The sequence below is a fragment of the Streptomyces sp. NPDC050534 genome (genome assembly GCF_044457745.1).
In the GTDB taxonomy this organism is placed as follows: Bacteria; Actinomycetota; Actinomycetes; order Streptomycetales; family Streptomycetaceae; genus Streptomyces.
Map to the genome: position 1 here is coordinate 596,681 of NZ_JBITHF010000003.1, position 111,997 is coordinate 708,677.

At 69.8% G+C, this 111,997-nt stretch carries 103 protein-coding genes and 4 pseudogenes (2 of these 107 cut by a window edge); 43 read left to right on the top strand and 64 right to left on the bottom strand.

What is annotated here, in order from left to right:
* Positions 1-372 carry the 3' portion of a bifunctional DNA primase/polymerase gene (locus ACIBN2_RS13705; protein WP_399134505.1) on the top strand. Its footprint begins 369 nt before the window's first position, so the window shows 372 of its 741 coding nt (coding positions 370-741); its start codon lies off the left edge, out of view; it ends in the stop codon at positions 370-372.
* Positions 373-390: 18 nt separating this feature from the next.
* On the opposite strand, the gene ACIBN2_RS13710 is transcribed toward ACIBN2_RS13705, so the two are convergent.
* Genes ACIBN2_RS13710 through efeO form a run of 4 tightly spaced genes read right to left on the bottom strand, consistent with a single transcriptional unit; the run spans position 391 to position 4,684 of the window.
* Complete coding sequence (locus ACIBN2_RS13710; RefSeq protein WP_399134506.1) at positions 391-1,392, bottom strand: hypothetical protein; 1,002 nt, start codon at positions 1,390-1,392, stop codon at positions 391-393.
* A complete protein-coding gene (gene efeU, locus ACIBN2_RS13715; RefSeq protein WP_393869333.1) occupies positions 1,352-2,224 on the bottom strand; it encodes an iron uptake transporter permease EfeU in 873 nt (290 codons plus the stop codon). Before efeU ends, ACIBN2_RS13710 begins: the two co-directional genes overlap by 41 nt.
* Before the next feature lie 3 nt (positions 2,225-2,227).
* Positions 2,228-3,520: an iron uptake transporter deferrochelatase/peroxidase subunit gene (efeB, locus tag ACIBN2_RS13720; RefSeq protein WP_399134507.1), complete on the bottom strand. Its 1,293-nt coding sequence runs from the start codon at positions 3,518-3,520 to the stop codon at positions 2,228-2,230.
* Positions 3,521-3,532: 12 nt separating this feature from the next.
* A complete protein-coding gene (gene efeO / locus ACIBN2_RS13725) occupies positions 3,533-4,684 on the bottom strand; it encodes an iron uptake system protein EfeO (RefSeq protein ID WP_399134508.1) in 1,152 nt (383 codons plus the stop codon).
* A 461-nt stretch (positions 4,685-5,145) separates the two neighbouring features.
* On the opposite strand from efeO, the gene ACIBN2_RS13730 reads away from it, so the two are divergent.
* Complete coding sequence (locus ACIBN2_RS13730; RefSeq protein WP_399134509.1) at positions 5,146-5,802, top strand: PhzF family phenazine biosynthesis protein; 657 nt, start codon at positions 5,146-5,148, stop codon at positions 5,800-5,802.
* Between the two features lie 39 nt (positions 5,803-5,841).
* Here ACIBN2_RS13730 and ACIBN2_RS13735 read toward each other — a convergent pair whose 3' ends face one another.
* Together ACIBN2_RS13735 and map are read right to left on the bottom strand one after the other, a co-directional pair.
* Complete coding sequence (locus ACIBN2_RS13735; protein ID WP_399134510.1) at positions 5,842-6,489, bottom strand: heme oxygenase (biliverdin-producing); 648 nt, start codon at positions 6,487-6,489, stop codon at positions 5,842-5,844.
* Between the two features lie 150 nt (positions 6,490-6,639).
* Complete coding sequence (gene map / locus ACIBN2_RS13740; RefSeq protein WP_399134511.1) at positions 6,640-7,497, bottom strand: type I methionyl aminopeptidase; 858 nt, start codon at positions 7,495-7,497, stop codon at positions 6,640-6,642.
* 58 nt (positions 7,498-7,555) lie between these two features.
* Here map and ACIBN2_RS13745 point away from each other — a divergent pair, with 58 nt between their 5' ends.
* Positions 7,556-7,786 (top strand): hypothetical protein, encoded by a 231-nt coding sequence (locus tag ACIBN2_RS13745; RefSeq protein ID WP_399134512.1) that lies wholly within the window; start codon positions 7,556-7,558, stop codon positions 7,784-7,786.
* Here ACIBN2_RS13745 and ACIBN2_RS13750 read toward each other — a convergent pair.
* Both ACIBN2_RS13750 and ACIBN2_RS13755 read right to left on the bottom strand, forming a co-directional pair.
* A pseudogene (locus ACIBN2_RS13750) lies at positions 7,787-9,206 on the bottom strand (MFS transporter).
* 63 nt (positions 9,207-9,269) lie between these two features.
* A complete protein-coding gene (locus tag ACIBN2_RS13755; RefSeq protein ID WP_399134514.1) occupies positions 9,270-9,872 on the bottom strand; it encodes a hypothetical protein in 603 nt (200 codons plus the stop codon).
* Between the two features lie 79 nt (positions 9,873-9,951).
* Between ACIBN2_RS13755 and ACIBN2_RS13760 the strand changes: the two genes are divergently transcribed.
* The 3 genes from ACIBN2_RS13760 to ACIBN2_RS13770 all read left to right on the top strand — a co-directional run bounded on the left by ACIBN2_RS13760 (position 9,952) and on the right by ACIBN2_RS13770 (position 12,084).
* Positions 9,952-11,025 carry an exo-alpha-sialidase gene (locus ACIBN2_RS13760; RefSeq protein WP_399134515.1) on the top strand — a complete coding sequence of 358 codons (1,074 nt, stop codon included), beginning with the start codon at positions 9,952-9,954 and terminating at the stop codon, positions 11,023-11,025.
* Between the two features lie 58 nt (positions 11,026-11,083).
* Entirely contained in the window at positions 11,084-11,800 is a 717-nt protein-coding gene (gene npdG / locus ACIBN2_RS13765; protein WP_399134516.1) for an NADPH-dependent F420 reductase, read from the top strand.
* 107 nt (positions 11,801-11,907) lie between these two features.
* The gene (locus ACIBN2_RS13770; protein ID WP_399134518.1) at positions 11,908-12,084 is read left to right on the top strand and encodes a hypothetical protein; all 177 of its coding nucleotides are present in this window, start codon (positions 11,908-11,910) and stop codon (positions 12,082-12,084) included.
* Here the strand turns inward: ACIBN2_RS13770 and ACIBN2_RS13775 are convergent.
* The gene (locus tag ACIBN2_RS13775; protein ID WP_399134519.1) at positions 12,069-12,836 is read right to left on the bottom strand and encodes a site-2 protease family protein; all 768 of its coding nucleotides are present in this window, start codon (positions 12,834-12,836) and stop codon (positions 12,069-12,071) included. The two genes, ACIBN2_RS13770 and ACIBN2_RS13775, sit on opposite strands and share 16 nt — an antisense overlap.
* Positions 12,837-13,051: 215 nt before the next feature.
* Between ACIBN2_RS13775 and ACIBN2_RS13780 the strand changes: the two genes are divergently transcribed.
* Entirely contained in the window at positions 13,052-16,354 is a 3,303-nt protein-coding gene (locus ACIBN2_RS13780) for a BTAD domain-containing putative transcriptional regulator (protein WP_399134520.1), read from the top strand.
* 14 nt (positions 16,355-16,368) lie between these two features.
* Here the strand turns inward: ACIBN2_RS13780 and ACIBN2_RS13785 are convergent, their stop codons facing one another.
* The 3 genes from ACIBN2_RS13785 to panB all read right to left on the bottom strand — a co-directional run bounded on the left by ACIBN2_RS13785 (position 16,369) and on the right by panB (position 19,224).
* Positions 16,369-17,184, bottom strand: a complete 816-nt coding sequence (locus tag ACIBN2_RS13785; protein WP_399134521.1) for an ABC transporter permease — start codon at positions 17,182-17,184, stop codon at positions 16,369-16,371.
* Positions 17,181-18,206 (bottom strand): ATP-binding cassette domain-containing protein, encoded by a 1,026-nt coding sequence (locus ACIBN2_RS13790; RefSeq protein WP_399134522.1) that lies wholly within the window; start codon positions 18,204-18,206, stop codon positions 17,181-17,183. The genes ACIBN2_RS13785 and ACIBN2_RS13790 overlap by 4 nt, the downstream gene beginning before the upstream one ends.
* Before the next feature lie 142 nt (positions 18,207-18,348).
* Positions 18,349-19,224, bottom strand: a complete 876-nt coding sequence (gene panB / locus ACIBN2_RS13795) for a 3-methyl-2-oxobutanoate hydroxymethyltransferase (protein ID WP_399134523.1) — start codon at positions 19,222-19,224, stop codon at positions 18,349-18,351.
* Between the two features lie 196 nt (positions 19,225-19,420).
* Between panB and ACIBN2_RS13800 the strand changes: the two genes are divergently transcribed.
* The 4 genes and pseudogenes from ACIBN2_RS13800 (at position 19,421) to ACIBN2_RS13815 (ending at position 24,263) form a co-directional block, all read left to right on the top strand.
* Positions 19,421-21,010, top strand: a complete 1,590-nt coding sequence (locus tag ACIBN2_RS13800; protein ID WP_399134524.1) for an MFS transporter — start codon at positions 19,421-19,423, stop codon at positions 21,008-21,010.
* Between the two features lie 72 nt (positions 21,011-21,082).
* On the top strand, positions 21,083-21,700 hold the full coding sequence (locus ACIBN2_RS13805) for a TetR/AcrR family transcriptional regulator (RefSeq protein WP_399134525.1): 618 nt from the start codon (positions 21,083-21,085) through the stop codon (positions 21,698-21,700).
* A gap of 299 nt (positions 21,701-21,999) precedes the next feature.
* Positions 22,000-22,948, top strand: a pseudogene (locus ACIBN2_RS13810) (endonuclease/exonuclease/phosphatase family protein).
* A 97-nt stretch (positions 22,949-23,045) separates the two neighbouring features.
* Positions 23,046-24,263 (top strand): MFS transporter, encoded by a 1,218-nt coding sequence (locus ACIBN2_RS13815; RefSeq protein ID WP_399134526.1) that lies wholly within the window; start codon positions 23,046-23,048, stop codon positions 24,261-24,263.
* A 93-nt stretch (positions 24,264-24,356) separates the two neighbouring features.
* Here the strand turns inward: ACIBN2_RS13815 and ACIBN2_RS13820 are convergent, their stop codons facing one another.
* Entirely contained in the window at positions 24,357-25,490 is a 1,134-nt protein-coding gene (locus tag ACIBN2_RS13820; protein WP_399134527.1) for an FAD-dependent oxidoreductase, read from the bottom strand.
* 141 nt (positions 25,491-25,631) lie between these two features.
* Here ACIBN2_RS13820 and ACIBN2_RS13825 point away from each other — a divergent pair, with 141 nt between their 5' ends.
* The gene (locus ACIBN2_RS13825; RefSeq protein WP_399134528.1) at positions 25,632-26,267 is read left to right on the top strand and encodes a TetR/AcrR family transcriptional regulator; all 636 of its coding nucleotides are present in this window, start codon (positions 25,632-25,634) and stop codon (positions 26,265-26,267) included.
* A gap of 159 nt (positions 26,268-26,426) precedes the next feature.
* Positions 26,427-26,609, top strand: coding sequence for a DUF397 domain-containing protein (locus ACIBN2_RS13830; protein ID WP_399134529.1), 183 nt, complete (start codon positions 26,427-26,429; stop codon positions 26,607-26,609).
* Here ACIBN2_RS13830 and ACIBN2_RS13835 read toward each other — a convergent pair.
* From ACIBN2_RS13835 to ACIBN2_RS13850, 4 genes are all read right to left on the bottom strand, one after another.
* A complete protein-coding gene (locus ACIBN2_RS13835) occupies positions 26,599-28,647 on the bottom strand; it encodes an NAD(+) synthase (RefSeq protein WP_399134530.1) in 2,049 nt (682 codons plus the stop codon). The genes ACIBN2_RS13830 and ACIBN2_RS13835 overlap by 11 nt on opposite strands.
* A 127-nt stretch (positions 28,648-28,774) precedes the next feature.
* Positions 28,775-30,718, bottom strand: a complete 1,944-nt coding sequence (locus ACIBN2_RS13840) for a protease pro-enzyme activation domain-containing protein (protein ID WP_399134531.1) — start codon at positions 30,716-30,718, stop codon at positions 28,775-28,777.
* A gap of 204 nt (positions 30,719-30,922) precedes the next feature.
* The gene (locus ACIBN2_RS13845) at positions 30,923-31,552 is read right to left on the bottom strand and encodes a DUF305 domain-containing protein (RefSeq protein ID WP_399134532.1); all 630 of its coding nucleotides are present in this window, start codon (positions 31,550-31,552) and stop codon (positions 30,923-30,925) included.
* A 1-nt stretch (position 31,553) separates the two neighbouring features.
* Positions 31,554-32,222, bottom strand: a complete 669-nt coding sequence (locus ACIBN2_RS13850; protein WP_399134533.1) for a DUF3105 domain-containing protein — start codon at positions 32,220-32,222, stop codon at positions 31,554-31,556.
* Between the two features lie 160 nt (positions 32,223-32,382).
* On the opposite strand from ACIBN2_RS13850, the gene ACIBN2_RS13855 reads away from it, so the two are divergent.
* Entirely contained in the window at positions 32,383-32,817 is a 435-nt protein-coding gene (locus ACIBN2_RS13855; RefSeq protein WP_399134534.1) for an RrF2 family transcriptional regulator, read from the top strand.
* 63 nt (positions 32,818-32,880) lie between these two features.
* On the opposite strand, the gene ACIBN2_RS13860 is transcribed toward ACIBN2_RS13855, so the two are convergent.
* Positions 32,881-34,068 carry a globin domain-containing protein gene (locus ACIBN2_RS13860; protein ID WP_399134535.1) on the bottom strand — a complete coding sequence of 396 codons (1,188 nt, stop codon included), beginning with the start codon at positions 34,066-34,068 and terminating at the stop codon, positions 32,881-32,883.
* Between the two features lie 308 nt (positions 34,069-34,376).
* On the opposite strand from ACIBN2_RS13860, the gene ACIBN2_RS13865 reads away from it, so the two are divergent.
* Together ACIBN2_RS13865 and ACIBN2_RS13870 are read left to right on the top strand one after the other, a co-directional pair.
* Complete coding sequence (locus tag ACIBN2_RS13865; protein ID WP_399134537.1) at positions 34,377-35,738, top strand: glutamine synthetase family protein; 1,362 nt, start codon at positions 34,377-34,379, stop codon at positions 35,736-35,738.
* Between the two features lie 1,378 nt (positions 35,739-37,116).
* Positions 37,117-37,452 (top strand): hypothetical protein, encoded by a 336-nt coding sequence (locus ACIBN2_RS13870; RefSeq protein WP_399134538.1) that lies wholly within the window; start codon positions 37,117-37,119, stop codon positions 37,450-37,452.
* A gap of 130 nt (positions 37,453-37,582) precedes the next feature.
* On the opposite strand, the gene ACIBN2_RS13875 is transcribed toward ACIBN2_RS13870, so the two are convergent.
* The 6 genes from ACIBN2_RS13875 to ACIBN2_RS13900 all read right to left on the bottom strand — a co-directional run bounded on the left by ACIBN2_RS13875 (position 37,583) and on the right by ACIBN2_RS13900 (position 42,564).
* Entirely contained in the window at positions 37,583-38,803 is a 1,221-nt protein-coding gene (locus ACIBN2_RS13875; RefSeq protein ID WP_399134539.1) for a tyrosine-type recombinase/integrase, read from the bottom strand.
* Positions 38,804-38,881: 78 nt separating this feature from the next.
* The gene (locus ACIBN2_RS13880; RefSeq protein ID WP_399134540.1) at positions 38,882-39,154 is read right to left on the bottom strand and encodes a helix-turn-helix domain-containing protein; all 273 of its coding nucleotides are present in this window, start codon (positions 39,152-39,154) and stop codon (positions 38,882-38,884) included.
* A 26-nt stretch (positions 39,155-39,180) separates the two neighbouring features.
* Complete coding sequence (locus tag ACIBN2_RS13885) at positions 39,181-40,632, bottom strand: phage/plasmid primase, P4 family (RefSeq protein WP_399134541.1); 1,452 nt, start codon at positions 40,630-40,632, stop codon at positions 39,181-39,183.
* Positions 40,629-40,985 (bottom strand): hypothetical protein, encoded by a 357-nt coding sequence (locus ACIBN2_RS13890; RefSeq protein ID WP_399134542.1) that lies wholly within the window; start codon positions 40,983-40,985, stop codon positions 40,629-40,631. Before ACIBN2_RS13890 ends, ACIBN2_RS13885 begins: the two co-directional genes overlap by 4 nt.
* Complete coding sequence (locus ACIBN2_RS13895) at positions 40,982-41,878, bottom strand: bifunctional DNA primase/polymerase (protein WP_399134543.1); 897 nt, start codon at positions 41,876-41,878, stop codon at positions 40,982-40,984. Before ACIBN2_RS13895 ends, ACIBN2_RS13890 begins: the two co-directional genes overlap by 4 nt.
* Complete coding sequence (locus ACIBN2_RS13900) at positions 41,875-42,564, bottom strand: SAM-dependent methyltransferase (protein ID WP_399134544.1); 690 nt, start codon at positions 42,562-42,564, stop codon at positions 41,875-41,877. The genes ACIBN2_RS13895 and ACIBN2_RS13900 overlap by 4 nt, the downstream gene beginning before the upstream one ends.
* Positions 42,565-42,665: 101 nt before the next feature.
* On the opposite strand from ACIBN2_RS13900, the gene ACIBN2_RS13905 reads away from it, so the two are divergent.
* Positions 42,666-43,610, top strand: a complete 945-nt coding sequence (locus tag ACIBN2_RS13905) for an HNH endonuclease (protein WP_399134545.1) — start codon at positions 42,666-42,668, stop codon at positions 43,608-43,610.
* A gap of 23 nt (positions 43,611-43,633) precedes the next feature.
* Positions 43,634-44,209, top strand: a complete 576-nt coding sequence (locus ACIBN2_RS13910; protein WP_399134546.1) for a hypothetical protein — start codon at positions 43,634-43,636, stop codon at positions 44,207-44,209.
* Positions 44,210-44,259: 50 nt separating this feature from the next.
* Here the strand turns inward: ACIBN2_RS13910 and ACIBN2_RS13915 are convergent, their stop codons facing one another.
* From ACIBN2_RS13915 to ACIBN2_RS13960, 10 genes and pseudogenes are all read right to left on the bottom strand, one after another.
* Positions 44,260-44,718 (bottom strand): hypothetical protein, encoded by a 459-nt coding sequence (locus ACIBN2_RS13915; RefSeq protein ID WP_399134548.1) that lies wholly within the window; start codon positions 44,716-44,718, stop codon positions 44,260-44,262.
* 204 nt (positions 44,719-44,922) lie between these two features.
* Entirely contained in the window at positions 44,923-47,040 is a 2,118-nt protein-coding gene (locus tag ACIBN2_RS13920) for an ATP-binding protein (RefSeq protein WP_399134549.1), read from the bottom strand.
* A 95-nt stretch (positions 47,041-47,135) separates the two neighbouring features.
* Positions 47,136-47,435 carry a hypothetical protein gene (locus ACIBN2_RS13925; protein WP_399134550.1) on the bottom strand — a complete coding sequence of 100 codons (300 nt, stop codon included), beginning with the start codon at positions 47,433-47,435 and terminating at the stop codon, positions 47,136-47,138.
* Between the two features lie 2 nt (positions 47,436-47,437).
* Complete coding sequence (locus tag ACIBN2_RS13930; RefSeq protein WP_399134641.1) at positions 47,438-47,608, bottom strand: pRL2-8; 171 nt, start codon at positions 47,606-47,608, stop codon at positions 47,438-47,440.
* Positions 47,609-47,610: 2 nt separating this feature from the next.
* Entirely contained in the window at positions 47,611-47,928 is a 318-nt protein-coding gene (locus ACIBN2_RS13935) for a hypothetical protein (RefSeq protein ID WP_399134551.1), read from the bottom strand.
* 2 nt (positions 47,929-47,930) lie between these two features.
* A pseudogene (locus ACIBN2_RS13940) lies at positions 47,931-48,303 on the bottom strand (RRQRL motif-containing zinc-binding protein); the annotation flags it as partial.
* Positions 48,304-48,317: 14 nt separating this feature from the next.
* Positions 48,318-49,187: a protein spdB gene (locus ACIBN2_RS13945; RefSeq protein WP_399134552.1), complete on the bottom strand. Its 870-nt coding sequence runs from the start codon at positions 49,185-49,187 to the stop codon at positions 48,318-48,320.
* The gene (locus ACIBN2_RS13950; protein WP_399134553.1) at positions 49,184-49,633 is read right to left on the bottom strand and encodes a Pycsar system effector family protein; all 450 of its coding nucleotides are present in this window, start codon (positions 49,631-49,633) and stop codon (positions 49,184-49,186) included. Before ACIBN2_RS13950 ends, ACIBN2_RS13945 begins: the two co-directional genes overlap by 4 nt.
* Complete coding sequence (locus ACIBN2_RS13955; protein WP_399134554.1) at positions 49,630-49,824, bottom strand: hypothetical protein; 195 nt, start codon at positions 49,822-49,824, stop codon at positions 49,630-49,632. Before ACIBN2_RS13955 ends, ACIBN2_RS13950 begins: the two co-directional genes overlap by 4 nt.
* Complete coding sequence (locus tag ACIBN2_RS13960) at positions 49,821-50,084, bottom strand: DUF6284 family protein (protein ID WP_399134555.1); 264 nt, start codon at positions 50,082-50,084, stop codon at positions 49,821-49,823. Before ACIBN2_RS13960 ends, ACIBN2_RS13955 begins: the two co-directional genes overlap by 4 nt.
* 416 nt (positions 50,085-50,500) lie before the next feature.
* Here ACIBN2_RS13960 and ACIBN2_RS13965 point away from each other — a divergent pair, with 416 nt between their 5' ends.
* The 3 genes from ACIBN2_RS13965 (at position 50,501) to ACIBN2_RS13975 (ending at position 52,928) form a co-directional block, all read left to right on the top strand.
* Positions 50,501-50,866, top strand: a complete 366-nt coding sequence (locus ACIBN2_RS13965; RefSeq protein WP_399134556.1) for a GntR family transcriptional regulator — start codon at positions 50,501-50,503, stop codon at positions 50,864-50,866.
* A 127-nt stretch (positions 50,867-50,993) separates the two neighbouring features.
* A complete protein-coding gene (locus ACIBN2_RS13970) occupies positions 50,994-52,571 on the top strand; it encodes a hypothetical protein (protein WP_399134557.1) in 1,578 nt (525 codons plus the stop codon).
* A 3-nt stretch (positions 52,572-52,574) separates the two neighbouring features.
* Positions 52,575-52,928, top strand: coding sequence for a signal peptidase I (locus tag ACIBN2_RS13975; protein WP_399134558.1), 354 nt, complete (start codon positions 52,575-52,577; stop codon positions 52,926-52,928).
* Between the two features lie 218 nt (positions 52,929-53,146).
* On the opposite strand, the gene ACIBN2_RS13980 is transcribed toward ACIBN2_RS13975, so the two are convergent.
* Entirely contained in the window at positions 53,147-54,091 is a 945-nt protein-coding gene (locus tag ACIBN2_RS13980) for a hypothetical protein (protein ID WP_399134559.1), read from the bottom strand.
* Positions 54,092-54,448: 357 nt separating this feature from the next.
* Between ACIBN2_RS13980 and ACIBN2_RS13985 the strand changes: the two genes are divergently transcribed.
* Positions 54,449-54,787: a DUF6233 domain-containing protein gene (locus tag ACIBN2_RS13985; protein ID WP_399134560.1), complete on the top strand. Its 339-nt coding sequence runs from the start codon at positions 54,449-54,451 to the stop codon at positions 54,785-54,787.
* Between the two features lie 94 nt (positions 54,788-54,881).
* On the opposite strand, the gene ACIBN2_RS13990 is transcribed toward ACIBN2_RS13985, so the two are convergent.
* On the bottom strand, positions 54,882-56,543 hold the full coding sequence (locus tag ACIBN2_RS13990) for a DUF6119 family protein (protein WP_399134561.1): 1,662 nt from the start codon (positions 56,541-56,543) through the stop codon (positions 54,882-54,884).
* Positions 56,544-57,241: 698 nt separating this feature from the next.
* Here ACIBN2_RS13990 and ACIBN2_RS13995 point away from each other — a divergent pair.
* Positions 57,242-57,328 (top strand): annotated as a pseudogene (locus ACIBN2_RS13995) (glutamine synthetase); the annotation flags it as partial.
* A 136-nt stretch (positions 57,329-57,464) separates the two neighbouring features.
* Complete coding sequence (locus ACIBN2_RS14000; protein WP_399134562.1) at positions 57,465-57,707, top strand: hypothetical protein; 243 nt, start codon at positions 57,465-57,467, stop codon at positions 57,705-57,707.
* Here ACIBN2_RS14000 and ACIBN2_RS14005 read toward each other — a convergent pair.
* From ACIBN2_RS14005 to ACIBN2_RS14020, 4 genes are all read right to left on the bottom strand, one after another.
* Positions 57,704-58,723, bottom strand: a complete 1,020-nt coding sequence (locus tag ACIBN2_RS14005; protein WP_399134563.1) for a TolB family protein — start codon at positions 58,721-58,723, stop codon at positions 57,704-57,706. The genes ACIBN2_RS14000 and ACIBN2_RS14005 overlap by 4 nt on opposite strands.
* Complete coding sequence (locus ACIBN2_RS14010; protein ID WP_399134564.1) at positions 58,720-60,036, bottom strand: MFS transporter; 1,317 nt, start codon at positions 60,034-60,036, stop codon at positions 58,720-58,722. Before ACIBN2_RS14010 ends, ACIBN2_RS14005 begins: the two co-directional genes overlap by 4 nt.
* Before the next feature lies 1 nt (position 60,037).
* Complete coding sequence (locus ACIBN2_RS14015) at positions 60,038-60,940, bottom strand: alkaline phosphatase family protein (RefSeq protein WP_399134565.1); 903 nt, start codon at positions 60,938-60,940, stop codon at positions 60,038-60,040.
* A 140-nt stretch (positions 60,941-61,080) separates the two neighbouring features.
* Positions 61,081-61,521, bottom strand: coding sequence for a VOC family protein (locus ACIBN2_RS14020; RefSeq protein ID WP_399134566.1), 441 nt, complete (start codon positions 61,519-61,521; stop codon positions 61,081-61,083).
* A 188-nt stretch (positions 61,522-61,709) separates the two neighbouring features.
* On the opposite strand from ACIBN2_RS14020, the gene ACIBN2_RS14025 reads away from it, so the two are divergent.
* Positions 61,710-64,733 (top strand): bifunctional [glutamine synthetase] adenylyltransferase/[glutamine synthetase]-adenylyl-L-tyrosine phosphorylase, encoded by a 3,024-nt coding sequence (locus ACIBN2_RS14025; protein ID WP_399134567.1) that lies wholly within the window; start codon positions 61,710-61,712, stop codon positions 64,731-64,733.
* A 33-nt stretch (positions 64,734-64,766) separates the two neighbouring features.
* Here the strand turns inward: ACIBN2_RS14025 and ACIBN2_RS14030 are convergent, their stop codons facing one another.
* Together ACIBN2_RS14030 and ACIBN2_RS14035 are read right to left on the bottom strand one after the other, a co-directional pair.
* On the bottom strand, positions 64,767-65,636 hold the full coding sequence (locus ACIBN2_RS14030; RefSeq protein ID WP_399134568.1) for a phosphatase PAP2 family protein: 870 nt from the start codon (positions 65,634-65,636) through the stop codon (positions 64,767-64,769).
* A 131-nt stretch (positions 65,637-65,767) separates the two neighbouring features.
* Entirely contained in the window at positions 65,768-66,802 is a 1,035-nt protein-coding gene (locus ACIBN2_RS14035) for a LacI family DNA-binding transcriptional regulator (RefSeq protein WP_399134569.1), read from the bottom strand.
* 362 nt (positions 66,803-67,164) lie between these two features.
* Here ACIBN2_RS14035 and ACIBN2_RS14040 point away from each other — a divergent pair, with 362 nt between their 5' ends.
* The 5 genes from ACIBN2_RS14040 to ACIBN2_RS14060 all read left to right on the top strand — a co-directional run bounded on the left by ACIBN2_RS14040 (position 67,165) and on the right by ACIBN2_RS14060 (position 73,817).
* Positions 67,165-68,439 (top strand): extracellular solute-binding protein, encoded by a 1,275-nt coding sequence (locus ACIBN2_RS14040; protein WP_399134570.1) that lies wholly within the window; start codon positions 67,165-67,167, stop codon positions 68,437-68,439.
* A gap of 104 nt (positions 68,440-68,543) precedes the next feature.
* A complete protein-coding gene (locus ACIBN2_RS14045; RefSeq protein ID WP_399134571.1) occupies positions 68,544-69,551 on the top strand; it encodes a carbohydrate ABC transporter permease in 1,008 nt (335 codons plus the stop codon).
* Between the two features lie 13 nt (positions 69,552-69,564).
* Entirely contained in the window at positions 69,565-70,473 is a 909-nt protein-coding gene (locus ACIBN2_RS14050) for a sugar ABC transporter permease (protein ID WP_399134572.1), read from the top strand.
* Positions 70,474-70,640: 167 nt separating this feature from the next.
* A complete protein-coding gene (locus tag ACIBN2_RS14055; RefSeq protein ID WP_399134573.1) occupies positions 70,641-72,320 on the top strand; it encodes a glycoside hydrolase family 13 protein in 1,680 nt (559 codons plus the stop codon).
* Between the two features lie 123 nt (positions 72,321-72,443).
* Positions 72,444-73,817 carry an alpha-amylase family protein gene (locus tag ACIBN2_RS14060; RefSeq protein ID WP_399134574.1) on the top strand — a complete coding sequence of 458 codons (1,374 nt, stop codon included), beginning with the start codon at positions 72,444-72,446 and terminating at the stop codon, positions 73,815-73,817.
* 4 nt (positions 73,818-73,821) lie between these two features.
* Here ACIBN2_RS14060 and ACIBN2_RS14065 read toward each other — a convergent pair whose 3' ends face one another.
* A complete protein-coding gene (locus tag ACIBN2_RS14065) occupies positions 73,822-75,897 on the bottom strand; it encodes a carbohydrate-binding module family 20 domain-containing protein (RefSeq protein ID WP_399134575.1) in 2,076 nt (691 codons plus the stop codon).
* A gap of 220 nt (positions 75,898-76,117) precedes the next feature.
* On the opposite strand from ACIBN2_RS14065, the gene pulA reads away from it, so the two are divergent.
* From pulA to ACIBN2_RS14080, 3 genes are all read left to right on the top strand, one after another.
* Positions 76,118-81,520 carry a pullulanase-type alpha-1,6-glucosidase gene (gene pulA / locus ACIBN2_RS14070; protein ID WP_399134576.1) on the top strand — a complete coding sequence of 1,801 codons (5,403 nt, stop codon included), beginning with the start codon at positions 76,118-76,120 and terminating at the stop codon, positions 81,518-81,520.
* A gap of 73 nt (positions 81,521-81,593) precedes the next feature.
* Positions 81,594-83,216, top strand: coding sequence for a SpoIIE family protein phosphatase (locus tag ACIBN2_RS14075; protein ID WP_399134577.1), 1,623 nt, complete (start codon positions 81,594-81,596; stop codon positions 83,214-83,216).
* 32 nt (positions 83,217-83,248) lie between these two features.
* Positions 83,249-83,611 (top strand): 5-carboxymethyl-2-hydroxymuconate Delta-isomerase, encoded by a 363-nt coding sequence (locus tag ACIBN2_RS14080; protein WP_399134578.1) that lies wholly within the window; start codon positions 83,249-83,251, stop codon positions 83,609-83,611.
* On the opposite strand, the gene ACIBN2_RS14085 is transcribed toward ACIBN2_RS14080, so the two are convergent.
* The 5 genes from ACIBN2_RS14085 to ACIBN2_RS14105 all read right to left on the bottom strand — a co-directional run bounded on the left by ACIBN2_RS14085 (position 83,590) and on the right by ACIBN2_RS14105 (position 88,911).
* Positions 83,590-84,330, bottom strand: a complete 741-nt coding sequence (locus ACIBN2_RS14085) for a TetR/AcrR family transcriptional regulator (RefSeq protein ID WP_399134579.1) — start codon at positions 84,328-84,330, stop codon at positions 83,590-83,592. The two genes, ACIBN2_RS14080 and ACIBN2_RS14085, sit on opposite strands and share 22 nt — an antisense overlap.
* Before the next feature lie 57 nt (positions 84,331-84,387).
* Entirely contained in the window at positions 84,388-85,464 is a 1,077-nt protein-coding gene (locus tag ACIBN2_RS14090) for a PDR/VanB family oxidoreductase (RefSeq protein ID WP_399134642.1), read from the bottom strand.
* The gene (locus ACIBN2_RS14095) at positions 85,464-86,336 is read right to left on the bottom strand and encodes a metal-dependent hydrolase (RefSeq protein ID WP_399134580.1); all 873 of its coding nucleotides are present in this window, start codon (positions 86,334-86,336) and stop codon (positions 85,464-85,466) included. Before ACIBN2_RS14095 ends, ACIBN2_RS14090 begins: the two co-directional genes overlap by 1 nt.
* Before the next feature lie 69 nt (positions 86,337-86,405).
* Positions 86,406-88,352: a hypothetical protein gene (locus tag ACIBN2_RS14100; RefSeq protein ID WP_399134581.1), complete on the bottom strand. Its 1,947-nt coding sequence runs from the start codon at positions 88,350-88,352 to the stop codon at positions 86,406-86,408.
* 49 nt (positions 88,353-88,401) lie between these two features.
* Positions 88,402-88,911 (bottom strand): tetratricopeptide repeat protein, encoded by a 510-nt coding sequence (locus tag ACIBN2_RS14105; RefSeq protein ID WP_399134582.1) that lies wholly within the window; start codon positions 88,909-88,911, stop codon positions 88,402-88,404.
* Positions 88,912-89,103: 192 nt separating this feature from the next.
* Between ACIBN2_RS14105 and ACIBN2_RS14110 the strand changes: the two genes are divergently transcribed.
* Positions 89,104-89,529: a hypothetical protein gene (locus tag ACIBN2_RS14110; RefSeq protein ID WP_399134583.1), complete on the top strand. Its 426-nt coding sequence runs from the start codon at positions 89,104-89,106 to the stop codon at positions 89,527-89,529.
* Between the two features lie 91 nt (positions 89,530-89,620).
* On the opposite strand, the gene ACIBN2_RS14115 is transcribed toward ACIBN2_RS14110, so the two are convergent.
* The 7 genes from ACIBN2_RS14115 to ACIBN2_RS14145 form a co-directional block, all read right to left on the bottom strand.
* Positions 89,621-91,174, bottom strand: coding sequence for a DUF1996 domain-containing protein (locus tag ACIBN2_RS14115; protein ID WP_399134585.1), 1,554 nt, complete (start codon positions 91,172-91,174; stop codon positions 89,621-89,623).
* Positions 91,175-91,363: 189 nt separating this feature from the next.
* Positions 91,364-92,017 carry a LuxR C-terminal-related transcriptional regulator gene (locus ACIBN2_RS14120; RefSeq protein WP_399134586.1) on the bottom strand — a complete coding sequence of 218 codons (654 nt, stop codon included), beginning with the start codon at positions 92,015-92,017 and terminating at the stop codon, positions 91,364-91,366.
* Positions 92,008-93,288, bottom strand: coding sequence for a sensor histidine kinase (locus ACIBN2_RS14125; protein WP_399134587.1), 1,281 nt, complete (start codon positions 93,286-93,288; stop codon positions 92,008-92,010). The genes ACIBN2_RS14120 and ACIBN2_RS14125 overlap by 10 nt, the downstream gene beginning before the upstream one ends.
* 51 nt (positions 93,289-93,339) lie before the next feature.
* Positions 93,340-94,359, bottom strand: a complete 1,020-nt coding sequence (locus ACIBN2_RS14130; RefSeq protein WP_399134588.1) for an SDR family oxidoreductase — start codon at positions 94,357-94,359, stop codon at positions 93,340-93,342.
* Positions 94,360-94,419: 60 nt separating this feature from the next.
* Complete coding sequence (locus ACIBN2_RS14135) at positions 94,420-94,986, bottom strand: winged helix-turn-helix domain-containing protein (protein WP_399134589.1); 567 nt, start codon at positions 94,984-94,986, stop codon at positions 94,420-94,422.
* Positions 94,987-95,332: 346 nt separating this feature from the next.
* The gene (gene glnII, locus ACIBN2_RS14140) at positions 95,333-96,364 is read right to left on the bottom strand and encodes a glutamine synthetase (RefSeq protein ID WP_399134590.1); all 1,032 of its coding nucleotides are present in this window, start codon (positions 96,362-96,364) and stop codon (positions 95,333-95,335) included.
* A gap of 186 nt (positions 96,365-96,550) precedes the next feature.
* On the bottom strand, positions 96,551-97,000 hold the full coding sequence (locus ACIBN2_RS14145) for a MarR family winged helix-turn-helix transcriptional regulator (protein WP_399134592.1): 450 nt from the start codon (positions 96,998-97,000) through the stop codon (positions 96,551-96,553).
* Positions 97,001-97,070: 70 nt separating this feature from the next.
* Between ACIBN2_RS14145 and ACIBN2_RS14150 the strand changes: the two genes are divergently transcribed.
* Positions 97,071-97,943, top strand: coding sequence for an alpha/beta fold hydrolase (locus ACIBN2_RS14150; protein ID WP_399134593.1), 873 nt, complete (start codon positions 97,071-97,073; stop codon positions 97,941-97,943).
* Positions 97,944-97,946: 3 nt separating this feature from the next.
* Here the strand turns inward: ACIBN2_RS14150 and ACIBN2_RS14155 are convergent, their stop codons facing one another.
* Both ACIBN2_RS14155 and ACIBN2_RS14160 read right to left on the bottom strand, forming a co-directional pair.
* Complete coding sequence (locus ACIBN2_RS14155; protein WP_399134594.1) at positions 97,947-98,678, bottom strand: hypothetical protein; 732 nt, start codon at positions 98,676-98,678, stop codon at positions 97,947-97,949.
* A gap of 138 nt (positions 98,679-98,816) precedes the next feature.
* The gene (locus ACIBN2_RS14160; protein ID WP_399134595.1) at positions 98,817-99,176 is read right to left on the bottom strand and encodes an arsenate reductase family protein; all 360 of its coding nucleotides are present in this window, start codon (positions 99,174-99,176) and stop codon (positions 98,817-98,819) included.
* Between the two features lie 150 nt (positions 99,177-99,326).
* On the opposite strand from ACIBN2_RS14160, the gene ACIBN2_RS14165 reads away from it, so the two are divergent.
* A complete protein-coding gene (locus tag ACIBN2_RS14165; RefSeq protein ID WP_399134596.1) occupies positions 99,327-99,635 on the top strand; it encodes a hypothetical protein in 309 nt (102 codons plus the stop codon).
* A 160-nt stretch (positions 99,636-99,795) separates the two neighbouring features.
* On the opposite strand, the gene ACIBN2_RS14170 is transcribed toward ACIBN2_RS14165, so the two are convergent.
* Positions 99,796-100,980: a winged helix DNA-binding domain-containing protein gene (locus ACIBN2_RS14170; RefSeq protein ID WP_399134643.1), complete on the bottom strand. Its 1,185-nt coding sequence runs from the start codon at positions 100,978-100,980 to the stop codon at positions 99,796-99,798.
* A gap of 198 nt (positions 100,981-101,178) precedes the next feature.
* Here ACIBN2_RS14170 and ACIBN2_RS14175 point away from each other — a divergent pair, with 198 nt between their 5' ends.
* The 5 genes from ACIBN2_RS14175 to ACIBN2_RS14195 all read left to right on the top strand — a co-directional run bounded on the left by ACIBN2_RS14175 (position 101,179) and on the right by ACIBN2_RS14195 (position 106,777).
* Positions 101,179-102,519 carry a DUF2252 domain-containing protein gene (locus ACIBN2_RS14175; RefSeq protein ID WP_399134597.1) on the top strand — a complete coding sequence of 447 codons (1,341 nt, stop codon included), beginning with the start codon at positions 101,179-101,181 and terminating at the stop codon, positions 102,517-102,519.
* A 57-nt stretch (positions 102,520-102,576) separates the two neighbouring features.
* Entirely contained in the window at positions 102,577-103,176 is a 600-nt protein-coding gene (locus ACIBN2_RS14180; protein WP_399134598.1) for a chemotaxis protein CheB, read from the top strand.
* Between the two features lie 20 nt (positions 103,177-103,196).
* Positions 103,197-105,065, top strand: coding sequence for a CheR family methyltransferase (locus ACIBN2_RS14185; protein WP_399134599.1), 1,869 nt, complete (start codon positions 103,197-103,199; stop codon positions 105,063-105,065).
* A gap of 26 nt (positions 105,066-105,091) precedes the next feature.
* Positions 105,092-105,955, top strand: coding sequence for a GAF domain-containing protein (locus tag ACIBN2_RS14190; protein WP_399134600.1), 864 nt, complete (start codon positions 105,092-105,094; stop codon positions 105,953-105,955).
* 87 nt (positions 105,956-106,042) lie between these two features.
* The gene (locus tag ACIBN2_RS14195) at positions 106,043-106,777 is read left to right on the top strand and encodes a GAF and ANTAR domain-containing protein (protein WP_399134601.1); all 735 of its coding nucleotides are present in this window, start codon (positions 106,043-106,045) and stop codon (positions 106,775-106,777) included.
* A gap of 12 nt (positions 106,778-106,789) precedes the next feature.
* On the opposite strand, the gene ACIBN2_RS14200 is transcribed toward ACIBN2_RS14195, so the two are convergent.
* The gene (locus ACIBN2_RS14200) at positions 106,790-107,215 is read right to left on the bottom strand and encodes a DUF1269 domain-containing protein (RefSeq protein ID WP_399134602.1); all 426 of its coding nucleotides are present in this window, start codon (positions 107,213-107,215) and stop codon (positions 106,790-106,792) included.
* Positions 107,216-107,494: 279 nt separating this feature from the next.
* Between ACIBN2_RS14200 and ACIBN2_RS14205 the strand changes: the two genes are divergently transcribed.
* On the top strand, positions 107,495-107,788 hold the full coding sequence (locus ACIBN2_RS14205) for a hypothetical protein (RefSeq protein WP_399134603.1): 294 nt from the start codon (positions 107,495-107,497) through the stop codon (positions 107,786-107,788).
* A gap of 2 nt (positions 107,789-107,790) precedes the next feature.
* On the opposite strand, the gene ACIBN2_RS14210 is transcribed toward ACIBN2_RS14205, so the two are convergent.
* From ACIBN2_RS14210 to glnA, 4 genes are all read right to left on the bottom strand, one after another.
* Positions 107,791-108,375, bottom strand: a complete 585-nt coding sequence (locus tag ACIBN2_RS14210) for a hypothetical protein (protein WP_399134604.1) — start codon at positions 108,373-108,375, stop codon at positions 107,791-107,793.
* A 3-nt stretch (positions 108,376-108,378) separates the two neighbouring features.
* Positions 108,379-109,296 carry a zinc metalloprotease HtpX gene (htpX, locus tag ACIBN2_RS14215; RefSeq protein WP_399134605.1) on the bottom strand — a complete coding sequence of 306 codons (918 nt, stop codon included), beginning with the start codon at positions 109,294-109,296 and terminating at the stop codon, positions 108,379-108,381.
* 143 nt (positions 109,297-109,439) lie between these two features.
* Complete coding sequence (locus ACIBN2_RS14220) at positions 109,440-109,703, bottom strand: hypothetical protein (RefSeq protein WP_399134606.1); 264 nt, start codon at positions 109,701-109,703, stop codon at positions 109,440-109,442.
* A gap of 107 nt (positions 109,704-109,810) precedes the next feature.
* Complete coding sequence (gene glnA / locus ACIBN2_RS14225) at positions 109,811-111,220, bottom strand: type I glutamate--ammonia ligase (protein WP_399134607.1); 1,410 nt, start codon at positions 111,218-111,220, stop codon at positions 109,811-109,813.
* Positions 111,221-111,416: 196 nt separating this feature from the next.
* Here glnA and ACIBN2_RS14230 point away from each other — a divergent pair, with 196 nt between their 5' ends.
* Complete coding sequence (locus tag ACIBN2_RS14230) at positions 111,417-111,884, top strand: RDD family protein (RefSeq protein ID WP_399134608.1); 468 nt, start codon at positions 111,417-111,419, stop codon at positions 111,882-111,884.
* A 73-nt stretch (positions 111,885-111,957) separates the two neighbouring features.
* Here ACIBN2_RS14230 and ACIBN2_RS14235 read toward each other — a convergent pair whose 3' ends face one another.
* Positions 111,958-111,997, bottom strand: the 3' portion of a protein-coding gene (locus tag ACIBN2_RS14235) for a DUF4191 domain-containing protein (protein ID WP_399134609.1). It continues 659 nt past the right edge of the window; the window shows 40 of its 699 coding nt (coding positions 660-699); the start codon falls outside the window, past its right edge — the gene reads right to left on this strand; the stop codon is at positions 111,958-111,960.

Genomic DNA, 111,997 nt, shown 5'->3' on the forward strand with positions numbered 1-111,997 from the left:
CTTCAGCGGCTGCTCGCCTCCGGCATCGAGGTCGGCCCCGTCGCGGAGAGCGACGACGGCCGGCTCCTGTTCTTCACCCTCACCCGCGGCACCCCCGAGGACGAGGACGAGTGGTGGCCCTGCGAGCTGGACTGCCACCCCGAGACGATGGACGAGCACCCCGGACTGCGCTGGCACTGCCGCGGGTCCTACGTCCTCGTACCGCCCGCCCGGCTGCCCGGTGACGACGGCGCGGCCGTGCACTGGGTGCGCGGCCCCGAGCACCCCCTGCCGGACCCGCTGACCCTGCTGGAGATCCTCACCGACGAGTGTGGCCGCCACGCCGGCGCGGAGGCAGGCCACGCGAGCGAGGCCTGGCCCCTGCGCCGCTGAGTCGCGGAACCCGGCTCGCTACGACCCCTGGGCCGAGGTCAGCCCCTCCAGCCGGGACAGGACCGCCACCTGCCCGCCGCCCGCACTCTGCTTCGGGTCCAGTGCGATGCCGTTGGAGACGAACTCCATCGTCAGCGACTGCTTGATCTCCCCGCTCGTCAGCGCCTTCACGCTCGCGTTCGGCGTGGGGATCGAGGTGCCCGTGGCCGCCGTCTGCTTCTGGTAGCGGCGGGTGGTGAAGAACACCAGCGCGCCGCCGTCCTCGGTGCGCAGCGCCAGCGGTGCGTAGTCGCCGCTGATCAGCGGCTCGTCGATGTACTGCGTGACCAGGCCGGGCCGCTTGCCGTCCTTCGTGCGCTGCGCGCGCCAGCGGTCGGTGTACGGGCCGGCGGCGAAGGTCTTGCCGCCCTTCTTCAGGTACGTCGCGTAGGTGCGGCTCAAGTCCTGCGGCGCGACGGCGAGTTCGGTGGAGTTCGCGGGCACGGCCTCCGCCCAGCCGGCCGCGTCCTTGTGCACCTTCGGCAGCGTGCCGGGGGAGACGAGCGTCAGGTACGCCACCCGCCACGTCCTGCCCAGGCCGTCCCGGGTGAACACCAGCACCCAGCGCAGCGCGCCGCCCTTGTTGCCCTTGGCCTCCGCCACGAACCAGCGCGGCCAGCCGGCCTTCTTGGGGATCGTGTACGTCACGTCGGTCAGCTTCAGCGGCGTGTACGAGGGATTGCCGCCCGGGTTGAGCGCATGGCCGGCCTTGAGGCGGGCCGCGTCTATGTCGCCGAGGGCGCCCGTGACATGGCCGGCGTCGAGTGAACTGTCGTACGCCTTGTCCGCCTTGTTGTAGGCGGCGGTGAACTGCTCCAGTGCCTTCGCGGCCTCGGCGCGTGTGGAGGAGGGGAGCACCTCGCGCTCCCCGTGGACCACCACGCAACCGCTCGCCGTCATCGACAAGGCGGTCACCGAGGCCGCGATCAGTGCACTCCGGTCAAGCCTGCGGAGCCTTCGAGGGCCGCGATCCCTGCTCATCAGGTGCCTTCACCTTCCCCTTCCCGGAGGCGAACCCTACCGGGGCGAAGAACACCGCGAGCGTCGGGATCAGGTACAGCAGCCACACCGTGACCTGGAGAACGGTCGGGTCGGGCTGGAAGTTGAACACGCCCTTCAGGAGCGTGCCGTACCAGCTGTCCGGCGGGATGGTGCCGCTGATGTCGAAGGCCAGGTGCGTGAGGCCGGGGATCCAGTCGGCCTCCTGGAGGTCGTGGAAGCCGTACGCGAGCACGCCCGCCGCGACCACGACCAGCATGCCGCCGGTCCAGGTGAAGAACTTCGCCAGGTTGATCTTCAGGGCGCCGCGGTAGAACAGCCAGCCCAGGAAGACCGCGGTCGCGAGGCCGAGGGCCACGCCGATCAGCGGGCGCGGGGTGCCGTCGCTGGCCGCGTGCACCGAAGCCCACACGAACAGGGCGGTCTCCAGGCCCTCCCGGCCGACGGCGAGGAAGGCGGTGGCGACCAGGGCGCCCGTGCCCATCGCGAGGGCCGCGTCCAGCTTGCCGTGCAGTTCGGACTTCAGATGACGGGCGGTGCGCCGCATCCAGAAGACCATCCACGTCACCAGGCCGACCGCGACGATCGACAGGGAGCCGCCGAGGGCCTCCTGGGCCTGGAACGTCAGCTCCTGGGAGCCGAATTCGAGGGCGCAGCCGAAGCCCATCGCGATCAGGACGGCGACGGCGATGCCGATCCAGATGGGCCGGATGGCGTCCCTGCGACCGGTCTTGACCAGATAGGCGATCAGGATGCAGACGACGAGGCTGGCTTCCAGACCCTCGCGCAGACCGATCAGATAGTTGGAGAACACGGGCTACGCCTCCTTGGAGAACAGCGTGCTGCCCCACCAGTCGTCCTTGTCACGGACGCCGGGCGGGACCGCGAAGACCGCCGAACCCACGTGCTGGATGTACTCGTTGAGCGCGTCGTGCGCCGACAGCCGGCGCTGCAGCGGGATGAACCCCCTGCGGACGTCGCGCTGGTAGGCGAGGAAGAACAAGCCGGCGTCCAGCCGGCCCAGGCCGTCGGTGCCGTCGGTGAAGGAGTAGCCCCGGCGCAGGATCGTGATCCCGTCGTTGGAGTCGGGGTGCGCCAGCCGGACGTGCGCATCGGGCTTCATCGCCTTCAGGAACGGCTTGTCGTGCTCCTTGGCCTTGCCGACCGGGGCGCCCTCGCCCTTGTCCCGGCCGAAGACGTCCTCCTGCTCCTGGAGCGAGGTGCGGTCCCAGGTCTCGATGTGCATCCGAATGCGCCGGGCGACGAGGTACGAGCCGCCGGTCATCCAGGCCGATTTCTCGTCGACGTCCTGCTTGCCGACCCACACGAACTTCTTCAGCCGGTCGGTCTCGGTGCCCGCGATGTTGCGGGTGCCGTCCTTGAAGCCCATCAGGTTGCGCGGGGTCTGCGCGCCCGGGGTGGTGGACGAGGTCTTGCCGAAACCGAGCTGCGACCAGCGGATGTTGACCTTGCCCATGCCGATGCGGGCCAGGTTGCGGATGGCGTGCACCGCGACCTGCGGGTCGTCCGCGCAGGCCTGGATGCACAGGTCGCCGCCGGTGCGGGCCCTGTCCAGGTTGTCGCCGGCGAACTGCGGCAGGTCCACCAGGGCCTCGGGCCGCCTGTCATTGATCCCGAACTGCTCGCCGTACTTGGCGAACAGTGACGGGCCGAAGCCGATCGTCAGCGTCAGCCGCGAGGGCTTGAGGCCCAGCGCCTCACCGGTGTCGTCCGGCGGCGCCTCGGCGAGACCGCCGTACGCGCCTTCACCGACCGCCTTCCCGGCGGTCATCCGGCGCGCGGCCGCCGTCCAGTCCTTGAGCATCTGCACGAACTCGGCGCGGTCCTCGGTCTGCACGTCGAACGCGGCGAAGTGCAGCCTGTCCTGCACCGGCGTGGCGATGCCGGCCTGGTTGGCGCCGTGGAATCCGACCGCGGCGCCCGTCTCGGCGGCGGCCGGGTCCACGTCGTCGCCGACCCGGCTCATCGCGACTCCGCCGCCGGCCGCGGCGGCACCGAGCGCGAGCCCGGCCCCGCCCCAGCCGATCAGCGAGCGCCGCGACGGCTTGCGGTCGGCGTCGGCGATGGTGGCTTCCTGAGTGTCCGTCATGTCGATCCGTCCCTACTTCGCGACGGCGGCGGCGAGCTTGGACAGGGGCTCGGCGAGCGCGTTCACCGCGTCCGAGAGCTCCTTGCGCTGTTCCTCGGTGACCTTGTCGTACGAGACGAATCCGTTCTGTGCCTTCTCCTGCGAAGCGTCCGTGCGGTACTTGTCGAGCGTCTTGTCCAGCGTGGCGAACTGCTTGTCCAGCTCGGTGGTCAGCGCCTTGTCGTTCTTCTGCGCGACCGGCCTCAGCAGCTCGTACGCCTGCTGCGCGCCCTCCACGTTGGCCTTGAAGTCGCTCAGGTCGGTGTGCGAGTAGCGGTCCTCCTCGCCGGTGACCTTGCCGGTGGCGACCTCGTCGAGCAGCTCCTTGGCGCCGTTGGCCATGGAGGTCGGGGTGATCTCGGCCTTGCCGACCCGCTCCTGCCAGTCCTTGAGGTCGGTGACCAGCTGGTCGGCGAGCGTCTTCTGCGCGGCGCCGATCTTCTTGTCCTGCCACAGCGCCTTCTCCAGCGCGTGCCAGCCGGTCCACTTCTGGCCCTTCTCCAGGCCGTCGGCGCGGGTGTCGGTCTTGGGGTCGATGTCGCCGAAGGACTCGGCGATCGGCTCCGTGCGCTCCCAGCCGACGCGGGAGGGGGCGTAGGCGTCCTGGGCGGCCTTCAGATCGCCGGCCTTGATCGCCTTGGCGAAGGTCTCCACCTTCGGGATGGTCGCGTCGGCCTGCTCCTGCGCGTACTCGCGGTAGGCGGCGACGGCCTTGTCCAGCCGCGGGTCGCGCTTGGCGGCGGCGCCCGAGCCGGTGACGGTGAGCTTCTGCCGGACGCCGTGGCCCTTCATGCCGGGCCGGCAGGCGATCTCGTACGAGCCCGCCTTCACCTCGGCCGTCAGCGAGTACTTGGTGCCCGGTCCGATGTTCTCCTTCTCCGACACGATCCGGTCGTCCGGGAAGAGGATCTCGACCTCGGTCGCCTTGGAGCCCTTGTTCTCGATGCTCAGCGTGACCTGACCGGCCGGCACCGACGTGGCGGAGGTGTCGCACTTGGAGTCGGCTGCCGTCACCTTGATCGCGGCGTCCCCGTCGGCCTTGCTCTTCTCCGTGCATCCCGTGACGGCGGTCAGGGCCGTCACGGCGGCTACGGCGGTGACGACGGAGAGTCTGGCGGCTCGCATGCAGGCTCCTGAGGCTGGCGAAAAATCGTGTGTCCGGGCGAACAAGGATGGTGAGGCTCGCCTAACTTATCTAAGCCTTGCCTGCGTGATACCCGCCCATACGGTGATTCAGCTCTCATGGACGCTGTATGGGCACGGGATGATCACGCTGACCTAAAACGAACGTCAAGAGAAGGTCAAAGGAAATTCAAGGGTTCGGTCGGGCGGGCGTCCCCGACGCTGGTCCCGTGAACAGGCAAGCAGGGCGGGGGATGTTGGGCACGCCCCTGCGGGACGGGCGCTGGGACCTGTCCACGAACGCGTGCCGCAAGCACGCGCGTGACGGCACGCTCGCGCCCGTCCTGATCTGGTGGGTGGACTACCTCGACGGCCAGCGCGGGTCCCCCCCCGGTTCCTGCCCCTGCCCGGGGGTCTCGCGGCCTGGGACGTCCTCGCCGCCCGTGCAGTGTTTCAATGCCCGGGTGACTGATTACGACGTGCTGCGGGTCTTCTGCGCTCCGAACGGCGGCTACGGCAATGAACTCGGCGTCGTGCGTGAGGGATCCGTCATGCCCGGGCGGACGGAGCGGCAGGCGTTCGCCGCGAAGCTCGGGTTCAGCGAGACCGTGTTCGTCGACGACCCGGAGCGCGGGGTCGTCGACATCTACACGCCCACGTTGCGGCTGCCGTTCGCCGGGCACCCCTGCGTCGGCGCGGCCTGGCTGCTCGACGTGCCCGAGCTGGTGACGCCCGCCGGGGCCGTCGGGGCCCGGCAGGACGGGGAGTTCTGCTGGATCGAGGCCCGCGCGGAGTGGGCCCCGCCCCGGACGCTGCGCCAGTACGCCACCGCCGCCGAGGTCGACGAGCTGCCGGTACCGCCGAAAGGCGAGTGGATCTACGCCTGGGCCTGGGAGGACGAGGCCGCGGGCCGGGTGCGGGCGCGGGGCTTCCCGGGGCGCGACGACGGCATCGACGAGGACGAGGCGACCGGCGCGGCCGCACTGCTGCTGACCGACCGGCTGGGGCGGGCGCTGAACATCACGCAGGGCGCGGGCTCGCAGCTACTGACCGCACCGCAGCCGTACGGCTGGGTCGAGATCGGCGGCCGGGTGTATCTGGAGCGTCAGCCGGAGCGTTGAGTGGTGAGCGCTGAATCCCTGAGTGCGATGCGCTGATCGCTACGCGGTCAGGGGGAACTCCCCGCCCAGGGCCCGGAAGACCGCCGTGTTCAGGGCGAACGCCCGCTTGCACTCCGTCACCATGCGCTGCTTCTCCAGGTCGTCCGCGGGGACGGCGTCCAGGAGTTCGCGGTAACTCCGCTTGAAGGCGGCCGGGTTGGCGATCTGCTCGAAGACGTAGAAGCGGACGCCGTCTCCCTTGCGGGCGAAGCCCCACGTCTTCTCCGCCCTGCCGCGGATGATCTGGCCTCCGGAGAGGTCGCCGAGGTAGCGGGTGTAGTGGTGGGCGACGTATCCGGCCGGCCACCGCTCGGCGCACTCCCGCACCCGTGCCGCGTACGCGCGCGTCGCCGGCAGGGCGGACAGCCGCGCCCGCCAGCCGGAGCCGCGCAGATGCTCCAGGTCGCGCTCCAGGGCGGCCAGCCGGTACAGCTCCGGCCGGACGAAGGGGCCGGCCACCGGGTCCGGGGCCAGCCGTTCCGCTCCGGACTCCAATGCCTCGTACACGAACCAGAGTTGCTCGGTGTAGCGCGCGTAGGCGTCCACGCCCAGCCGCCCGCCCAGCAGGTCGCTCATGAACGTCGAGGTCTCGGCCTCCGCGTGCTGCTCGTGGGAGGCGGTGCGGATGGTGGTCGAGAAGGTGTCCATGAGCCTCATCTTTCAAGGTAAGGCTTGCCTAAGTCAATGTCTCGGCCGGTGGCTTCCCGACCTCTCGTCGGTAAAGTTCCCGACAGTGTGTCGGGAAAAACGTACAGGAAAAAACCCGCCCCCAGCAGGGGCGGGTCCCGGTGAGCGGCGTTACGGAAGGGTGAGGATGTCCGCCCCCGACTCCGTCACCACCAGCGTGTGCTCGAACTGGGCCGTGCGCTTGCGGTCCTTGGTGACGACCGTCCAGCCGTCGTCCCACATGTCGTACTCGTGCGTCCCCAGCGTCAGCATCGGCTCGATCGTGAAGGTCATCCCGGGCCGGATGAGCGTCGTCGCGTGCGGGCTGTCGTAGTGCGGGACGATCAGGCCCGAGTGGAAGGACGAGTTGATGCCGTGGCCGGTGAAGTCGCGGACCACGCCGTAGCCGAAGCGCTTGGCGTACGACTCGATCACGCGACCGATGATGTTGATCTGGCGGCCCGGCCTGACCGCCTTGATCGCGCGGTTCAGGGACTCGCGGGTGCGCTCCACTAGCAGACGGCTCTGCTCGTCGACGTCGCCCACCAGGTACGTCGCGTTGTTGTCGCCGTGCACCCCGCCGATGTACGCCGTCACGTCCAGGTTCACGATGTCGCCGTCGCGCAGCACCGTCGAGTCCGGAATGCCGTGGCAGATCACCTCGTTGACCGAGGTGCACAGGGACTTGGGGAAGCCGCGGTAGCCCAGCGTGGAGGGATAGGCGCCGTGGTCGCACATGTACTCGTGGGCGACCTTGTCCAGCTCGTCGGTGGTGACCCCCGGCGAGATCAGCTTCGCGGCCTCCTCCATCGCCCGCGCGGCGATCCGGCCGGCGACCCGCATCGCCTCGATCGTCTCGGGCGTCTGCACCTCCGGGCCGGTGTACGGCGTCGGCGCGGGCTTGCCGACGTACTCGGGCCGGCGGATGTTTCCGGGCACGGAACGGGTGGGGGACAGGTCCCCTGGTACGAGCAGCGACTGGCCAGACATGCCAGCGAGTCTAACGAGCCGCTGTGGGGGAACATGTGGTTGGCGAGAGGAGCAGGTCATGGCGTTGTTCAAGAAGAGCACGGTCGGCAGGCCGGGCGAATGGTTCTACTGCCTGAAGCACAAGAAGGTCGAGGAGGGGCCGGAATGCCCCGCCAAGGACCGGTTCGGGCCCTACGCCTCCCGGCAGGAGGCCGAGCACGCGATGGAGACGGCCCGGGAGCGCAACCTCCAGTGGGACAACGACCCAAAGTGGAACGACGCCCCGGCCGGACGCGCCGACGACGACTGATCAGGTCTGCGCCGGTGCGTCGGACGGTGCGTCGGACCGTGTGTCGGGCGGCGCATCGGCCGGGGTCCCGGTCGCCACGGCCGCCACGGCCGTCGTCCGGCGGGCGCGCAGCCGTGCCGCGTGCTCGTTCGTGCGGACGTCGTAGGTCATCAGCTTCGGCAGGCACAGGGCGAGCAGGCCCACCGCGCCCGCGCACAGCAGGCCGCCTGACCACACGGACGCCCGAACGCCCCACCACGCGGCGAAACCGCCCGCGCGGACCTGGCCGACGGTCGGACCGACCGAGTACGACAGCAGCTCGATCCCGGCGAGCCGGCCGCGCAGCTCGTCCGGGATCGTCTGGTTCCACATGGCCCCGCGGAAGATCCCGCTGACCATGTCGCAGCCGCCGGCCACCGTCAGGAACAGCAGCACGAGCCATACGTCGCCGACGACGCCGGCGGCCGCGATCGCCAGGCCCCACAACGCGGCCGACAGCACGACCATGCGTCCGTGGCGGTGCACGCGCGAGGTCCAGCCGCTGGTCAGGCTCACCAGCAGTGATCCGAAGGGGACGCTCGCGTACTCCCCCAGTGCCTTAAGGGCCTGGGGGGACCCCCAGGCCCAGCGACCAGTCGGCGTCGAGTTCGTCCGCGAGGAACGGCAGCACCGCGAGCGGCATCGCCAGGAACATCGCGGCGAGGTCGACGGCGTAGGTGCCGAGGAGTTCCTTGCGGCCCCAGGCGTAGCGGGCGCCCTCCGCGATCGCCTTGAGCGACGGCTTCGCGGCCTCGTGCGCGGCGGGGGAGGCGGCGATGCGCACGACCAGGGCGACGGAGACGGCGAAGGTCAGCAGATCCGCGCCGTACGCCCAGCCGAGCCCCGCGTACGCCACGACGACGCCCGCCACCGCCGGGCCCGCGACGCCGCCGACCGTCCAGCGAAGGGAGTTGAGGGAGGCCGCGGCGGGCAGGTGCTCGTGGGCCACGATCCGCGGGAACAGCGAGTCGAGCGCGGGTCGCTGCACCGAGACCAGCGCGGAGGACAGGGCCGCCACGACGTACAGCGGCCAGATCGCGGGACTCGGCAGCAGGGCGTCGAGCAGCAGGGCGGCGGACAGCAGGCCCTGCCCCACCTCCGTCCACACGATCAGCTTCCGCTTGTCCAGCGCGTCGGCGAGCGCACCCCCGTACAGCCCGAACACCAGCAGCGGCAGCAGCTCCACGGCCCCGATCGCCCCGACCGCCGCCGCCGACCCCGTGAGTTCCTTCAGCTGCACCGGCACCGCGACGAACGTCAGAAAGCTCCCGAAGTTCGAGACCGTCCCCGACACCCACAGCCGCCGGAAGTCGGCCGAGGCCCGCCACGGCGCGAGATCGGGGAGCAGGGCGCGGAGGCGGGAGGTGCGCGGGGTGGTGGGTTCTGGGGAGCCGGCGGTCACGAGCTGTCATGCTCGGCCGGAAGGAACCGGCGCGGCAACTGCTTTTGGGTCGTGCGGGGTGCCCTACCAGCCCGCCGTCGGCGGTGCCGTCAGATGGTCCGCCAGGCGGGCCAGGCGGTCCCGCAGGCGGCGCCGGCCTCTCGGGGACGGCAGGGCGTTCTCGCCGGCTGCCGCGCTGACCAGGTGCTGGACCGTGTCGAGGTCGAGTTCGGAGGGGGCCGGGACGGTCAGGCACTCGTGGGCCATCGCCGTGAGTTCGTTCTCGCCGGGGCCCAGGGCGAGGACCGTCGTACCGGCCCGGCGTGCGTCGTGGACCCGTTCCAGGAGCGGGGCGCCCGGCCCCCCGGGCGAGACCACGAGCAGCGTCTCGCCGCGCCGGGCCGCCGCCAGCCGGCCCAGGCCGACCGCGAGGTGCGCGGGATCGGTGGGGCGCGCGTCGTGCCGTACGAGGGTCGGGGCCAGCTCCGGAGTCCCCGACCAGGCGGCCTCGTCCACCAGGTGGGCGGCGAGGTGCCAGGGCTCGTACTCCTCGGTGCCGACGAGGAGCAGGCCCCCGCCGTGCGACACCACCGAGCCGCGCAGCGCCCCGGCGAAGCGCCGGGTCGCCCCCAACCACTCGGTCCCGGCGAGGACTTCGCGCAGCAGCGCGACCCGTACGGCATCCATGCGGACGCATCCTGCACCAATCGGACACTCGTGACCCGGAGTTCACCGTGAATTCGCCTGCCCGGGGGACACGAGGCCCATGACCGAAGCCACCGTCCCCTTCCGCGCGGGCCGCGAGGGATACGCCAGTTACCGGATTCCCGCGGTGGTCGCGACCGCCGAAGGCACCCTGCTCGCCTTCTGCGAGGGCCGGGTGAACTCCCCGAGCGACCACGGCCACATCGACATCGTGCTCAAGCGTTCGACGGACGGCGGCCGGACCTGGGGCCCGCTGCAGGTCGCCGCGAGCAACGGCACCGACCTCGCGGGCAACCCCGCCCCCATCGCCCTGGACACCGGCCGCGTCCTCCTCGTCCACGTCCGCTCGGCGGCCACCGCCTCGGAGGACCTCATCGTGCGCGGCAAGGTCAAGGACGCCGACGGGCGCCGCGTGTGGGTGCAGCACAGCGACGACGACGGGGTCACCTGGTCGGGCCCGAAGGAGATCACCGGGCAGGTGAAGAGGGCGGGCTGGCGCTGGTACGCCACCACACCCGGGCACGGCATCCAGCTGAGCACCGGCCGCGTCGTCGTCCCCGGCAACCACACCCTGCCGCCCTCCGGCACCGACGCCGGCGACGAGGGCAGGTACAACGGCGGCCACTGCCTGCTCAGCGACGACCGCGGCGAGACCTGGTCCCTCGGCTACGTCGACGACACCCCCGACGGCTACATCAACGCCAACGAGACCACCGCCGCCGAACTCCCGGGCGGCCGCGTCTACTTCAACACCCGCACCGACTCCACCTCGCCCGGCAACCGCGCCGACGCCCGCTCCGGCGACGGCGGACAGACCCTGCGCACCGGCTTCCGCCCGCAGGCCGGCCTCGACGGACCCGTCTGCCAGGGCAGCCTGCTGCACCTGCGCGACCCGGACGTCCTGCTGTTCTCCGGCCCCGCCTGCCCGTCCGCCCGGGCCCTGATGACCCTGCGCGCCTCGACCGACGGCGGCATCACCTGGCGCCCGGCGTGCACGGTCGACGGACTGCCCGCCGCGTACTCCGACCTCGTACGGATCGACGCCTCTACCGTCGGACTCCTCTACGAGACAGGGGACTTCGGGGCGTACGAGCGGATCGTCCTGCGGCGGGTGCCCGTGACGCGGCTCACCTGAGAGCCTGCGAACAGGCTCTGACCGGCGGGGCTGCCCGGGGCGGACGTAAAGTCGGGCCATGACCTCTAGCGACAGTGCTGCACAGACCCCTGCGAAGGCCCCCGCCAAGGACCCCTGGGACCTTCCCGACGTCTCCGGACTCGTCGTCGGCGTCCTCGGCGGGACCGGCCCGCAGGGCAAGGGACTGGCCTACCGGCTGGCCAGGGCGGGGCAGAAGGTGATCATCGGCTCGCGGGCCGCCGAGCGCGCGCAGGCCGCCGCCGAGGATGTCGGGCACGGTGTCGAGGGCGCCGACAACGCCGAGTGCGCGCGCCGCAGCGACGTCGTGATCGTGGCGGTGCCGTGGGACGGCCACGGCAAGACGCTTCGGTCGCTGCGCGAGGAGCTGAGCGGCAAGCTGGTCGTCGACTGCGTGAACCCGCTCGGCTTCGACAAGAAGGGCGCGTACGCGATCAGGCCGGAGGAGGGCAGCGCCGCCGAGCAGGCCGCCGCCCTGCTGCCGGACTCGCGGGTCACGGCCGCCTTCCACCACCTGTCGGCCGTGCTGCTCCAGGACCCGGAGATCGCCGAGATCGACACCGACGTGATGGTGCTCGGCGAGGTGCGGGACGACGTCGAGATCGTGCAGGCGCTCGCCGGGCGGATCCCGGGCATGCGCGGCGTCTTCGCCGGCCGGCTGCGCAACGCCCACCAGGTCGAGTCCCTGGTCGCGAACCTGATCTCCGTGAACCGCCGCTACAAGGCGCACGCCGGACTCCGTGTGACCGACGTGTGAGCGCGTGGGGGACACTGGAGGCCGTAGCAGTGTCCCCCGAACCCGCGCGGCGTTCTCCCGAGCCCGTGCGGCGTTCGCCCCGAGTCCGCCGACAGGAGCCGACCGAAATGCCCCGCCTTGGCGTCTATGCCTTGATCGTCTTCGTCCTCGCCGTGGCCGCGGCCGTGGTCTCCTTCGCGCAGGGCAGCTGGCTGGGGATCGTGTGGATCCTGCTGGCGGGGCTGTCCAGCAACATGTGCCTGTACTACGTCAGGCGCGGCCGGGGCGCCTACCAGAAGCGGTAGAGGCCGTAGCCGGACGAGGTGTCCCCGTCGCTGACGCCGAGCCCGCGCAGGATCGCGTCGACGAGGTCGAAGAACACCACGTTGATCGACGGCACCCACAGCAGCGCGAACACGAACAGCAGGCCGAACGGCGCGAACGGCTCCACCTGGCGCTTGACGCCGGGGGACAACCAGGGCTCGAGGATGCCGTAGCCGTCCAGGCCCGGTACCGGCAGGAAGTTCAGGATCGCCGCGGTGACCTGGAGCAGGGCGAGGAACGCGAGGGCGTACCGGAAGTCGCTCGGCACACCGTCCAGGGCGTGCAGCCAGAACGGCGCCGTGCACACGGCCGCGAACAGGACGTTGGTCAGCGGGCCCGCCGCGGAGACGAGGCTGTGCCGCCAGCGCCCCCGGATCCGGCCCCGCTCGATGAAGACGGCACCGCCGGGCAGGCCGATGCCACCCATGATCACGAAGATCACGGGGAGCACGATGCTCAGCAGTGCATGCGTGTACTTCATGGGGTTCAGCGTGAGATAGCCCTTGGAGCCGACCGTGATGTCGCCGCTGTGCAGGGCGGTGCGCGCGTGCGCGTACTCGTGCAGGCACAGCGAGACGACCCAGGCCGCCGTCACGAACAGGAACACGGCCAGGCCAGGCTGCTCGGCGAACCCGGTCCAGGTGGCCCATCCCGTGACCGCCGTGACGGCCAGTATCCCGAGGAAGACGGGACTGACCCTCCGGTCGCTGCGGCTGGTGGTGACGGTGGTCATGGGACTCCCTGGACGACACTTTCCCCGCGGTGGGACGCCCGACGGTACCGGGCGCACGGGGAAAACGTCTCGCAGTGGTGCGGGGGTTCCGTGGAAGGGTGGGAAGCCGGGGCTCCGGCAGAAGTTCCGGGGGCGCGGGCACCGCACGCGTTCCGGGCCGCGCCGACGCACCGCCCGCCCGAACCCCGTGACCGGCCCCGACGTCTACGGAGACAATGGACCCCGTGCGCTATCGCATCCTCGGCACCACTCAGGCGCTCCGCCCCGACGGCACACCCGTCCAGGTCGGCGGGGCGCGGTTGCGTGCTCTGCTGACCGTGCTCGCCCTGCGGGCCGGCCGTACCGTGCCGGTGAGTCTCCTGCTCGACGAGGTGTGGGACGGCGATCCGCCCGCCGACGCGCCGGGCGCGCTCCAGGCGCTGGTGGGGCGGTTGCGCCGGGCCGTCGGCGCGGACGCCGTCGCCTCCGACGAGGGCGGCTACCGGCTCGCGGCCCGGCCCGACGACATCGACCTGCACCGTTTCGAGCGGCTGACCGGCGAGGGCGTGCGCGCGCTCGCCGACGGCGACCCCGCCAAGGCCGCCGTCGTCCTCGACGACGCCCTCGGCCTGTGGCGCGGTCCCGCCCTCGCCGACCTGCCCGACCGCGCCGCCGAGGCGGCCCGCTGGGACGCCCGCCGCCTGGACGCCCTGCGCGCCCGCCACAGCGCCGCCCTCGCCCTGGGGCACGGCGAGCAGTCCGTGCCCGAACTGACCGCCCTGTGCGACACCCACCCCCTGGACGAGCCCCTCCAGGCCCTGCGGCTGCGCGCCCTGCGCGACGCGGGCCGTACGGCAGAGGCGCTGGCCGCCTTCGAGGACGTACGGCGGCTGCTCGCGGACCGGCTGGGCTCCGACCCGGGGCCCGAACTGGCGTCCCTGCACGGGGAGTTGCTGGCCGGCGGCCCCAAGGCGCCTGCCGGGCGCCGTGAGCAGCCGGCGGCCGTCGCCCCCGCGCCGCCGGAGACTGCGCGCCCCGGCAACCTGCGCGCCCGTCTGACCTCCTTCGTCGGCCGGGAGGCCGACATCGATGCCATCCGGGGCGACCTCGCGGCGGCCCGGCTGGTGACGCTGCTCGGCCCCGGCGGGGCCGGCAAGACGCGGCTGTCGCAGGAGGCCGCCGAGACCGTGCGCGACGCCGCCCGGGACGGGACGTGGCTGGCCGAACTGGCCCCCGTCGACGACCCGGAGGCCGTGCCGGAAGCCGTCCTCACCGCCGTGGGCGCCCGCGAGACCGTGCTGTACGGCGCCGGGGCCGAGGCGATGCGGGCCGCCGGCAGCGACCGGCACGACGACCCGCTGGAGCGGCTCGCCGAGCACTGCGGCAGGCGCCGCATGCTGATCGTCCTGGACAACTGTGAGCATGTCGTCGACGCCGCCGCCCGGCTCGTGGAGCACCTGCTGGAGCGCTGCCCCGAGGTGACGGTGCTCGCCACGAGCCGTGAACCCCTGGGCGTGCCGGGGGAGTTGCTGCGTCCCGTGGAGCCGCTGCCCGAACCGGTGGCCCTGCGCCTGCTCGCCGACCGGGGAGCCGCCGCCCGGCCGGGTTTCAGTGTCGAGGAGGACCGCGAGGCGTGCGCCGAGATCTGCCGGCGCCTGGACGGACTGCCCCTCGCGATCGAACTCGCCGCCGCCCGGCTCCGCATGCTCACACCCCGCCAGATCGCCGACCGGCTCGACGACCGCTTCCGCCTCCTCACCTCCGGAAGCCGTACGGTCCTGCCCCGCCAGCAGACCCTGCGCGCGGTCGTGGACTGGTCCTGGGACCTGCTCGACGAGGACGAACGGGACGTGCTGCGCCGCCTGTCGGTGTTCGCCGGCGGCTGCGACCTCACCGCCGCCGAGGCCGTCTGCGGCCCCGCGGCGCTGGAGGCCCTGGGCTCGCTCGTCGACAAGTCCCTTGTCGTGGCCGCCCCTTCGGGCGACGGCGAGATGCGCTACCGGCTGCTGGAGACCGTCGGCGAGTACGCGGGCGAGCGTCTGGCCCAGGCGGGCGGACCGGCCGAGGCCGGGGTCGCCCACCGCACGTACTACCGCGAACTCGCCCGCCGCACCGACCCGTTGCTGCGCGGCCCCGACCAGCGCGGGGCCATCGGCCTGCTAGAGCGCGAGTACGAGAACCTGCGCACCGCGCTGCGCCACGCCGTCGCCCAGGGCGACGAGCAGGAGGCGCTCTGCCTGGTGCTGTCGCTGAGCTGGTACTGGCAGATGCGCGACCTGCGCATCGAGGCCCGCAACTGGTCCCGCGAGGTCCAGGCCCTGGGCCCCGACCCCTTCACCGAGCCCGTCCGCCCCGCCGTCCCGGTGTGGGAGCGCTGCACGGACACCCCGCCGCCCTGGCGCGGCGAGCTGCTCGACGAGGCACGGCGCGGCCTGCACCTCGTCCATCTCGCCTGCATGGACACCGAGTTGGAGGTCTGGCAGACCCCGCAGGCGCAGACGAAGCTGCGCATCATCTCCGAGACGTACTCCCCGGGGCTGCCGCAGACCTGCCGCAGCCCCGGCTCCCTGTGGTTCTTCGCCGTCATGCTCACCGGCGACATGAAGAAGCTGCGCGAGCTGGTCGAGGCCGCCGTCCGCACCTGCCGCACCACGCCCGGGCACGAGTGGGAGCTCGCCGCCAGTCTGCACATGCGGGCCAACCTGCTCGCCAACCGCAGCGACTGGGCGGGCGACGCGATCCGTGACGCCGACGAGGCGCTGGAGATCTACCGCCGGCTCGGCGACCTGTGGGGCACGGCCGAGGCGCTCTCCGCGCGCGGCGAGGCGAACGAGAAGCGGGGCAGGTGGCGGGCGGCCGCCGCCGACTACGAGTCCGCGATCGAGCACGCCGAGCGCCTCGGCGCCCGCGCCCAGGTGGCCGTACTCAGCGCCCGGCTCGGCGCCGCGCTGCTGGAGGCGGGCGAGATCGAACGCGGCGAACGGCTGCTGCACGAGGTGATCGACCAGCAGGACGGGGCGGGCAACGAGGCGATGCCCGCCGCCCGGCTGTTCCTCGCCGGCCGTTACGGCATGACCGGCCGGATCCCGCAGGCACGCGAGGAGATCCGGCTGCTGCGCGAGCAGTTCAAGATCGCGCACTTCGTCGTCTTCGACGCGTTCATCCTGGGCATGGAGGCCTGGCTGGACGGCGCCGACGGCCGTCACGAGGAGGCGCTGGAGAAGGTGCGGGGGGCGCTCGCGCGGGCCGGTGACCCGCTCTCGGAGGCCATCGCCCCGTCGATGCGCTCCACCTACCTGACGGTCGCGGCGGTCGCCCTCGCCGGACTGGACGGCGGCAGCCGCGCCCGCGACGCCGCCCGCTGCCTCGGAGCCGCGGAGCAGTTCCTGCCGCCCGGCCACGTCCCCTCGTACCTGGAGCGCGAGACACTCGCCCGGGCCGTGGCGGACACCCGCGCGGCCCTGGACGACGAGGCGTACGAGGCGGCGTACGCGGAGGGCGGCGGCCTCTCCATGGAGGAGGCCACCGCCCTGGTCTGACGCGAGGGTGAACGTCAGCTCTTGGTACGGAACTTGTGGATCGCGTACGGCGCCGCCACCGCGGTGATCGCCACCGACCAGCCCAGCGTCACCCACAGGTCGTGCGCCACCGGGCCGCCCACCATCAGCCCGCGGGCCGCGTCGGCGAGCGTGGACAGCGGGTTGTAGTCGGTGAAGGCCTGCAGCCAGCCCGGCATCGACTTCGTCGGCGCGAAGATCGACGAGCCGAACTGGAGCGGGAACAGCACCAGGAAGCCCATCGCCTGCACGGACTGCGCGTTCTTCAGGACCACGCCCAGGGTGAGGAACACCCACATGATCGAGGAGGCGAACACCGCGGACAGGCCGACGGCCGCGAACAGACCGCCCCAGTGGTTGATGTCGAACCCGACCAGCATGGCGACGATCATCAGCACGGTCGTCGCGAACAGCATCCGCACCAGCTCGACCGAGATCTTCGCGAAGAGCACCGAGCCGCGGCCGATCGGCAGGGACCGGAAGCGGTCCATGACACCGGAGTTGAAGTCCTGGCTGAATCCGGTGCCGACGCCCTGGGACAGCGTCATGCTCATCATCGCGATCATGCCCGGGATGACGTACTGGACGTACCCGTCCTGACCGCCGCCCAGGGCCTGCCCGATCGAGCCGCCGAAGACGTACACGAACAGCAGGGTGAAAACGACGGGCATCAGCACAGCGTCGAACATCGACTCGGGGTCCTGCTTGATCCACAGCAGGTTGCGGCGGACCAGGGCGCCGGTGTGGCGCAGGTGGCCGCGCAGGGAGATACGGGCGTCGGCAACAGGGGCCGGGGCGGTTGCGGCGCTCATACGGCGACCTCCTCGCGGGTCTCGGTGGGAACGGCGTCCTGCGGGGCACTGGCGCGGTGGCCGGTGAGGGACAGGAACACCTCGTCCAGGCTGGGCAGTTCGGTCGTGATGGAGCTGATGGTGATGCCGCGCGCCATGACCACGCTGACCACGGCGGTCAGCTGCTCGTCGCTGAGGATCGGCACCAGCACGGTGCCACTGCCGGTGTCGACGGTCGTGGTGGCGAGCCCGGTGATGCCGAGCTCGTCGAGGGCGGCGGCGAGCGGCTCCAGCTGCACCGGGTCGGCGGGCCGCACCCGCAGCGTGCGGCCGCCCACCTTGGCCTTGAGCTCGTCGATCGCGCCCCCGGCGATGACCTTGCCGCGGTCCACGACGGTCAGCTCGGAGGCGAGCTGCTCGGCCTCCTCCATGTACTGGGTGGTCAGCAGGACGGTCACGCCCTCACCGACCATGGCCTTGACCTCGTCCCACACCTCGTTGCGGGTGCGCGGGTCGAGCCCGGTGGTGGGCTCGTCGAGGAACAGCACCTCGGGGCGCCCGATCATGGAGGCGGCGAGGTCGAGCCGGCGCCGCATACCGCCGGAGTAGGTGCTCGCGGGCCGCTTGCCGGCGTCCGTGAGGGAGAAGCGCTCCAGCAGCTCGTCGGCACGGGCGCGGGCGTCCCTGCGCGGCAGGTCGAGCAGCCGCCCGATCATGTAGAGGTTCTCCCAGCCGGGGAGCTTCTCGTCGACCGAGGCGTACTGCCCGGTGAGTCCTATCACCCGGCGCAGCTGCCGCGGCTGGCGCAGGACGTCGTACCCGGCGACGGTCGCCTCGCCCGAGGTCGGGCTGAGCAGAGTGGACAGAATGCGCACGAGGGTGGTCTTGCCCGCCCCGTTCGGCCCGAGCACGCCCATCACGGTGCCCTCGCGCACGTCCAGGTCGACGCCGTCCAGCGCCTTGGTCTCGCCGTAGTGCTTGACCATCCCCCGCACGGTGACGGCCATGCCGCCGCCACTGGCGTTGTTGTCGATTCGCGTCATGACCAGAACGGTGCCAGGCCCCACCGACAAACGACCGACAGGCCACCGACAGCGCCGTGCCCGCGCCTACAGGCCGCCGACAGACAAAGAAGCAGCCCGCCGACGGGGGACGATCGGCGGGCTGCCTTGGTGCCGCAGTGGCTCAGTGGACGGAGTTCTCCTCGGCCGGGAAGGTCCCGCCGACGACGTCCTCGGCGTACGCCTTGACGGCGTTGCCCATGACCTCACGCAGGTCGGCGTACTTCTTGACGAACTTCGGCACCCGGCCCGGGGTCAGGCCGAGCATGTCGGTCCAGACGAGGACCTGGGCGTCGGTGTCGGGACCTGCGCCGATGCCCACCGTCGGGATGTGCAGCACCCGCGTCACCTCGGCCGCCAGCTCCGCCGGGACCAGCTCCAGCACGACCGCGAACGCGCCCGCGTCCTGCACGGCCTTCGCGTCGCGCAGCAGCTGCTGGGCCGCCTCCTCGCCGCGGCCCTGGACGCGGTAGCCCATGGCGTTGACGGACTGCGGGGTCAGGCCGATGTGGGCCATCACCGGGATGCCGGACTCCACCAGGAGCCGGATCTGCTCGTGCGAGCGCTCGCCGCCCTCCAGCTTGACGGCGCCGACACCGGCGTCCTTGACCAGCCGGGTCGCCGAGCGCAGCGCCTGCACCGGGCCCTCCTGGTAGGAGCCGAACGGCAGGTCGCCGACGATCAGGGCGCGCTGCGTGCCGCGCACCACCGCGGCCGACAGCATGGTCATCTCGTCCATGGTGACGGGCACGGTCGTCTCGTACCCGAGGTGGCAGTTGCCCGCCGAGTCGCCCACGAGGAGCACCGGGATGCCGGCCTCGTCGAACACGGACGCGGTCATCGCGTCGTAGGCGGTGAGCATGGGCCACTTCTCGCCACGCTCCTTGGCGAGGGCGATGTCGCGCACGGTGACGCGGCGCGTGCTCTTGCCCCCGTACAGCGCCTTGCTGCCGTCGGAGGGCTTGTTCTGCGCAGGCTGGGCAGCCGAGAGCTGCGTCATGACAACGGCTCCTTCAGTCATCTCGAGGCGCCCTGACGGCGTCCCCGGATCACGTCCATGGTGGCACCTCGTGCCAGCCCGAGCCAAGGGGACCTACGTCACGCATGAAGCGCCCGAGGGACGGCCTGCGTAAGGGCTGAGTAAAATCATTTCGATACGGTACGGTCTCGTATTCTAATTACCTAAGCTGGTGCGCATGACCACTCCACCTGCCACTGCCGGCCGGATCCCCGAAGAGGTGCACCGGCGCCGCTGGGCGATCCTCGGCGTGCTGATGCTGAGCCTGCTGATCGTGGTGCTCGACAACTCCATCCTGAACGTCGCGATCAAGACGATCTCCACCCCGGCTCCGACCGGCCTCGGCGCCACGCAGAGTGAGCTGGAGTGGGCGATCAACGCCTATACGCTCGTCTTCGCGGGCCTGCTGTTCACGGCGGGCCTCATCGGTGACCGGGTGGGCCGCAAGAAAGTGCTGCTCGGCGGCATCGTCGTGTTCGGCATCGGTTCCGCGCTGGCCGCCGAGTCCGGCTCGCCGGCCCAGCTCATCGCCTTCCGCGCGCTGATGGCGCTCGGCGCCGCCTTCGTCATGCCGGCCACCCTCGCCGTCCTCATGAACGTCTTCGAGCGCGACGAGCAGCCCAAGGCCATCGGCATCTGGGCCGGCGGCGTCGGCCTCGCGATCGCCATCGGCCCGATCACCGGCGGTCTGCTCCTCGACCACTTCTGGTGGGGCTCGGTCTTCCTGATCAACGTGCCGATCGTGCTCCTGGCGCTCGCGCTGATGGTGTGGCTGGTGCCGGACTCCCGCGACCCGAAGCCGGGCCGGCTCGACCCGATCGGCGTGGTCCTGTCCGTCATCGGCCTCGTCCTGCTCGTCTACGGCATCATCAAGGGCGGCCAGCTCGCCGACTTCACGGACCCGACCGTGCTGGCGACCATCGGCGCCGGCGCCCTCGTGCTCGCCCTGTTCGTGGTGTTCGAGAAGCGCAGCGACCACCCGTCCCTGGACGTCACGTACTTCAAGAACAAGGTGTTCTCGGCCGCCATGGCCGCCATAGCGCTGGTCTTCTTCGCGCTGATGGGCGTGACCTTCTTCTCCGTCTTCTACACCCAGAGCGTGCGCGGCTACTCGCCGCTGCAGTCCGGGCTGCTGATGCTGCCGCTGGCCGCCGCGCAGATGATCTTCGCGCCGCGGGCCCGGCTGGTCGTCGACCGGTTCGGCAACAAGGCCACCACCGGGGCCGGTCTGCTGGTGCTCGCCGGCATGCTCGCCGCCTTCGCGGGCTTCGAGGCGGACACCCCGATCTGGGTCCTGGAGGTCGTCTTCTTCTTCATGGGCGCGGGCATGGCGCACGTCATGACCCCGACCAGCGTGGTCATCATGCAGGCGCTGCCCCGCGAGAAGGCGGGCTCCGCCTCCGCGCTCAGCAACACCTTCCGCCAGGTCGGCGGCGCGCTCGGCATCGCCGTGCTCGGCTCGGTGCTGTCCACGGCGTACCGCACCGGCATCGAGGACAAGCTGGGCCTGCTCCCGAAGGGCCTCAGGGATACCGCCGGCGAGTCCATCGAGGCCACGCTCGGCGTCGCCGCGAAGCTCGGCCCGCAGGGCAAGGGCCTGATCACCCCGGCCAACGACGCCTTCCTGCACGCCATGCACGTCACCGCCCTGTGCGGCACGGTCGTCGCGCTGCTCGGCGCGCTCGTGGTCTTCCTCTTCCTGCCCGGCAAGCCGCCGGCCCGTCAGAAGGGCGAGGAGCAGCAGGAGTTGGTGACAGTGACGGAATGACTCCTTCCCGGCTGCTCAGGGGTGCCGTGCGCAAGGGAGAATCGGACCAGCACACCGAAGGGACGCAGTGACGTGAGCCTCGCCGACAGCCAAGCCGATCCCGGGGCGCCCACCAGGGGCCGCCCCCGCAGTGAGGCCGTCGAGCGCGCCATCGTCGAGGGCGTGATGAGGCTCCTGGAGGAGGGCGTGCCGCTGGCCGAGCTCTCCATCGAGCGCATCGCCCGCACCGCGGGAGTCGGCAAGGCCACCATCTACCGGCGGTGGAACGGCAAGGAGGAGCTCTTCGTCGACGTCATCCGCGCCGCCGAGCCGCCGGACCCCGAGCTGCCCGGCACCTCGATGCGCGACGACCTGGTGGCGATGCTGGAACAGCTGCGCAGGCGCGGGGTGATGACCCGGAGTTCGGCGCTGCTGCACAACGTCTTCGCCCAGATGAAGAGCAGCCCGAGGATCTGGCGGGCGTACCAGGCCGCCGTCGTCGAACCGCGCCGCCGGCTCCAGGTCGAGGTGCTGCGGCGGGGGCAGGCGAACGGCGAGATCCGGGCAGACGTCGACGTCGAGTTGCTCAACGACATCGTCGTCGGCCCGATGCTGCTGCGCAGTGTCATGCGCCCGGACGCGGACCTGCCCGAGGGCCTCTCGGAGGAGATCGTCGACACAGTGCTCGAAGGGCTACGGCCCGTCAGCTAGCTTTCCGTCCAGCCGGTATGTGCGCGTTCCGTCACAGAGCACGCTTTCCGTCCGCGAATTCGGAACTCACCGCCCCGACTTCTTCGTCCCACTGCCCGTACGGCCGTCACCGGACGGCGAGATCGAAGCCGGACATCCCCTAGGGTCGTAGACACGGGGGACGGACGGTGGGCACGGCAGGCAGTGAGGCGACGCGGTATGGCGCAGCAGGCGTACGTGACGGAGACCGGCAACGGCGGCTCGGGGCCCGAGCACCGGGGCGACCGCTTCCGCCGCCTGCTGAACCGTCTGTTCTCCGGCTGGCGGGGCGATCCGAGAATCTGGCGCCGCGGCATCGTGACGGCGGCCGTCGCCGTGCTCCTGGCGCTCGTGATGCTGCTGCACGCGCGGATCCCCAACAGGATCGGCAACCTGGGCAGTCTCACCGAGACCTTCCTGCCCTGGCTCGGCCTGCTGGTGCCGGTGCTGCTGCTGATCGGGCTGCTGCGCAAGTCGGTCACCGCGCTGATCGCGCTGGTGGTGCCGGTGGCCGTGTGGCTGAACCTCTTCGGCGGCCTGCTCACCGACAAGACCGGCAGCGGCGGTGACCTCACCGTCGCCACGCACAACGTCAACGCCGACAACCCCGACCCCGCGGGCACGGCCCGCGACGTGGCCGCCTCCGGCGCGGACGTGGTGGCCCTGGAGGAGCTGAAGGCGTCGGTGGTCCCGGTCTACGAGCGGGCGCTGGCCTCGACGTACAGGTACCACTCGGTGCAGGGCACCGTCGGGCTGTGGAGCAAGTACCCGATGACCGGCGTCAAGGCCGTCGACATCAAGCTGGGCTGGACCCGGGCCATGCGCGCCACGGTCGCCGCCCCCGGGGGAGACGTCGCCTTCTACGTCGCCCACCTGCCCTCGGTCCGCGTCAAGCTGGAGGCCGGGTTCACCGCCCGTCAGCGTGACACGAGTGCCGACGCGCTGGGCGAGGCCATCGCGAACGAGCCACTGAAGCGCAAGGTGCTGCTCGGCGACCTCAACGGCACCATGAACGACCGCGCCCTGAACGGGGTCACCGCGCAGCTGCGCTCCACGCAGGGCGCGGCGGGCAGCGGCTTCGGGTTCAGCTGGCCGGCCTCGTTCCCGATGGCGCGCATCGACCAGATCCTGGTCCAGGGCGTCGAGCCGGTGAGCTCGTGGACGCTGCCCGCGACCGGCAGCGACCACCTTCCGATCGCGGCCCGTGTGAACCTGGACACCGGCTCTTAACCCCTGGGAATTCTGAGCCTGGCAGAGTTTGTTCCGCAACTGAACTTAGACGGTGGAACACACGTACCTCTGCTCCCCGAAAGGAACAGGCTCCTTCATGCCCCTGGCCCTGCTCGCTCTGGCCGTCGGCGCTTTCGGTATCGGCACGACCGAGTTCGTGATGATGGGACTGCTGCCCGACGTCGCGGACGACCTGCACATCTCGATCCCCGCCGCGGGACACCTGGTCTCGGCGTACGCGCTGGGCGTCGTCATCGGCGCCCCGCTGCTGGCCGCGCTCACCTCCCGGATGTCCCGCCGTACGGTCCTCATCGGCCTGATGGCGCTGTTCGTGGTGGGCAACACCCTGTCCGCCTTCGCCCCCGGCCCCGACTCGCTCCTGGCAGCCCGCTTCCTGAGCGGGCTGCCGCACGGCGCCTTCTTCGGCGTGGGTGCCGTCGTCGCGACGACCATGGTGGCGCCGGAGCGCAAGGCGCGCTCCGTGTCGCTGATGTTCCTCGGACTCACCGTCGCCAACGTCGCCGGCGTCCCGGTCGCCACGCTCATGGGACAGCACCTGGGCTGGCGCGCCACCTTCCTCGGCGTCGGCGCGATCGGCCTGGCGGCGATCGCCGCGCTCGCGCTGCTGATCCCGCACGACCACACGCACGCCGCCCCGGCGGCCGGCCTGCGCGGCGAACTGGCCGCGCTGCGCTCCCTGCCCGTCTGGCTGGCCCTCGGCACCACGGTCGCCGGGTTCGGCGCGCTGTTCGCCGCCTACAGCTACATCACGCCGATGCTCACGGACGCCGCCGGGTACGCCGAGACCAGCGTGACGCTGCTGCTCGCCCTCTTCGGCGTCGGCGCGACCATCGGCAACCTGGCGGGCGGACGCCTGGCCGACCACTCCCTGCGCGGGACGCTGTTCGGCGGCCTGCTGTCGCTGGTGACCGTCCTGGCCCTGTTCCCGCTGCTCATGTCGACGCAGTGGAGCGCGGCCCTCGCCGTGATCCTGCTCGGCGCGGCGGCCTTCATCACCGGCTCGCCCCTCCAGCTGATGGTCATGGAGAAGGCGTCGGCGGCCCCCTCCCTGGCCTCGTCGGCCAACCAGGCCGCCTTCAACCTGGCGAACGCCGGCGGCGCCTGGATCGGTGGCCTGGCCCTGGCGGCCGGGTTCGGCGTCACGTCCCCCGCGCTGACCGGCGCGGCACTGGCCGTACTCGGCCTGGGCGTGGCGGGCACGGCGTACGCGGTGGACCGGCGGCGGGAGGTCGTCCGGGTGGGCCGCGTGGTCGCAGCGCACGTGCCGGAACGGTCGGGGGTGCTGCACCGCTGACCTGGGCTCCGCCTCCGGGCCCGTCGCCTCGGCGCGCTCACCACTGCACCGGCACTGACAGGCCGCTCCAACGGCCCGCTCCGGAGCGGGCGTTCAGTCCCGGGCCGCGCCGGCGAAGTCGGGCAGTTCCGTGGACAGCAGCCCGGCGGCGGCGCCGTCGAGGAGCCGGGCCGTCTCGGTGGAGCGGGGCACCATGGTCTTCTCGTAGGCGCGGACGGCCTCGTCGACGGTGTCGCTGTGCGCGACGGCCAGCGCGAGTTCGCAGGCGTCGAGCATGGCGAGGTTGACGCCGACGCCGAGCGGGGGCATGAGGTGGGCGGCGTCGCCGAGCAGGGTGACGGTGGGGTGGTGCTCCCAGGTGTGCGGCACCGGCAGGGCGAAGATCGGTCGGTCGACGTAGGGGCCGTCGTTGCCGGCGATCAACTCGCGCATACGGGGCGACCAGTGGGCGTAGCGCTCCAGCAGGACGCGGCGGATGCCGTCGGTGTCCTCGGGCGTCAGGCCGGCGGCGGTGATCCAGTCGGCGGGGACGCGCTGGACGATGTAGACACGGATGTGGTTTCCGCTGTTGCGCTGGGCGAACAGGCAGCGCTCTCCGTCGGCCGCCGCGGCGCTGCCCTGGCCGACCAGCTCGGCGATGCGAGGGTGCCGGTCGTCGACGTCGTCGAACCGGGCCTCGAGGAAGCTCACGCCGCTGTACTCGGGAGTGGCGCGGGAGACGGCTCGGCGGACCGTGGACCAGGCGCCGTCCGCGCCGATGACGAGATCGGCCTCGGCGGTGGCGCCGTTCGCGAAGTGCAGGGTCCGCGGTCCGCCGGCGGGGCCGGAGACCTCCCTGAGGGTGTGGCCCCAGCGCACGGTGCCCGGCCGCAGGGAGTCGAGCAGCAGGTCACGCAGTTGGCCGCGGTCGATCTCCGGCTTGAACTGCTCCCCCTCCTCGGGGAGATGGTGGAAGAGCGTCGTGCCGGCCGTGTCCAGCTGGCGCATCTCCTGCCCCTCGGGGCGAGCCAGCCGGAAGAAGGCGTCGAGCAGTCCGGCTTCGCGCAGGGCGATCTGGCCGTTGTCGGCGTGCAGGTCCAGGGTGCCGCCCTGGTTCCGGGCGCCGGGACCGGTGTCCCGGTCGTGGACGGTGGCGGTGATGCCGTGCCGCTGGAGGATACGGGCGCAGGTCAGGCCGCCAGGGCCGGCGCCGATGATGGCGATACGGGGTGCGGGGGTGGCGTTCATGGTGGTCTCCGCTCGTGACGCGCACACGGCTGTGCCGCGGCTGCCGGTGGGTGAGGAGGAGTCCAAAGAAAAGCACACCGAGGCAATAAGTGCAACGACTCAACTTTTGAAACAGTGCAACCTTGGCGGTAGGCTGCGGGCATGCCCGACACCACGACCGACACCGCACCCACCGCCGCGCCGGCGCCCCAGGGCCGCCGAGAGCGCAAGAAGGCAGCCACTCGCCGGGCCATCGCGGACGCCGCCCTGCACCTGTTCCTCCAGCGCGGATACGACGATGTCGGCATCCGCGAGATCGCGGACGCCGCCGACGTGTCCACCACGACGCTGTTCAAGCACTTCCCGGTCAAGGAGGCCCTCGTCTTCGACGAGGAGGACGACGTGGAGGCGGCTTTGCTCGCCGCGGTGCGCGAACGGCCCGAGGGTCAGTCCGTCCCCGCGGCGCTGCGCGAGCACGCACTGCGCTCCCGGCTCCTCACCGCGGACGGCGACCCCCGCTTCGCGGCCTTCCTCCGCCTGGTGAACGACACCCCCGCCCTGCGCGACTACCACCAGAACATGTGGCTGCGCCACACCGCCGCCCTGGCGCACGTCATCGCGGTGGAGGGCGGACTTCCCGCGGACGATCCCGCCTGCACCGCTCTCGCCCACTTCGCCCTCGTGGCACCTCGTGCCGCCCAGGGTCACGACGACCCCCGCCAGGCCGTCACCCGCGCCTTCGAACTGCTGGAATCCGGCTGGAGCACGCTCGCTCCCACCCGTCGCCAACCGTCCTGAGGGCGGCTCTCGCCGCTACGGTTCGCCCAGCACGCACCAGACCGTCTTGCGGTCCGCTCCCGGGGCCGGACAGGAGGGTCGGCAGCGCACGGGTCCGGATCGGTGACCTCGACGCGGGTGTGCCCGTGCCGACATGGTCGATCACTCGTCACCAACTCCGTGGCGCACAGGCGGACTTCGAAGCCGAGCGGGCGGAGGTGTGTACCGCCGGTCGTACGATCGGCTCAGGGCCGTCGCGTTGTCGCCAGACGCGTCCCCGTCCGGGACTCCAAGGACCCCGACGGCCCCGCGGTCCTCATCGCCGCCGCCTGGGCCCCCTTCGTCGGCGCGCTCAGGTCGTAGGGTCGTCGAAACGCGCGAGATCCCGCAGCCAGGCCCGTGCGTTGCCGTCGGACGGCGCGCGCCAGTCGCCGCGCGGTGACAGCGAACCGCCCGCCGACACCTTCGGCCCGTTCGGCATGGCCGAGCGCTTGAACTGCGCGAACGCGAAGAAGCGTCGGCAGAACACCTCCAGCCACCGCCGGATCTCGGCGAGGTCGTACGCGACCCGCTTCGCGTCGGGGAAGCCCGGCGGCCACTCGCCGCCCTCCACGTCGTGCCAGGCGTGCCACGCCAGGAACGCGATCTTCGACGGACGGAACCCGTACCGCAGCACATGGAAGAGCGTGAAGTCGTGCAGCGCGTACGGGCCGATCTTCGACTCCGTCGACTGCATCTCCTCGCCCGGCACCAGCTCGGGGCTGATCTCGGTGTCGAGGATCGCGGCGAGCGTCTTGCCGGTCTCCTCGTCGAACTGGGCGCTGCTGATGACCCAGCGGATCAGATGCTGGATCAGGGTCTTCGGCACGCCGCCGTTGACGTTGTAGTGGCTCATCTGGTCGCCCACGCCGTACGTGGACCAGCCGAGCGCCAGCTCCGATAGGTCACCCGTGCCGAGCACGATGCCGCCGCGCTGGTTGGCGAGGCGGAAGAGGTAGTCCGTGCGCAGACCCGCCTGCACGTTCTCGAAGGTGACGTCGTAGACCGGCTCGCCGGAGGCGAACGGGTGGTCCATCTCCTTGAGCATCAGCCGCGCGGTGGGCGTGATGTCGAGCTCGGCCGCGGTGACGCCGAGCGAGTTCATCAGCTTGTGGGCGTTGTCCTTGGTGTGGTCGCTGGTGGCGAAACCGGGCAGGGTCCAGGCCAGGATGTCGCTGCGCGGGCGGCCGGCGCGGTCCATGGCGCGCGCGGCGACGATCAGCGCGTGCGTGGAGTCCAGACCGCCGGAGACGCCGATGACGACCTTCGGGCCGCCGATCGCCCCGAGCCGCTGCTGAAGGCCCTCGACCTGGATGTTGTACGCCTCGTAGCAGTCCTGGGCGAGCCGGTCGGCGTCGGCCGGCACGAACGGGAAGCGCTCCAGGCGGCGGCGCAGCCCCAGGTCGGTGAGGGGCGGATCGAGCTCGAAGGAGACCGTGCGGAAGTCGTCGGTCCGCGCCTTGTGGGTACGGCGGTTGTCGTCGAACGTGCCCATCCGCATCCGCTCCTGCCGCAGCAGGTCGAGGTCCACGTCCGCCACCGCGTACTCGTCGCCGAGCGGGAAGCGCTCGGTCTCGGCCAGCAGCGCGCCGTTCTCGTACACCATGGCCTGGCCGTCCCAGGACAGGTCGGTGGTCGACTCGCCGAGGCCGGCCGCCGCGTAGACGTACGCGGCCAGGCAGCGGGAGGACGCCGAGCGGCACAGCAGCTTGCGGTCCTCGGCCCTCCCGACCGTGATCGGGCTGCCGGAGAGGTTGACCAGGACGGTCGCGCCGGAGAGGGCGGCCTCGGCGCTGGGCGGCACCGGCACCCACATGTCCTCGCAGATCTCCGCGTGCAGCACGAGACCGGGGACGTCGGCGGCGGCGAAGAGCAGGTCCACGCCGAACGGCACGCTCTCGCCGCCGACCCGGATCGAGCCGCCGCGCTCGTCGGCGCCGTCGCCGATCTGCCGGCGCTCGTAGAACTCGCGGTAGTACGGCGGGTACGACTTGGGCACGACGCCGAGGACGCGGCCGCGGTGCACGATCACCGCGCAGTTGTAGACGCGGTTGCGGTGGCGCAGCGGGGCCCCGACGACCAGCACCGGAAGCAGCCCGGCCGAGCCGGCCACCACCTGTTCGAGCGCCGCCTCGACCTGGTCGAGCAGCGCGTCCTGGAGCAGCAGGTCCTCGATCGAGTAGCCGCACAGCACCAGCTCGGGGAAGACCGCGACGGCGACGCCCTCCTCGGAGCAGCGGCGCGCGTGGCGCAGGACCGCCTCCGCGTTGGCGGGCGGGTCCGCGATGACGGTGTGGCCCGTGCACGCGGCGACCCGTGCGAAGCCATGCTGATAGATCGACCAGAAGTTCAATTCAGGCACGTGCCCCAGTGTAATCGTCAGAGCGACGCAATCCGCGGTGCGGGGGGTGGGGGCGCCCCGGGCACGGCGAAGGGGCGCGGGGTGAACCCACCCCGCGCCCCTTCAGGCTGCCGTTGCCGGCGGTGCCTCAGTGCCCCTTGTACGAGTTGACGTAGCCGTCCGCGGGCGTGCCCACGCCGGTGACGTCGTCGTAGCCCTTCACGGCGGACAGCGAGCTGTCCTTGCCGAGGGAGCGGACCGAGGTGGACAGACCGCCCGACGCGTCGACGCCGTTCACGAAGTCGACACGGGCGACCGCCAGGCCGTAGCCCACCGGGTTGTCCGTGACGTCGTGGTACAGCTTCGAGCCGTACTTGGAGTAGATCGTCGGGTTGGCGAAACCGATCGCCTTGCCGCCGCGCGCCTCCTGGGCCAGAGCCTGCACGGCCGCGATCACCGGAGCGGCGAGCGAGGTGCCGCCGATGCGGTACTCGCTGTACTGCTCCGACCCGTCCGGGAAGGTCTGCGTCTGGCCGACCTTGAAACCGGTGTTGGGGTCGGCGATCGCCGAGATGTCAGGGACGACCCGGTTGCCGGCCGCGTTGTTGGCCGTGGCCAGCGCGTTCGGCACGACGCCCTTCTGGTACGCCGGTTCGGGCACCGTCTTGCTGGTGCCACCGCCCGCGCCCGAGGTGAAGGCGCCGGGGAAGCCCACCCAGCTCTTGCCGTCGGCGGACAGGGCGGCCTTCTCCGTGCCCCAGCCGGTCTCCCACTGGTACTTGTCGTCCTTGCCGACCGCCAGCGAGGTACCGCCGACCGCCGTCACCCAGGCCGAGTTGGCGGGGGTGTCGACCTGCTTCGTCTTGGTGTTGGCGACCTCGTCGCCGTTGTCACCGGAGGAGAAGTAGAAGCCGATGCCCTCGACCGCGCCGAACTGGAAGACCTGGTCGTACGCGGCCGCCAGGTCCGGCGTCTGGTTGGCCTCGATGTCGCCCCAGGAGTTGGAGACGATGTCGGCCAGGTGGTTGTCGACGACCTTGCTCAGCGAGTCGAGCAGGTCGTCGTCCATGCAGGAGGCGGCGCCCACGTACGTGACGTTGGCGTTCGGCGCGACCGCGTGCACGGCCTCGACGTCCAGGGTCTCCTCGCCGTACCAGCCCGACGCGTCGCACTCGGTGGGCTTGGTGTTCGTGTACTTCTTGGGCAGCACCTGGCTGAGCTGGCCCGTCTTCCAGGTGGCGTCGCCGTGTGCCTTCGCGTAGGTCTGTGCGTCGAAGGCGATGGTCGGCGAGGCGTACGCGTCCGTGATGGCGACACGGACACCCTTGCCGGTGTACGAGCCGGCGCCGTACGCGGCGCGCAGCTGCTTGCCGGTGTACCCCTTGACCGCGTACGGGATCTTGTGACCGTACGCGTCCGGCAGGGTGCTGGCGACGTTGGAGCCGTAGTACGAGGAGAACGGCCCGGAGTTCTTGAACACCGCGGCGGGACCGGGCAGTTGGTCCTTGTGGTCCGCCTTGTGCGGCGCGTTGTCCAGACCGGTGACGGTCAGGACGGCGCCCTTGAGGCTGTCGGGCGCCGAGGCCGTCTTCGACGGCGCGCGGTACGTCTTGGAGCCCTTGGTGAAGTTGTGCAGCTGGGTGCCGAACGCCTTCTCGGCGGCGGCCACGTCACCGGTGACGGAGACGTAGTGCTGCGTGACGCCCGTGACCTTCAGGCCCGCGGACTTCAGCCACGACTTGACCGCGGCCACCTGCGCCTTGGTCGCGCCGAAGCGGGACTGCGCCTGCTTGGCACTGAGGTACTTGCCGTACGAGGCCGAACTCGGGTCGGCGACGGCCTTCGCGTACGCGGCGAGGCCCGCCGCGTCCTTGCCGGCCAGGTAGACCCGGGCGGAGACCTGGGCGCTGTTCGATGTAGCGCCCTTGTCCGCCTTGGCCGTCGCCCACGCGGGCTTGGTGCCCGCGAGAGTGTGACGGCCAGGGTTGTCCGCGGCGTGCGCCGCGGGTATGCCGAGCGCCAGCGCACCGGCGATCATGGGCAGTGTCGCTGCCATGCTCGCGGCGCGCATCGTGGCGCGATTGGATCTCATAGAACCCCCTGCGATGCGGTTCTTCGCATGTGTCGGTCGCGCCTGCCTCTGGTGTCCCGAACCGCGGCGGAGGCGCGGGCAGTGGATCAAGCGATAGGGGCCACTCTTGCGATGAACCGTTCATGCCAGGGTGATGGATAAGCCAAGAGAAGCCCAAGGAACCGTCAGGCTGGGCGATTTGGGGCTTTCGTTCCTTCGGTGGCGTTAAGAACGGGCCTGTGCGCCACGCTCCTTGAGCATGTCCGCCATCAGTCCGATCTCCGACCGCTGGGCGTTCACCATGCCCTGCGCGAGGCTCTTCTCCACGCCGACCGTGCACTTGGCGACGCAGCCCTCGGCCATGTGGACGCCGCCCTTGTGATGGTCCGTCATCAGCTGGAGGTAGAAGATCTCCGCCTGCTTGCCGTCGAGGGTGCCGAGCTTCCTCATCTCCGCGTTCGTCGCCATGCCGGGCATCAGCGAGCCGTCCCCGCGCTCGGGCATGTCACCCATGCCCATCCAGGACATCGGCGGCTTCGCCGACACCTTCGGCAGCTCCCACAGATCCAGCCAGCCGAGCAGCATGCCGCGCTGGTTGGCCTGCGTCTGCGCGATGTCGTAGGCGAGCCGCCGCACTTCGGTGTTCTTCGTGCGATCACGGACGATGTACGACATCTCGACGGCCTGCTGGTGGTGCACCGCCATGTCGCGGGCGAAACCGGCGTCGGCGGACTCGGCCGCCGGTGTGCTCGGGCCGGAGTCGCCGCCGTCCTCGGCGACCGCGTAGGTGATCGCGCCGGCCGCGACGAGCACCGCCGCCGTGGCCCCGGTGATCCAGCCGATGTACGCCTTCACGTCACATCGTCCCGCCCGTGCAGGAGGCGCCCGGCTCCGGGGTCTGCTTGCCCTGCACGTATGTCTGGAAGAACTTGGCGACCTTCGGGTCGTCGGCGCTCTTGACGCTCAACTGGTGGCCCCAGGCCGACAGTTCGATCGGCGCGGACTGGTTCGCGTACGGGCTCATCAGCGAGTACGGCGTCTGCTTGACCTTCGCCGCGAGCGCGGACACGTCCTTCTTGGCCGCCTTGTCGGTATACGTCACCCAGACCGCGCCGTGCTCCAGCGCGTGCACGGCGTTCTCGTCCTTGACGGCCTTGGTGTAGACGTTGCCGTTGCAGTTGAGCCAGACCGGGTTGTGGTCGCCGCCGACGGGCGGGTGCATGGGGTAGTCCACGGTCTTCTGGACGTGGTTGCGGGTCAGCTTGCCCGTCCAGGTGCGCACGCCGTCCGCACCGGTGACGAAGTGCCCCGAGCCCTGGGCCTTGGAGTCGCTCGCCGTGTCCTTCTTGCCGTCGTCCTGCGACTTCACGACGTAGACGCCGCCCACCACCAGCCCGGCGACGACCACCACGCTCGCGGCCACCGTCAGGATCCGGTTGCGCCGCTGCCGGGACTGCTCGGCGCGCCGCATCTCCTCTATCCGCGCCTTGCGTGCCGCACCGGTGGTCTTGTTGGCGGAGCCCATGGGGGTGTCCTTCGGGAAAAGGGACGGTCGGGTTCGCTGATGGTAGTGGGGTGGGCGGGACGTCCCGTAGGCAGGTCGCGGGATTGGCCGGATCGACAGGAACCCGACAGGATCCGGCCGATAAGTTGAACCCGAGATGCGCATTATTTAGGGTGGTGGTATGCGGCTGCTCCGATCCACCGACCTCGCGTTGCGCGTGCTCATGCGGCTCGCGGTCGCCGGTGACGCCACTCCCACGACGCGTGAGGTCGCGGCCGACATGGACGTGCCCTACACCCACGCGGCGAAAGTCGTGGCCGAACTCCAGCACATGGCGCTGCTCGACGCCCGCCGCGGCCGGGGCGGCGGCCTCTCGCTGACCGCCAAGGGCCGCACGGCCTCCGTGGGCGGCGTCGTCCGCGCCTTCGAGGGCGACGGCGACGTCGTCGACTGCGAGGGCTCCACGCCCTGCCCCCTCGCCCCCGCCTGCCGCCTGCGCGGCGAACTCCGCCGCGCCCAGGAGGCGTTCTTCGCCTCGCTGGACCCGGTGACGGTGCAGGACATCGTGGCGGGACCCACGGGGGCACTGCTGCTGGGGATGCCGGCGGTCCGCTGACCTCCGCGGGCCGGCACCCCAGGGATGCCGGCCCGCTCGGTCGCTTCCGTCGCCGCCCTCGGCTCAGGCCCGGGTCAGCCAGAGGTCCGGGCCGAAGACCTCGTAGTGGATGTCGGCCGGGGCGACGCCCTTCTCGATGAGCTGGGTGCGGACCGCGCGCATGAAGGGGAGGGGGCCGCACAGGTACGCGCGCGTGCCCTCGGGGACGGCGACGTCGGTGAGGTCGACGAGGCCGGCGCGGGTGCCCGGCGCCGCGTCCGCCTCGTACCAGAAGTGCGCGGAGGAGTCCGGGAGCTTCTCGGCGTAGGCCTCGTGGTCGACGCGCAGGGCGTGGTCCGCGGGGGAGCGGTCGCCGTGGACGACGGTGACCGGGGCGCGGTGGGCGGTCTCGGCGAGCCGCGCGAGCATGGCGACCATCGGGGTCACGCCGATGCCCGCGGAGGCGAGCAGCAGGGGCGTGCCGTCGCTGTCGTCGAGGACGAGGTCGCCGTACGGCGCGGACAGCTCCAGGACGTCACCTTCCCGCACGCGCGCGTGCAGGTGGTTCGAGACCTCGCCGTCGGGCGCCGCACCGTCGCCGGACACCCGCTTGACGCTGATCTGCCGGATCGTCGAGCAGGGCGCCCCGGAGAGGCTGTACTGCCGTATCTGACGGGCCCCGTCCGCAAGCTCCACGCGCACCGACACGTACTGGCCCGCGCGGAAGTCCGCGACCTCCTCGCCGTCGACCGGACGCAGCCGGAACGTGGCCACGTCCGCGGTCTCCGCGAACCGCTCCACGACCTCCCAGCGCCGCCAGCCGGTCTCGGCGGACTCCTCGTACAGCCGCTTCTCGATGGCGGCGAGGGCGTTCGCCATCAGCCAGTAGACCTCGTCCCAGGCGGCCGCGACCTCGGGGGTGACGGCCTCGCCGAGGACCTCGGCGATGGCGGCGAAGAGGTGCTCGTGGACGAGCTCGTACTGCTCGGGGGTGATGCCCAGCGAGGCGTGCTTGTGGGCGATGCGGGACAGCATCGCGTCCGGCCGCCGGTCCGGGTGCTCCAGCAGGTGCGTGGCGAACGCGGCGATCGACCCGGCCAGCGCCTGGCGCTGGGTGCCGGCGGCCTGGTTCCCGCGGTTGAAGAGGTCGCGCAGCAGCTCGGGGCGGGCGGCGAACAGCCCGGCGTAGAACCGCTCCGTGATCTCTGCGAGCGACGCGCCGACGGCGGGAAGGGTGGCGCGCACGGTGGCTGCGGCTGACTCGGAAAGCATCGGGGCTCCTCGTGAACTCGGTACAACCGCACGCTAGTTAAACTTGCATCTGAGATGCAAATTAAAACGGCGTGGCGCTCCTCACGTGCGAGGTGGGGCGGGGCATTACGGATGTCAGTCCGAGCAGGCAAGATGGGCAGTGGAGCCGTACACCCGCCGTATGCGAGGCATTCAGACCCGCGTCGCCACATCGATCAAGGTCTGCAACGCGCATGAAATGCTGTTGTGGTGTGATGCTCAGGTGCCCGACCGCCTCCTGCGGGACAGGGAGACAGGCGGCCTGACCAGCAAGGATGGGGAAGCGGAAGATGGACAAGCAGCAGGAGTTCGTGCTCCGGACCTTGGAGGAGCGCGACATCCGGTTCGTACGCCTGTGGTTCACGGACGTGCTGGGCTTCCTCAAGTCCGTCGCCGTGGCCCCGGCCGAGCTCGAGCAGGCCTTCGACGAGGGCATCGGATTCGACGGCTCCGCGATCGAGGGCTTTGCCCGGGTCTACGAGTCCGACATGATCGCCAAGCCGGACCCCTCGACCTTCCAGATCCTGCCCTGGCGCGCCGAGGCCCCCGGCACCGCCCGCATGTTCTGCGACATCCTCATGCCGGACGGCTCCCCGTCCTTCGCCGACCCGCGCTACGTCCTCAAGCGCGCCCTGACCCGCGGCTCCGACCTGGGCTTCACCTTCTACACCCACCCGGAGATCGAGTTCTACCTGCTCAAGGACCGCCCGCTCGACGGCACGCGCCCGACCCCGGCGGACAACTCCGGCTACTTCGACCACACCCCGCAGAACATCGGCATGGACTTCCGCCGCCAGGCGATCACCATGCTGGAGTCGATGGGCATCTCGGTCGAGTTCTCCCACCACGAGGGCGCCCCGGGCCAACAGGAGATCGACCTGCGTTACGCCGACGCGCTGTCCACGGCGGACAACATCATGACCTTCCGCCTGGTCATGAAGCAGGTGGCGCTGGAGCAGGGCGTCCAGGCGACGTTCATGCCGAAGCCGTTCTCGGAGTACCCGGGCAGCGGCATGCACACCCACCTCTCGCTCTTCGAGGGCGACCGCAACGCGTTCTACGAGTCCGGCTCGGAGTACCAGCTCTCCAAGGTCGGCCGCTCCTTCATCGCCGGTCTGCTCAGGCACGCGGCGGAGATCTCCGCGGTCACCAACCAGTGGGTGAACTCCTACAAGCGCATCTGGGGCGGCTCGGAGCGCACGGCCGGCGCCGGCGGTGAGGCCCCGTCGTACATCTGCTGGGGCCACAACAACCGCAGCGCCCTGGTCCGGGTCCCGATGTACAAGCCCGGCAAGACCGGCTCCGCGCGCGTGGAGGTCCGCTCCATCGACTCCGGCACCAACCCCTACCTCGCCTACGCCGTCCTGCTGGCCGCCGGCCTCAAGGGCATCGAGGAGGGCTACGAGCTCCCGGCGGGCGCCGAGGACGACGTCTGGGCCCTGTCGGACGCCGAGCGCCGCGCCATGGGCATCGAGCCCCTCCCGCAGAACCTCGGCGAGGCCCTGGCCCTGATGGAGCGCAGCGACCTGGTCGCCGAGACCCTGGGCGAGCACGTCTTCGACTTCTTCCTGCGCAACAAGCAGGCGGAGTGGCACGAGTACCGCTCCGAGGTCACCGCGTTCGAGCTGCGGAAGAACCTGCCGGTGCTGTAGGCGCAGGTCAGTGCTTGTTTCCCGCTGATGCGGTGGATGGGGCTGACGGTCGCGGACCGTCAGCCCGATGGCGTCTCACTGGTCCTGGGCCGTCTCTGGGCCGTCAGGACACGGCGCCCGCTGGTCGCGATAAGGGGATGCGGTTGCTCACGTCGCAGTAGGCCTGCTCTGCCGAGCAGGTGATCCCGGTTTTAGGCTACTGACAGCAGGTTTGGCGCTGTCTCCGAGTGGCGTCCCTCAGGCATGACTCTTAAGCTGAGTTGACAGGGCGACTTATCGCAACCTGATCGGTTAGCTGGTAATTGGGGACAATATGCCTGACTTTCTGATCACGGAGCCTCTCGCAGGGGATTCTGCATTCGCAAGTCGGTCTCGCAGCGCACTGTGGTCGCAAGCTGCCCAGATCGTCGGCCTAGGGCTCCAGCTAAGCGGAAATGCAGACATTCTGCTCTCAAGCGAAGATGAAGTAAAGCGCCTATGCATACCTAAAGTTGCTCCCCTGGGCGGAAAATTCACGACGCGTGATGCCGTGCAATACGCCAAATCTAGAAGATTGCAGGGTGTCCTTCGCGCCCTGTGGGATGATGCTGCTAAGGCATATCCGAAGCCTTACCTCCCTAACCTGGTGCAGCATCAAGTGACCGCAGTCATGAGGTCGTGGAAACGCGCATCAGGAGGGAATCGGAGAGCTCTTCGCGAAGTGTGGCGGATTTGCTCGACGGAGCACAGCAGTCAGGCCGCTGCAACGTTGCTCAATGTGGGACTCTCCTCGCCGCATCTAATAATTCGGGCCACCTCTGCGGCGCAGCTTGCCTGGATAGAGGGATTTACCGTGTGCTATGAGGTCACTTCGGCCCTGAGTCAAGGCTGTCAATCTCGTGATCCTACGCTGAGGGCTATATCGGTAGACGCGCTCTGTCGCGTAGATCCGGACCATGAGGCGCTCAAGAAAACCCCCACTCACGGTCATTCTTGGAGATCGCAGGGGCGCAAGAAAGTGGAAGCTGGTAAAGGGCAGCATTCGGAGAGGCGTAAGCGGCCTCGGAAGCGTCAAAGAAAAGGCGGCGGGAGGGGCGAAGGGGAAGTCTTCTCCATCACCGTGCATGGCACGTTTGCTAGGCTCAAACCGCGCAGCACTTGGTGGAGGTGGAATGGTCGGCTCTTTCGGTATCTACAACGCACGCCGACGGCTGATCGAGGTCAGCCGGGCCTCCGGTCTGCCGGAGATAATCTCTATGCTGGTTGGGACCAATTTAACTGGACGGGGAACTATACAGCGGTAGATCGCTTGAGTGGCGCGGCGGACCTTAGGGTATGGTGCAAAAATCACGACCAGAGGCGCCTAGATAAGGTATTTGCGCACAGTCATGGCGGGAATGTGGTCCTGGATGCGGCGGTTCATCACAATTTGAAATGTAACCTCCTGATTGCGATGAATACCCCGGCGCATGATCGAGGTGATGCAGAATGGGATGCAATCGCGGATCGCGTTAGAAGGATTCTCAGCCTTCGGACGAAATTTGACCTCGTCGTGCTGAGTGACCGCCGTTACGCGGTCGTGCAAGGGATTGTGTCGAGCGGGCGCTTTCCCGCGGATAGGGTCCGCGAGCAATGGGTTTCGGTCTGGTTCAGTCACAGCGCCATTACTCAGGTAGCCGTTTGGGAGAAATTTAATTTGGCGCAAGTGGTGGCTTATGAGGCGAATATGATGTGAGTGAATCAGCCTGCATGGGTTGTTGCGAGGACCCATGTTGTTTCGCCACCCATTTCAGGTATTTCCGGAGCCGCCATTGGTTTGACCGACGGCGGCTCCTAAGTGAAGTGCGTAACGCGAAAAAGTCAAGTCAGTACAGACTATCCACGGCTTTTCGGGCCCGCGCGTCACTGCTCGGCATGAGGTGGGTGTAGACCCGAAGCGTAAAGCCTGGGTCTGTGTGTCCGAGGTAGTGACTCAGCGCCTTGATGTTCTCGCCGGCGTCCAGCAAGACGGAAGCGTAGAAGTGCCTGAGGGCGTGCATGCCGTGTTCGCGGGCGGCCTGGTGGCGCTCGCCCGGCTTCGGGGCGGGGATGACTCCCGCCGCGACGAGGGCGGGCTTCCAGGTGCGGTCGTTGAAGTCTGTCCGCCGGACCGCGCCTCCGCCGTCGAGGCGGGTGAACAGCAACCGCTTCGCGACGAGCAGCCCGTCTGGTCGGAGCCACGGCAGCGTGACCTCGACCGGGGGGAACGTCTCCATGTGCCTCTTGAGGACGCGCGCCACGCGGTCCGGCAAGGGGACGTCACGAACCTTGTTCCGCTTCGGCGGCGAGAACACGAGACCCTGCTTCGTCACCTTTACCTGATTCGCAATGTGCAGCCAGCCGGAGTCAAAGTCGATTTCGTCGACCGGAAGCCCGAAGATCTCCCCTTGCCGGAGTCCGCACCCGCCTCCGAGGTCAACCGTCGCGCGGTAGCGCTCCGGCAGTGCTGCCTGTACGGCGAAGACGCGCTCTGCGGCCCACGGTGCAACGCGACCAGTTCCCGCAGCAGGGGGCCGCACGGATTGCGCGTGGCAAGGGTTCTTCGACAGGTGGCCGTCGTCAACAGCCGCGTTGAGGACCGTCGAAACGTTGTTGTAGATCACGCGCCGGTACGACGACGCGGGTACGGCCCGCTCCAGGTCGCTGAGCCAGTCTCGGATGTGTTCCGGCTTGAAGGACCCGAGCGGGCGCGGTCCCAGGTATGGGATCGCGTGGCCGCGAATCGAGGAATCGACTGACGCTCGCGTAGTCAAGTCGGTGGTCTGGGTGTTGAGCCACTTCTCGGCGTACTGCCGGAACGTCATCCGGCTAGCGGCGGGATTGATGTACTGGCCTCGCGACATGTCGGCCTCGATGTGGGCAAGCCACTGGTCGGCGAGCCGCTTCTGTCCGTCGGGGAATGACTTGCTCTTCTCGGTGCCGTCCGGGCCGATGTACCGGGCGCGGTATCGCAGGCCCTTGCCGAAACGGTCGGTTCGCGCACGGACGGTCTTGCCATTGGCGTCGGTCTCGGTCTTGTACCAGCGGTCTTGGATGTGGCCTGCCATTTGGCGGCGGTCCTCTCGAGACGCAGCAGGGAGAGCCGCTTCTAGCGGCTCTCCCTGCTGTCTGTGTGGGGTGTTCGGCTAGGCCGCGTCGCGGTCGATGTCCTTGCGGCCGGTGACGTAGGCGCGTACGTCGGCGGGGTCGTAGCGAAGGTGCTTGCCGATGCGGAAGCCGGGCGGGCCGATCCGCTTCTTGCGCCACTGGTAGACGGTCTCTTTGGGGACCTCGAAGATCTCGGCGATGTCGTCGGGGGTGAGGTACCGGTCCGGGAGGCCGCCCCGGAGGGTGGCGCGGGGATCGGTCCGTTCGGGGGCGGGCGCGCTCACGGTGTCCTCCACGAGTTGGAAATACATTGCGCTGAGTCGCGACTCATCGGCACTCAGCGGCTCTCAGAGGGGCGTTGAGACGCGATGAGTCGCGACTCAGGCAAATGTGGTTCGGACAGGTTCAGCGTGATCCCGGTGTAGGTGACCACCTGGCGGCCGTACTCATCCCGGGGCCGGGAACGGCTGAGTTGGGGGATCACGGAGAGCAGGTTGCGGCCGAAGACCTGCTTCGTTCCGGGGCGGACGCCGTTGTCCTCGGCCCACTCCCGCCAGACGTTCCACAGCGCGTCCACGGGCACGCTGCAGGTGGGTCCGGTGGTGCAGCGTTCCCGGATGAACGCGGAGGTGGGTGAGGCGGTGTCCTGCATGGTGGTGACCGCTTCGCGGCTGGAGGCCGGTTCGGTGATCCGGCCGGTGCGCTGGAGGCGGGCGAGCCCTTCCAGGGCCCAGTTGAGGATGCCGGGCATCTCCGCCCGGAGCTGGTCGAACAGGGTGGGGTCTTCTTTGCCCAGCCAGGAGACGGTCATGTTGAGCAGGATGAAGCGGCGGGCGATGACGCCGGAGGAGTCGCCGAAGTGCGGCAGCTCGTTGGACAGGATCACCAGCCGGGTGGGCAGCTTTCCGGTCCACACCGCGCGGTATTTGCGGTCGATGTCGATGGTGTCCTCGCCGGAGATGGTCAGCAGCCGTTCGACGACCTGGCTGTTGTCGTTGCCGGACAGGCGGGCGTCGGCGATGACCGCGAGCGGCTTGCCGATCAGGGTGGACAGGCCGAAGTTGGTGCCGAGTCCGGCGAGCGTGGGTCCGGCGAGGTTCTCCTTGCCGACCAGCTCTTTGAGGACGCGGGCGATGGTGCCTTTGCCGGAGCGGGACGGGCCGACCATGAGCAGGATCTTCTGCTGGTCGGTGCGGCCTGAGAGGACGTAGCCGAACCACTCCTGAAGGGCCTGGATGGCATCGGGGTCGTGGGGCCAGATCTGTGACAGGAACGCTTCCCAGGCCGGCGTGGTCGCCTCCGGGCGGTAGGCGAACGGGACGGACACCAGGTTGAAGAACCCAGGGGTGTGGGGCAGCAGTGCGCGGTCCCGGATGCGCAACAGCCCGTTCTCGCACGCCACGATCGGCCCGCCGTCCTTCTCGTGTTCACGGTCGGTCCACGTGGGGGCGTCGACCTCGGTCGGCAGCAGGGTGATTGATCCGAGGGCATCGAGCAGGTTGCTGATCTTCGGTTTCGTGGGTGCCCAGGCACGCTCCTCGGTCTGGCCGTCCTTGGCCGGCGCCCGGTACACAGCGTGCTCCAGGCGCTCGTACATGGCCTTGCGTACCTGCTCTTCGTCCAGCTCCCGCCAGCAGGTGTTGTTCCAGCGCATCCAGGACGCGCGCCAGCGGCGGCATACGGGCTGTCCGTCGCTGGTCTGCCAGTCGGGAAGGATGCGGCGGGCCACGGCCATGGGGTTGGACGGCGGCGGTAGTTCCTCGGTCTCGGTCGTGGTGGTGTCGGTCATGCCGCGGGCCTCCCTTCCCGGGGTGCGCGGAGCGGGCAGTTGTCGCGGTGGGCGGTGTGGTCGGCGATCAGGGCGTGCACGCGGGGTGCGCCGACGGCGGTGTGGTGCCGGCCGCACAGGCACGTCGACGTCGCCGACGGGGTGGCGCCGTAGGGTGCGCGGATGTGCAGCCACGCGACGGGGTACCGGCCGTCGCCCTGCTGCGGGTCAGGATCGCAAGCAGTGCGGACGCCCTTGCGGGCGGCGACCTTCGGCGCGCCTACTGCCGTTGTGCCCTCAGGCTGTGGGGCGTCTGGCGGTCCGTCCGGGGTCGGGGTGATGCTCTTCAGGCGGGGGCGGCGAGGGGTGCTCATGCCGTCGCCCTCCTGCCGGTCTGGTTGTGGGTGATGGACCAGTTGAGGGCGCTGCGGAGGGTGGAGCGGCACTCGGCGGCGGACAGTCCAGCCTCCTCTCCCGCCTCCTGAAGAGCCTGCTCGACCAGACTCCGGGGGAGGTCGCCCCACGCGACGAACCGTCCCAGGGCGCGTGCGGCGGTGAACAACTTCCGCTCGCGCTCACCGTGTTGGGCCGTGGCGACGTTGCGCGCCTCGTTGGTGAGCGCTACATCTGCATATCGACGAGATTGCCCCGTTGCGGCCATTGAGGGCGCCTGAGACGTCTTGGGGGCCGGTCGCAGGCTGCTGTGCAGCCAATCGGGGAGACGGGCCGCCACAGGGCCGCACAGCGCTTCGTAGGCTCCGGCGGGGGTGGTGGACCCGGCGGCGACGACGTAGCCGCCCCATGCGCGGGTGTCAACCAACTCGCCTACGGTTCCCGCCGTGTTGGTCAGCCGCACCCCGTCCGGGGCGGTGAAGTACAGGTGCTCTCCGCCGCTCGCGGTCTGCACCCGGTAGGTGTCGGGGACGGCGTGTCCGGTGCGCTCGCAGAGCGCCCCAAAGGTCGCCGCGCCGGCAGGCGCGTCCGAACTGCCCTTGTCCTTGGGCACGTCCAGGTCGACAACCAGCAGTCCGGAAGGGCCGGTGGCAATGCCGACGTTAAACGGCGCCTGTGACCACGCGGTGTGGATGCGGTCGGGGTCGGTGGTGGCGCGTTGTTCCCACTTTAGGTGGCCACTGGCGCACGCATCCGTGAGCGGGCAGGTCGCTTCCCCGTGCAGGGCGGGCCGCTTGGTGCCGGGGCGGAGGGGGAAGACGTGCCAGCCGTGCTCGGCGGCGTCCAGGGCGGCGCGCATGAGGTGTGCGTTCATGCGGCCACCGCCAGGGCGCGCAGGCTGTAGCGGGCGTGGGTGCCGACCCATCGGGCGTAGGCGGGCGGGATGCACTCGCGGATGCCGTCGCGGTTCATCCAGGGCACGCCCATCACGCGGCGGGCGTGGCCGACGCCGGAGAAGTTGCCGACGAATTGTCCGTAGTGGCCGGGCGGGATGGGGCGGCCCATCTTCGCCTGGGGCGCGTCGTGTTCGGGGTGCGCGGGTTGGGGGAGGGTGAAGCCGCCGCCGGGCTCGAAGTAGCGGTGCCGGTAGGTGGCCACGTTGAACATGGGTCCGCACAGCATGACCGGGCTGTGCAGCTTCGGCAGGGCGCCCCGCACGTTCTCGATCACCCACGGGCGGCCTGTCGCTTCGAGGGCGGCGCGTGTGGGGGCGATCAGGTCCGGGTGGGTGTTGCCTCGTAGGCGCTGGCACTCGCTGTCGTGCTGGCATGGGGGTGAGGCGTGGATGAAGTCGAACTGCGCGCCGTGCTCGCGGATGAACTCGAGCGCGTCTGCCTGGATGAAGGTGAAGGGGTAGCGGGGCTGGGGGTCTTTGTCGACGCCGGTCACGTCGAAGTCGGCCAAGTGGTAGCCCGCTCCGGCGCCGCCCTGGCAGCAGAAGGCGTCTAGCAGGCGCGGGAGTTGGCCCGACGGGTGCCGGATGTCAGTGGGGTGGGTCATGCTTTGTCTCTCCAGTTCTGTGGTTGAGCTGGGATGAGGGGCAGCCGCGGTCTTTGGCGAGAGAGCGGCTGCCCCGGCCTGGGGGATGAGGAGGGGCCGCAATGACGAGGGCATGGCTGCTGCTGGCCGTGGGGGATGATCGCGAGCACGGCGGGAATGACGGCTATGACGACAACCCGCGTGAGCACTACCGGTGGGATAGCACGGTGCCCAACCACGCGCGTCTGGCCGTGGGGGATGTCGTTGCACTGTGGGATAAGCGGGAGTTGATCGGCGTCTCGGTCATCGACAGCATCGAGACCGGCACCGAAGAGAAGACGCTCTACTTCTGTCCCCAGTGCAAGAAGGCGGATATTAAGCGGCGTTTGCGGATGACGCCGGCCTGCCGCTGCAAGCAGTGCGGCGCCACCTTCGACGCGCCCGGGCAGAAGGTGAAGACGGTCACCACCTACCTGTCCCGGCACGGACGACAGTGGATCGACGGCCGCGGCCTGCTGACCGGGGCGCAGTTGCGCGCCCTGTGTGACTCGCCGAAATCGCAGCTCAGCATGCGCCCGGCCCAGTGGGAGAACCTGCGGGACGCGCTCCTGGCGACCGGAGGGACAAGCACCGAGGCCGTCTCCGCCCTCGGCGTCCAGCAGTACCGGCACGTGCCCATTGCCGGCGGGCACCGGTTCGCGAAGGTCCGTACCCGGGTAGGCCAGGCGGCGTTCAGGGCTGCTCTGCTGCGTGAACAGGGCCAGCAGTGCGCCATCAGCGGACCGGCTCCCGCCGACGTGCTCGAAGCGGCGCACCTGTACAGCTACGCCGAATCTGGCGAACACCACGACTTCGGCGGTCTGATGCTGCGCCGGGATCTGCACACCTTGTTCGACAACGGCCGCATCGCGGTCGATCCGGAAACCGGCCTGCTGGACACCGACCCCGGGTTGGATGTCTATCCCGCCTACGCCGAACTCCACGGCAAGCCGCTCCCGTTCGAGTTGCGGCCCGAGCACCGGGTATGGCTGGCGGCCCACTGGAATACGCACCGGACCAATTCCTAGCCCGAGACCAGCGTGGGGGCACCGTGGGAAGCACGGCTGTAGTGCTGGCCGCAGCCATCGCCGTGACAGGGACCCTGCTTTCCCCTGTCCTGGCGCAACGTAGCGGCGCAAAGGCCCAGAAGGCGGAGTTCGAGCGCCAGCAGCAGGCAGCCCACGCCCAGTGGGAACGCGAACAGCGGCGGGAAGAACTCAGTACGCGCCGGACCTGCTACATCGAAGCGAACGCAGCGAACCGCCGCTACCGCATCCAGCTCATGAACTACCTGTGGCACGTACGCAACGGCGACGTCACCGACGCGCTCAAGGCAGAACTCGAAACAGCCCGCGCGAACCACCACTCGGCGTTTGCCGAAGTACAGATGGTTGCCTCACCAGCCGTGCTCGAGGAGCTCGACGTCATCGCGAATGCGCTGTCCGAGGGATACCGCAGGACCAAGTGCCTGGAAGAAGGAAACCCCGACGAGAGCGACACCTTCGACGTCATCCAGGACTACCTGGAGTGGATCTGGAAGCGGTGGAAGGAGATGCGTGCCGTCATGCGAGAAGACCTGGGAGTGCCCAACGAGCCGCCAACCCCACCAGCGGGCGACGCCCGTTAGCAAGAGGGCATGGGCAGCTTCGGGCACGAGGGGGTCTCGTTTTCATGCCGTCAGCCGCGGAAGTGGTTGCGCTTGAAGATCGCTTTGCGGATGTTGACCCTTGTGCCCTCGCCGTGCCGGTCGGCGCTGAATATCTGCACCGCGATCCAGCCGCCGAAGATCACGGCGGCCAGGATGATGAGCTGGTGGATGAGCGCCGCGAGCGCAGCGATGAACGTGGTCAGTAGCAGCAGGCCGCCGCACACCGCAAGGAAGCCGACACCCCCGAGGGCGACGTTCACGGCCGCCCGGGAAACGGGTGGCTTTGCGGCGATCAATTCGGGCTGCATGGGGTTGATGGCATAGCCGGTGACGACGCGTCCGTCGGGCAAGACGACGCTCGCCACGGACGGCACCGTGGTCGGCTGGACCGGTGCTATCGGCATCGGTGCGGCGGGGGTGATGGGGGTGGGCTGGTGGACTTCCACGGCCCGCTCAGGGGGCGCGTGGCGGACGTGTTCGGGGTACATGCGGAATCCCTTCCAAACGTGGGTCAGGGAGGCGGAGGTACACCCTTGGGGGTGCGCTGTGGAGGGGCCTTTCGGGGTCTGACCTGGGGTGCCTCCCTGGCTCCCTGCACGATCATTCGCGCAGGTCAAGGCCAGGGAGGCGGGGCAGGGAGGGGGTTAGGGAGTTCTCCCTGCCTCCCTGCCCCGACGGGGGTCGCCTCCCTGTCACTCGGAGGCAGAAGCGGAACCCTCACCGTCGCGGTTGGCGAGCGCCCGGGCGACGCGGTCACGGCTGACGACCATGACCCCGTCGGACTTGTACGGCTCCGCGCCGGTGCCCTCCAGTTCGCGCTTGAGGTCGAGGAAGGACCAGCCGCTGTAGGCGCCCGGGTTGAGGTTGCCGAGTCGGGACAGCACGTCCTTGGTGCGCACCCGCTCCGCCGTGCCGATGACGGATGCGATGTCCGCCAGCGCGTCGCGGTCCTCGCCACGGTCGACGACGCGCAGCGTCGTGACCCCGTCGCGCAGTGCCTTGGCCCGCTCCGCGATGACCTTGGCGTCGTCGGTACTGATGTAGTGCGTGCGGACCGTGAGGGACGACTGCCCCTTCGGGATCTCGATGCCGTCCGAGGCGATCACGAGGGTTCCCTTGTCCAGACCGGGGCGCAGCAGGTTGGGCGCTGCGCCGCCGTCGACGGCCTTGTCGCCCAGCGCCATCCGGGCCTGGGATTCGGTGCCCAGGGCGAGGGAGGCGCGGGTGTGGGCGCCCTCGCGGACCAGCTTGGGAAGGTTCTGGTCGGTGGGGTCCTGGGTGCCCTGCCACAGCAGCACGTTGACCGCCCGACCCTGGTTGTGAATCTTCCGCGCGGCCATGAAGTACCTCGAGGTGGACGACGAACCGCCGTACGGGCGCTTGTCGTCGCCCTTGACCGGGCACATGAACGCGACCTGCGCCTCGTCCACGACCACGACCAGCAGCGGGAACTCGGTGCCGGGCGGGGACTGGAGGCGGCGGTTCATCTCCTCCACCGCGTCCTCCGCCATCTCGGTGACCTGGATGACATGGTCATCGGTCGGGCCCTGGATGAGGCGGGTGGCGATGCCGTCGAACATGTTCCAGTCGCCGGCGCCCTTGAGGTCGCCCATCCAGAACTCCACCGACCGATCCAGCGCCAGCCACAGCGCGAGCGCCCGCAGCGCGGCGGTCTTGCCCTGGTTGGACAGGCCCGTGATCAGGAGGTGGCGCTGATAGACGCTCAGGCCGGCCGCATCGCCGCGCAGGTCCTGCCCCCACGGGACGCGGCCGGTCTTGTAGTTGGCGGTCAGACTCTCGTCGGTGACCAGCGGGGACGGGCCGATCGGCTGGTCGAGCGCGCCGGAGTCGGCGATCCACAGCCGCACCGTGCGGGCGGCCTCGGGCAGGGTGATGAATACCTCGTGCTCGTGCCGCGTGAGGTTCTCGGCGAGCTTGCGGCGGCGCTTCTGTACCTCGTTCGTGGCGACGCCCGAGGGGAGCGTGACGTCGACTTCCACGCCGCATCCGGCGATCCGGATCGGCCCGAGCATCGAGGCGCCGGCGTCGCCCATCTCCTTGATGGCGGCGCGCAGCGGAGCAACGCCCAGGTCGCGCAGGGCCTTGACGACGATGGACGGGGTGATCGGCTCGCCCTCGCTCGATCGCACCTGGTCGGGCATCGACCATGCCGGGGCGGCCAGCTGGTGACGGCCGACCGCCCACAGCGCGAGCAGCGCCAGCAGCGGGCCGATCGTGAGCGCGGGGCCCCACACGATTTGAACGATCCGGATGAGTAGGCCGATGAACTCGACCGTGGCGGCGAGCGGGGTGATGACGTCCTTCACGTCATGGTTGTTGATGGCCATTACGACCCCGAGGGCGACCAGCGCGCCCACACTCATGCCCGCCCCGACTCCGACGCCCTTAGCGGCATCCAGCGGGGAGTGGAGCAGGTCCATGCGGCGGCGGTGGCGGGCCTCGCGGAAGCGCTGCAACCGCTCCTCCCACTCCTCCGCCATCTCCAGATTCCCCGCGGCTTCGGCGGCACGGATCATGCGTTCATACCGGGCGCCGGTCCGTCCGTCCCAGGCACGGCGGGCCACGATCCGGCCCCCGTTGACGGTGTAGAGGGAGTGCCGGGCAGTGAAGCGCAGTGCACCTGTGGTGCGTTCGTCGATGGCGGCACGCTTGACCGCGCGGCCGGAGCGCACCCACAGAGGGACCGATGCGGGCGGTGCCGGGTCGGTGACCACGGTCAGCGTGGTCACGGGCGCCGAATCGGCGGGCGGTGCCGTGTTCTTGTGCAGGTGAACGACGTTCTCGGTCATGCTGGGATTGCTCCTGACTGCCCGAGCGGGGCGGGAGTTGAAGAAGGGTGCCGGGGTGGTCGGGTCCGTGGCAGGGACGACCGCCCCGGTGCAGGTCAGCGGCAGTGGCGAGCGCTGTTCTCGATGGCGCTGAGCTGGGACGGCTCGGTGCGCGGGCCGTTGACCCAGCAGAACGGGCAGAGAGCGGCGGCGGCGGTGAAGACGCGGATCGCGGCCCCCGGCGGGGCGTCGGGCAGGGGGTAGACGCGGCCCCTGTCGAGGGAGGCCAGCAGCCGGGCGCCGTGGTGCTCGCAGCCGTCGGCGCCCGCGTTGACCGCGTCCAGAACGGTCACCACGACCAGGCCGACACAGGGCGTGGGGTCTTCCGGATGGGCGGCGCGGCAACGGGGGTCCATGCTCACCACCAGCTCGACTTCTTCTTGGGCACGTAGTACGGGCAGCCGTTGTGCATGTGGTCCAGGCACGGTCGGCAGTCCTCGCGCGGCTTGAGGCGGCGGTGGATGCTCTTGTCGTAGGCGTGCTGCCAGCACTGCGGGCACTGCCCGGGGGGCGTCTCCTGGGCGGCCATGCTCACCACGACCCTGAGGACTTCTTGGCGGCCTTTGCCTGCGCTGCCTCGGTGACGATGCGCCGGCGTTCCATCTGCAGTGCGGTCAGTTCGGCGGTCAGCCGGGTCTCGGCGGCGCTCCCGGTGGTGTCCATGCGCCGTTCGGCGCGGCCGGTGCTCTTGCCCCGGGCGGCGCGGTAGGAGCCGCCCGCCACGGCGGAGAACATGGCGCGTCGTTCGGAGCCGGTCAGTGGCCACCATTCGCCGTTGCGGACCGCTTCGAGCTTGCGGGTGGTGAGCTGGATCTCGCGGTCAAGGCGGCGGGTGTTGGGCTTGCCCATGGTCAGTTCCCCTCCGGGGTTGGGGTGTTGGCGTCGATGCAGAGCCCACACAGGCCGTAGCGGCGGGAAATGCAGTAGTCGTAGGTGATCTGGCAGGCCGGGCAGGTGCGGCGGGCGAGCATCGCCAGCGCGAGCGCGCCCCACTTGCGGCTGGTCATGGGCCGGACCGGCAGCGCGGTCCTCGCGATAGAGGTAGGCGACGCGCGGCCCTCCGGCACGGCGGTTGATGCGCATGACCTGCGCCTGTATGGGCTGACCGCCGGGGCGCAGTCCACGGGCCCGTAACTGCCGCCGGGTGCACAGCCCGTCGGGAGCGAGCCGCCAGGGGTAGGTGGGGACGCCGTAGCGGGCGCCGTTGGGGTCGAAGCACTTGCCCTACGCGGCGGACATCAGGCTGCCACCAGGCGCTTCCACGCGGCCCTCAGGCGGACCTCGGAGGCGGAGTGGCCGGCCGCGCGGAAGCGGGTGGCCATCTCCCGGTAGGAGAGTGCCGGGGTCTCGCTGTGGCGGATCTCGTCGACCAGCGCGTCAAGTGCCGTGTCGGTGAGCGCGGGCGCCGTCTCCAGCGCCGCAACCGGCTCGGTGGGGCCCCAGACGGGCAGGTCCCAGCGGGCGGCTGTGACGCCGGGTGTGACGGGGCTCGTCACGCTGGTCAGGGCGCGTCCGGTGTCCTCGCCCTGCCGGGCTGTCTCCAGCGTCGACCAGGCTGCGGCGAGGGTCTTGGCGGTCCTGGCCTGGACGCGGGCGACGCGTGCGCCGGACTGCGTCACGGCCGCCAGCCTCGTCTCCTCGGTCGTGGCTTCCGCCCGCAGTCGAGCGCGGGCCACGGCCGCCTCATCGCGGGCTTCCTGCTGGATGCCACGGATCACATCCAGGGCGAGCGGGGTGAGCGCGGTGCGCTCCCACAGGCTGTGGACCAGCCACAGGGCCTTGGCCGCGATCGGTAGCCAGGCCACGGCCAGCCACGCGGCGGAGGCTTGCGAGGTGAGCGCGTGCGCGATCAAGACGCCGGAGGCGATGAGGCCGAAGCACCATCCCACGGCGGTGACCGTGGGGTTGTGGTCGCCCTGGGCGGCGAGGCGGCGTTCGTAGGCGAGGGTGGCCAGCCAGCCGCCGTCGATGCCCAGACCGACGACCAGGGCGACGGGCCACGGCACGGCCGTGCCGAGCCACATCATGACCACGGCCAGGGTGAGCACCATGGATACCGCCGTCATCGCCACGGCGGGCAGCACGGTCTTGCCGGTACGGGCGTTCATGCGGCACCTCCGGCGGTGAGCAGGGCAGCGAGGATGAGCAGGGCGCCGCCCGCGCAGGTCAGGTCGACCGCGCGGCGCAGGCAGGTGAACTTGGCGACGGCCAGGCGGGACAGGCCAGCGACGTCGGCTGCCAGGTCACCGCAGTTCACGGTGGCGGTAATCTCCTCGGCGGTGAGGGTGGCCCACAGCGGGAAGCCGTGACGGCCCTTCAGGTTGGGGCGGGTGGAGCGCAGCAGCAGTGCGGCCGCCGCGACCAGCAGCGCCATCCCGGCGCCGCCCACCACGTACGCGGGCGCGTTCAGGGGCAGGTCGCGGGCGATGGACCAGGCGCCGGCCAGGACCGCTCCGACGAATGCCAGGAGCAGCGCCGTCTTGCTGTCGGTCCGTGCGATCTCCGCCTTCACCTCGGCGTGCGCGGAGGCGAGGTTGGGCCCGTTGGTCGTCACCGGGCACCGCCCCTCTGGCGGTGGCCGTGCCGCAGCCAGCCGAGGACCTGCACGGAGCAACCGGCCATGACCAGGTAGCGCCACGCGTGCTCGTGTGTGACGTACGCGGCCGTCGTGCCGGTCATCGCGGCCAGCGCGCCGGCCATGACGAGCAGGAGCTCCCAGCCGCGCGGGGTGGGGGTGGTGGTCATGCCGCACCGCCCGTGGCTTCGGTGGTGCGGTTGGCCAGCGCTCGCCGCTCGGCGAGTACGCGGCGGTGGGCGCGGCGGATGCGCCGGGCGTCCAGCTCGCTCGGGGTGCGGTCGAGGGTGATGATCTGTGCGTCGAGCAGGTCGACGTCCGCGAGGATCGCGGGCAACTCCTGCTCGATGGCGTCCAGTTCCGCGGCTGTGGGTTCGATCCAGTCGGCGAACGCGGTAACAGCGTCCTGAACAGTGACGATGGGGCTCATGGGTCGTGTCTCCTTGGCAGTAGGGACGGCCCGTACAGAGCCCCCGGAGTTGCACCTCCGGGGGCTCACGCCGTTGAAGTCGGAACATCCGGCTCCCCTCGGCACTGCTCGTACGAGACGAGCAGTGGAGGCAACCGGCCGCAGCCGTTGAGCTGCGGAAGGTCGGTTCGCACGCGAGAGTCCGCGTGCACCGCCCTCTTGCCTGGAGAGGCGGGGCGGTCTTCTTCGACACGCTGTTGAATTTTCAAACAACTGGCGCTTCCTTCGTACTCGCCCCCACGGGGCTTTCCTCCGGGCGTTTCAGGGCGCTCTAGGGCGCCCTGATGCGCATCACTGTGACACCAGACCGATGGCCCGTCAAGCCCTTCCGCTGATGCGCCCTAGTGCGGTTGCCGCGACCTTGGTACGGTGACTGGGTGCCGATTAGCAGAGATGCCCCCAGTCCGCTGCACCTCCAGATCGCAGAAGACCTGCGACAGCGAATTCGTGCTGGCGAATTTGAGCAAACGAGTTTTCCTTCACTCCGGTCTCTGGCTAAGCACTACGAGACCGCGCAAGTCACGGTGCACGACGCCGTAAAAGCGCTACAGCAGGAAAAACTAATCATCTCCGTAAGCGGCAAAGGAACCTTTGTCCTCCCCCGGGAGGAGAGCGCCTCAGCCGCAGCGAACGAAAGCGAAAACCTAGAAGAGCAGGTTGCTTCGTTGCGCACAGAGCTCGAAGACGTAAAAGAACGCCTTAGTCGACTCGAAGGTAGTACGAGCCAAAGTAAAGGCCTTTGAACTTTGCGTGATTGGGTCTCCGTCTGTTCATGAGACGAGTCAATCGCATGCCTCGGCAACTCAACATGAAGCCGCAGTGCAGCCGCAGTGCAGCCGCAGTGCAGACCACTGACAGCAGGGGGATCCGTTGGACGTCGTTGACACATGGACCGGCCGGCACGCAAGCGTATTAAAAGGGGCATTGCGCGAAACGAACGAAGGGTTCGCCGATCGTCTCGGAACGTCCGTCAGGACTGTCGCCGGATGGAGTGCTAACCCACAGTTGGTTCCGACAGCGGAGATTCAGCGCGCTCTGGATACGCTGCTTTATCAGGCAGCGGCCGATGCCAAGGCACGGTTTGCACTACTGGTCGGGAGTCGCCAATCGGAGAGCGCCAGCCAAGTCACCGCGCGTCGTCAAACGCCTGCGCAGCAGCGTTTGGCGGAAGATCCTCACATCGCAGCCGCCTTGGCCTGGCTCGAATCGAGCTTTGATTGGGCACCCGGTAGCGCACGAGAGCGAGTCGCAGACGAACTTGCCGCCTTAGACTCAAAGGCGTTGGAAACGCAGGCTCATCGAATTGCGCATGTGACTCGGGAGCAGGCCGCCGAAGCTGCACGGCGCTACTACCGGGAAGGGTTTGGTCGGTGGCGCCCATACAAGGCGCAAGTGGCTGGCCAGGAGCATGAAACAACCATCCTGACACAGGATGCATGGCTGGACCTGGTGCAGCCAGTAGGCAACGGGCAGGACGACTTTCGGTTTCACTCCAACACGCGACGTGGAATGAAGATTACCCGGAGCGTAGCGGAAGAAGCAGCGCGATCCTTGGCTGAAGCACTTGAAAAAGGCAGTCAGATCGTCAACTCTGAGATCTACTCCTTGACTTCATTGGATATCCACCCCGGGGCCATATCTGGCAGTGTAGGTGTCATCGATTTTGTTGAATTCGCCTTGACGCTCAACCTCTTGGAGGGTGAGCTTATGCGGTCAATCGCCACTCACGGGGTAGACCGGCCACTAGCCATGCCAATACGAGACGAGCTTCTGCCCGATGTGTCAACGGTCTTGGATTTCGCTGGGCGAATTTGCGCAGGCGGGGCCCTGGCCCTAACTGCGATTGCACGACCTCGTGGGCGCGGCCACGACCCTGATTACCTCCTCCTGATTCAAGAGCGGTCCGGCAGTGTGCTCAACGCGAACCGTCGCCTAGCAGTAATCCCTAAAGCGTTCCACGGACCGCTGGCAGACTACGGTGAGGATGCTCGCTTTTCCGCAACGCTTGAGCGGGAGATGGAGGAGGAGCTCTTCGGGCGAACCGACGTGGACTCTACTGTCGGCGACCAGCTCCACGCCGATCCAATGCACCCAAGTCTCCTCTCCGACCCAATGCGTTGGCTCATGGACCGGCAAGGCAGCGATGCATGGCGGATGGAGTCCACGGCTGTGGGGATCAACCTCATGAGCGGAAACTATGAATTCGCGAGCCTAATCGTCATCGATGACGAAGAATGGTGGGTCAAGTACGGCGGTCAGGTTAGAGCAAACTGGGAGTCAAGTGGACTCCATCGCTACTCCAGCCTCGATACTGTACGACTGGAGTCGTTGGCGCTCGACCCGCGCTGGAGTAATGAAGGCTTCTTCGCGTTCACCCAAGGATGCCGACGGCTTGCCACGATTGGCGGCCAGCGTGTTCGGATGCCTTCCATCGAATTGGAGTCGTAGATCATGGCTGACAACTGGTACACGGGCAACGCGAACGCTGACGCTGACCAGCACCGCGGTTGGCTTCTAGGGCACTTCATCGACCCCACCAAGAGCGCGGTGCGCCAGACGGGGGCGCTCGAAGTGAAGTGGGGTATCCACCCTGCCGGCCAGCAGCGGCCAGACTGGGTAGCTGATGATCAGCGGACTGCCATGCTCCTGCTCGTGAGCGGCAAGTTCCGACTCGACCTCAGCGTGGGTAGCGTCACGTTGGAGGAGCAGGGCGACTATGTGGTGTGGGGGCCTGGGATAGATCATTCGTGGCAGGCTGAAGAAGACTCGGTCGTCGTCACGGTGCGCTGGCCGTCTGCCATCTGACTCGACTCTGCGCGTTCGTCCGCGAGAAGACACTGTGCCCGCCTGCGTCCTCACAGGCGGGCACTTGCACGTCTCGTTGTCCTGGTCTCTGCCCAGTGAGCTGACGGTTGCCACCTCTGCCGACGTACGCGTACATCGCCTGATGTCCTATGTCATCGAACCTTGAGCTGGTGTCACCGAAGTTTGATCGGTAAAGGCCCCGGTCGTGGGTTCGCCCGTTAGGCCAGTTCGTCGATGCGGGCTGAGCACGCGGACAGGATGACGCGGAGGTCGTCGTAGGCCGGTGCGGCTTTAAGGAAGTCGGCACTATCGATAGCGTTCAGCACCTTGATCTCCAGGTCGGTGATCGTGCTGGCGGGCAGGAAGGGCATGGCCAGGGGGCGGTAGCCGCTGTCGATAGTGGTACGTAGACCGCGCTTGAGGGCATCCCAGCTCCGACGTGCTGCCATCCGCTTGTCGGTCAACTTGCCGGAACCTTCGGCGGGGTCTGGTGCGCTGTGCAGACCTTCCATGTCCCGCAGCAGAGTGTCGATGCCTGTGTGGACCCGCGTACACAGCTTCCGGGTGCGCGCGTAGGTCTTGTGTGTAACCACAATCATGGCGACCAGGAGAGTCAGCGTGGCGGAAATCAGCGGCGCGGGGTATGTCTCGCCGAATCGCGCGGCCAGCAACGCGGCGACAGAGCCGATGCCAGCAGCGTTCGCAACCGTTCGCGACAAGGCCGCTCGCCGGATACGGCCGTGAAGACGGCGCAGGATCAAGTCTGAAGGCTCAATCGGCCGCAGCAGCAGTGTTAGAACGCAGATCGCAGCCAGCAAGGTGGCTGTGATCCAGTAGTCACGCGGCTGCGCAGTGCCCCAGAGAGTCTTGACGGCGGTGCCAGCCGGTTGCGTTGCGATGAGGCTCAGGAGCATTGCTACCCCGACCACATTCCAGGTTCCGGGCCGCAGCGGCTTCGCACCCAGGAACTGGCGCAGGGCCTTCCCTCCGTCGCAGGTCCCAAGGGAAGACCCGATGTAGATGAGGGGCATGCCGAAACTCTGATTCAGCTCAACTAGGAGGCGACCGACGACGATGGCCAGGAAACCGAAGCCAACTCCGCTGAGCCTCCAGTGAGTGCGGACGGGGTCAAGGGCTCGCCGCCAAAGCACCACCAATGTCATTGCCCCACTGTGCGGCGCCCGTCGAGGGCAGCGGGCGGCATTTGATACAGATCAGAGGGTTCACGAGGGAGAGTGCGTCGAAATCAGGCGCTGTTGACCGACTGTGACAGCGGCAACGCCCCTACTCGTCCAAGATGAGTCCTTCCCGTCTCTGCTGCGCTCTGGCTGGCCACTAAGGCCTCGGGGCGCAGGCATCGACTTGGCGCGGCCTCTGAGCTGCACGCTCAATCTTCGGTGACGCAAACTCTCATCCGTCAAGGTTCGTTGGCACGCGATCAAAGTTCGGTGACACCGGACACCTGACTTGCGGCCTCCCAGTGATGTGTAGGCGGCAGCCTACTGCCTAGAATCGAACACGTGAACGATCCGGTCCTGTCGCGTCTTGAGCTGCTCCGCTTCCTGCAACGCGTGCAGGAACGGGACCTGGCCCGTACCCGCCGGTGGATCGCCGAGGAAGAACGCCGCGAGGCCGAACGGCAGCGCGGCCTCAATGCCCGACCACCAGCGCCGCAGTGGCTCATTGACGTGGGTCTCAACCCGCAGTCCCCGCCGCTGTTCGTGCACGTGGGCGACTGCTGGATGACGGGCAAGCGCAGCCGGGCCGTCAGCCAAGAGCAGGCCCGGCGGGCGCTTACGGACGGCGTCAAGGCCTGTCGGCAGTGCCAGCCGGATACGGCTCTGGGCATGCTGGACTAAGCACTGCGCGGCCTCCGGCCCGATGGCTTCTTCGCCGTTGCCTGTTTGCGTGGAGGCATGTCACATGCCGAGTTGATCGTGTGTACAGGATTCTCTATTGAGGTATGGGCACTACCTCCACGTCAACGTCCGCATTTTCAAGCGCATTGATTGCCCGCATGAGGGCCACCTGAGAAAAGGTGAACAGATTCTCCCTCGATACGGTTGCGTCTCGCTTGATGGCGATACCGTATATGAGCTTTTTGGGTTTTGCGCTCGGATCGTACGAGTGCGTACTGCTCCTTTGCTTTATTCGCTTTAGAAGTTCGTTCCTGGCCTGACGATCCGACCGGAGTGCGTCTATGGATGTCCAGCCTTGCGCAAATAGATGACTCAACGGGGCCGAGCTTGAAGCCCTTTTTACGTGAATTAGCTCATTGTTCGGGCCGATAATGTCGCAGGCCTCGATGCCGTGTGGGTGTTGCTTGGTGTGGATTCTTTTGCGGTCGAGACAGACGGCGCCGGGTATTTTTTTGACAGCCTCAAGGTTGTAATCTTCCTCTTCCTCCCATTCGCCTTCCCATTTGGGAAGCGGAATGGAGGGGGTGCGAGCGAATACCTCATCTAGGCGCTCTCGAAGGAACTGAAGATAGTTGTCGCCAACCTCGAACCAGCGCCCTTGGTGGTGGAAGTAGTGGTCCGATTCGAGCGATGCCTCGAACGCCAACCATTTATGAGCCTTAACCTGTCTGCTGACCTTTTCTCTGCCCTCGTGGTCTGAGCACATCTGGATGTAGCCGGCTCGTAGGGCGTCAAGCCTGTCATCGACGGCAAGAGGTGCCAAGCGATCGAGGACGTTCGTGATATCTAGCTCCTCTATCACCTCGAACCTGTCGGACGCTATCTTGATGCGATACGAGTTTGCTGCGTGTTCGTGCTCTTCACACTCGGCAGGAAGGGTTAGGGCTAGAGGCTCTCCGTTGGCAGACCCCAAAGCGCGCGCCAGCTTATCTTCCAGTCGTGCTACCTGTCTGTTGGTGGGTTTCAAAGCCCTAATTTGGTCAATAAATCCCAGCTCCGGGACGGGGGAAGCGGTTTGGCTGACTCTCGTTATCTCGTTCAGATCACCGATCAGATCGATGGGTTTAACGCCGAGTGGGATCTTGAGTGAATCCGCGGCTGCGATGCTCACCTTTTTGGGCTTGATTCTGTTAAAGGTCATCGACACTGAGCCTAGAGTTCCGGCGAGTCGACTGACTACTTCTCCGTAGTGCTCAATCCCGAAACCCCGGATTGACTGCCCGCCAGGCACGGTACTGCGATCCACCCGAGCGCGACTGTCGAGAATATTACGGGTGACCTGACGAATATAGTCCGCCTCGATAGCGCGAATCGAAAAGGACAATCCGAAACCCGGGTCTATTTTGGATGGATCAATAAGTAGGTGACCCATCCCGTAGGTGACGGCGTATGGCCCTCCAGGTGCACCCACCAGTATTGCCCCCGCTGCTGATGCGTTTGAGACTCTTGCGAACTTACCGGTGAGAGATCTGAACGTGGCGCACCAGTCGGCTTGGTCCTTTCTTCCGACGATTCCCCAGATAGCGACTGCCGGCGTGCCATCTATCAGCGTCGCCTCGACCGTGAACTCTGGATTTGCTGCGTAATACTGAGCGAGGCATCCCATGAGGCCGTCGCTGGTTAGGTCGGCGTCGATGAGCCGGTAAAGGGTGGAGCGCCTCGCTGCGCTTGCGGAGTCGCCAGATGCATCAGTCACGAGACTCACCCCTCTGAATCAGTGGCCAGAATCGTGGGATCTTACATCTAATCACAACAGTTGACACTCGAACGTGCAAATCGAACTAATTGTGGCGAGAGTAGCTTTTTAGCCAAATGGCCTGTAGGTGGCCTCGCGCCGGCCCCGGCATGGGTGTGGACGGAACGCCGCTCGCAGGTCACAACTGATTCCGTCCAGCTGGCGCTTGAACTGGATTTGTGTGAGGTAGCTACTCAACGTCATGCCCAGGTGAATCGAGAGGTGACGTATGCCAGGCGCTAACGAGAACATGGCCGACGAGCGATCAGAGGTGGCAACCCGCAACGCAGACGGAAACGCGATTGGTTGGGGGCTGGCCGCTGTCACGAGTGCCCTGCTGGAGGTCGCGGCTGCAATACGTGACGCGGGCAGCGACGTAGCCAATGCGCTTCGCGACAGCCGCGGGTGAGACACGCGCGAGGGTGCCTTCCCCCATGTGGCCCCCAGCTGCCGCCCTCTTGGGGAAACGTGCTGGTCAGGGATTATTCACGGCGCCCACTGTAAATCTGCCGACGCTTTGAACTGGGCCGCCCTTGGGCCGTCCCTGGGCCGTCGAAGGGTGGCCCAGGGCGACCAACAACGACCAGCGACGGCCGTAAGATCCCAGGCCAGCGCTGCACTGGTGGCGGCCGTGGCGGGTCGCTCCAGGTGGGCGTCACTTCCTGCGCAACAAGCAGGCGGAATGGCACGAGTACCGCTCCGAGGTCACGGCGTTCGAGCTGCGGAAGAACCTGCCGGTGCTGTAGTACGGAGCGTCACCACGCTCCTTCGGCGGAGGTCCGGGGTTTCCTCGAAAGATGTCGCATTTGCCTTGACTTGTAGGGATTCTGTGTCGAGCGTGGTGGACAAAGAACCGAGGAGCATGACGGGAGGCCGATCGACATGACGGCCAAACTCACCGCACGGCGGTTCGCCACGGCGCTGGGTGCGGGCGCCGCCGTGATCGCGCTGGGCCTCGGCGGCGCCACCGCCGCCCAGGCGAAGATCACGCCGGTGGACACCAGCTGCACCAACAACGGCGGCCACCAGCCAGGAGGCCAGCAGCCGACCTGTACGGGCGGCGGCCTGACCCAGAACAGCGACAACGAGAACCCCGCCGGGCACGCTCCGCCCGGACAGAACTAGCCAGGGAACGCAGGAGACACCGCCGCGGTGCTGATGCGCCGCGGCTTTCCCGTGCCGTCCGCCGGGACCTCGTACAGGTCGGCCCCGTAGTCGCCGGCCAGGGCGTAGACCAGCGTCCGGGAGTCGCGCCAGACAGCCTGGTCGTCGACGCTGCGGGACTCGGCGAGCGGGGTCTCGCGCATCGAGCGCAGGTCGAGGACGTAGAGCCGCCACGGGGCGTCCTTCGGGAGGCCCGGCACGCGCTTCTTGTAGGCGATGCGGGTGCCGTCGGGGGAGAGGGAAGGGCACTCGACATTGGTGTGCAGCGTGGTGACCGTGCGCCTGCGCAGGTCGCCGCGGACCAGGTAGGTCCGGCCCTGCGTGGCCAGTGTCGCGTAGAAGGTGCGGTCGTCCCGCGCGAACGTCACGCCCCAGAAGTTGACGTCCGCCGCGCGGTAGGTGCGGCCGTCCTTGACGATGCGGTAGGCCTCCAGGGACGGGGTCAGCCGGCCGGTCCGCACGTCCACGATCGCCGCACGGGTCGAGAAGTCGGTGCCCGCGTACGAGTCGCCGCCGACGAACGCCGTCCACGCGGCGAAGTGCCCCGTGGGGGAGACGCGGGCGCGGGAGGGGATGCCGGGGACGTCGTACCGGTCCCGCTCCTTCAGGTGCGCGTCGAGGATCAGGGCACGGTAGGTGTCGGACATCGCGCCGTGCACCGCCTGCAGGCACACACCGGTGCCCGAAGCGGCGTAGAAACGAAGGCACTTGACGCCGGAGGCGGTGCGCGGGCCGGAGGGGTCCGATGCCGGGACGGTCGTCAGCTCGTCGCGGTGCGGGCCCCAGGCCATGTTGCGGAAGACCATGCGGCCCGGGGTGGTGAGGCTGACCGTCCCCGAGGTCACGCGCGGGCCGCCGGGCCGGGCGTGGTCCCTGCGGTCCGCGCGCGCCGACGCGTGCAGGACGGACGCCACGGCGACGGCCGCGAGGGCGAGGACGGCGGACAGCAGGATCAGGACGCGGTTGCGTACGGTCATACGGCGGCCTCCCGTGAAGCGGCATCGGCATCGGCAGCGGCGGCGGCAGCGGCGGCGGGGCGCAGGGTCGTCAGGGAGAGGACGGCGCACAGCGCGAGCGCCGCCGTCGACGCCAGCAGCGCCGTACGGTCGCCCCACAGGGTCCAGGCGGCGCCGAAGCCCAGCGAGCACACGAAGCGGGCCGCCGCCTGTCCCGTCTGGACGACCGCGAGACCCGACGAGCGCAGTTCCTCGGGAACGCTGTCCGAGGCCGCCGCCATCAGCACCCCGTCGGTCGCCGCGTAGAAGCAGCCGTGCAGGAGCAGCACGGCGTAGGGCAGGGCCGTGCCGTGCCAGGAGGTGAGGAGGAGGGCGTAGGCCGCGAGCAGCGCGCCGTGGCCCGCGAGGAAGATCCGCCACCGGCCGGCGCGGTCCGCCAGCCGGCCGAGCGGGACGGCCAGCAGCAGGAAGGCCGCCGCCGTACCCAGCGGCAGCAGCGCGAACCAGCGGTCGGGGACGCCGAGGCGGCGCTGCAGGAGCAGGTAGACGAAGGAGTCGCTGACCGTCGCCAGGCCCAGCAGCAGGGCGCAGAGGGTGATGCGGCGCAGGTCGCGCCGGCGCAGCAGGCCGAGGGCGGCGCGCAGGGTGGGGCGTACGGCCTTCTCGACGGCCGGTGCCGTGGCCGAACCCGGCACGAACAGCACCAGCACCAGGACGCCGAGCACCGCCACGCAGAAGCTCACCGTGAAGACGGCGTCGTAGCCGTCCACCGTCGCCCGCAGGATCAGGAAGGCCGCCAGCGGGCCGAGCAGCGCGCCCGCGGTGTCCATCGCGCGGTGCACGCCGAAGGCGCGGCCGCGGTTCTCCGGCGTGGACGACAGGGAGATCAGCGCGTCGCGCGGGGCCGTGCGCAGCCCCTTGCCGGTGCGGTCGGCGGCCAGGATCAGGCCGATCGGCGTGAGGGAGTGCGCGAGCAGGAGCAGCGGCTTGCAGAGCGCCGAGAGGCCGTAGCCGAACCCCGCCACCCACTTGTGGCGGCCGCCACCGCGGTCGGCGAGGTGCCCGCCCACCAGGCGTACGAGTGCCGAGAAGCCGTTGTAGATCCCGTCCAGGAGCCCGAAGCCCAGCGGGGACAGGCCGAGGCCCGCCACCAGGTAGAGGGGGAGGACGGCCGTCACCATCTCCGACGACACGTCCGTGATCAGGCTGACCGAGCCGAGCGCGAGGACCGTGGGGGCGACCGCGGCGCGGCGCCGCCCGGCGAGAGGCCGGGCGGCGCCGTCCGCGGACGCCGGCGCATCGGGAGTGCTTGCGCGGCTGTCCGCTACGTACATGTCAGGGAGCCCAGATCCCCGTGATGTCGGACGCGGAGGACGCGTTGCCCGCGTGGGCCGTCAGGCCCTGCGAGTCCTCGAGCGTGCGGAGCAGGTTGTAGTGGTTGTACGTGGTGGAGCTGCTGGATCCGGCCGTCACCGGCTGCCCGTACAGGACGGTCGGGATGCGGTTGCCCGCCAGCCGGTTGTCCTCGTCGAAGGTGACGACGAGGAGGCTGTTGTGGGTCTTGGCCCAGGTGGCGTAGGCGCCGAGGTTGTTCTTGAGCCAGGTGTCGCCGGTCGACACCGAGCAGTCGTGCATGTCGCTGCACAGGTTGGGGGTGACGAAGGAGACGTCGGGGAGGGTGGAGTAGTCCGTCGGGAACTGGGCGAAGGTCTTGGCGGACGAGGTCGGCACGTTGCTGAAGCCGAACCACGGGTCGTGCTTCTGCGCGTAGTTGCCGCTGCTGCAGGTCGTGGAGCCCTGGCTGGGCAGCGACTCGTTGTAGCTGGCCCAGGTCTTCCCGGCGGCGATCAGCTCGGAGGCGAGGTTGGCGGCCGAGGAGAAGCCCGGGGTGACACAGCTGTCGTCGGTGACGCCCTGGGTGGAGCCGGAGAACAGGGCGTAGTAGTTGGGCTGGCTCGGGTGGGTCTCGGCGTACGCCTGGCTGAGATTGGCGCCGCCGGACTTGAGCGAGTTGATGTACGGGGCGCTGGAGGAGCCGATCACCTGGCTGTACGCGTGGTTCTCCATGACCACGACGACCACGTGGTCGGGGGTCGGCACGCCGGACGCGGCCGACGAGGAGCCGCCGAGGCCGGTCCACAGACCGGCGGCCGCCGCCGTGAAGGCGAGCGCGGACGCGACCGCCGTGCGGCCGCGGCGGTAGGTAAGGCTGGCGGAGCGTGCGGTACTGCCGGACACATCAACCTCCGGAGGGGGGAAGGGCGGGGGCGGCGGTGCGGACAGAGCATGTACACGCCAAGATTCCCCCTCCCCACGTCACCCAACCCGCCCGGTGAAGAGCGGGTGAACTACTCCCCGGTGACTCGTTCCACTGTCAACTACTCCTGCCGGGTCGCCTGCCGGGCCAGAACCTCGTGCAGCGGCTCGCTCTCCCGGCGCCGGTACTCCTGGATCGCCCAGCCGTTGCCGTCCGGGTCCTTGAAGTACATGAAGGTCGCCCCGTCCTGCGGCGCGAACTGCTGCGGCTCGGTGACCTCGAGCCCGCGCGCGGTCAGCTCCTCGTACGCGGCCTTCGCGTCCGTCACGCACAGCTGCATCCCGTGGTAGGTCCCCGGCCGGGGCGTGCCCGTCGGCACCTCCAGCCCGTCCACCAGCGCGATCGAACAACCCGACCCGGGCGGCGTCAGCTGCACGATCCGCACGCCGGGCATCACCTCACCGTCGAGGTCCACGTGAAAACCGACCTTGTCCCGGTAGAACTCCTTGGCCCGGTCCACGTCCGAGACGGGCATCAACAGCACTTCGAGACTCATGTCCATGGAACGACTCCTCCGAGTACGGCCGAGTACGGCTGAACGGCTCCTGTTCACGGAAGCGGAAAACGGGCCGGGGCGCCACCGGCACGGGCGTTCCACCCACCGAGACCGCACCCCCGCCCCGGCGCTTCCGTCAGTGTCTCCGGATAGGCTCGGGCCAGTACGACCTTGATCCGACGGGAGGACCGGGGATGACGGTGCCGGGGCGCAGGAGCAGCACCTTCTCGCGGCTGCTGCGGCACGGCTTCACCGATCCGTCGGCCGCCGAGCGGCTGCTGGACAGCGAAGAGCTCATGCACGTGCGCGACGACCCGGTGCTGCTGGAGGCGCTGGGCGCGACCGCCGATCCCGACCTGGCGCTGCTCGGTCTCGTGCGGCTGCTGGAGGCCCAGCCGGGCCCCACCCGCCGCGAGCTGCTGGACACGCTGATAGCGGCCAAGCCGCTGCGCGACCGCCTGCTCGGTGTGCTCGGCGCCTCCGCCGCGCTCGGCGACCACCTGGCCCGGCACCCGCGCGACTGGGAGGCGCTGGTCACCTACGAGCCGCGGGACCTGCACCCGGGTGTGGAGGAGTTCGAGCGCGGTCTGTCGGAGGCCGGCGACCCCGTCGCCCTGCGCGTCGCCTACCGCCGCTGCCTGCTGTCCATCGCCGCCCGCGACGTGTGCGGCACCACCGACCTCGCCGAGACCGCCGCCGAGCTCGCCGACCTCGCCACCGCCACCCTGCGCGCCGCCCTCGCCATCGCCCGCGCCGCCGCGCCCGAGGACGCCGCGCTGTGCCGGCTCGCGGTCATCGCGATGGGCAAGTGCGGCGGCCATGAACTCAACTACGTCTCCGACGTCGACGTGATCTTCGTGGGAGAGGCCGTGGGGGCACCCCCAGGCCCTTCAGGCACTGGGGGAGGGGCCGACGAGGACAAGGCGCTGCGGTCCGCCACCCGGCTCGCCTCGCACATGATGCGGATCTGCTCCGAGACGACCGTCGAGGGCTCCATCTGGCCCGTCGACGCCAATCTGCGGCCCGAGGGCAGGAACGGCCCGCTGGTGCGCACGCTCTCCAGCCACCTCGCCTACTACCAGCGCTGGGCCAAGACCTGGGAGTTCCAGGCCCTGCTCAAGGCCCGCCCGGTGGCCGGCGACATCGAGCTCGGCGAGGAGTACGTCGCCGCCCTCGAACCCCTCGTCTGGAAGGCCGCCGAGCGCGAGAACTTCGTCGCGGACGTGCAGAAGATGCGCCGCCGCGTCGTCGAGAACATCCCCGCCGCCGAGGTCGACCGTGAGCTGAAGCTCGGGCCCGGCGGCCTCAGGGACGTCGAATTCGCCGTCCAGCTCCTGCAGTTGGTGCACGGCCGGGCGGACGCCGGCCTGCGCATCGGCACCACCCTCGACGCGCTCCAGGCGCTGGCGGCCGGCGGCTACGTCGGACGCGCCGACGCCGTGCAGCTCGACGAGGCGTACCGCTTCCTGCGCTCCATGGAGCACCGCATCCAGCTCTACCGGCTGCGCCGCACCCACCTCGTCCCCGAGGACGAGGCCGACCAGCGCCGCATCGGCCGTTCGCTCGGCCTGCGCGTCGAGCCGGTCGCCGAGCTGAACCGCGAGTGGCGGCGCCACGCCGCCGTCGTGCGCCGCCTGCACGAGAAGCTCTTCTACCGCCCTCTGCTGGACGCGGTCGCCCAACTCGCGCCCGGCGAGGCCCGGTTGAGCCTGGAGGCGGCCCGGGAGCGGCTGGTCGCGCTCGGGTACAACGACCCGGCCGCCGCCCTGCGCCACCTGGAGGCGCTGGCCTCCGGAGTCACCCGCAAGTCGGCCATCCAGCGCACTCTGCTTCCCGTCCTGCTGGGCTGGTTCGCGGACTCCGCCGACCCGGACGCGGGCCTGCTCAACTTCCGCAAGGTGTCGGACGCCCTGGGCAAGACCCCTTGGTATCTACGGCTGCTCCGGGACGAGGGCGCCGCCGCCGAGAACCTCGCGCGCGTGCTGTCCGCCGGCCGTCTCGCGCCCGACCTGCTGATGCGCGCCCCGGAGGCGGTGGCCCTGCTCGGCGACGGGGACGGCGGCGGGCTCGCGCCGCGCGGGCGGGAGCACCTGGAGCAGGAGATCCTCGCCGCGGTAGGCCGCGCGGAGAACGCCCAGCAGGCGGTCACCGCGGCCCGTGGCGTTCGCCGCCGGGAGCTGTTCCGCACGGCCGCCGCCGACATCGTCGGCTCCTACGGCACCGAGACCCAGCCCGCCGAGGCCGACGAGGGCGCGCTGGTGGACCGGGTCGGCGCCGCGATCTCCGACCTGACGGCGGCGACGCTGGCGGGCACGCTGCGCGCGGTCGTGCGCGAGGGCTGGGGCGACACCCTGCCGACCCGCTTCGCGATCATCGGCATGGGCCGCTTCGGCGGGCACGAACTGGGCTACGGCTCCGACGCCGACGTGCTCTTCGTGCACGAGCCGCCCGAGGGAGCCGACGAGCGGGAGGCGTCCGACGCCGCGAACCGGGTCGTCTCGGAGATGCGCCGCCTGCTGCAGATCCCGAGCGCGGACCCGCCGCTGCTGATCGACGCCGACCTGCGCCCCGAGGGCAAGTCCGGGCCGCTGGTCCGCACGCTCAATTCCTACGAGGCCTACTACCGCCGCTGGTCCCTGGGCTGGGAGTCGCAGGCGCTGCTGCGGGCCGAACCCGTGGCCGGGGACGCGGAGTTGGGCCGCAGCTTTGTCGAGCTGATCGCCCCGCTGCGGTACCCGGCGGAAGGGCTCGGCGAAGACGCCGTACGGGAGATCCGTCGGCTGAAGGCCCGCATGGAGTCGGAGCGGATGCCGCGCGGCGCCGACCCGAAGCTGCACACCAAGCTCGGGCCCGGCGGCCTGTCCGACGTCGAATGGACCGTCCAGCTGCTCCAGCTGCAGCACGGCTGGGCCGAGCCGGGCCTGCGGACGACCCGAACCCGTGAGGCGCTCGCGGCGGCCTGCGCGGCCGAGCTGATCTCAGCCGAGAACGCCGCCATCCTGGACGAGGCCTGGGTGCTGGCCACCCGCGTGCGCAACGCCGTGATGCTGGTGCGGGGACGCGCCGGGGACACGTTCCCGTCGGACGGGCGCGAACTGGCGGCGGTGGGGCGGTACCTGGGGTACAGCGACGGACACGTGGGCGACATGCTGGACGCCTACAGACGCTCCGCGCGGCGGGCCAGGACCGTGGTGGAAGAGCTGTTCTACGGAGCGTAGGCCGCCACGACCACGCCGCAGCCGCCCGGCAGCCTAACGCGGCGCCCCGGAGGGCGGCACCCCGGAAGGCGGCACCCTGGACGGCGGCATGCGCGGCAGAGCGTACGGCAGGGCCCCGTACCAGGCCCAGGACACCGCGAACCCGAAGGCGAGGCACAGGAGCCCGCCCACCGCGTCGAGCCAGAAGTGATTCGCCGTGGCCACGATGACGACCAGTGTCGCGACCGGGTACAGCAGCCCGAGCACCCGCACCCACGGCACACGGGCCAGGAAGAAGATCGTCAACCCGCACCACACGGACCACCCGATGTGCATCGACGGCATCGCGGCGTACTGGTTCGACATGTGCTTCAGGTCGCCGGACGCCATCGAACCCCAGGTCCGGTGGACCATGACCGTGTCGATGAAGTGGCTGCCGTTCATGAGCCGCGGGGGAGCGAGTGGATACAGGTAGTAGCCGACCAGGGCCACACCGGTGGTCGCGAACAGCACCAGCCGGGTCGCCGCATAGCGCCCGGGATGACTGCGGAAGAGCCACACCAGCACACTCAGCGTGATCACGAAGTGCAGCGTCGCGTAGTAGTAGTTCATGCCGACGATGAGCCAAGACACCGAGTTCACCGCGTGGTTCACCGACTCCTCGACGGCGATGCTCAGATGGTGCTCGGCCTGCCAGATCCAGTCGGCGTTGCGCAGCGCCTTGCCGCGCTGCTCCGGGACCGCGTTGCGGATGAGTGAGTACGTCCAGTAACTCACCGCGATGAGAAGGATCTCGAACCACAGCCGGGGTCGGCGCGGGGTGCGCAGCCGACGCAGGAGTCCCGGGTCCTCTCCGGCCGTGAGGGGGTCAGGAACGGCCGTCTGATCGCGGTCTTCCAGACTGGTCACGGTCGGATCACCCATGGGCACAAAGTCTGCCAGAAACGTCTTCCCCGACCGATCATCCTCCGGTCGGGTTCGCCCCGCATGTTCTACAACACCGAGACCCCCGCGCCTACTCCCGGCGCAGGGCAGAACGCCCTGGATTCTCCGCCCTACGGACGATTCCGGTCCCCGGGCGCCGAAGCGGTCGAACCGCGCACCACCAGCTCCGGCATGAACACGAACTCACTGTGCGGCGCAGGCGTTCCGCCGATCTCCTCCAGCAACGTCCGCACCGCCGCCTGCCCCATCGCCGGGACCGGCTTGCGGATCGTGGTCAGCGGCGGGTCGGTGAAGGCGATCAGCGGGGAGTCGTCGAAGCCCACCACCGAGATGTCCCGCGGCACTTCGAGGCCGTGCTGCCGGGCCGCGCGTATCGCGCCGAGCGCCATCATGTCGCTCGCGCACACCACGGCCGTGCAGTTCCGGCCGATCAGCGCGGTGGCGGCGGCCTGGCCGCCCTCCAGGGTGTACAGCGAGTGCTGGACGAGCTCCGTCTCGATCACCTCCGCGCTCAGACCGAGCTGGTCCTGCATGGCGCGTACGAAGCCCTCGATCTTGCGCTGCACCGGCACGAACCGCTTCGGGCCGAGCGCGAGCCCGATCCGCGTGTGCCCCAGCGAGGCCAGGTGCGTCACCGCCAGCGTCATCGCCGCGCGGTCGTCGGGGGAGATGAAGGGCGCCTGCACCTTCGGCGAGAAGCCGTCCACCAGCACGTAGGGCACGCCCTGGGCGCGCAGGCGGTCGTAGCGCTCCATGTCGGCCGTGGTGTCGGCGTGCAGTCCGGAGACGTAGATGATGCCGGCGACGCCGCGGTCGACCAGCATCTCGGTCAGCTCGTCCTCGGTCGAGCCGCCGGGGGTCTGGGTGGCGAGGACCGGGGTGTAGCCCTGCCGGGTCAGCGCCTGGCCGATCACCTGGGCCAGCGCCGGGAATATCGGGTTCTCCAGTTCCGGGGTGATCAGGCCCACCAGGCCCTCGCTGCGCTGCCGCAGACGCACCGGGCGTTCGTAGCCCAGGACGTCGAGGGCGGCGAGCACGGACTGGCGGGTGGTCGCGGCGACGCCTGGCTTCCCGTTGAGGACGCGGCTGACGGTCGCTTCGCTCACCCCCGCCTGAACAGCGATGTCGGCAAGCCGTGTGGTCACGGCACCGGACTGTACCGGCCGTATCGTCATCGCGGTCCCTCAGTTCTGGTCGGCGCCCCTTGTCCCGCAAGGGGATGATTCCCGTGCCGGAGCAGGATGGCAAGAGCTTGCAGAGTCTTGCACAACCCGGGCCGTCCCCGCTCAGCCCCGTAGAACAAGGGTCTCGCGGCGGTCGACGGGGGGTCACGGCGACGTAACTTCCGTCGTCCCTTGCACTTTTTTTCTGCAAGGTCTTTCGCAACGCTTGCAGTCGCTGTTACGTTCCGACTCGCCCGGCGGCGGCAACGACGCAGCGGCAAGACGGGAGCGGCGGACGGGGCCGCTTCCCGCACCACACGGGCTTTCACCCTCAAGGAGAACTCATGCGGCGTGGCATAGCGGCCACCGCGCTGGTGGCGTCCCTCGCCCTCGCGGCGACGGCCTGCGGCGGAAGTGACAGCGGCAGCAACAAGAGCAGCGGCCCGGTCACCATCACCTGGTGGGACACCTCCAACGCCACCAATGAGGCGCCGACCTACAAGGCCCTGGTCAAGGAGTTCGAGGCCGCCAACAAGGGCGTCAAGGTCAACTACGTCAACGTCCCCTTCGACCAGGCGCAGAACAAGTTCGACACCGCGGCCGGTTCCAAGGGCGCCCCGGACGTGCTGCGCTCCGAGGTGGGCTGGACCCCCGCCTTCGCCAAGAAGAGCTACTTCCTGCCGCTGGACGGCACCGAGGCCCTCAAGGACAAGGACAAGTTCCAGTCCAGCCTGATCAAGCAGGCCCAGTACGAGGGCAAGACCTACGGCGTCCCGCTGGTCACCGACACCCTCGCGCTCGTCTACAACAAGGCCCTCTTCAAGAAGGCCGGCATCACCGAGGCTCCGAAGACCTGGGACGGGCTGAAGGCCGACGCCGCCAAGATCGACTCCAAGGCCAAGGTCTACGGCTACTGGGGTTCCACCCAGGCCTACTACGCCCAGACCTTCCTCTACGGCGAGGGCACCGACACCGTCGACGCCTCCGCCAAGAAGATCACGGTGAACTCGCCCGAGGCCCAGAAGGCCTACGGCACCTGGCTGAGCACGTTCAAGGGGCAGGGCCTGCACAAGGCCGACACCACCGCCGACGCCTACGCCCACATCCAGGACGCGTTCGTCTCCGGCAAGGTCGCCTCGATCATCCAGGGCCCCTGGGAGATCACGAACTTCTACAAGGGCTCGGCCTTCAAGGACAAGTCCAACCTCGGCATCGCCACCGTCCCGGCCGGCTCCACCGGCAAGGCGGGCGCCCCGACCGGCGGCCACAACCTGTCGGTCTACGCCGGTTCGGACAAGGCCCACCAGGCCGCCGCGCTGAAGTTCGTCAACTTCATGACCTCCGCGAAGTCGCAGACGGAGATCGCGCTGAAGAACTCCACGCTGCCCACGCGTGACGACGCCTACACCGCCGAGGTCAAGGCCGACCCGGGCATCGCCGGCTACCAGACGGTCCTGCCCGCCGCCCAGCCGCGGCCCGCGCTGCCCGAGTACAGCTCCCTGTGGGGTCCGCTGGACACCGAGCTGCCGAAGATCGCCGGTGGCAAGGAGTCCCTGGACAAGGGTCTGAGCAACGCTGAACTCGCCATCGCCAAGCTGGTGCCCGACTTCAGCAAGTGAGCCCCGAGTGGCCGTCGGATTCCGTTGTGGGGAACGGATCCGACGGCCACCCGCCTGCGCCCAGCCGCTTGTCAGAGCCGTAGAACTTCCAGAAGGTGCCGAACATGACAGTCGCCATCGACCGCGCGACCGGGAAACGCCACGGTGACCGCGCGCCACGGCCCGGGCTGGGCCGGCGTTTCAAGCACAGCTACCAGAAGTACTGGTACGCGTACGCGATGATCGCCCCGGTGGTGATCGTCCTCGGCGTCGTCGTGCTGTACCCGTTGGCGTACGGCCTCTACCTCACCCTCACCGACGCCAACAGCCTCAACACCGCACGCACGATCGGCGTCAACCACATCGACGCCACCTACAAGTTCATCGGGCTCGGCAACTACAAGGACATCCTGTTCGGCCCGTTGTCGTACGACCGCTTCTGGTCGCACTTCATCTGGACCGTCGTCTGGACGGCCGTGTGTGTCGCCCTGCACTACACCATCGGCCTCGGCCTGGCACTGCTGCTCAACCAGAAGCTGCGCGGCCGGACCTTCTACCGGCTCCTGCTCATCGTGCCCTGGGCCGTCCCCACGTTCGTCACCGTCTTCGGCTGGCGCATCATGCTCTCCGACGGCGGGATCATCAACACCCTCCTCAACACGCTGCATCTGCCGGCGCCGTCCTGGCTGGAGGACACCTTCTGGCAGCGGTTCGCCGCCATCATGGTCAACACCTGGTGCGGCGTGCCGTTCATGATGGTCTCGCTGCTCGGCGGACTGCAGTCCATCGACGGCTCCCTGTACGAGGCCGCCGAGATGGACGGCGCGAGCGCCTGGCAGCGCTTCCGCTACGTCACCCTGCCGGGCCTGAGGTCCGTCAGCTCCACGGTCGTACTCCTCGGCATCATCTGGACGTTCAACCAGTTCGCCGTCATCTTCCTGCTGTTCGGCCCGACCTCGGCCCCGGACGCCCAGATCCTCGTCACCTGGGCCTACTACCTCGGCTTCGGACAGCAGCCGCGCGACTTCGCGCAGTCGGCCTCCTACGGCATCCTGCTGCTGGCCGTCCTGATCGTCTTTACCTCGTTCTACCGCCGCTGGCTGAACCGCAATGAGCAGCAGCTCGCGATCTGAGGCAGGAGTTCCCATGAGTACGACCACAGTCGCGACCTCCGCCGCGGTGCCCGACGACGGCGTGGTGCAGGGCCCGCGCAAGATCCGCCGTCGCGGGGAGCGCAGCCTCACGACGTCCCTCGCCTCGCACGGCATCCTGATCGTCGGGAGCGCCGTCGCGCTCTTCCCGATCGTCTGGCTCGTCTTCCTGTCCCTTGGCCCGGACAAGGACGACTACCTCCACCCGGGCGGCATCTGGAAGAAGATGACGTTCGAGAACTACTCGTTCGTCCTGCAGCACACGAGCTTCTTCGACTGGCTGAAGAGCTCCCTGATCGTCTCGCTCGGCACCACCGTGATCGGCGTCCTGGTCGCCGCCACCACCGGGTACGCGGTCTCCCGCATGCGTTTTCCGGGCTACCGGAAGTTCATGTGGGTGCTCCTGGTCACCCAGATGTTCCCGGTGGCCGTCCTCATGGTGCCGATGTACCAGATCCTGTCCGACCTCGGGCTCATCGACAGCTACCTCGGTCTGATCGTCGTCTACTGCTCGACGGCGGTGCCGTACTGCGCGTGGCTGCTCAAGGGCTACTTCGACACCATTCCGTTCGAGATCGACGAGGCGGGACGGGTCGACGGGCTGAGCCCCTTCGGGACGTTCGCCCGACTGATCCTGCCGCTCGCCAAGCCGGGTCTGGCGGTCGCCGCCTTCTACAGCTTCATCACCGCTTTCGGCGAGGTCGCCTTCGCCACGACCTTCATGCTGGACGACAAGAAGTACACGCTCGCCGTCGGCCTGCAGACCTTCGTCAGCGAACACGACGCCCAGCGCAACCTGATGGCGGCCACCGCCGTGCTGATCGCGATACCCGTCTCCGCGTTCTTCTACCTCGTGCAGAAGAACCTGGTGACCGGCCTGACCGCCGGCGGAACGAAGGGCTGACCGCCGGCTCGGCAGCCCCAGAGATCCGGGACGGTCGCGGTGCCCATCCGACCCCGCAGTCACCGCGACCGTCTCGTCCCAACCGATGTATGTACACCTGACCCCATGACCCCTCCCCCACTCTCGAATTCGCTTGAGCGGGGGACCCCCACCGCACCAAGGACGCCATGAGCCAGCAGCACTCCGCCATTGCCCCGGCCCCGCACTCCGCCGAAGCCAAGCGCAGCGACTGGTGGCGGGACGCGGTGATCTACCAGGTCTATCCGCGCAGTTTCGCCGACAGCAACGGCGACGGCATGGGCGACCTGGAAGGCGTACGCTCCCGACTCCCGTACCTGCGCGACCTCGGCGTGGACGCCGTGTGGCTCAGCCCCTTCTACGCCTCCCCGCAGGCCGACGCCGGCTACGACGTCGCCGACTACCGGGCCGTCGACCCCATGTTCGGCAACCTGCTGGACGCGGACGCGCTGATCCGCGACGCCCGCGACCTGGGGCTGCGCATCATCGTCGACCTCGTGCCCAACCACTCCTCCGACCAGCACGAGTGGTTCAAGCGCGCGCTGCGGGAGGGCCCCGGCTCGCCCCTGCGCGACCGCTACCACTTCCGTCCCGGCAAGGGGGAGGACGGCGAACTCCCGCCCAACGACTGGGAGTCGATCTTCGGCGGCCCCGCGTGGACGCGGATCACGGAGCCGGACGGCACGCCCGGCGAGTGGTACCTCCACCTCTTCGCCCCCGAGCAGCCCGACTTCAACTGGGAACACCCGGCGGTCGGCGACGAGTTCCGCTCCATCCTGCGCTTCTGGCTGGACATGGGCGTCGACGGCTTCCGCATCGACGTCGCCCACGGCCTGGTGAAGGCGCCGGGTCTGCCCGACCTCGGCGCGCACGACCAGCTGAAGTTGCTGGGCAACGATGTCATGCCCTTCTTCGACCAGGACGGCGTGCACGAGATCTACCGCCAGTGGCGGCACGTCCTCGACGAGTACGCGGGCGAGCGCATCTTCGTGGCCGAGGCATGGACCCCGACCGTCGAGCGCACCGCGAACTACGTCCGCCCCGACGAGCTGCACCAGGCCTTCAACTTCCAGTACCTGTCGACGGCTTGGGACGCCGAGGAGCTCCGTGGAGTCGTCGACCGCACCCTGGAGGCGATGCGCCCGGTGGGCGCCCCCGCCACCTGGGTGCTGTCCAACCACGACGTCACCCGGCACGCCACCCGCTTCGCCAACCCGCCCGGCCTCGGCACCCAGATCCGCCTGGCCGGCGACCGCGAACTCGGGCTCCGGCGCGCCAGGGCCGCGAGCCTGCTCATGCTGGCGCTGCCCGGCTCGGCCTACGTCTACCAGGGCGAGGAGCTCGGCCTGCCGGACGTCGTCGACCTGCCGGACGAGGTGCGCCAGGACCCGGCGTACTTCCGCGGCGCCGGCCAGGACGGCTTCCGCGACGGCTGCCGGGTGCCCATCCCGTGGACGCGCGAGGGCTCGTCGTACGGCTTCGGCGGCGGTGGCAGCTGGCTGCCGCAGCCGGCGGGCTGGGGCGAGCTGAGCGTCGAGGCGCAGCAGGGCGTACCAGGTTCGACCCTGGAGCTGTACCGCGCCGCCCTCGCCGCCCGCCGCGAGCAGCCCGACCTGGGCGCGGGCGAGGCGGTGGAGTGGCTGCGCGCCCCCGAGGGCGTACTCGCCTTCCGGCGCGGGGAGTTCGTGTGCGTCGCGAACACCGGCGGCGAGTCGGTGACGACTCCGGCGTACGGCCGCGTCCTGCTCACCAGCGGCGAGGTGACCGAGGCGGACGGCGAGACGAAGGTGCCGGCGGACACGACGGTGTGGTTCACCACCCGCGTCTGAAATTTCTTGCATCAACTTCACACGGCCCGCTGCCTTTTCAGGCAGCGGGCCCTTAACATCTCCGTCACCGCAAGTTGGTTGAAAACTTGCAGCAAGAGCCTTCAACGGTGAAGGAGCCCCCACATGGCACGCAGAACGCTCTCCGCGGCGGTCGCCCTCATGGCCGCCACCCTTGTCATGACCCCGACGAACGCGCACGCCTCGCCTCCCGGAACCAAGGACGTCACCGCCGTCCTCTTCGAGTGGAAGTACGCCTCGGTCGCCAAGGAGTGCACCAGCTCGATCGGCCCCGCGGGCTACGGATACGTCCAGGTCTCGCCGCCCGCCGAGCACATACAGGGCTCGCAGTGGTGGACGTCGTACCAGCCGGTCAGCTACAAGATCGCGGGCCGCCTCGGCGACCGCACGGCCTTCCAGAACATGGTCAGCACCTGTCACGCGGCCGGTGTGAAGGTCGTCGTCGACACCGTCATCAACCACATGTCCGCGGGCAGCGGCACCGGCACGGGCGGGTCGTCGTACACGAAGTACGACTACCCCGGCCTCTACTCCTCCTACGACTTCGACGACTGCACCTCGCAGGTCAGCAACTACCAGGACCGCTGGAACGTCCAGCACTGCGAACTCGTGGGCCTGGCCGACCTGGACACGGGGGAGGAGTACGTCCGCAAGACCATCGCCGGCTACATGAACGACCTGCTCTCGCTCGGCGTCGACGGCTTCCGCATCGACGCGGCCAAGCACATCGACACCGCCGACCTGGCGAACATCAAGTCCCGGCTGACGAACCCGAACGCGTACTGGAAGCAGGAGGTCATCTACGGCGCAGGCGAGGCCGTCCAGCCCACCGAGTACACGGGCAACGGCGACGTCCAGGAATTCCGCTACGCCTACGACCTCAAGCGCGTCTTCAACAACGAGAACCTCGCCTATCTGAAGAACTTCGGCGAGGGCTGGGGCTACATGAGCAGCTCGGTGGCCGGCGTCTTCGTCGACAACCACGACACCGAGCGCAACGGCTCCACCCTGAACTACAAGGACGGCGCCAACTACACCCTCGCCAACGTCTTCATGCTCGCCTACCCGTACGGCGCCCCGGACATCAACTCCGGCTACGAGTGGTCCGACGCGGACGCCGGCCCGCCCAACGGCGGCACCGTCAACGCCTGCTGGCAGGACGGCTGGAAGTGCCAGCACGCCTGGCCGGAGATCATCCGCATGGTCGCCTTCCGCAACGCCACCCGCGGCCAGGCCCTGAGCGACTGGTGGGACGACGGCAACGACGCCATCGCCTTCGGCCGCGGCAGCAAGGGCTACGTCGCCATCAACCACGAGACGAGCTCGCTCTCGCGCACGTACCAGACGTCGCTGCCGGCGGGCACCTACTGCAACGTGCAGAACAACACGACGGTGGCGGTGAACTCCAGTGGGCAGTTCACCGCCACCTTGGGCGCCAACACGGCGCTGGCGATCTACGCCGGGAAGTCGAGCTGCTGAGGCCCTACTTCCAGGTGTCGCTAGTCGTGTAGCCGGACGAACCGCCCGTCGTGTACGAGCGGTTCGTCCCGGACTCCCAGGTCACGTTCCCGGAGCCGTCCTTCTTCAGGTACTTGTACGTGAAGGCCGTGCTCCTGGGGACGATGACCAGTTTGCTCCAGGTGGGGTAGGACTCCGACGACAGCGGGATCGCGTCGGCGGTGTTCCAGGAGCCGAGGGAGGCGGTGGAGCCGACGACGTAGACGTTGGTGCCCCAGTCGGTCGTCGCGGACTCGTTGAAGGTGACGTCCGTGGCGTCCGCGTCCGCCAGGTTCCAGGAGTTCCGCAGTGAGAGCGCCGACGTCGTGCTCGTGGCCGACCGGTTGGCGTTCGACTCCCAGGTCACGTTCCCCGACGCGTCCTTCTTGAGGTACTTGAAGGTGAAGGACGTGTTGATGGGCACGCTCACCTCGCCCGACCAGATCGGGTAGCCGGAGGAGGAGAGCCTGACCGCCTTCGAGGTGTCCCAGCCGCCCAGCGCCGGGATCGAACCGACCACGTACACGTCGGTGCCGGAGGCCGTCGGGGCGTACTCGTCGAACGTCGCGCTCACGGTGGAGCCGGACGAGCCGCCGCCGCCCGTGTCGCCGCAGCCGACGGTGCAGGTGTAGGAGGCGTTGAAGAAGGCGACCGCGCTCTTCGCCGGGATGGTGAGCGACGCGCTGCCGCCGGAGACGGTCACCGTGCTCGCGCCGCCGTCGACGACGTTCTTGTACGTGCCGTCCGCCATGCCGGTGGTGAAGGTGTACGTGGCCGGCGACGAGCCGTTGTTCAGGGCGAAGAAGCCCGCGCCGCTGCGGCCGAAGCCGATCACGTTCGAGGACTTGGTCTGCCAGTCGGAGACCGCCGCGGTGCCGGCCGCGTTGTGCCAGGCCACCATGCCGACGACCCCGGTGTCGCGGTCGAGGCAGTACCAGTTGCCGCCGGAGCAGTCGGTGTCCGTCACGAAGCCTGACGAGTTCGGCGGGGCCTGGTCGCTCTGGGTCCACTCCCAGCTCGCGTAGACCGTGGGGGTCGCCCACTTGTAGGCGAGCTGGAAGAGGTTGGCGAGCTTGTAGGCGTCCCCGTCCTTGTAGCTCATGTGCAGGCCGTTGCGCTCGGTGTCGTGGTTGGTCACGAAGGACACCGAGTTCGCGGCCGGGAGGATGCCGCTGCTCTGAAGGGAGGACAGGTCGCTGACGTTGCCCTGGAAGGCCGACTTCATCCTGCTCGCGTAGGTGAAGTCCAGGACGTCACCCGAGGCGTAGTAGTCGGCGGGCTGCGGGGTCGAGCCCGGGTAGATCTCCTGGAAGACGTAGGGCGCCGTGCCCGCCGTCGTGTTCGTCAGCTTCGACTCGATCGCCGCCAGGTCGGTCTCGGGGATGTGCTTGGCCGCGTCCACGCGGAAGCCGTCGACACCCAGCGCGAGCTGGGAGTTGAGGAAGTCGGCGAGGCCCGCCCGGACGGTGTCCGAGCCGGTCCTGAGGTCGGGCAGGCCCAGGAGTTCGCAGTTCTGGACCTGCGTGAGGTTGGAGTAGTCCTGGATGGTCAGGTCGGAGGTGGGGCAGTCCGAGGAGTCGTGGTAGTCGGCGCGGTCCCACTCCGGGGTGTCGTACTTGCTGGTGATGGTGGTGCCGTTGTAGCCGGTGCCGGTCTGTGCGGCGGTGTGGTTGATCACCGCGTCCGTGTAGACCTTGACGCCGGCGCCGTGGCAGGCCGTGATCATCGCGGCGAACTGCGCCTTCGTGCCGAACCGGCTGTTCAGGTCGTAGGAGTACGGCTGGTAGACGTCCCACCAGTAGTACGACGACTGCTTGAGGGACTCGGCGGGCGGTGCCACCTGCACGGCTCCGTAGCCGGCCGGGCCCAGGACGTTCGTGCATTCAGAGGCGATGGAGTTCCAGTTCCACTCCCACAGGTTGGCGATGACGTCGCCCTTGGTGGTGGTGTCCGCGTGCGCGGATGCGGCGGGTAATGCGACGGCTCCCGCGAGTGCCAGCGCACCGGCGGCCACGGCACTGGCCGTGCGCCGGAAGACACCCGGGGGTCGGTGTCCGATCATGTGCGGCTCCGATGAAGGGTGTGAGTTTCAACCAGTGGTGAGCGTGGGGGAGTTGGGAAGGGCCGTCAAGGTTGCCGTTGAAACTTCTTGCTATGAGTTTCAAAACTCTTGCTGTAAACCTTTCGTCAGCGATACGGTCACGCGGGCGCCCGGCGACGAAGCCGTCCCGAGGCGCAGGGGTCGGACCCGATTGAGCCGTAATCGCAAGGAGTTCCCGCCTGTGATACCGAGATGGCCGGCGCCCACGCGGCGCCGCACCGCCCACACCAGACGGGTCGCGGCCGTCAGCGTCGCCGCGCTCGCCGCCGCCCTGGTCCAGCCGCTCGCGGCGCATGCGGACACTCCGCCCCCGCCGCCCTCGGACGCGAAGCTCGCCGCCGCGCCCGCCCGGCACGACGACACCCGCGAGCAGTTCTACTTCGTGATGCCGGACCGTTTCGCCAACGGCGACACGTCCAACGACAAGGGTGGCCTGACGGGTTCGCGGCTCAGCACCGGCTACGACCCCACCGACAAGGGCTTCTACCAGGGCGGTGACCTCAAGGGCCTGACCAAGAAGCTCGACTACATCAAGGGCCTGGGCACCACCTCCATCTGGATGGCCCCGATCTTCAAGAACCGTCCGGTGCAGGGCACGGGCAGCAACGCCTCCGCCGGCTACCACGGTTACTGGATCACCGACTTCACCCAGGTCGACCCGCACTTCGGGACCAACAAGGACCTCGAGACCCTCATCTCCAAGGCGCACGCCAAGGGCATGAAGGTCTTCTTCGACGTCATCACCAACCACACGGCGGACGTCGTCGACTACAAGGAGAAGTCCTACGACTACCTCTCCAAGGGCGCGTTCCCGTATCTGACGAAGGACGGCAGGCCCTTCGACGACAGCGACTACGCGGACGGCACGAAGAAGTTCCCGGCGGTCACCCGCGACTCCTTCCCGCGCACCCCGGTGGTCACGAGCCACAGCAAGGTCCCGTCCTGGCTCAACGACCCGACGATGTACCACAACCGCGGTGACTCGACCTACGCCGGTGAGTCGACCACGTACGGGGACTTCTCCGGCCTCGACGACCTGTGGACCGAGCGTCCCGAGGTGGTCAGCGGCATGGAGAAGATCTACGAGCGCTGGGTGCGCGACTTCGGCATCGACGGCTTCCGGATCGACACCGTGAAGCACGTGGACATGGAGTTCTGGACGCAGTGGGCGACGGCGCTGGACAAGTACGCCGCCGCGCACGGCCGGAAGAACTTCTTCATGTTCGGCGAGGTCTACTCCGCCGACACCTCGATCACCTCGCCCTTCGTCACCCAGGGCCGGCTCGACGCCACCCTCGACTTCCCCTTCCAGGACGCCGCCCGCACCTACGCCTCCCAGGGCGGCAGCGCGCAGAAGCTCGCGTCCGTCTTCGGCGACGACTACAAGTACACGAGCGACAAGGCCAACGCGTACGAGCAGGTCACCTTCCTCGGCAACCACGACATGGGCCGCATCGGGTACTTCCTGAACCAGGACAACCCGAAGGCCAGTGACGCGCAGCTGCTGAAGAAGGACGAGCTCGCGAACGAGCTGATGTTCCTCAGCCGCGGCAACCCCGTCGTCTACTACGGCGACGAGCAGGGCTTCACCGGCTCCGGCGGCGACAAGGACGCCCGCCAGACGATGTTCGCCTCCAAGGTCGCCGACTACCTCGACGACGACGAGATCGGCACCGACCGCACGCACGCGAGCGACGCGTACGACACCAAGGCGCCGCTCTACGAGCAGATCAGCGCGCTGAGCAAGCTGCGCAAGGACAACCCGGCCCTGACGGACGGCGTGCAGACCGAGCGCTACGCGGCCGACGGCCCGGGCGTCTACGCGTTCAGCCGCACGGACGCGAAGTCCGGCCAGGAGTACCTCGTCGCCTTCAACAACGCGGACGAGGCGAAGACGGCCACCTTCGCGGCCGGCTCGGCCGACATGAAGTACCGCGGTATCCACGGCACTTCGGACGACGTCACGTCCGGCGCCGACAAGAAGGTCACCGTCACCGTCCCGGCCGAGTCCGCCGTCGTCCTCAAGGCGGCCGGCAAGCTCGCCAAGCCGTCGACGGCCCCGACGCTCACCCTCAAGGCCCCCGACAGCGGCGCCACCGGCACGGTGGAGCTCTCGGCCGGCGTCGACGATGGCGGGCTCAACCGCGTCGTCTTCGCCGCCCAGGTCGGCAACGGCAAGTGGAAGACGCTGGGTTCCGCCGACCACGCCCCGTACAAGGTCACGCAGACCATCGGCAAGGACGTGGCGGCCGGAACAGCCCTGCGCTACAAGGCGGTTGCCGTCGACTCGGCCGGGCAGACCGCGAGCGCCACGGCCGCCTCGACGACCGGCACCCCGCCCGCCCCGGAGACACCCACCGCCTCCTCCCGCGACTACGCGGTCGTCCACTACAAGCGCACCGACGGCGACTACGACAAGTGGGGTCTGTACGCCTGGGGCGACCTCGCCGACGGCGAGTCGACCACCTGGCCGGCCGGCCATCCCTTCACCGGCCGTGACGCCTACGGCGCCTTCGCCTACGTCAAGCTGAAGCCCGGTGCCTCCAGCGTCGGCTTCCTGGTCGTCGACAAGGACGGCAACAAGGACGTCTCCGCCGACCGCACCATCGACGTCACCAAGACCGGCGAGGTCTGGATCGAGCAGGGCAAGGAGGCCGTGCAGACGACGCGGCCCGACTACCCGGCGCAGGACAAGACCAAGGCGGTCATCCACTACCACCGCGCCGACGGGAACTACGACGGCTGGGGTCTGCACGTGTGGACCGGCGCCGCGAACCCCACGGACTGGACGAGCCCGCTGAAGCCGGTGAAGACCGACTCCTACGGCGCGGTCTTCGAGGTACCGCTCACCGACGGTGCCACCAGCCTCAGTTACATCATCCACAAGGGCGACGAGAAGGACCTCTCCACCGACCAGTCGCTGGACCTCAAGGCCAACGGCTACGAGGTGTGGCTGCTGAACGGCCAGGAGAAGTACCTGCTGCCGCAGCCCGCGGGCTCGTCGGCCGCTCTCGACCTGACCACCTCCAAGGCGGTCTGGATCGACCGGAACACCGTCGCCTGGAACGGCTCCGACGCCGCCGTCTCCACCCAGCTGCTGTACTCCCACGACGGCTCGATCGCCGTCAAGGACGGCGGACTGACCAGCGACGACGAGCGCTGGCTGCGCCTTGCGAAGACCACGCTCACCGACGCCCAGAAGGCCAAGTTCCCGTATCTGAAGGGCTACACGGCCTTCTCCGTCGACCCGCGCGACCGCGACCGGGTGCACGGGGCGCTGGACGGCCAGATCGTCGCCTCGCAGCGGGCCGCGAACGGTGCCGTGCTGGCGGCGACGGGCGTACAGATCGCCGGCGTGCTCGACGACGTGTACGCGAGCGCGACCAGGTCGGAGCTGGGGCCGACGTTCGACAAGGGCCGACCCACGCTCTCCGTCTGGGCGCCGACCGCGCAGAGCGTCTCACTGGAGCTCGACGGCTCCCTGAAGACGATGAAGCGCGCCGACGCCACCGGCGTCTGGTCGGTCACCGGGCCCAAGTCCTGGAAGAACAAGCCCTATCGGTACGTCGTCAAGGTGTGGGCGCCGTCCGTCCGCAAGGTCGTCACCAACAAGGTCACCGACCCCTACTCGGTCGCCCTGACCGCGAACTCCGAGCGCAGCCTCGTCGTCGACCTGCACGACGGGTCCCTCGCACCGAAGGGCTGGTCGTCCCTGGCCAAGCCCAAGGCGGTGCCGCTGAAGGACGCCGAGATCCAGGAGCTGCACATCCGGGACTTCTCGGTCGGCGACAAGACGGTGCCGGCCGATCACCGGGGCAGCTACCTCGCCTTCACCGACAAGGGCAGCGACGGCTCCCGGCACCTGCGTGAGCTGGCCAGGTCGGGGACGTCGTACGTGCATCTGCTGCCCGCCTTCGACATCGCCACCATCCCCGAGAAGAAGGCGGACCAGGCGAGCCCCGACTGCGACCTCGCCTCCTACGCGGCCGACTCCGACAAGCAGCAGGAGTGCGTCGCGAAGGCCGCGGCGAAGGACGCCTACAACTGGGGCTACGACCCGTTCCACTACACCGTCCCCGAGGGCTCGTACGCGACCGACCCGGACGGCACGGGCCGCACGGTCCAGTTCCGCAAGATGGTCCAGTCCCTGAACCAGGACGGACTGCGGGTCGTCATGGACGTCGTCTACAACCACACGGCGGCGGCCGGCCAGGCGGACACCAGCGTCCTGGACAAGGTCGTGCCCGGCTACTACCAGCGGCTCCTCGCGGACGGCTCGGTGGCCAACAGCACCTGCTGCGCCAACACGGCCACCGAGAACGCCATGATGGGCAAGCTGGTCGTCGACTCGGTCGTCACCTGGGCCAAGGAGTACAAGGTCGACGGCTTCCGCTTCGACCTGATGGGACACCAGCCGAAGGCCAACATCCTCGCGGTCCGCAAGGCGCTCGACGCCCTGACGGTCGCGAAGGACGGCGTCGACGGCAAGAGGATCATCATGTACGGCGAGGGCTGGAACTTCGGAGAGGTCGCCGACGACGCCCGCTTCGTGCAGGCCACGCAGAAGAACATGGCGGGGACGGGGATCGCGACCTTCTCCGACCGGGCCCGTGACGCCGTCCGCGGCGGCAGCCCCTTCGACTCCGACCCCGGCGTCCAGGGCTTCGGTTCCGGTCTCTACACCGACCCCAACTCGTCCACGGCGAACGGCACTCCGGCCGAGCAGAAGGCCCGGCTGCTGCACTACCAGGACCTGATCAAGGTCGGCCTCTCCGGCAACCTCGCCAAGTACCGCTTCACCGACACCGACGGCAAGGAGGTCACCGGCGCCGAGGTCGACTACAGCGGCCAGCCCGCCGGCTACGCGGACGCGCCCGGCGACGCCGTCGCCTACGCGGACGCGCACGACAACGAGTCCCTGTTCGACGCCCTCACCTACAAGCTGCCCAAGAGCACGTCCGCGGCCGACCGGGCGCGGATGCAGGTCCTCGCGATGGCGACGGCCACCCTCTCGCAGGGGCCGTCCCTCTCGCAGGCGGGTACCGACCTGCTGCGGTCGAAGTCCCTGGACCGCAACTCCTTCGACAGCGGTGACTGGTTCAACGCCATCCACTGGAACTGCGCCGACGGCAACGGATTCGGACGTGGACTGCCGATGGCCGCCGACAACGAGTCCAAGTGGCCGTACGCCAAGCCCCTGTTGAGCTCGGTGCAGGTGGGCTGCCCGCAGATCGAGGGTGCCTCGGCCGCGTACCAGGACCTGCTGAAGATCCGCTCCACTGAGAAGGCGTTCTCGCTCGGCACGGCCGGGCAGGTGCAGTCGGAGCTGTCCTTCCCGCTGTCCGGGAAGGACGAGACGCCCGGCGTGATCACGATGGAACTCGGCGACCTGGTCGTCGTGTTCAACGCGACGCCGGACAAGCAGGAGCAGCACGTCGCGTCGCTGGCCGGAACCGGCTACCGGCTGCACCCGGTGCAGTCGGCCGGGACGGACTCTGTCGTGAAGTCTTCCGCTTATGATCGGGAATCGGGCACCTTCGCCGTACCGGGGCGCACTGTTGCAATATTCTCCCGGATCTCCTGATTAGGGCATTACTTTGGTGGGGCAGACCCAGAACCCGGGTCTGCCCCACCGGTGTTGTGCAAGGGTTCGAGGAATGGACGTCGACGGCAAGCTGACAGACACCACCGTGCTGGTCGTGGACGACGTGGCGGCCAGCCGCTACGCCATGGGCACCGTGCTGCGTCGCGCCGGGCACCAGGTCGTCCCGGTCGCCAGCGGCCAGGAGGCACTCGTCGAGCTCGACGTACGGCTGCGCAAGGGCACCCTGCCCGACGTGGCCCTCGTCGACGTCGACCTGCCGGACATGAGCGGCTTCGAGCTCTGCCGCCGGGTCAAGGAACGGCCGCACATGGCGGGCCTGCCCGTCGTGCACTTCTCCGCCGCCGCGGTGGCGCCGGGGGGCCGCTGCCGGGGGCTGGACGCGGGCGCCGAGACCTATCTGACGGTGCCCGCCGAGCCGGAGGAGATCGAGGCGGTGGTGCGGGCCGCGCTGTGCACCGCGCGGCTGCGCGCCGACGACAAGGCGCTGGTACGGCGGCTGACGCTGCTGTCGCAGATCATCATCACCATCCAGTCGGCACGCTCCCTCCAGGAGCTCGCCGACGCGGCCGCCGACGGCACCGCGCTGCTGACCGGCGGCCCCGCGGCCGTCTTCGTCCTCGGCCCGGACGACGAGCTCTACCGCGGCGTCTCCCGGGACCGCACCTCCCTCGCCCTGCCGGACGAGGGCGCCCACCGGACCGTGGCCGGTGTGCTGCGGCGGCTCAGCCGGGGACAGGCCGGGGTGCAGCTCACCACGGTGCCCGCGCCGCTGTGGCCGGCCGGGTTCTTCCGGCCCGGCGTCCAGCACGACGCCCGGCTGGCGCTCATCCTCACCCAGGACGGCAGGGCCCCGGTGTGCCTGGCCACGCCCACCCGCGGCACGCGCCGGCTGAACCCCGGCGACGAGGCCCTGGTGGCGCAGCTCGCGCAGGCCACCGCGCTCGCCGCCGAACCGCTGCTCATGTACCAGGTCGAGCGGCATGTCGCCCTCACCCTCCAGCACAGCTTCCTGCCCCGGCCGCAGCGGCTCTCCGAGCTGACCGGCATGGAGGTCGTCGTCCGCTATGTGCCCGCCTCCCGGGAGACCGAGATCGGCGGCGACTTCTACGCGGCCCAGCGCACCGGCGAGGGCGTGCTCACCGCGGTCGGCGACGTCGTCGGGCACTCGCTGGACGCCGCCACCGTCATGGTCGAGATCCGGCACGCCCTGCGCGCCTACTGCGTCGAGGAGAGCGACCCGGCCGCGCTCGCCACGCGCCTCGACCGGATGCTGCAGCACTACCACCCCGAGGTCACGGCCACCGTGTGCCTCGCGCTGATCGACCCCGCGACCGGCCGCACCCGGATCGCCAACGCCGGCCATCTGCCGCCGCTGATCCTGCGGGGGAGGGGCGAGGCGGCGTACGCCAAGGCCGACGGCCCGCTGCTCGGCCTGGGCCTGCCCCACCCGGAGCCCACCGAGCTGACCCTGGGACCCGCCGACCGGCTGCTCATGGTCACCGACGGCCTGATCGAGACCCGCGGCACCGACCTGTCCGTCTCCATGGAACAGCTGCGCTGCGCGGCCATCGGCTCCCTGCCGGGACTGGACGCCCTGTGCGACACCCTGCTGGGCTGCTTCGGCCACGACCGCGAGGACGACATCGCGATGCTCGCGGTGCAGCTGACGAATTAGGGTGGCCCTGTCGCCGTAGAACAGGAGTACCCATGCCGCAGATCACCGTCGACTACTCGCGTACGATCGCGCCTGCCTTCGACCGGGACGCCTTCGCCCGCGCCCTGCACGAGGCGACGGTCGAGATCGCCGCGGCCAAGCCGGAGGCGTGCAAGACGCAGTTCCGGCCGGGCGAGTTCACCGCGTACGGCTACGAGGACCCCGCCGAGCAGCGCCACGCCATCGTCCACGTCACCCTGGGGCTGCTCGCCGGCCGCACCGAGGAGACCAAGGCCAAGCTGACCGAGGCCGTCCTGGAGCTGCTGCGCAAGCACGTCGCCGACGAGGGGATCGTGCTGCACGCCTCGGCCGAGGTGCGCGACCTCGACGCGTCCTACCGGAAGTTCGACCGCTGAGACGTTTTTGCGGACGTCGCGGAAGCCGTTGAGGACGCCAGTGAGATCAGCCGGGCGACCAGGTCCGTGAACGGGCCGTCGGCCGGCTCGTCCTTGAGGATCCGGCGCAGCAGCCCGGCCATCTCCTCGTCGTAGGCGGCGCTCACGGCGGCCAGCGCGGCGAAGTCGTGCACCAGCTGGGCCTCCAGCTCGGCGCGCGGGATGCGCCGGCCGTCCAGCCAGATCAGCGCGGTCGACTCGGCGAGCGAGATCCAGGAGCGTACGACCAGTTCCAGTCGCGCGGGCGGGTCGTCGACGCCCAGATGCGAAAGGATCTGGTCATACGCGGCCTGCCGTACGGAGTCGATGAGGGCGTTGGTCGCCGAGGAGCCGACGGCCGGGCCGCCGCGCATCAGCGCCGAGAAGCCGGGCCCGTGCACGTCGACGAAGTCGAAGAAGCGGCGCATCACCCGACGCAGCCGCACGCCCAGCGGACCGTCCCGCGGCTCGTCGAACCGGCCCGCCAGATCCTGCGCGGCACGCCTCAACGCGGCCTCGTACAGGCTGAGTTTGCCGGGGAAGTAGTGGTAGACCAGCGGGCGTGAGATGCCCGCGGCGGACGCTATCTCGTCGATCGAGACGTCGTCGGGAGAGCGTTGGCTGAACAGTTCGAGGGCGACGCCGATCAACTGCTGCCGCCGCTCCTCGACTCCCATTCTGCGGCGCACTCCGGTAGTCATGCGAACACCTTACCGATCGGATCCGGCCGCGAACGGACCGGACCGGCCGCCGGGCGTTCACATGTCCAGCACCAGACGCTCGCTTCGTGACCTGGAGACGCAGATCAGCATCGAGTCGGCGCGCTCGGCGTCCGTGAGCAGCTCGTCCCGGTGCTCCACCTCGCCCTCCAGCACCCGCTGTTGGCACGTCCCGCAGAAGCCCTGCTCGCAGGAGTAGGCGGTGCCCGGCAGCTCGGCGCGCACGGCGGCCAGCACGGTCGAGTCGGCGGCGACCGTCAACGTCCGTCCGCTGCGCCGCAGTTCGACCTCGAAAGCGCGGTGTCCGTCGCCGGAGGCGCGGGGGGCGAAGCGTTCGAGACGGACCGACGGGACGCGCTCCTCGACGGCCGCGAGGAGCCCCTCGGGCCCGCAGCAGTACACGGCGGTGCCCTCGGGGAGGCCGGTCAACAGACCGTCCAGATCGGGCAGTCCGTCCTCGTCCTCGGCGACGACGGTCACGCTCCCCCAGGCTCGGCTTCGCTCTCCCGGGGGGACCCCCATGCCACCGAGCTTCGCCAGCTCCTCCAGGAACGGCATCGAGGCCCGCGTCCGCCCGCCGTACAGCAGCCGCCACGGCGTGCCCTCCCCGAGCGCCCGCAGCATCGGCAGCAGGGGAGTGATCCCGATACCGCCGGCGACGAAGACGTACGAGGGCGCGTCGACGAGCGGGAACCGGTTCCGCGGCCCGCGCGCCTCCAGCTCCATGCCCTCGCGCACCTGCTCGTGCACCTCGCGCGAGCCGCCCCGCCCGTCCTCGATCAGCCGCGTGGCGACGGTGTACGAGGAGGTGTCCCCGGGGTCGCCGCACAGCGAGTACTGCCGCACCAGCCCGGACGGCAGCACGAGGTCGAGGTGCGCGCCGGGCTCCCAGCGCGGCAAGTCGCCGCCCTCCAGCCGCAGTTGCACGACGCCGTCGGCGACGCTCTCGTACGAGGTGACGAGCAGCCTGAGCGCCCGCGACCGGGGCCGGCCCGAGACCGGCTCCTCCAGCGCGGGCATCGGCCACAGCGGCGAGCCCTGGATGCGGCGCCGCATCGCCCGCCTGGCCAGCACGGCGGCGCCCGCGACGGCCACGACCGTGCGCAGCCTCGGCATCATGCCGCTCCCTTCTCGGCCGCCGTCGCGGCGGGGGAGGAGGCCAGATACGCGACGGCCTGCTCGGTGGAGCCCTCCTGGGAGGGGTGGTAGGAGTGGCTGAGATACCGCGGGATCGACCTGAGCATGTCCCCGGTGGCCGGCAGGGTGCCCCGCCTGCCGCGGACGTAGAAGTCCCTGAAGCTCGCCTTTCCGTCGGTCAGCGTCGGGTCGTTCTCCATGAAGAAGCGCGCCCCGCGCTGCCACAGGAACACCAGCGTCGCGAACGCGGTGGCCCAGGTGCGCACCCGCCGCCGGTAGCTGCCGTCGACGTGCTCGAACAGGTCGAAGGCGACGGAGCGGTGCTCGACCTCCTCGGCGCCGTGCCAGCGCAGCAGGTCCAGCATGGTCGGGTCGGCGCCCCGCCGGTCCAGTTCCCCGGCGTTCAGCACCCAGTCGCCCAGGAACGCGGTGTAGTGCTCGATCGCCGCGATCAGCGCGACCCGCTCCAGCAGCCACCACCTGCGCGCCTTGCCGGGCGGCAGCGTCCGGTCACCGAGCAGCTTCTCGAAGAGCCAGTCGACCTGCGCGGTGTACGGCGTCGGATCGAGACCCTGCTCCCTCAGATGCGGCAGCACCTCGTCGTGGGCCTGCGAGTGCATCGCCTCCTGCCCGATGAACCCGATGACGTCCTCGCGCAGGCGGTCGTCCCGGATCAGCGGCAGCACCTGCTTGTAGACGTGCACGAACCACCGCTCGCCGGCGGGCAGCAGCAGGTGCAGCACATTGATGGTGTGCGTGGTGAACGGATCCCCCGGCACCCAGTGCAGCGGTGTCTTCTCCCACGAGAAGGACACCTTTTGTGCCTTGAGGTGGACCTGCGTATTAGACATGGCGTCAATGTACTGACGGGTAAGTCCGAGGGAAACCCTTCGGCGGGTACTTGTTGACGCCGGCGTCAGCTAGCCGAGCCCGGTGATGGACACCCCGTCGACCGTGGTGCCCTTGAGCTGGGCGCGGACCCCCTGCTCGGCCCGTGCGGCCAGCAGACTGCCGCTCGCGCTCGCCCGCACCCCGCCCGTCGTGCTGATCGACGCGGTTCCCCTGCTCCCGGCCGCGAGCAGGTACCAGCGGCCCGACTGCGCCTTCCACAGCACCCCGGCCAGCACCTGCGGGTCCTTCGCGCCGCACGCCGGGACGTTCTCCGCCTTCGCCGCGATCGCCCCGTACGTGCCGCCCGGCGTGTGGAACTGCGCCAGCACCCGGGTGCCGCCGCCCCGCCAGGTCTCCGCCCGCGTGCACACCCAGTCCGCCGTGCCTCCCGCACCCGCCGGGCGGGGGGACCCCGACGCGTCGGGCAGCGGCTGCTCGGCGAACGACCAGGCGTTGACGCTGCGCACCCCCGCCGAGCGCAGCGCGCCCAGCGAGCAGGCGTACGGCGCCCAGGTGCGCAGCGCCTGCGCGCCGGAGACGTCGTGGGTGGCGCCGGGGCGTCCCGTGGTGAGGCGGGCGGGAACGAGCTCGCCGAGGTCGGTCGACAGGCGGGTGCCGGTGGAGTCCGTCAGCTGCATCACGTTCCACGACGTGCAGCCGCCGGTCGGCGCCGCGGAGCTCGCCAGCGGCGCGGTGACGCCGCCGGTGATCGGCAGGTCCATCACGCCGGCGCCCGGCTTGAGCAGGTCGCGCTCGGCGGCCTTCGTGACCCAGGGTGCCGTCAGATAGCGGACGTTGCCGTCGGCCCGGTCCAGGACCAGCCCGCTCGCGTCCGCGCGGCCGGCGTCGTCGGCGCGCGCGAAGTCGAGGGCCGCGCCCTTGGTGCCGTCCCGCGGCTCGGCGTACCGCACGATGCGCAGGCCGTCGTAGAGGATCACCACGCGGGCGCTGTCCACCGTCCCGGCGTAGAGCAGCTGGGGCGGGCCGGAGGGGCCGCCGGACGGGGTGCCCGGGGTGGCGGAGACCTGGACGCTCTCGCCGGGGCGGGCCCAGACGGCGAGGGCACGGCGCAGCAGGGCCTTGTCGCCGGCGAGGTCGCCGCGGGCCGGCCAGACGGAGAAGTCGGTGCGCGTCGCGGCCTCCCAGGCGGTGGGGGCGACCCTGGTCAGCTTCGCGGGATCGAGGGCGGCCTCGGCGGCCGGGTTCTTCGCGTACGCGGGGGCGGCGGCGCCGTCGGGGGCCCAGCCGTCGCCGGGCAGGCCGAGCAGCGCGCCGCACACGGCGAGTGCCGCGGCGGCGGCGAGCGCGGCCTTGGCGTGCTGCCTGCGCCGCATCAGGTCGGTGGGCCGGGCCTGCAGCGAGCAGGGGTCGAACTCGGGGGAGTCCAGCAGCGCGTACTGCTCCGGGATGCCGTCGGCCTCCGCCAGCGCGCCGTCCGGGTCCGCGCAGCCGGCGGCGCTCAGCGCCTCGCGCACCTCGGCGTCGCCGAGCCGCTCCAGACCGCGCAGGACGTAGGCGGCGCGGGCCGGCCCGGACAACGTCGACAGCGCCTGGTCCAGGGCTAGTTCATCCGCCCCGCCCGAGCGCGGGAACAGCCGCAGGCCCCACACCTGGGGGAGCAGCGGCGGCAGCTGGGAGCGCTTGGGCCAGGCCGCGCGCTTCAGCGGCAGGCCCGCCTCCAGCGCCGTGCGCAGCACCTGCCGGCGCACGAAGGCGTAACCGGGATCGCCGTCGCGGCCGGTCGACTGCGCCGGGATCGCGGGTGCCGCCGTCCGGCCTCTGGGCAGGGCGCGCTGGGTGAGGGAGTGCGCGGTCACCACGCGCCGGTTGCGGCCGAGGCCCGGCGGCAGCACCAGGTAGGCGAGCCGGACCAGCCGCGGGTAGTGCTCGACGAGCGCGGCCTCAGCCTGCTCGACGTCGACGACCGGGTCGGCGGAGGAAGGTGCGGGGCGCGGGGCGACATCCTGTGACTGCACGTTCAGCAGAACGAGCGAATCGTGCGATGGTCACCGCCGCCCGGGTGAGTCAGTCCCCGGGCCCGGCCAGGGCCCGCGCGTAGTTCGCCATCGACCGCTGGTAGCGCGGCAGATGAGGGGCCAGGGCGCCGATGACGAGGGAGAGCCCCTCGCGGTCCCGGCCGAGGCTGGACAGGCACAGCGCCAGACAGGCCCGTACCGCGTCGTCCAGTTCGTCGGAAGGGGCGTCCAGTTCGGGTGTCAGCAGCTTGACGCCCTCCTCCGCCTGCCCGATGTTGCGCAGCGAACTCGACAACTGGATCTTCGCGCGCCGCCCCTTGTAGCCGCTGGCCTCGCTCAGCCCGCGCGCCAGCGCCTCCCGGTACAGCGGCACCGCCCGGTCCGAATGGCCCGTCGAGTCCCAGGCGCAGGCCCGCTCGAAGGGTCCCAGCGGGCTGCCGTCCGGAAGTTCGGCGACGAGCGCGTCGATCACGGCCCGGAAGTCGGCGGCATCCTCTTCGGCGTAGTCGTCGAAGGTGGCCCAGGCGGCGGTCACGCGATCTTCCCAGTCTTGGTTCACGGGCCATACGTTCGCACATCCGTACCCTCGCTCACAGCGGATTTGAGCGCACCGCGCCCGGCAGCCGTATCGAAGGGGACGGGCCTTATGGGCCTGGTCGGCACATTCCCGCCTGCCCCGCGGCCCGCCCTGCGGGCGGACGGCGGGAATGTGCCGGCCAGGCCCGGGCCAGCAACGCGACCGGAGGAACAGATGAGGTTGACCCGACCGATGCTCGCCGTGGCCGGCGCCACGGCCGTCCTGGCGCTGGCGGGCTGTGGATCCGGAGACAGCGACGCGGCGGCCAAGGTGCCGGCGACCGCCACCGGCAGCCTGGAGAGCCTGGCGGCCAAGGCGAAGTGCAAGCCGGACATGCAGATCGACTCCGACGAGGTCCGCCAGGCCATCTGCAAGACGTCCGACGGCAAGTACGTCTTCGCCACCTTCGCCACCGACCGCGGCCAGCGCGAGTGGATCAACGACGCGAAGGACTACGGCGGTTTCTACCTCGTCGGCCGCAAGTGGGTCGCCGTCGGCGACGACAAGGTGGTCAAGGCGCTGCGGGGCACGCTGGGCGGCGAGGAGGAGATCGGCACCGACCACAGCCAGCACAGCGGTCACAGCGGTCACAGCGGCTGAGCCTCGCGGCGGCTCGTTGCTCGAGCTACTGGCAGCCATACGAAAAGCGGGCGGTGGGAGATTCCCACCGCCCGCTTCTCTCAGGGGCTCGTCACTGGCAACGCTGCCCGTTGTTGATGCAGTTGGCGATCTTGTTCGCCAGGTTGTTCTTGAAGACCGCGATGAAGTCGTCGTGGTCGGTGGACGGCTTGTGGAGCTGTTCCGGGAATCCGTCGACCGCGTAGGCGTTCTTCACCTGGCCGTTCTGCAGGGTCGGCGGGGTGATCTTGTACACCAGACGCATCGTCAGCTGCGGGATCGCCTTGAAGCCGTTGCCGCAGGCACCGCTCGCCGGGTCCGCGAAGGCCACGTGCGTACGGTGGTTGGCGCTGTCGATGTTCTGGCCGTCCCAGCAGCTCTGGAAGGCGAACGTGCGCACCACGTTGCTGCCCTGCGGGCAGATCGGGTACTGCTCGGTCAGCTGGACCTTGTTCTCGAAGCCGGTGCAGCTCCAGTGCGCGTTGGCGTTGGCCAGACCGTTGGTGGTGGTCTTTGCATCACCGGTGATGATGCGCAGGAACTGCGGCATCGCCGTGACCTTGCTGGTCGGGTTGCCGACGTACTTGATCTGCGCCTGGACCGGCGTCAGGATCTTGCCGACGTTGCCTTCCTTGCCGCCGCCGTCCGCGTTCTGGTCGAAGTCCTGCGTGCCGTCCTGGACGCGGACCACGGGCCAGTAGTACGCGGACAGGTCGCCCTGGTTCTGGCAGCTGGTCTGGTCCTGGATCAGCGAGTCGTTCGTCGCGAACGCGTTGACCTTCTGGTTGCCGACGTAGTCGTGCAGGTGGTGCGCGCCGTTGGTCACGCCGGGCGCCACGATGACGTTGTCGGTGTTGTGGTTCTTGTTCGCGTTCACACCGCACTTGGTGGTGAAGGTGCCGGTCGAGGCCTGACCGCTGTTCTGCGGCTTGCCCTGGACGTTCGCGGCGACCTTCGTGATGTCCACGAAGTCGGCCGCCACGGGGCCGTTGCCGGCCTGGCCGCCGATGTTCTGGCCGGCTCCGGCACTGGCACTGGCGCTCGGGTTGGCCGAGGCCTGACCGCCGCCCTGCTGCTGACCACCGGTGTTCTGGCCGCCCTGCTGACCGCCTTGCTGCTGGCCGCCGTTGGTCTGGCCACCGGCGTTGGTCTGGTTGGCGGACTGCGTCGTGCAGGCGGCGAGAGCGCCCAGACCGGACGTGTCGACCTGACCGCCGACACGCTGGATGTCGATACGGATCCGGTCGAGCGTCGCGGACCGCTTCTCCTTGAGAGGACCGACGATCGCGTTCTGCACGAAGTTGGCGTCCTGCGTCTGCGCCTGGCGGGTGGAGGCGAGACGGGCGTAGGCCTCGGTGATCTGCTTGTCGAGGTTCGCGAGCTCCGTCGCCACACCCTGACGGGCCCGCTGGGGCACGTTCGTCAGCTTCTGGCCGACGTCGGGGCAGGAGATGGTCGCCACCTGAGCGGCGGCGGCCTTCGTCTGGTTCTGACCCGAGTTCGACTCGTGCGCCGAGGCGTAGAAGTTCGCCCAGATCAGCCCGCCCCCACCGAGCGCTAGGGCCGCCGATGCGGCTATGGCCTTGGTGGCCAGCGGCGTACGGCGTTTTCGTGTGTTGCGTCCCATGGAACTCCTCTGACTTCCTTGCGGGCTTGGCGGGGCATCGAGGCGCCCGACAGGAGTGAAGCGGCTCCCATGGATACGGACGGGGTCCCAGCGGTGTTCAGCAGCCCCACCAACAAATCAGAGGATTGACCGGCCGACGGGCCTCAACAGTCCCTTGAACAGCGGAAGTTACAGAGAATCAGTAGCTGCTCACCGGCCCTGGTCGAGATAGGCGAGGACCGCCAGAACGCGACGATTGTCGTCGTCCGACACCTCCAGGTCCAGTTTGGTGAAGATGTTGGAGGTGTGCTTGGCGATCGCCCGTTCTGTCACCACCAGCTGCCCGGCGATCGCCGCGTTGGAGCGTCCCTGCGCCATCAGCTCCAGAACCTCCAGCTCACGGGGTGTCAGCCGGGCGAGCGGCCGGTCGTCGGCGGCCCGCCGCGACAGCAGCTGCTGGATCACCTGCGGGTCCATCGCCGTACCGCCGCCCGCGACCCGCCGTACGGCGTCCACGAACTGCTCCGCGTCGAAGACCCGGTCCTTCAGCAGATAGCCCACCCCGCCGCTGCCGTCGGCGAGCAACTCGCGCGCGTAGAGCTGCTCCACGTGCTGCGAGAGCACCAGCACCGGCAGCCCGGGTCTGTCCCGGCGGGCCTGAAGGGCGCACTGCAGCCCCTCGTCGGTGTGCGTCGGCGGCAGGCGTACGTCGACCACGGCGACGTCCGGCTCCAGCTCGGCGAGGGCGCGGGTGAGCTCGGGGCCGGACTCGACGGCGGCGGCGATCTCGAAGTCGTGGGCCTCGAGCAGCCGGACCAGTCCGTCGCGCAGCAGGAAGAGGTCTTCGGCCAGGACTACGCGCAAGGGATCTCCATGGTCACCATGGTGGGACCGCCCGCGGGGCTGCTGACGGCCAGGACGCCGTCGAATGTACCGAGGCGCCGCTCGACCCCGGCCAGGCCGGTCCCGGCGCCGATCACCGCGCCGCCCTTGCCGTTGTCGGTGACCGAGATCCGCAGCATGCCGTCGCCCCCTTCACCCGCTTTCGCGTGGTGCAGGTCGATCCAGATCCGGTCCGCGCCGGAGTGCTTGACCGCGTTGGTGAGCACCTCGCTGACCGCGAAGTAGGCGGCGGACTCCACCGGCGCGTCCGCGCGGCCGCTCAGCTCCACGTTCACCTCGGTGGCGACGGGCAGCCGGAGCGCCAACGCCCTTACCGCGTCGCCGAGTCCGCGTTCGGCCAGCACCGGCGGGTGGATGCCGCGGACCAGGTCCCGCAGCTCGGTGAGGGCGTCCGCCGAGGACCGGCGGGTCTGCGCGAGGAGTTCCCTGGCCTTCGTCGGGTCCTTGTCCATGAGCGCCTCGATGGTGCCCAGGTCCATGCCCATCGCCACCAGGCGGGCCTGCGCCCCGTCGTGCAGATCCCTCTCGATACGGCGCAGTTCGGCGGCGGAGGTGTCGACGGCGTCCTTCCGGGTCTCGGTGAGCACCCGGACCCGCTCGGCCAACTCCCCCTGGCTCGCGCCCAGTACGGCCCCGGTGAGCCGGAAGTGGGCGGCCAGCAGGCGCGGCGCCAGCGGGGTGAGGGCGAGGAGCACGACGCCCAGGGCGCCGGCGAGGAGGGCGGAGCTCTGGTCGGTGACGTGCACGAAGCCGTACCAGTACCCGCCGCTCGCGGCGAACGCCCGCCACAGCCCGGCCGCGACCGCGAGCCCCTCCAGCGGGTAGAAGACGAGCGCCGCCGTCAGCAGCGCGGTCACGAACCCCGCCGTCATGTCGACCTGGAGCCAGCGCAGATCGCGCCAGACCGCCGGGTCGCGGAGCATCGCGTACGTCCGCGCCCAGGAGTTGGCGCCCTCCGGGACCGGCCGGTACCCCGAGGGGATCCGCACCCCGCCCCACTCCGCCGCGAGCACCCGCCGCCGGTCCGCGAAGCCCCGCACGCCCGCGAGCAGCCACGGTGTGGTGTAGCCCCCGACGCCGACCGGGATCAGCGCCATGGACACGAGGGTGAGCGTGAACAGGACGACCGCTCCGGGGAGGGTCACCAGGGCCAGCACGAACCCCCGTCCCGCCGCCAGGGCGACGGCCCGCATCCTCCCGGTCAGGGAGCCGCTTTCCGTGTTGGTGGTCATGACGTCAGTCTCGCCGAGCGGGCCCCGCGGGTCACGGGGCCCGGCCCCCGGTCAGGGGGTGTCGCCAGGTACACCCCCGGCGGCCGCGAGGGTCTTCGCCTCCAGTTCCGGGTCGAGCCCGACGGGCGGCCGGTCCGGGCGCTGCGGCGCGCTGCCGCCGATGCCGCGCAGCCACGCCCAGGTGTCGGCGACGGTCTCCTCTACGGGCCGGCAGGCCAGGCCCGTCGCCAGCGCCCGCGAGACGTCCGCGGAGTGCAGGGAGTCGTGCATGTCGGTGCCCGGCGGCACCCACACCGGCAGCTGGGTCCAGGGCTGGATGCCCGCGTCGAGGATCACCTCGGGCGGTGTCCAGCGCAGCTCGGCAGCCGCACCCGTGGCCCGGACGCACGCGTCGAGCAGCCCGCCCATGGTGGCGTGCCCCTGCGGGCTGATCATGTTGTACGGGCCGCTCAGCTCCCGCTCCGCCGCCCCGAGGATCCACTCGGCCATGTCCCGTACGTCGACGTACTGCAGCGGGAGGTCCCGCGGTCCCGGCGCCAGCACCGGCCCGCCGCGCGCTATGCGGGTCAGCCACCACGGCAGCCGGCCGATGTTCTCGTACGGGCCGAGGATCAGCCCGGCCCGTACGAGCACGGAGCGGTCCGCGCCGAAGGCGTCGACGGCGGCGATCTCGGCGCCGCGCTTGTCGCGCACGTAGTCGGTCTGCCCGGCGTCCGGTTCGGCGCCCTCGGCCAGTGGCGCGTCCTCGGCGTACCCGGCGGGCGCGGGCCAGGCGTACACCGAGCAGCTCGACACGTACACATACCGTCCGGCGCGGCCCCGCAGCAGCCGCGCCGCCTCGTGCACGGCCCGGGGCGCCGCCGACCAGGTGTCGACGACGACGTCCCACGCACCGTCCGCGAGGGCGCCGAGCCCGCCGGGCGCGGTCCGGTCACCCTGCAACGCCCTTGCGCCGGGCGGGGGTTGGCGACGCCCCCGGTTGAGGACCGTCACCTCCCAGCCACGCCCGAGAGCCGCCTCGACGACGGCCCGTCCCGCGAACTCCGTACCACCCAGCACCAGAAGTCTCATGCCGGTGAGCCTGCCCGGTCCGGCCGCGGGAGGGAACGCCGCTCTGCCGACGGCAGAGGATCAGTGGCCGGCCGGCGGGGCGTACTTGTAGCCCACCCGCCGCACCGTCCGGATCGCCGCGCGGTGCTCGGCGCCCAGCTTGCGGCGCAGCCGGGCGATGTGGACGTCCACGGTGCGGCCGTCGCCCACGTGGCCGTACCCCCACACCGTGGTGACCAGCTGGTCGCGGGTGTGCACCCGGTTGGGATGTGCCACGAGGTGTGCGAGCAGCTCGAACTCCAGGTAGGTCAGGTCAAGTTGGCGTCCGTCCACCTCGGCGGTGCGCTGCACGGGGTCGATGCGGACGAGCGCGTCGGCGGGGGCGGCGGCCTCGGGGCCGGAAGGACCCGGGGCGGCGGCCCCATGCGCGTGGTCGGCCGGGATCAGGACGAGGTATCCGACCATCGGGGGCTGTCCCGGCAGCGTGGGCAGGGTGTGCGGGGGAGCGGGCAGCCAGGTGGCGCCCGGCGGCAGGAACTCCGGGAGGTCGGTCACCTCGTCCCGGTCCACGGCGCGCAGCCGGTGCCGTGGGGCGCTGGAGGACGGGGTGCCGGGCGTGGCGGAGGGCAGTGAACGAAGGATCGCCATGAGAGGTCAGCTCTTTCGCGCGAGAGGTTCGTCGGGAAGGACGTACTCGGTGCGCGCTGGCCGAAGGCCGGGTGGAGGTACGGCGTTAGAGGGCCGGCGCGTTCGTCACGCGACAACACACCCGGTCGAAGTCGTGGTGCTGGCGGGAGGGCCAGAAGGGCTCCAGGTCATGGCGCCCCGTGGCGGTGCACTTCTGGAAGCCGGTCATGACCACATTGAAGCAGACACGGCCCGTCGCCAGGAGCCTCCTCTCACTGCCTGGACACGTCCCGGCCCGGAAGCGGACGCCCGCGAGGGGGCGCCCACCGCGAACGGTGGACGCCCCCTCGGAGCCGGGCGGGGTGGATCAGACCTGGCCGGCCTTCTCCAGCGCGGAGCAGCAGGTGTCGACGAGCAGACGCGTCACCACGTAGGGGTCGACGTTGGCGTTCGGGCGGCGGTCCTCGATGTAGCCCTTGCCGTCCTTCTCGACCTGCCACGGGATGCGGACCGAGGCGCCGCGGTCGGAGACGCCGTAGGAGTACTCGTTCCACGGGGCGGTCTCGTGCAGGCCGGTCAGTCGGTCGTCGATGCCGGCGCCGTAGTTCTTGACGTGGTCGAGCGGCTTGGAGCCCTCGCCGAGCGACTCCGCGGCGGTGATGATCGCGTCGTAGCCCTCGCGCATCGCCTTGGTGGAGAAGTTGGTGTGCGCACCGGCGCCGTTCCAGTCGCCCTTCACCGGCTTCGGGTCCAGCGTCGCGGCGACGCCGAAGTCCTCGGCGGTGCGGTAGAGCAGCCAGCGGGCGACCCACAGGTGGTCGGAGACCTCCAGCGGGGAGACCGGGCCGACCTGGAACTCCCACTGGCCGGGCATGACCTCGGCGTTGATGCCGGAGATGGCGAGACCGGCCGCGAGGCAGTTCTCCAGGTGGGCCTCGACGATGTCGCGGCCGAAGATCTCGTCGGCGCCGACACCGCAGTAGTAGCCGCCCTGCGGGGCCGGGAAGCCGCCCTTGGGGAAGCCGAGCGGGTAGCCGTCCTGGAAGAAGGTGTACTCCTGCTCGATGCCGAAGATCGGCTCCTGCGCGGCGAACTTCTCGGCGACCTCGGCGAGCGCGGCACGGGTGTTGGACTCGTGCGGCGTCATGTCGATGCCGAGGACCTCGCACAGGACGAGGATGTCGTCGCCGCCGCGGATCGGGTCGGGGCAGGTGAAGACCGGCTTGAGGACACGGTCCGAGGAGTGGCCCTTCGCCTGGTTCGTGGAGGACCCGTCGAAGCCCCAGATCGGCAGCGCGTCGAGCCCGGCCGGCTCCCCGACCATGATCTTCGTCTTGGAGCGGAGCTTCGCCGTCGGCTGGGTGCCGTCGATCCAGATGTACTCAGCCTTGAAGGTCACGGGCCACTTCCTTCGGGGGTGTCTCTGACGCACGTGCGGGTGCTGGGGCGCTGCGGCACTGGGGCGCCACCGTTGATGCCCGCGAGCCTGTCAACAGGCGATTTCCCGTCCGTTGCCCGTATGTGAACCCCGTGTTACCTGGCACGGATGTGGCGCGATTCACGGTGTGAGGTCAGCGGTGGCGGGTCAGTCCGCCTCGGCCGCCGCCTCCCGCACCCCCTCCAGGAACCCCCTGATCGCCGCCCGTTCCCGCTCGTCGTAGCCCCGCAGCAGCTCCACCGCGCGCCCGATGAGCGGCCCGAAGAAGGACCAGCCGAGTTCCACCGCCTTCTCGTCGACCTCGATCACGACCCTGCGCCGGTCCGTCCCGCCGCGCACCCGCCGCACATGCCCGGCCCGCTCCAGCCGGTCCACGAGGGCCGTCGTGCCGGCGGAGTTCAGCCCGAGCGCCGCACCGAGCCGGCCGGCGGTCGTCTCCTCACCCGCGCGTGAGGCGTCCATGAGGGCGATCAGGGCGCGTACGTCGGTGGGGTGCATGCCGTTGCGCTGCGCGAACCGGCCGCTGTGCAGGCCGAGTTCGACGGCCACGGCGCGCAGCAGATGGACGATCTCCAGTTCCGGTCCCTGGGGCTGCATGTGCCTTCTCCGTTATCATCTCGTTCGACGAGTATCTCGCTCAGCGAGATACTAAGGGAAGGGCAGACCGATGACCGATACACGCGGCGATGCATACGACATGGACGGCTTCCTGGCCGCCTACGACAAGGTCGTGGCCAAGTGGCCCGCCGAGCGGGAGGCGGTGACCGTCCCCACGCCGTTCGGGACGGCGTACGTCAACGTGTGCGGCCCGCGCGAAGGCCCCGCGCTGGTCCTCCTCCCGGGCGGCGGGGGAGCGACCTCCGCGTCCTGGTACGCCCAGGCCGCCGGCCTGGCCCGTACCCACCGCGTCCACGCCGTCGATCTGATCGGCGCCCCCGGCCGCGGTACCGAGGCCGGCGACCGCCACCCCCGTACGGTCGCCGACCTGGTGGCCTGGCTGGACGCGGTCCTGGACGGACTCGGCCTGGCGCAGACGGCCCTGGCCGGGCACTCCTACGGCGCCTGGATCGCCCTGCACCACGCGCTGCACGCACCCACGCGCGTACGGCGCCTCGCCCTGCTGGACCCCACCCAGTGCTTCGCCGGCTACCGGCCGGCGTATCTGCTGCACGCCCTGCCGGTGCTGCTGCGGCCGACGCCCGCTCGCGTGCGCGCCTTCCTGCGCTGGGAGACCGGGGGAGTCCCCCTCGACCCCGACTGGCTCCGCCTGCAGGAGGCGGCCGCCGGCTTCCCCTCCGTGTCGAAGCCGGTGACCGGTCCTCGTCCGGCACCCGACGCGCTGCGCGGGCTGAACATGCCGGTCCTGCTGCTCCTGGCCGGGAGCAGCAGGACCCATGACACGTACCGGGTGGCGGCGCGGGCCGGTGCGCTGCTGCCGCGTGTCGAGACTGTGGACCTCCCCGGCGTCTCGCACCACGCGCTGCCGCAGGCCGCACCGGCCGAACTCGGCCGCCGCCTCACGGAGTTCCTGGGTCGTTGAGCCTCACCCCACCTTCTCGATCAGCGCGTGGCGGATCAGGAACTTGCCGGGCTCACGGACCTGTTCGAAGGCCGCGTTGTTCAGCAGCGCACAGCTGCCGGAGACCGAAGTGACCTTCACCGTCGTCGACTTGTTGTTGTCCAGGTTGGTGACCTTCAGCGTCGTCCCCGCCGGGAACTGGTTGCTGGAGGCGGCGGGCGCCCCGCCCTCACCGGAGAGGGTCACGGTGGAGCCGTTGCACACCTGCTGCCCGGAGGCCGCGGCACCGCCGGCGTTCCCGCCGGCGTTTCCGTTCGCGTTTCCCGCGGAGGCGCTCTGCGAGGGCTGGGCGGTCTGCGCGGGCGGGGCGCTCTGCTGGGCCCCGCCGGCCTGCTGGCCGTTCTGCGCCGGCTGCGTCGACTGGGAGCCCTGAGCCGACTCCCCAACGGTGCAACCGGACGCCTTCTGCTGGACCTTGATCTGCTCGATGACCGCCTCGCGGTTGGCGATCCGGGCCGCGGACTGGGCGTCGGGACTGGCCTTCTGCCCGTCGATGAACTTCTGGTTGTTGCCGAGGGCGGTGGCGAGCCCCAGGCAGACGTTCGAGTCCGCGGCGGACGACAGGGTCTTGGGGCCGGGACTCTGCGCGGCGTTGGAGGTGCTCGCCATGACGAAGGCGCCGCCTCCCGCCACCGCCGCCGCGCTCACCAGCAGCGCGATCTTCTTCTTCGTACCAAGACTTCGCCTACGCGACATGCGCGCCTCCTGAGAGGTAGGGGAGCGTACGCCGCTATGTACGAGATACCGAACGCAGTTGCTCAGCGGTCGCAGGAGTCGCCGAAGTAACGTGCGTCACAGTGGAGTTGGGGCACGTGCGGGGGTTCTTATGGGTCTCTATCGAGACAGAGCCTCCCGTACGGCCTCGTCGGTGCGGCCGATCACGGCGGTGCCGTCGTCGGCGGTGATGATCGGGCGCTGGATCAGCTTCGGGTGCTCGGCGAGCGCCGTGACCCACCGGTCGCGCGACGCCTCGTCCCGCGCCCAGTCCTTCATGCCGAGCTCCTTGGCGTCGGCCTCCTGGGTGCGGGTGATGTCCCACGGTTCGAGGCCCAGGCGCTCGAGCACGGCCCTGATCTCGTCCTCGCCCGGTACGTCGTCCAGGTAGCGGCGGACGGTGTAGTCGGCACCCTCGGCGTCGAGCAGGCTGATGGCGCTGCGGCACTTCGAACAGGCCGGGTTGATCCAGATCTCCATGCGCCTACGGTACGCGACCGGCGCCCCCGAAAGCCCTTGTGGCCAGGGGCTTTTGTCAGTGGCGGGCGCTAGAATAGAAGCAGTGTTCGAGGAGGTCGCCGGGGGCGGAACGTCCCTGATGGGCGACCTGACCGCGACAGGAGGATGCCTGTGCCCGCTGCCGCACTGAAGCCGAAGCCGATGCAGTCCACTGCCCAGCACCCCGTTCTGCTCGACCTGCCCTACGAGCCCGTGGAGAAGCGCCCGTTGCCGCCGGGCCGTCCGCGCGAGTGGTACGTCACGCACAACCGCCGCCTCAAGGCGATGCGGCTCGCGATCGCCCTGCTCGACTCGGGCGTCTACATGCCGAACCAGGCCCGCAACGAGACGATACGCAGCACGGCGGAGGTCATCGGCGTACATCCGCCGTCGGACACGACGTGCCATATGGTGCGGGCGCTGATGCGGTATTCGCGTTGACGGGTGCGCCGGGGGTCGTCTGCTGTGTGCGGCGCCCGGCGCTGTCGTTGCCGTCGTCTGGGGGCTGCCGCCCCCAGGCCCCCGCTTCGGCCTGAACGGCCTCGTCCTCAAACTCCCCCAGAGGGGGCGCCCCCAGACGGGCTGGATTGGGCTGAGCTGATCATCCCGTCAACTCCCGCTCCGCAGGCGTCCGGAAGCGAGGTGTCACCCCCGTGGCGCCCACCCACCCCTGCAACCGCTCCACCTCGGCGGAGATCAGGGCCGACGCCTCTCGCCCGACCCCGCCGGGGACCAGCGCCCGCCACACGACCTCGCCGCCCTTGCGCTGAGCCCACGCCCCCACCACCCGCCCGTCGAACCACACCGTCGGCCCCACGTTCCCACTGCCGTCGAAGAGCATGGGCCGCAGCTCCGGGGCCAGATACCAGTCCCGCTCGCGCCACCCCATCGCCGTCGGGTCGAGCCCGGGCAGCAGCACGGCCCACGGCTCGGCAGGCGCGGCGACCGGCTCGACGTCACCCGCCACGACATATCCGGTGCCCTCGTCCAGCGACACCGCCTGCGCCCCGATCGAGGCCAGCGCCCGCCGTACGTCGGTCACCTTCCAGCCCGTCCACCACTTCAGGTCGTCCTCCGTGGCCGGCCCGCACACCGCGAGCCACCGGCCGAGCAGCGCCGCCTGCGCCTGCGCCACGTCGAGTTCGGGATGCGGCGGCGCCACCGCCCAGCGGAACTGGCTGGAGGTCCACGACCCGAGCGGCCGCCCCCGGACGACCTTGCCCTCCACGCCCAGCACCCGCAGCAGCCGCGTCGAGACGGTGTGCACGCCCTCGTAGCTCTTGCCGGCCGCGTACGCGAACTGCTCGCGCAACCGCGGTTCGTCCGCCGCGAGTTCGGCCGCCGTCGCCTGCCCGCGCCGCGCGAGGGCCGCCAGCGCCGACTCCTCGACCTCCTTCAGCCAGGCCGCGTCCGGCGCCCCGGCCTTCGCCATGTCCGCGAGCAGCTTGGCCCGTTCGCGGGCGGCGACCGTGAGCCCGGTCGAGGCGTGCACGACGGCGGTGAGGTCGGTGGGGAAGACGAACACGGTGTGCCGCATGCCGTGCATCCGGACCAGGGAACGGTCCTCGTAGAGGGCCCGCTGGGTCTCCGCCACGGTCACCGCCGGGTCGGCGAGCCGCGCGCCGACGGCCAGGTACACCGTCGCCGGGTCCGTGCCGTGCAGCGCGACCAGCGTCCCGGCGACCTCCTCGGGTCTCCCCGCCCGCGCCGCACCGGTGAGCCGGTGGCGCACCGCCAGCCTGGCCCGCCGCTCCGCCGCCCCGATGTACCGCACGCCGCCGCCCATACCGGCCTCCCCGTCACTCACGCCTCAGCCCATCTTGCAGGAGGCCACTGACAACGGGCCTCCCACCAGGGCAACCCGCGTCACCCGAACGCCGTGCCCGGCATGCGTCCGTCCCCGCACCCGCCTTCACTGCGAGGAGAGGCGGTGGAACCCCGTGGGAGGCGTGATGCGCAGGCGCGGCATGCGGTGGTGGACGCCATGACCACGCCCGCCGGGCGCGCCGACCGCGGCAAGGCCGCCCGCCGCCGCGTCGCCCGTTCCGCGCACGACGCGTGGGTCCCGTCCGTCGACCGGCCCGACCCCGTCGCCGTACTGGAGCGGCAGGGCCGCGACCGGCTGCCGGAGCTGCTGCCGATCCGGTACGGGCGGATGGCCGCCTCGCCCTTCGCCTTCCTGCGCGGTGCCGCCGCCGTGATGGCCGCCGACCTCGCCTCCCAGCCGCACACCGGACTCACCGTGCAGCTGTGCGGCGACGCCCATCTGCTCAACTTCGGCCTGTACGCCTCCCCGGAACGCGCCCTGCTCTTCGACCTCAACGACTTCGACGAGACCTTCCCCGGCCCCTTCGAATGGGACGTCAAACGGCTCGCGGCCTCCGTCGCCGTGGCCGCCCGCGCCAACGGGCACGCCGACGCCAAGGCCCACCGTGCCGCGCTGGAGGCGGGCGCCGCCTACCGGACCGCCATGCGGCGGCTGGCGCGGCGGGGCGAACTCGCCGTCTGGTACGAGCGGATCGACGCCGAGAGCCTGCTGCCCCTGGTCCGCTCCGCCCACCGGCGCCGCCACGTCGAGTCCAGCCTGACCCGGGCCCGCCGCCGCACCAGCCTCCAGACCGTCGGCAAGCTGACCGAGGTGGTCGACGGGCGCCGCCGTATCGTCCACGACCCGCCGCTGCTCGAACCCGCCGGCGCCTCCGACACGGCGTCCCTGCGCAAGATCTTCAGCGACTACCGCTCCACCCTCTCCGAGGAGCGCCGCCTGCTCCTGGACCGCTACCGCTTCGTGGACGCCGCCCGCAAGGTCGTCGGCGTCGGCAGCGTGGGCCTGCGGTGCTTCGTCGTCCTGCTCGCCGGGCGGGACACCGACGATCCGTTGTTCCTGCAGGTCAAAGAGGCGCGCACGTCCGTACTCGAGGAACATCTGCCGTACGGTCCCTACGTGCATCCCGGGCACCGCGTGGTCGCCGGGCAGCGCCTGCTGCAGGCCGCGAGCGACATCTTCCTGGGATGGATGAGCGGTCCCCAGGGACGCGCCTTCTACTGGCGCCAGCTGCGCGACATGAAGGGCTCCGCGGACGTCGCCGGGATGAGCCCCGCCGACCTCCTCGGGTACGCCCGGCTGTGCGGCACCGCCCTGGCCCGCGCCCACGCCCGCTCCGGCGACCGTATCGCGATCGCCGCCTACCTGGGCGGCGCCGGCACCTTCGAGCAGGCCGTCGCCGGCTTCGCCCTGCGCTACGCGGACCAGACCCGCGCGGACCACGCCACCCTGCGCGCGGCGGTCGCCGCCGGGGTGGTGGCGGCGTCCCCGGACGTCTGAACCAGCCGCCTCTCGCTCTCGTCCGCCTGGCGCGCCCCACGGCTCTAATCTGACCGTGTGCAGCCTCTCGAGCCCAAGCCCGACCGCTTCGAAGTCGTCGCCGTAGCGTCCTCCGCCGGCGGCATTCACGGCCTCGTCACCCTGCTCGGCACCCTGGGCGCCGAGTTCCCGGTGCCGATCCTGGCCGTACAGCATCTCGACCCCCGCCATCGCACCGTGATCGCGGAGGTACTGGGCCGCCGTACGGATCTGGACGTGAAGCTCGCCGAGGACCACGAGCGCACCAGGCCCGGCACGGTCTACATCGCTCCGCCCGACCGTCACCTCCTCGTCCGCCCCGGAGGTCTGCTCACCCTCACCGACAGCGAGGTGGTCCACTTCGTCCGGCCCTCCGCCGACCTGCTGTTCGAGTCCGTCGCGGGCGCCTACGGACCGCAGGCCATCGCCTGTGTGCTCACCGGTACCGGCCGGGACGGCGCGATGGGGGTGAACGCGGTCAAGTCGCGCGGCGGCACCGTCATCGTCCAGGATCCGGGGACCGCGGAATTCCGGGGAATGCCGGACGCGGCCGTGGGTACGGGCTCAGTGGACTTCGTGCTACCTCTTGAGGAGATCGCCGCGGTGATCAGCGGACTGGTCGAGATCAAGCGGCAGTAGCAGAGAAGTAGGCGGCAGTAATGGTTGACGCACAGCCGGACGTGGAGACCGACGAGGAACTCGAGGAGCTCCTCCGCTTCCTCCGTGACGCCCGCGGTTTCGATTTCACCGGGTACAAGCGCTCCTCCCTGGGCCGACGCATCCGCAAGCGCATGGCGGACGCCCAGGTGGGCTCGTACACGGACTACCGGGACCGCCTGGAGACCAACGCGGACGAGTTCGACGCGCTGTTCAACACCATCCTGATCAACGTCACCTCCGTCTTCCGCGATCCCGACGCGTGGACCTTCCTCCAGCGTGAAGTGCTGCCCGAACTGCTCGCGCGAAGCGGGAGCGACAACGAGATCCGGGTGTGGAGCGCGGGCTGCTCCAGTGGCGAGGAGGCCTATTCGCTGGCGATCATGTTCGCCGAGGCGCTGGGCCTGGACGAGACCCTGGAGCGGGTCAAGATCTACGGCACGGACATCGACGACGAGGCTCTGCGCGACGCCCGCACCAGCCTGTATCCGGCCAAGGTCCTGGAGCCGCTCGCGCCCGAGCTGCGCGAGAAGTACTTCGAGCAGAGCGGCTCCCGGTTCGGTTTCCGCTCCGACCTGCGGCGCAAGGTGATCTTCGGCCGCCACGACATCACGCGGGACGCCCCGATCTCCCGGCTCGACCTGCTGGTGTGCCGCAACGCGCTGATGTACTTCAACGTCGAGGCGCAGACGCAGATCATCGATCGCTTCCACTTCGCGCTGCGCGAGGGCGGCTTCCTCTTCCTCGGCAAGGCGGAGATGCTCCTCAACGACGCCGAGCGGTTCGAGGTGATGAGCATGCGCCAGCGGGTGTTCCGGCGCCGCCCCGGCGAGGCCGCGGCGCCGTACCAGCCCGCCCCGGTGAAGATCAGGGCCGGCCAGGGCGGCGAGCTGCACAGTGCGGCCCGCCACCGTCAGCTGCGCGATCTCATCCTCGACGCGGCGCCGGGTGCCGCCGTGGCCGTCGACGCCGACGGCATGGTCGTGCTCATCAACAACCACGCGCGCGTCCAGTTCGGCCTCACCACGAACGACATCGGGCGGCCCTTCCAGGACCTGGAGATCTCCTACCGGCCCGTCGAACTGCGCTCCCTGAACGAACAGGCCACCCGGGAGCGGCGCACCCTGCGGGTCAACGGCGCCGAACGCCGGGTCGCCGACGGCGTCCAGTTCTTCGACATCACCATCCAGCCCCTCACCGGCGCCGACGGCCTGGTGTCCGCCACCAACATCACCTTCTCCGACGTCACGGTCGCCACGCAGCTGAAGTCCGAGATCAAGCGGATCCGCGAGGACCTCGAGACGGCGTACGAGGAACTCCAGTCGACCAACGAGGAGTTGGAGACCACCAACGAAGAGCTCCAGTCGAGCATCGAGGAGTTGGAGACGACGAACGAGGAACTCCAGTCGACCAACGAGGAGCTGGAGACCACCAACGAGGAACTCCAGTCCGGGAACGAGGAACTGGAGACCATGAACGAGGAGATGCGGGTCCGCACCGAGGAGCTGGACGAGGCCCGTACCTTCCTGGACGCCGTGCTGACCTCCATGGCCGCCGGAGTCGCCGTGCTCGACCAGTCCATGAGGGTCAAGAGCTGGAACCGCGGCGCCGTCGACCTGTGGGGCCTGCGCCCCGACGAGGTCCTGGACCAGTCCTTCTACGATCTCGACTTCGGACTGCCCACCGAGAAACTGCGCGAGACCATCGAGCTCTGCGTCGACACCGGCAGACGGGGCGATCCGCTGTCCGTGCCGGCCGTCAACCGCCTGGGCCGCACGATCACCTGCACGGTGCAGTGCAGCCCCTTCGACGGACACAACGGCGGCGTCGTCCTGCTGATGGAGGCAGGCCGGGCAATCGGCTCCGAGTAGGACGAGCCTGAGCGTACGATTCCGTTATGGCCACGGAAGATGCGGCTTCGGACCTCATCGCTTCCGCCGAGCGGAAGGCCGCAATGGCGCGGGCGCGGTTCGAGTACGAGACCGATCGCGCCGAACGGCATGAGCTCCTCGCCGGGCAGGCCCGCACCCAGGCCCTCAAGGACATGCACATGCGGATCGCGAGGATCCATCGCTCGACCGCGGCCTGCCATCTGACCGCCGCACAACTCCAGGACGACTACCTGGCCCGGCTGGTCGGCTGGTCGCTTCAGCGCGGCGCCCCCAGGCCCCTGTTCATGGCCGGCGTGGCGGAGGCGTGCGGCACCGAAAGCGCCGCGATCACCCTGATCGGCGCCTCCCACGACCAGCTGGCCCTGGCCGCCTCCGACGAACCGGCCCGCGCCGCGCAGGAGCTGGAGTTCCTGCTCGGCGAGGGCCCGGCCCGGGACGCCACCAACGAGCTCCGGCCGGTGCTGGCGGACAGCGCAGCCATGTTCGACCGCTGGCCCGGCTACGGTCCGGCGGCGGCGGAACTGGGCATCAAGGCGGTGGCCGCCGTACCGCTCAGCCTGTCGGGGAGGTGCGTCGGCGCACTCGCGGTCTTCGATCCGATACGGGGCGTCGCGGACGCGGGCACTCTCGGCGAGGTCGCCGAGGCACTGACACGTTCGATGATCCTCGGCCCGGACGGCGATCCCGGGCTGTATGGTGCCACCGACATGCGCGCCGAGGTGCACCAGGCCGCCGGCATGGTCTCCGTCCACCTCGATTGCCCGGTGGCCGACGCCCTGCAACTGATCAAGGCCCACGCGTTTGCCGAGGGCGTCTCTGCCCACTCAGTGGCAGTGCGCATCCTCAGCGGCGATCTGCGGCTCGGTTGAGACGAGGAGGCGCGCGGCAGTGGACGACCACAATGTGTGGGCTCGGTCGGCGTTTCCGCCGGCCGGCAGGCGAAGGGAACCCAGCCGATGACCACGATGTCCCCGTCGCCGCACGAGCTGGCACGGGCGTTCGTCGACCTGGCCGCCAGCCCGATCACCGAGGTGTCCGACCCGACCGGGCTCCTCGCGACCCTGGCCGGGCACGGCACCCAGCTGCTCGGCGAGTGCTCGGTGATCGTGCTGTACGCCCCCGACGAGCACTCCCGCGTCGAGGTGACCGCCGTCGGCGACGAGATGATGCACCTCGCGAACGAGGCCGTGGGCTGGGGCGAGGGGCCAGGCTTGGAGTCCTGCCGCAGCGGCCGACCGGCCCCCGACACCGCGCTCGACGGCGACCAGGCCCGCCGCGACTGGCCGCGCTACTCGGCCCGCGCCCTGGAACTCGGTTTCGGCCGGGTCGCCGCCCTGCCCCTGCGCGCCGGCCCGGACACCCTGGGCGCCCTGGTAATGCTGTGCCCCGGCAGCACACCGCTGTCCGCCGACCTCCTCGCGCTCGGCCAGGCCCTCTGCGACGCGGCTGGCTGGGCCTTGGAGCGGGACCGCCGCCTGCATGAGGCCCGTGCCCTGGCCGGCCAGCTGGAGCATGCGCTGACCAGCCGGATCATCATCGAGCAGGCCAAGGGCACGCTCGCGGCCAAACACTCCATCTCGGTCGGCGAGGCGTTCAGCATCCTGCGCTCCCACGCCCGCTCCCACCGCCGCCGGCTGACCGAGGTCGCCGCGGAGGTCGTGGAACGACGGCTCGACCTGCCGGCGAAGTAGGCCGGCCTCGGTTCAGGTCGCGGACTCCGCCGCCGGAGCCTGCGCCGCCGCGATCGCCTCGCGCAGATGCTCCTCGTCCGCCGTGCTCAGCGAAGTCTGCACCAACTGACCACCGTACGGCGTCAGTTGCGGGATCACCTTGTCCTGGGCCGCGTGCTTGGCCAGGACGAAGAGGGCGGCGGCGCCCGGGCGCAGGTTCTGGCTCAGGTCCCGCATGAAGTCGTCGTTGATGCCCGTGTCGGTCATCGCGCCCCCGGCCGCTCCGGCCGTCGTGTGGTTGACGGCCTGGTGCAGTTTGATCTTCCCGTCGTCACGCCGCTCGACGACCACCGCGTCCTCCAGCTCGACCAGATGCTGCTTGGACAGCTCGAACAGCTTCTCGCGCACCTTTGCGGCGGTCGCCAGGTCGTCGTAGGCGATGACGAAGAGATCACTCATCGAGGTGCACCCCCTATGTGGCACATGGGCTGAACGCCGCTGATCGGCCGATCCGTTCCGACTCCAGGCGCGGAGAAAACGGGATGCACGCCGAGTGACCGTCTCCCTACGCTGGACACGCACGGCGGAGCTGCCCAGAACGCTTTCCGCAGCACAGGCATCAGCCTGCGGACTGGGGGCTACTCTCTACGCACCGACGGCCGGGCGCCCTTCCCCCAGCGCCGCGCCGGGACAGCACACCGTCACCGCACGTACACACCCACGCCCACGGAGGCCCGGATGGGCACCATCGTCATTGCCGGGACCGTCGTCCTGGTTCTCTTAGGATTCGGAAACCATGTCTGGTGGCTGGTCGCGGTCGCCGTTCTCTTCCTCTACACGCAGTACGGACGGAGTGGTTCCACAGGCGGCGCCCCGCAATCCCCGTCGACCGGGGGATCCTCGTCGGGAGCCGTGCCTGCCAGCTATCAGGCCTACCGCAGGCGCCGTGACCAGCAGGCCAAGTGGGAGCGCCGGTACCGCCGCGAGCGCCCCCTGCAGTACCGCCGTCAGCAGCGCGAGAAGAGCGGGTAGGGCTACAGGCCGGGGGCGCCCCACACGGGGAACCAGCGGCTGAGGTCCTGCTCCATCCGCAGATCGTCGGCGAGTGCCGCCTTCACCTGCAGCTCCAGCGCGTTGTCGCGCCGCTGTTCCGCACCGGGCAGCGGCGCGAACGGGTAGAACGTGCCGCGCTTGTAGAGGTAGACCAGCGCCAGCCGTCTGTCGCCCTCGGCCCGGAACCCCGCCAGGGAGCACAGCAGCTGCGGCCCGAAGCCGTTCACCTCCATCGAGCTGTTCACCGCGTGCAGGTCGTTGACCAGCGAGGGCAGCTGGTCGGGGGAGCGGCGGGAGAGCAGCCAGGAGTAGCCGTACTCGTCCTGGCTGAGCTCCACCGGGGGGCCGTCACGGTCCGCGTCGGCGTCCAGCAGCGCCTGGACCTCCCGGTGTGTCTGCTCGAAGGCCGAGCCCTCGACCGTGGCGAAGCACACCGCGCCCGCGCCGGTCGGCGTGAAACCGGCCGCGGCCTCGAGGGTCACGGCCGCCGACGGAAGCGCGAAGAGCCGGTCCAGGTCGGGCAGGACCGGTTTCGTACGGCCGAGCAGGATGTCCAGCAGGCCCATGCATCATGCCTTTCCGGGGGTCTGCGCCTCACCCAGCTCGGCGGAGATCCGGCCCAGTTGGTCGAGCCGCTGCTCCAGGCTGGGGTGGGTCGAGAAGAACCGCTCGATACCGGGCTCCTTGCCGGTCGCGGGCGTGAAGTAGAACGCGTTGAACGCCTGCGCGGTCCGCAGGTCCTTGGTCGGGATCCGCGCGATGTCGCCGGAGACCTTGGTGAGCGCGGAGGCCAGCGCCGAGGGCCGCCCGGTGAGCAGCGCCGCCGCCCGGTCCGCGGCCAGCTCCCGGTACCGGGACAGGGCCCTGATCAGCAGGAAGCTGAGCGCGTACACGGCCGCCGAGACGGTCATCACGGCGAAGAAGACCGCCGCGGTGTTCTGGTCCCTGCGCCCGCCGCCGAACAGCTGCGAGTAGAAGGCGAACCGCACGATCAGCCCGGCGATGACGCCGAGGAAGGACGCGATCGTGATCACGGCGACGTCCTTGTGCGCGACGTGCGACAGCTCGTGCGCGAGCACGCCCTCCAGCTCGGCGGGCTCCAGCCGGCGCAGCAGCCCCGTGGTCACACAGACCACGGCGTGATCCGGGTTGCGTCCGGTCGCGAACGCGTTGGGCATGTCCATGTTGGACACGGCCACCACCGGCTTGGGCATGTCGGCGATCGCACACAGCCGGTCGACGACCGCGTGCAGCTCGGGATACTCCTCGCGCTCCACGACCCGCCCGCGCATGGCGAACATCGCGATCCGGTCCGAGAACCAGAACTGGGCGATGAACATCGCCCCCACCAGCACGACGACGATCAGCCAGGACTTGAGCAAAACGATCAACGCGGCGACGAAGGCCACGTACAGCAATCCGAGCAGGAACATCGTGACCGTCATCCGCACGGTCAGCCGCCGGTCGCTCCGGAAGCGGCTCTGCATCTGCATCACCCCGCAGTCAGGCACTCGTCCCACTGCCAGTGTGCACCCGGTGACTCCCATGAAGTGGTTCCGAACGGCCCTAGGTGCAGCAAAGGCACAGGCCGGACGGCCCTGTGTGACGCGAAAGACGGGCGCCGGCCTGCCTAGAAGGGGGCCCTGAACTGCGCGTAGCCCAGCAGCAGGATGATCGCGGCGACACTGCCCAGCACCACGGTCGTGGACACCCAGGAGGAGCGGCGCGGCGCCACCGGGCCGGGGTCGGCGCGGAAGGGCTGCGGCTCGGGCGGGTTCTCCCGCCACCGCGCGGCCAGCATCCGGGCCCGCGCCGAGGGCTCCTTGTGCTCGGCGCCGTCCGCCCACTTCAGGTCGAACTCGCGCTCCGGATCGTCGTGTTCGTGCTGCGGCATTCCGTCCACCCCCGTGTCGTCCCCCGGCAATATAGAACATACGCCCGTGCCCCCGCCGTCGGTACAGCCGACAGCGGGGGCACGGGCGTATCTCCGTCAGGCGCCGATCACACGTCGAAGTAGAGCTCGAACTCGTGCGGGTGCGGACGCAGCTGCAGCGGGGCGATCTCGTTCGTGCGCTTGAAGTCGATCCAGGTCTCGATCAGGTCGGACGTGAAGACGTCGCCCGCGAGCAGGAACTCGTGGTCGCGCTCGAGGGAGTCCAGCACGGCCGGCAGCGAGGTCGGGACCTGCGCGACGTTCGCGTGCTCCTCGGGAGCCAGCTCGTAGAGGTCCTTGTCGATCGGCTCGGCCGGCTCGATCTTGTTCTTGATGCCGTCCAGGCCGGCCATCATCAGCGCCGAGAACGTCAGGTACGGGTTGCCGGAGGAGTCGGGCGCGCGGAACTCGACGCGCTTGGCCTTCGGGTTGGAGCCCGTGATCGGGATACGCATGGCCGCGGAGCGGTTGCGCTGCGAGTACACCAGGTTGATCGGGGCCTCGAAGCCCGGCACCAGGCGGTGGTAGGAGTTCACCGTCGGGTTGGTGAAGGCCAGCAGCGACGGGGCGTGCTTGAGGATGCCGCCGATGTAGTAGCGGGCGGTGTCCGACAGGCCCGCGTAGCCGGCCTCGTCGTAGAACAGCGGGTCGCCGTTCGCCCACAGCGACTGGTGGACGTGCATGCCCGAGCCGTTGTCACCGAAGATCGGCTTCGGCATGAAGGTCGCGGTCTTGCCGTTGCGCCAGGCCACGTTCTTCACGATGTACTTGAAGAGCTGGAGGTCGTCGGCGGCGGCGAGCAGCGTGTTGAACTTGTAGTTGATCTCGGCCTGGCCGGCGGTGCCCACCTCGTGGTGCTGGCGCTCGACCTTCAGGCCCTGCTTGTCCAGCTCCAGGGAGATCTCGGCGCGCAGGTCGGCGAAGTGGTCGACCGGCGGGACCGGGAAGTAGCCGCCCTTGTAGCGGACCTTGTAGCCACGGTTGTCCTCGAGGGCGCCGGTGTTCCAGGCACCCGCCTCGGAGTCGATGTGGTAGAAGCTCTCGTTCGCCGAGGTGGCGAAGCGGACGCTGTCGAAGACGTAGAACTCGGCCTCGGGACCGAAGTACGCGGTGTCCGCGATACCGGTCGACGCGAGGTAGGCCTCGGCCTTCTTCGCCACGTTGCGCGGGTCACGGGAGTACTGCTCACCGGTGATCGGGTCGTGGATGAAGAAGTTGATGTTGAGGGTCTTGTCCCGGCGGAAGGGGTCGACGCGGGAGGTCGACAGGTCCGCGCGCAGTGCCATGTCGGACTCGTGGATGGCCTGGAAGCCACGGATCGACGAACCGTCGAACGCGAGCTCCTCGTCGGGGTCGAACGCCTCGACGGGCACCGTGAAGTGCTGCATGACGCCCGGCAGGTCGCAGAAGCGGACGTCGACGAACTTGACGTCCTCGTCCGCGATGAACTTCTTGGCCTCGTCGGCGTTCTGGAACATCCAGCTCCTCCTACTCCCGACCGTCCCGCCGGGGTGGTAGTTCGTTGTGCGGCCAGTGCGGTGGCACACGCTGACCTCGACCCTAAGGACGCGTGATTTCTCGGGCGTGACCCATTTGTTTCGCACAAGTTAACCGGATCGCGTCCCGCATACCCCACCTGTCCGGATCGCGAAACGCCCGCAGTACCGTGGACGCGTGGACAACAGGGATGCAATCGGCTCGTGGCTCTCGGGCCCCCGCGCGGCCGCGGAGGACGCCGGGGTCGAGTTCGGATACAGGGGTGAGCAGCTCGGCCTGCCGGAGGAGGGGCCGGGATCGATCGCCCGACCGGGGCGCCGGTTCGCCGCCCTGGCCGTCGACTGGGGGCTGTGCCTCTTGATCGCATACGGTCTCATCACCCACGGCTACGACCAGGCTACCGGCAACTGGGCCCTGCTGGTCTTCTTCGTGCTCCACGTCCTGACCGTCGGCACCATCGGCTTCACCCCCGGCAAGCGCCTCTTCGGCCTGCGGGTGGTGGCCCTGGACACGGGCCGCCCGAACCCCCTGCGGACCGTCCTGCGCACGGCCCTGCTGTGCATCGCCGTCCCGGCCCTGATCTGGGACCGCGACGGCAGGGGCCTGCACGACCGGCTGGCGCGCACGGTCGAGGTCCGCGGCTGACGCTCCCGAGACGCGTACGACGAAGGGGCCGCCCGGAGTGATCCGGGCGGCCCCTTCGGGGTAGGACGAGGGGTCAGCGGGCCTTGCCGCCCTTCGGCAGCTTCATGCCCTTC

What these genes read in the sequence shown, in the direction of transcription:
- ACIBN2_RS13710 (WP_399134506.1), bottom strand. Translation starts at nt 1,392, where the DNA reads ATGAGCAGGGATCGCGGCCCTCGAAGGCTCCGCAGGCTTGACCGGAGT.
- efeB (WP_399134507.1), bottom strand. Translation starts at nt 3,520, where the DNA reads ATGACGGACACTCAGGAAGCCACCATCGCCGACGCCGACCGCAAGCCG.
- efeO (WP_399134508.1), bottom strand. Translation starts at nt 4,684, where the DNA reads ATGCGAGCCGCCAGACTCTCCGTCGTCACCGCCGTAGCCGCCGTGACG.
- ACIBN2_RS13735 (WP_399134510.1), bottom strand. Translation starts at nt 6,489, where the DNA reads ATGGACACCTTCTCGACCACCATCCGCACCGCCTCCCACGAGCAGCAC.
- map (WP_399134511.1), bottom strand. Translation starts at nt 7,497, where the DNA reads ATGTCTGGCCAGTCGCTGCTCGTACCAGGGGACCTGTCCCCCACCCGT.
- ACIBN2_RS13745 (WP_399134512.1), top strand. Translation starts at nt 7,556, where the DNA reads ATGGCGTTGTTCAAGAAGAGCACGGTCGGCAGGCCGGGCGAATGGTTC.
- ACIBN2_RS13755 (WP_399134514.1), bottom strand. Translation starts at nt 9,872, where the DNA reads ATGGATGCCGTACGGGTCGCGCTGCTGCGCGAAGTCCTCGCCGGGACC.
- ACIBN2_RS13760 (WP_399134515.1), top strand. Translation starts at nt 9,952, where the DNA reads ATGACCGAAGCCACCGTCCCCTTCCGCGCGGGCCGCGAGGGATACGCC.
- npdG (WP_399134516.1), top strand. Translation starts at nt 11,084, where the DNA reads ATGACCTCTAGCGACAGTGCTGCACAGACCCCTGCGAAGGCCCCCGCC.
- ACIBN2_RS13770 (WP_399134518.1), top strand. Translation starts at nt 11,908, where the DNA reads ATGCCCCGCCTTGGCGTCTATGCCTTGATCGTCTTCGTCCTCGCCGTG.
- ACIBN2_RS13775 (WP_399134519.1), bottom strand. Translation starts at nt 12,836, where the DNA reads ATGACCACCGTCACCACCAGCCGCAGCGACCGGAGGGTCAGTCCCGTC.
- ACIBN2_RS13780 (WP_399134520.1), top strand. Translation starts at nt 13,052, where the DNA reads ATGGACCCCGTGCGCTATCGCATCCTCGGCACCACTCAGGCGCTCCGC.
- ACIBN2_RS13785 (WP_399134521.1), bottom strand. Translation starts at nt 17,184, where the DNA reads ATGAGCGCCGCAACCGCCCCGGCCCCTGTTGCCGACGCCCGTATCTCC.
- ACIBN2_RS13790 (WP_399134522.1), bottom strand. Translation starts at nt 18,206, where the DNA reads ATGACGCGAATCGACAACAACGCCAGTGGCGGCGGCATGGCCGTCACC.
- panB (WP_399134523.1), bottom strand. Translation starts at nt 19,224, where the DNA reads ATGACGCAGCTCTCGGCTGCCCAGCCTGCGCAGAACAAGCCCTCCGAC.
- ACIBN2_RS13800 (WP_399134524.1), top strand. Translation starts at nt 19,421, where the DNA reads ATGACCACTCCACCTGCCACTGCCGGCCGGATCCCCGAAGAGGTGCAC.
- ACIBN2_RS13815 (WP_399134526.1), top strand. Translation starts at nt 23,046, where the DNA reads ATGCCCCTGGCCCTGCTCGCTCTGGCCGTCGGCGCTTTCGGTATCGGC.
- ACIBN2_RS13820 (WP_399134527.1), bottom strand. Translation starts at nt 25,490, where the DNA reads ATGAACGCCACCCCCGCACCCCGTATCGCCATCATCGGCGCCGGCCCT.
- ACIBN2_RS13825 (WP_399134528.1), top strand. Translation starts at nt 25,632, where the DNA reads ATGCCCGACACCACGACCGACACCGCACCCACCGCCGCGCCGGCGCCC.
- ACIBN2_RS13840 (WP_399134531.1), bottom strand. Translation starts at nt 30,718, where the DNA reads ATGAGATCCAATCGCGCCACGATGCGCGCCGCGAGCATGGCAGCGACA.
- ACIBN2_RS13850 (WP_399134533.1), bottom strand. Translation starts at nt 32,222, where the DNA reads ATGGGCTCCGCCAACAAGACCACCGGTGCGGCACGCAAGGCGCGGATA.
- ACIBN2_RS13855 (WP_399134534.1), top strand. Translation starts at nt 32,383, where the DNA reads ATGCGGCTGCTCCGATCCACCGACCTCGCGTTGCGCGTGCTCATGCGG.
- ACIBN2_RS13860 (WP_399134535.1), bottom strand. Translation starts at nt 34,068, where the DNA reads ATGCTTTCCGAGTCAGCCGCAGCCACCGTGCGCGCCACCCTTCCCGCC.
- ACIBN2_RS13865 (WP_399134537.1), top strand. Translation starts at nt 34,377, where the DNA reads ATGGACAAGCAGCAGGAGTTCGTGCTCCGGACCTTGGAGGAGCGCGAC.
- ACIBN2_RS13875 (WP_399134539.1), bottom strand. Translation starts at nt 38,803, where the DNA reads ATGGCAGGCCACATCCAAGACCGCTGGTACAAGACCGAGACCGACGCC.
- ACIBN2_RS13880 (WP_399134540.1), bottom strand. Translation starts at nt 39,154, where the DNA reads ATGTATTTCCAACTCGTGGAGGACACCGTGAGCGCGCCCGCCCCCGAA.
- ACIBN2_RS13885 (WP_399134541.1), bottom strand. Translation starts at nt 40,632, where the DNA reads ATGACCGACACCACCACGACCGAGACCGAGGAACTACCGCCGCCGTCC.
- ACIBN2_RS13890 (WP_399134542.1), bottom strand. Translation starts at nt 40,985, where the DNA reads ATGAGCACCCCTCGCCGCCCCCGCCTGAAGAGCATCACCCCGACCCCG.
- ACIBN2_RS13895 (WP_399134543.1), bottom strand. Translation starts at nt 41,878, where the DNA reads ATGAACGCACACCTCATGCGCGCCGCCCTGGACGCCGCCGAGCACGGC.
- ACIBN2_RS13900 (WP_399134544.1), bottom strand. Translation starts at nt 42,564, where the DNA reads ATGACCCACCCCACTGACATCCGGCACCCGTCGGGCCAACTCCCGCGC.
- ACIBN2_RS13905 (WP_399134545.1), top strand. Translation starts at nt 42,666, where the DNA reads ATGACGAGGGCATGGCTGCTGCTGGCCGTGGGGGATGATCGCGAGCAC.
- ACIBN2_RS13915 (WP_399134548.1), bottom strand. Translation starts at nt 44,718, where the DNA reads ATGTACCCCGAACACGTCCGCCACGCGCCCCCTGAGCGGGCCGTGGAA.
- ACIBN2_RS13920 (WP_399134549.1), bottom strand. Translation starts at nt 47,040, where the DNA reads ATGACCGAGAACGTCGTTCACCTGCACAAGAACACGGCACCGCCCGCC.
- ACIBN2_RS13925 (WP_399134550.1), bottom strand. Translation starts at nt 47,435, where the DNA reads ATGGACCCCCGTTGCCGCGCCGCCCATCCGGAAGACCCCACGCCCTGT.
- ACIBN2_RS13930 (WP_399134641.1), bottom strand. Translation starts at nt 47,608, where the DNA reads ATGGCCGCCCAGGAGACGCCCCCCGGGCAGTGCCCGCAGTGCTGGCAG.
- ACIBN2_RS13935 (WP_399134551.1), bottom strand. Translation starts at nt 47,928, where the DNA reads ATGGGCAAGCCCAACACCCGCCGCCTTGACCGCGAGATCCAGCTCACC.
- ACIBN2_RS13945 (WP_399134552.1), bottom strand. Translation starts at nt 49,187, where the DNA reads ATGAACGCCCGTACCGGCAAGACCGTGCTGCCCGCCGTGGCGATGACG.
- ACIBN2_RS13955 (WP_399134554.1), bottom strand. Translation starts at nt 49,824, where the DNA reads ATGACCACCACCCCCACCCCGCGCGGCTGGGAGCTCCTGCTCGTCATG.
- ACIBN2_RS13960 (WP_399134555.1), bottom strand. Translation starts at nt 50,084, where the DNA reads ATGAGCCCCATCGTCACTGTTCAGGACGCTGTTACCGCGTTCGCCGAC.
- ACIBN2_RS13975 (WP_399134558.1), top strand. Translation starts at nt 52,575, where the DNA reads ATGGCTGACAACTGGTACACGGGCAACGCGAACGCTGACGCTGACCAG.
- ACIBN2_RS13980 (WP_399134559.1), bottom strand. Translation starts at nt 54,091, where the DNA reads ATGACATTGGTGGTGCTTTGGCGGCGAGCCCTTGACCCCGTCCGCACT.
- ACIBN2_RS14000 (WP_399134562.1), top strand. Translation starts at nt 57,465, where the DNA reads ATGACGGCCAAACTCACCGCACGGCGGTTCGCCACGGCGCTGGGTGCG.
- ACIBN2_RS14005 (WP_399134563.1), bottom strand. Translation starts at nt 58,723, where the DNA reads ATGACCGTACGCAACCGCGTCCTGATCCTGCTGTCCGCCGTCCTCGCC.
- ACIBN2_RS14010 (WP_399134564.1), bottom strand. Translation starts at nt 60,036, where the DNA reads ATGTACGTAGCGGACAGCCGCGCAAGCACTCCCGATGCGCCGGCGTCC.
- ACIBN2_RS14020 (WP_399134566.1), bottom strand. Translation starts at nt 61,521, where the DNA reads ATGGACATGAGTCTCGAAGTGCTGTTGATGCCCGTCTCGGACGTGGAC.
- ACIBN2_RS14025 (WP_399134567.1), top strand. Translation starts at nt 61,710, where the DNA reads ATGACGGTGCCGGGGCGCAGGAGCAGCACCTTCTCGCGGCTGCTGCGG.
- ACIBN2_RS14030 (WP_399134568.1), bottom strand. Translation starts at nt 65,636, where the DNA reads ATGGGTGATCCGACCGTGACCAGTCTGGAAGACCGCGATCAGACGGCC.
- ACIBN2_RS14040 (WP_399134570.1), top strand. Translation starts at nt 67,165, where the DNA reads ATGCGGCGTGGCATAGCGGCCACCGCGCTGGTGGCGTCCCTCGCCCTC.
- ACIBN2_RS14045 (WP_399134571.1), top strand. Translation starts at nt 68,544, where the DNA reads ATGACAGTCGCCATCGACCGCGCGACCGGGAAACGCCACGGTGACCGC.
- ACIBN2_RS14050 (WP_399134572.1), top strand. Translation starts at nt 69,565, where the DNA reads ATGAGTACGACCACAGTCGCGACCTCCGCCGCGGTGCCCGACGACGGC.
- ACIBN2_RS14055 (WP_399134573.1), top strand. Translation starts at nt 70,641, where the DNA reads ATGAGCCAGCAGCACTCCGCCATTGCCCCGGCCCCGCACTCCGCCGAA.
- ACIBN2_RS14060 (WP_399134574.1), top strand. Translation starts at nt 72,444, where the DNA reads ATGGCACGCAGAACGCTCTCCGCGGCGGTCGCCCTCATGGCCGCCACC.
- ACIBN2_RS14065 (WP_399134575.1), bottom strand. Translation starts at nt 75,897, where the DNA reads ATGATCGGACACCGACCCCCGGGTGTCTTCCGGCGCACGGCCAGTGCC.
- ACIBN2_RS14075 (WP_399134577.1), top strand. Translation starts at nt 81,594, where the DNA reads ATGGACGTCGACGGCAAGCTGACAGACACCACCGTGCTGGTCGTGGAC.
- ACIBN2_RS14080 (WP_399134578.1), top strand. Translation starts at nt 83,249, where the DNA reads ATGCCGCAGATCACCGTCGACTACTCGCGTACGATCGCGCCTGCCTTC.
- ACIBN2_RS14085 (WP_399134579.1), bottom strand. Translation starts at nt 84,330, where the DNA reads ATGACTACCGGAGTGCGCCGCAGAATGGGAGTCGAGGAGCGGCGGCAG.
- ACIBN2_RS14090 (WP_399134642.1), bottom strand. Translation starts at nt 85,464, where the DNA reads ATGCCGAGGCTGCGCACGGTCGTGGCCGTCGCGGGCGCCGCCGTGCTG.
- ACIBN2_RS14095 (WP_399134580.1), bottom strand. Translation starts at nt 86,336, where the DNA reads ATGTCTAATACGCAGGTCCACCTCAAGGCACAAAAGGTGTCCTTCTCG.
- ACIBN2_RS14110 (WP_399134583.1), top strand. Translation starts at nt 89,104, where the DNA reads ATGAGGTTGACCCGACCGATGCTCGCCGTGGCCGGCGCCACGGCCGTC.
- ACIBN2_RS14115 (WP_399134585.1), bottom strand. Translation starts at nt 91,174, where the DNA reads ATGGGACGCAACACACGAAAACGCCGTACGCCGCTGGCCACCAAGGCC.
- ACIBN2_RS14125 (WP_399134587.1), bottom strand. Translation starts at nt 93,288, where the DNA reads ATGACCACCAACACGGAAAGCGGCTCCCTGACCGGGAGGATGCGGGCC.
- ACIBN2_RS14130 (WP_399134588.1), bottom strand. Translation starts at nt 94,359, where the DNA reads ATGAGACTTCTGGTGCTGGGTGGTACGGAGTTCGCGGGACGGGCCGTC.
- ACIBN2_RS14135 (WP_399134589.1), bottom strand. Translation starts at nt 94,986, where the DNA reads ATGGCGATCCTTCGTTCACTGCCCTCCGCCACGCCCGGCACCCCGTCC.
- ACIBN2_RS14145 (WP_399134592.1), bottom strand. Translation starts at nt 97,000, where the DNA reads ATGCAGCCCCAGGGACCGGAACTGGAGATCGTCCATCTGCTGCGCGCC.
- ACIBN2_RS14150 (WP_399134593.1), top strand. Translation starts at nt 97,071, where the DNA reads ATGACCGATACACGCGGCGATGCATACGACATGGACGGCTTCCTGGCC.
- ACIBN2_RS14155 (WP_399134594.1), bottom strand. Translation starts at nt 98,678, where the DNA reads ATGTCGCGTAGGCGAAGTCTTGGTACGAAGAAGAAGATCGCGCTGCTG.
- ACIBN2_RS14160 (WP_399134595.1), bottom strand. Translation starts at nt 99,176, where the DNA reads ATGGAGATCTGGATCAACCCGGCCTGTTCGAAGTGCCGCAGCGCCATC.
- ACIBN2_RS14170 (WP_399134643.1), bottom strand. Translation starts at nt 100,980, where the DNA reads ATGGGCGGCGGCGTGCGGTACATCGGGGCGGCGGAGCGGCGGGCCAGG.
- ACIBN2_RS14175 (WP_399134597.1), top strand. Translation starts at nt 101,179, where the DNA reads ATGACCACGCCCGCCGGGCGCGCCGACCGCGGCAAGGCCGCCCGCCGC.
- ACIBN2_RS14185 (WP_399134599.1), top strand. Translation starts at nt 103,197, where the DNA reads ATGGTTGACGCACAGCCGGACGTGGAGACCGACGAGGAACTCGAGGAG.
- ACIBN2_RS14190 (WP_399134600.1), top strand. Translation starts at nt 105,092, where the DNA reads ATGGCCACGGAAGATGCGGCTTCGGACCTCATCGCTTCCGCCGAGCGG.
- ACIBN2_RS14195 (WP_399134601.1), top strand. Translation starts at nt 106,043, where the DNA reads ATGACCACGATGTCCCCGTCGCCGCACGAGCTGGCACGGGCGTTCGTC.
- ACIBN2_RS14200 (WP_399134602.1), bottom strand. Translation starts at nt 107,215, where the DNA reads ATGAGTGATCTCTTCGTCATCGCCTACGACGACCTGGCGACCGCCGCA.
- ACIBN2_RS14205 (WP_399134603.1), top strand. Translation starts at nt 107,495, where the DNA reads ATGGGCACCATCGTCATTGCCGGGACCGTCGTCCTGGTTCTCTTAGGA.
- ACIBN2_RS14210 (WP_399134604.1), bottom strand. Translation starts at nt 108,375, where the DNA reads ATGGGCCTGCTGGACATCCTGCTCGGCCGTACGAAACCGGTCCTGCCC.
- htpX (WP_399134605.1), bottom strand. Translation starts at nt 109,296, where the DNA reads ATGCAGAGCCGCTTCCGGAGCGACCGGCGGCTGACCGTGCGGATGACG.
- ACIBN2_RS14220 (WP_399134606.1), bottom strand. Translation starts at nt 109,703, where the DNA reads ATGCCGCAGCACGAACACGACGATCCGGAGCGCGAGTTCGACCTGAAG.
- glnA (WP_399134607.1), bottom strand. Translation starts at nt 111,220, where the DNA reads ATGTTCCAGAACGCCGACGAGGCCAAGAAGTTCATCGCGGACGAGGAC.